The sequence below is a fragment of the Rhodocista pekingensis genome (assembly GCF_042665545.1).
In the GTDB taxonomy this organism is placed as follows: domain Bacteria; phylum Pseudomonadota; class Alphaproteobacteria; order Azospirillales; family Azospirillaceae; genus Rhodocista; species Rhodocista pekingensis.
In genome coordinates this window covers 1-115,343 of record NZ_JBHTCM010000025.1, presented here as the reverse complement: position 1 = coordinate 115,343, position 115,343 = coordinate 1, and the positions used below count along the sequence as shown (strand labels likewise).

General features: G+C 70.4%; 84 protein-coding genes (1 of these 84 running past the window's edge). 43 read left to right on the top strand and 41 right to left on the bottom strand.

Going from position 1 to position 115,343, the window contains the following annotated elements; translation table 11 throughout:
- The 3 genes from ACFQPS_RS17805 to ACFQPS_RS17795 all read left to right on the top strand — a co-directional run.
- A protein-coding gene (locus ACFQPS_RS17805; RefSeq protein ID WP_377360565.1) for an ABC transporter ATP-binding protein crosses the window boundary here: on the top strand, positions 1–224 show its final stretch. Its footprint begins 550 nt before the window's first position; only the last 224 of its 774 coding nucleotides appear in the window; its start codon lies off the left edge, out of view; it ends in the stop codon at positions 222–224.
- Between the two features lie 149 nt (positions 225–373).
- Complete coding sequence (gene repA, locus ACFQPS_RS17800) at positions 374–1,612, top strand: plasmid partitioning protein RepA (RefSeq protein ID WP_377360564.1); 1,239 nt, start codon at positions 374–376, stop codon at positions 1,610–1,612.
- Positions 1,609–2,583, top strand: coding sequence for a ParB/RepB/Spo0J family partition protein (locus tag ACFQPS_RS17795; RefSeq protein ID WP_377360563.1), 975 nt, complete (start codon positions 1,609–1,611; stop codon positions 2,581–2,583). The genes repA and ACFQPS_RS17795 overlap by 4 nt, the downstream gene beginning before the upstream one ends.
- 19 nt (positions 2,584–2,602) lie before the next feature.
- Here ACFQPS_RS17795 and ACFQPS_RS17790 read toward each other — a convergent pair whose 3' ends face one another.
- From ACFQPS_RS17790 to ACFQPS_RS17775, 4 genes are all read right to left on the bottom strand, one after another.
- A complete protein-coding gene (locus tag ACFQPS_RS17790) occupies positions 2,603–3,322 on the bottom strand; it encodes a YczE/YyaS/YitT family protein (protein WP_377360562.1) in 720 nt (239 codons plus the stop codon).
- A gap of 307 nt (positions 3,323–3,629) precedes the next feature.
- Entirely contained in the window at positions 3,630–3,974 is a 345-nt protein-coding gene (locus ACFQPS_RS17785) for a DMT family transporter (RefSeq protein WP_377360561.1), read from the bottom strand.
- A 318-nt stretch (positions 3,975–4,292) separates the two neighbouring features.
- Positions 4,293–5,309, bottom strand: coding sequence for an ATP-binding protein (locus ACFQPS_RS17780; protein ID WP_377360560.1), 1,017 nt, complete (start codon positions 5,307–5,309; stop codon positions 4,293–4,295).
- A 52-nt stretch (positions 5,310–5,361) separates the two neighbouring features.
- Positions 5,362–6,081, bottom strand: a complete 720-nt coding sequence (locus ACFQPS_RS17775; protein WP_377360559.1) for a response regulator — start codon at positions 6,079–6,081, stop codon at positions 5,362–5,364.
- Positions 6,082–6,201: 120 nt separating this feature from the next.
- On the opposite strand from ACFQPS_RS17775, the gene ACFQPS_RS17770 reads away from it, so the two are divergent.
- Genes ACFQPS_RS17770 through ACFQPS_RS17760 form a run of 3 tightly spaced genes read left to right on the top strand, consistent with a single transcriptional unit; the run spans position 6,202 to position 11,911 of the window.
- The gene (locus ACFQPS_RS17770; RefSeq protein ID WP_377360558.1) at positions 6,202–7,347 is read left to right on the top strand and encodes an efflux RND transporter periplasmic adaptor subunit; all 1,146 of its coding nucleotides are present in this window, start codon (positions 6,202–6,204) and stop codon (positions 7,345–7,347) included.
- A 21-nt stretch (positions 7,348–7,368) separates the two neighbouring features.
- Positions 7,369–10,503, top strand: coding sequence for a multidrug efflux RND transporter permease subunit (locus tag ACFQPS_RS17765; RefSeq protein ID WP_377360557.1), 3,135 nt, complete (start codon positions 7,369–7,371; stop codon positions 10,501–10,503).
- A 4-nt stretch (positions 10,504–10,507) separates the two neighbouring features.
- On the top strand, positions 10,508–11,911 hold the full coding sequence (locus tag ACFQPS_RS17760) for an efflux transporter outer membrane subunit (RefSeq protein ID WP_377360556.1): 1,404 nt from the start codon (positions 10,508–10,510) through the stop codon (positions 11,909–11,911).
- Positions 11,912–11,963: 52 nt separating this feature from the next.
- Here the strand turns inward: ACFQPS_RS17760 and ACFQPS_RS17755 are convergent, their stop codons facing one another.
- Positions 11,964–12,992 (bottom strand): DUF6447 family protein, encoded by a 1,029-nt coding sequence (locus ACFQPS_RS17755; RefSeq protein WP_377360555.1) that lies wholly within the window; start codon positions 12,990–12,992, stop codon positions 11,964–11,966.
- A gap of 288 nt (positions 12,993–13,280) precedes the next feature.
- Here ACFQPS_RS17755 and ACFQPS_RS17750 point away from each other — a divergent pair, with 288 nt between their 5' ends.
- The gene (locus tag ACFQPS_RS17750) at positions 13,281–14,495 is read left to right on the top strand and encodes a hypothetical protein (RefSeq protein ID WP_377360554.1); all 1,215 of its coding nucleotides are present in this window, start codon (positions 13,281–13,283) and stop codon (positions 14,493–14,495) included.
- A 35-nt stretch (positions 14,496–14,530) separates the two neighbouring features.
- On the opposite strand, the gene ACFQPS_RS17745 is transcribed toward ACFQPS_RS17750, so the two are convergent.
- Positions 14,531–15,709: a glycosyltransferase family 4 protein gene (locus ACFQPS_RS17745; protein WP_377360553.1), complete on the bottom strand. Its 1,179-nt coding sequence runs from the start codon at positions 15,707–15,709 to the stop codon at positions 14,531–14,533.
- Positions 15,710–16,058: 349 nt separating this feature from the next.
- On the opposite strand from ACFQPS_RS17745, the gene ACFQPS_RS17740 reads away from it, so the two are divergent.
- Entirely contained in the window at positions 16,059–17,150 is a 1,092-nt protein-coding gene (locus ACFQPS_RS17740; protein WP_377360552.1) for a hypothetical protein, read from the top strand.
- Positions 17,151–17,234: 84 nt separating this feature from the next.
- On the opposite strand, the gene ACFQPS_RS17735 is transcribed toward ACFQPS_RS17740, so the two are convergent.
- A complete protein-coding gene (locus tag ACFQPS_RS17735; protein ID WP_377360551.1) occupies positions 17,235–17,828 on the bottom strand; it encodes a transcriptional regulator in 594 nt (197 codons plus the stop codon).
- Between the two features lie 246 nt (positions 17,829–18,074).
- Between ACFQPS_RS17735 and ACFQPS_RS17730 the strand changes: the two genes are divergently transcribed.
- The 3 genes from ACFQPS_RS17730 to ACFQPS_RS17720 all read left to right on the top strand — a co-directional run bounded on the left by ACFQPS_RS17730 (position 18,075) and on the right by ACFQPS_RS17720 (position 21,751).
- Positions 18,075–18,467: a DUF2934 domain-containing protein gene (locus ACFQPS_RS17730; protein ID WP_377360550.1), complete on the top strand. Its 393-nt coding sequence runs from the start codon at positions 18,075–18,077 to the stop codon at positions 18,465–18,467.
- Positions 18,468–19,063: 596 nt separating this feature from the next.
- The gene (locus tag ACFQPS_RS17725; protein ID WP_377360549.1) at positions 19,064–21,028 is read left to right on the top strand and encodes a flagellar hook-basal body complex protein; all 1,965 of its coding nucleotides are present in this window, start codon (positions 19,064–19,066) and stop codon (positions 21,026–21,028) included.
- 195 nt (positions 21,029–21,223) lie between these two features.
- Entirely contained in the window at positions 21,224–21,751 is a 528-nt protein-coding gene (locus tag ACFQPS_RS17720) for a hypothetical protein (protein ID WP_377360548.1), read from the top strand.
- 274 nt (positions 21,752–22,025) lie between these two features.
- Here ACFQPS_RS17720 and ACFQPS_RS17715 read toward each other — a convergent pair whose 3' ends face one another.
- Positions 22,026–22,463: a flagellar biosynthesis repressor FlbT gene (locus ACFQPS_RS17715; protein WP_377360547.1), complete on the bottom strand. Its 438-nt coding sequence runs from the start codon at positions 22,461–22,463 to the stop codon at positions 22,026–22,028.
- 266 nt (positions 22,464–22,729) lie between these two features.
- Between ACFQPS_RS17715 and flgK the strand changes: the two genes are divergently transcribed.
- The 5 genes from flgK (at position 22,730) to ACFQPS_RS17690 (ending at position 28,583) form a co-directional block, all read left to right on the top strand.
- Positions 22,730–24,352: a flagellar hook-associated protein FlgK gene (flgK, locus tag ACFQPS_RS17710; RefSeq protein ID WP_377360546.1), complete on the top strand. Its 1,623-nt coding sequence runs from the start codon at positions 22,730–22,732 to the stop codon at positions 24,350–24,352.
- Between the two features lie 19 nt (positions 24,353–24,371).
- Entirely contained in the window at positions 24,372–25,850 is a 1,479-nt protein-coding gene (locus ACFQPS_RS17705) for a flagellin N-terminal helical domain-containing protein (RefSeq protein WP_377360545.1), read from the top strand.
- A 122-nt stretch (positions 25,851–25,972) separates the two neighbouring features.
- Positions 25,973–27,280, top strand: coding sequence for a flagellin (locus ACFQPS_RS17700; protein WP_377360544.1), 1,308 nt, complete (start codon positions 25,973–25,975; stop codon positions 27,278–27,280).
- A 111-nt stretch (positions 27,281–27,391) separates the two neighbouring features.
- The gene (locus ACFQPS_RS17695) at positions 27,392–27,805 is read left to right on the top strand and encodes a flagellar biosynthesis regulator FlaF (protein WP_377360543.1); all 414 of its coding nucleotides are present in this window, start codon (positions 27,392–27,394) and stop codon (positions 27,803–27,805) included.
- Between the two features lie 4 nt (positions 27,806–27,809).
- On the top strand, positions 27,810–28,583 hold the full coding sequence (locus ACFQPS_RS17690) for a DUF1217 domain-containing protein (RefSeq protein ID WP_377360542.1): 774 nt from the start codon (positions 27,810–27,812) through the stop codon (positions 28,581–28,583).
- Between the two features lie 194 nt (positions 28,584–28,777).
- Here the strand turns inward: ACFQPS_RS17690 and ACFQPS_RS17685 are convergent, their stop codons facing one another.
- Positions 28,778–30,820: a 6-hydroxymethylpterin diphosphokinase MptE-like protein gene (locus ACFQPS_RS17685; RefSeq protein WP_377360541.1), complete on the bottom strand. Its 2,043-nt coding sequence runs from the start codon at positions 30,818–30,820 to the stop codon at positions 28,778–28,780.
- A gap of 185 nt (positions 30,821–31,005) precedes the next feature.
- Here ACFQPS_RS17685 and ACFQPS_RS17680 point away from each other — a divergent pair, with 185 nt between their 5' ends.
- From ACFQPS_RS17680 to ACFQPS_RS17645, 8 genes are all read left to right on the top strand, one after another.
- Positions 31,006–32,478 carry an aldehyde dehydrogenase family protein gene (locus ACFQPS_RS17680; protein ID WP_377360540.1) on the top strand — a complete coding sequence of 491 codons (1,473 nt, stop codon included), beginning with the start codon at positions 31,006–31,008 and terminating at the stop codon, positions 32,476–32,478.
- Positions 32,475–33,263, top strand: a complete 789-nt coding sequence (locus ACFQPS_RS17675) for an acylneuraminate cytidylyltransferase family protein (protein WP_377360539.1) — start codon at positions 32,475–32,477, stop codon at positions 33,261–33,263. The genes ACFQPS_RS17680 and ACFQPS_RS17675 overlap by 4 nt, the downstream gene beginning before the upstream one ends.
- Before the next feature lie 21 nt (positions 33,264–33,284).
- A complete protein-coding gene (locus tag ACFQPS_RS17670) occupies positions 33,285–35,201 on the top strand; it encodes a transketolase C-terminal domain-containing protein (RefSeq protein WP_377360538.1) in 1,917 nt (638 codons plus the stop codon).
- A gap of 50 nt (positions 35,202–35,251) precedes the next feature.
- On the top strand, positions 35,252–36,070 hold the full coding sequence (locus ACFQPS_RS17665; RefSeq protein WP_377360537.1) for an SDR family oxidoreductase: 819 nt from the start codon (positions 35,252–35,254) through the stop codon (positions 36,068–36,070).
- A gap of 227 nt (positions 36,071–36,297) precedes the next feature.
- Entirely contained in the window at positions 36,298–37,413 is a 1,116-nt protein-coding gene (locus ACFQPS_RS17660) for an N-acetylneuraminate synthase family protein (RefSeq protein ID WP_377360536.1), read from the top strand.
- Positions 37,414–37,452: 39 nt separating this feature from the next.
- Entirely contained in the window at positions 37,453–38,718 is a 1,266-nt protein-coding gene (locus ACFQPS_RS17655; protein WP_377360535.1) for a hypothetical protein, read from the top strand.
- A 34-nt stretch (positions 38,719–38,752) separates the two neighbouring features.
- The gene (locus ACFQPS_RS17650; protein WP_377360534.1) at positions 38,753–39,748 is read left to right on the top strand and encodes a glycosyltransferase family 2 protein; all 996 of its coding nucleotides are present in this window, start codon (positions 38,753–38,755) and stop codon (positions 39,746–39,748) included.
- Positions 39,749–39,757: 9 nt separating this feature from the next.
- A complete protein-coding gene (locus tag ACFQPS_RS17645) occupies positions 39,758–40,705 on the top strand; it encodes an NAD-dependent epimerase/dehydratase family protein (protein WP_377360533.1) in 948 nt (315 codons plus the stop codon).
- Here the strand turns inward: ACFQPS_RS17645 and ACFQPS_RS17640 are convergent.
- Positions 40,665–41,435 (bottom strand): cephalosporin hydroxylase family protein, encoded by a 771-nt coding sequence (locus tag ACFQPS_RS17640; RefSeq protein ID WP_377360532.1) that lies wholly within the window; start codon positions 41,433–41,435, stop codon positions 40,665–40,667. The two genes, ACFQPS_RS17645 and ACFQPS_RS17640, sit on opposite strands and share 41 nt — an antisense overlap.
- Before the next feature lie 167 nt (positions 41,436–41,602).
- Here ACFQPS_RS17640 and ACFQPS_RS17635 point away from each other — a divergent pair, with 167 nt between their 5' ends.
- Positions 41,603–42,790, top strand: coding sequence for a class I SAM-dependent methyltransferase (locus tag ACFQPS_RS17635; RefSeq protein ID WP_377360531.1), 1,188 nt, complete (start codon positions 41,603–41,605; stop codon positions 42,788–42,790).
- A 21-nt stretch (positions 42,791–42,811) separates the two neighbouring features.
- On the opposite strand, the gene rfbC is transcribed toward ACFQPS_RS17635, so the two are convergent.
- From rfbC to rfbF, 4 genes are read right to left on the bottom strand one after another with little or no spacing between them, the layout of a single operon-like run.
- Entirely contained in the window at positions 42,812–43,345 is a 534-nt protein-coding gene (gene rfbC / locus ACFQPS_RS17630; RefSeq protein WP_377360530.1) for a dTDP-4-dehydrorhamnose 3,5-epimerase, read from the bottom strand.
- Positions 43,345–44,577 (bottom strand): class I SAM-dependent methyltransferase, encoded by a 1,233-nt coding sequence (locus ACFQPS_RS17625; RefSeq protein ID WP_377360529.1) that lies wholly within the window; start codon positions 44,575–44,577, stop codon positions 43,345–43,347. Before ACFQPS_RS17625 ends, rfbC begins: the two co-directional genes overlap by 1 nt.
- A complete protein-coding gene (gene rfbG, locus ACFQPS_RS17620; RefSeq protein ID WP_377360528.1) occupies positions 44,574–45,641 on the bottom strand; it encodes a CDP-glucose 4,6-dehydratase in 1,068 nt (355 codons plus the stop codon). The genes ACFQPS_RS17625 and rfbG overlap by 4 nt, the downstream gene beginning before the upstream one ends.
- On the bottom strand, positions 45,638–46,411 hold the full coding sequence (gene rfbF, locus ACFQPS_RS17615; RefSeq protein WP_377360527.1) for a glucose-1-phosphate cytidylyltransferase: 774 nt from the start codon (positions 46,409–46,411) through the stop codon (positions 45,638–45,640). The genes rfbG and rfbF overlap by 4 nt, the downstream gene beginning before the upstream one ends.
- 223 nt (positions 46,412–46,634) lie before the next feature.
- Between rfbF and asnB the strand changes: the two genes are divergently transcribed.
- The 3 genes from asnB (at position 46,635) to ACFQPS_RS17600 (ending at position 53,456) form a co-directional block, all read left to right on the top strand.
- Complete coding sequence (gene asnB / locus ACFQPS_RS17610) at positions 46,635–48,578, top strand: asparagine synthase (glutamine-hydrolyzing) (protein ID WP_377360526.1); 1,944 nt, start codon at positions 46,635–46,637, stop codon at positions 48,576–48,578.
- 250 nt (positions 48,579–48,828) lie between these two features.
- Entirely contained in the window at positions 48,829–50,061 is a 1,233-nt protein-coding gene (locus tag ACFQPS_RS17605) for an outer membrane beta-barrel protein (protein WP_377360525.1), read from the top strand.
- Positions 50,062–50,483: 422 nt separating this feature from the next.
- A complete protein-coding gene (locus tag ACFQPS_RS17600; RefSeq protein ID WP_377360524.1) occupies positions 50,484–53,456 on the top strand; it encodes an ATP-binding protein in 2,973 nt (990 codons plus the stop codon).
- A gap of 112 nt (positions 53,457–53,568) precedes the next feature.
- Here ACFQPS_RS17600 and ACFQPS_RS17595 read toward each other — a convergent pair whose 3' ends face one another.
- Complete coding sequence (locus tag ACFQPS_RS17595; RefSeq protein WP_377360523.1) at positions 53,569–53,901, bottom strand: ribbon-helix-helix domain-containing protein; 333 nt, start codon at positions 53,899–53,901, stop codon at positions 53,569–53,571.
- 222 nt (positions 53,902–54,123) lie between these two features.
- On the opposite strand from ACFQPS_RS17595, the gene ACFQPS_RS17590 reads away from it, so the two are divergent.
- The 5 genes from ACFQPS_RS17590 (at position 54,124) to ACFQPS_RS17570 (ending at position 59,101) form a co-directional block, all read left to right on the top strand.
- The gene (locus tag ACFQPS_RS17590) at positions 54,124–54,291 is read left to right on the top strand and encodes a hypothetical protein (RefSeq protein ID WP_377360522.1); all 168 of its coding nucleotides are present in this window, start codon (positions 54,124–54,126) and stop codon (positions 54,289–54,291) included.
- Between the two features lie 128 nt (positions 54,292–54,419).
- Complete coding sequence (locus tag ACFQPS_RS17585) at positions 54,420–55,664, top strand: YcaO-like family protein (RefSeq protein WP_377360521.1); 1,245 nt, start codon at positions 54,420–54,422, stop codon at positions 55,662–55,664.
- Between the two features lie 46 nt (positions 55,665–55,710).
- Positions 55,711–56,454: a TfuA-like protein gene (locus ACFQPS_RS17580; RefSeq protein WP_377360520.1), complete on the top strand. Its 744-nt coding sequence runs from the start codon at positions 55,711–55,713 to the stop codon at positions 56,452–56,454.
- Positions 56,455–56,548: 94 nt separating this feature from the next.
- Entirely contained in the window at positions 56,549–57,247 is a 699-nt protein-coding gene (locus ACFQPS_RS17575; protein WP_377360519.1) for a Crp/Fnr family transcriptional regulator, read from the top strand.
- A 99-nt stretch (positions 57,248–57,346) separates the two neighbouring features.
- Positions 57,347–59,101: an ABC transporter ATP-binding protein gene (locus tag ACFQPS_RS17570; protein ID WP_377360518.1), complete on the top strand. Its 1,755-nt coding sequence runs from the start codon at positions 57,347–57,349 to the stop codon at positions 59,099–59,101.
- A 36-nt stretch (positions 59,102–59,137) separates the two neighbouring features.
- Here ACFQPS_RS17570 and ACFQPS_RS17565 read toward each other — a convergent pair whose 3' ends face one another.
- The 8 genes from ACFQPS_RS17565 to ACFQPS_RS17530 all read right to left on the bottom strand — a co-directional run bounded on the left by ACFQPS_RS17565 (position 59,138) and on the right by ACFQPS_RS17530 (position 65,669).
- Positions 59,138–60,037: a GNAT family N-acetyltransferase gene (locus ACFQPS_RS17565; RefSeq protein WP_377360517.1), complete on the bottom strand. Its 900-nt coding sequence runs from the start codon at positions 60,035–60,037 to the stop codon at positions 59,138–59,140.
- Positions 60,038–60,185: 148 nt separating this feature from the next.
- Positions 60,186–60,362 carry a hypothetical protein gene (locus tag ACFQPS_RS17560; RefSeq protein ID WP_377360516.1) on the bottom strand — a complete coding sequence of 59 codons (177 nt, stop codon included), beginning with the start codon at positions 60,360–60,362 and terminating at the stop codon, positions 60,186–60,188.
- Between the two features lie 15 nt (positions 60,363–60,377).
- On the bottom strand, positions 60,378–60,893 hold the full coding sequence (locus ACFQPS_RS17555; RefSeq protein ID WP_377360515.1) for a hypothetical protein: 516 nt from the start codon (positions 60,891–60,893) through the stop codon (positions 60,378–60,380).
- Entirely contained in the window at positions 60,893–61,456 is a 564-nt protein-coding gene (locus ACFQPS_RS17550) for a hypothetical protein (protein ID WP_377360514.1), read from the bottom strand. Before ACFQPS_RS17550 ends, ACFQPS_RS17555 begins: the two co-directional genes overlap by 1 nt.
- Positions 61,457–61,464: 8 nt before the next feature.
- Positions 61,465–61,830, bottom strand: coding sequence for a hypothetical protein (locus tag ACFQPS_RS17545; protein WP_377360513.1), 366 nt, complete (start codon positions 61,828–61,830; stop codon positions 61,465–61,467).
- Positions 61,827–63,254, bottom strand: coding sequence for a hypothetical protein (locus ACFQPS_RS17540; protein WP_377360512.1), 1,428 nt, complete (start codon positions 63,252–63,254; stop codon positions 61,827–61,829). The genes ACFQPS_RS17545 and ACFQPS_RS17540 overlap by 4 nt, the downstream gene beginning before the upstream one ends.
- Positions 63,251–64,384 carry a hypothetical protein gene (locus ACFQPS_RS17535; RefSeq protein ID WP_377360511.1) on the bottom strand — a complete coding sequence of 378 codons (1,134 nt, stop codon included), beginning with the start codon at positions 64,382–64,384 and terminating at the stop codon, positions 63,251–63,253. Before ACFQPS_RS17535 ends, ACFQPS_RS17540 begins: the two co-directional genes overlap by 4 nt.
- A gap of 292 nt (positions 64,385–64,676) precedes the next feature.
- A complete protein-coding gene (locus ACFQPS_RS17530; protein WP_377360510.1) occupies positions 64,677–65,669 on the bottom strand; it encodes a KpsF/GutQ family sugar-phosphate isomerase in 993 nt (330 codons plus the stop codon).
- A gap of 374 nt (positions 65,670–66,043) precedes the next feature.
- Here ACFQPS_RS17530 and ACFQPS_RS17525 point away from each other — a divergent pair, with 374 nt between their 5' ends.
- Together ACFQPS_RS17525 and ACFQPS_RS17520 are read left to right on the top strand one after the other, a co-directional pair.
- Positions 66,044–67,717 carry an MFS transporter gene (locus ACFQPS_RS17525; protein ID WP_377360509.1) on the top strand — a complete coding sequence of 558 codons (1,674 nt, stop codon included), beginning with the start codon at positions 66,044–66,046 and terminating at the stop codon, positions 67,715–67,717.
- Between the two features lie 73 nt (positions 67,718–67,790).
- Complete coding sequence (locus ACFQPS_RS17520; protein WP_377360508.1) at positions 67,791–68,744, top strand: heme-dependent oxidative N-demethylase family protein; 954 nt, start codon at positions 67,791–67,793, stop codon at positions 68,742–68,744.
- Here ACFQPS_RS17520 and ACFQPS_RS17515 read toward each other — a convergent pair.
- Both ACFQPS_RS17515 and ACFQPS_RS17510 read right to left on the bottom strand, forming a co-directional pair.
- Positions 68,716–69,612, bottom strand: coding sequence for a replication initiator protein A (locus ACFQPS_RS17515; RefSeq protein ID WP_377360507.1), 897 nt, complete (start codon positions 69,610–69,612; stop codon positions 68,716–68,718). The two genes, ACFQPS_RS17520 and ACFQPS_RS17515, sit on opposite strands and share 29 nt — an antisense overlap.
- 842 nt (positions 69,613–70,454) lie before the next feature.
- Positions 70,455–71,432 carry a hypothetical protein gene (locus tag ACFQPS_RS17510; RefSeq protein ID WP_377360506.1) on the bottom strand — a complete coding sequence of 326 codons (978 nt, stop codon included), beginning with the start codon at positions 71,430–71,432 and terminating at the stop codon, positions 70,455–70,457.
- 635 nt (positions 71,433–72,067) lie between these two features.
- On the opposite strand from ACFQPS_RS17510, the gene ACFQPS_RS17505 reads away from it, so the two are divergent.
- Both ACFQPS_RS17505 and ACFQPS_RS17500 read left to right on the top strand, forming a co-directional pair.
- Positions 72,068–73,039, top strand: a complete 972-nt coding sequence (locus ACFQPS_RS17505; protein ID WP_377360505.1) for a UDP-glucuronic acid decarboxylase family protein — start codon at positions 72,068–72,070, stop codon at positions 73,037–73,039.
- Positions 73,040–73,216: 177 nt separating this feature from the next.
- Positions 73,217–75,901, top strand: coding sequence for an ATP-binding protein (locus ACFQPS_RS17500; protein WP_377360504.1), 2,685 nt, complete (start codon positions 73,217–73,219; stop codon positions 75,899–75,901).
- Between the two features lie 57 nt (positions 75,902–75,958).
- Here the strand turns inward: ACFQPS_RS17500 and prpB are convergent, their stop codons facing one another.
- The 4 genes from prpB to ACFQPS_RS17480 are packed head-to-tail and all read right to left on the bottom strand — an operon-like array spanning position 75,959 to position 80,055.
- On the bottom strand, positions 75,959–76,879 hold the full coding sequence (gene prpB, locus ACFQPS_RS17495) for a methylisocitrate lyase (protein WP_417715218.1): 921 nt from the start codon (positions 76,877–76,879) through the stop codon (positions 75,959–75,961).
- A 10-nt stretch (positions 76,880–76,889) separates the two neighbouring features.
- Positions 76,890–78,095, bottom strand: a complete 1,206-nt coding sequence (gene prpC, locus ACFQPS_RS17490) for a bifunctional 2-methylcitrate synthase/citrate synthase (protein ID WP_377360503.1) — start codon at positions 78,093–78,095, stop codon at positions 76,890–76,892.
- A 20-nt stretch (positions 78,096–78,115) separates the two neighbouring features.
- Complete coding sequence (locus ACFQPS_RS17485) at positions 78,116–79,630, bottom strand: MmgE/PrpD family protein (protein WP_377360502.1); 1,515 nt, start codon at positions 79,628–79,630, stop codon at positions 78,116–78,118.
- Positions 79,627–80,055, bottom strand: coding sequence for an acyl-CoA thioesterase (locus ACFQPS_RS17480; protein ID WP_377360501.1), 429 nt, complete (start codon positions 80,053–80,055; stop codon positions 79,627–79,629). The genes ACFQPS_RS17485 and ACFQPS_RS17480 overlap by 4 nt, the downstream gene beginning before the upstream one ends.
- Before the next feature lie 136 nt (positions 80,056–80,191).
- Here ACFQPS_RS17480 and ACFQPS_RS17475 point away from each other — a divergent pair, with 136 nt between their 5' ends.
- Together ACFQPS_RS17475 and ACFQPS_RS17470 are read left to right on the top strand one after the other, a co-directional pair.
- Entirely contained in the window at positions 80,192–81,589 is a 1,398-nt protein-coding gene (locus ACFQPS_RS17475; protein ID WP_377360500.1) for a short-chain fatty acyl-CoA regulator family protein, read from the top strand.
- 79 nt (positions 81,590–81,668) lie between these two features.
- Entirely contained in the window at positions 81,669–81,935 is a 267-nt protein-coding gene (locus tag ACFQPS_RS17470) for a PepSY domain-containing protein (RefSeq protein WP_377360499.1), read from the top strand.
- Between the two features lie 41 nt (positions 81,936–81,976).
- Here the strand turns inward: ACFQPS_RS17470 and ACFQPS_RS17465 are convergent, their stop codons facing one another.
- The 4 genes from ACFQPS_RS17465 to ACFQPS_RS17450 all read right to left on the bottom strand — a co-directional run bounded on the left by ACFQPS_RS17465 (position 81,977) and on the right by ACFQPS_RS17450 (position 87,077).
- Positions 81,977–83,104: a PepSY-associated TM helix domain-containing protein gene (locus ACFQPS_RS17465; RefSeq protein ID WP_377360498.1), complete on the bottom strand. Its 1,128-nt coding sequence runs from the start codon at positions 83,102–83,104 to the stop codon at positions 81,977–81,979.
- Between the two features lie 29 nt (positions 83,105–83,133).
- Entirely contained in the window at positions 83,134–85,458 is a 2,325-nt protein-coding gene (locus tag ACFQPS_RS17460; protein WP_377360596.1) for a TonB-dependent receptor, read from the bottom strand.
- Positions 85,459–85,572: 114 nt separating this feature from the next.
- The gene (locus ACFQPS_RS17455; RefSeq protein WP_377360497.1) at positions 85,573–86,568 is read right to left on the bottom strand and encodes a FecR family protein; all 996 of its coding nucleotides are present in this window, start codon (positions 86,566–86,568) and stop codon (positions 85,573–85,575) included.
- Entirely contained in the window at positions 86,565–87,077 is a 513-nt protein-coding gene (locus tag ACFQPS_RS17450) for a sigma-70 family RNA polymerase sigma factor (RefSeq protein ID WP_377360496.1), read from the bottom strand. Before ACFQPS_RS17450 ends, ACFQPS_RS17455 begins: the two co-directional genes overlap by 4 nt.
- Before the next feature lie 189 nt (positions 87,078–87,266).
- On the opposite strand from ACFQPS_RS17450, the gene ACFQPS_RS17445 reads away from it, so the two are divergent.
- A complete protein-coding gene (locus tag ACFQPS_RS17445; RefSeq protein WP_377360495.1) occupies positions 87,267–88,925 on the top strand; it encodes an MBL fold metallo-hydrolase in 1,659 nt (552 codons plus the stop codon).
- A gap of 22 nt (positions 88,926–88,947) precedes the next feature.
- Here the strand turns inward: ACFQPS_RS17445 and ACFQPS_RS17440 are convergent, their stop codons facing one another.
- The 3 genes from ACFQPS_RS17440 to ACFQPS_RS17430 form a co-directional block, all read right to left on the bottom strand.
- A complete protein-coding gene (locus ACFQPS_RS17440; protein ID WP_377360494.1) occupies positions 88,948–89,424 on the bottom strand; it encodes a DUF6647 family protein in 477 nt (158 codons plus the stop codon).
- Between the two features lie 194 nt (positions 89,425–89,618).
- A complete protein-coding gene (locus ACFQPS_RS17435) occupies positions 89,619–90,392 on the bottom strand; it encodes an RES family NAD+ phosphorylase (RefSeq protein WP_377360493.1) in 774 nt (257 codons plus the stop codon).
- Positions 90,379–90,768: an antitoxin Xre-like helix-turn-helix domain-containing protein gene (locus tag ACFQPS_RS17430; RefSeq protein ID WP_377360492.1), complete on the bottom strand. Its 390-nt coding sequence runs from the start codon at positions 90,766–90,768 to the stop codon at positions 90,379–90,381. The genes ACFQPS_RS17435 and ACFQPS_RS17430 overlap by 14 nt, the downstream gene beginning before the upstream one ends.
- 177 nt (positions 90,769–90,945) lie before the next feature.
- Here ACFQPS_RS17430 and ACFQPS_RS17425 point away from each other — a divergent pair, with 177 nt between their 5' ends.
- Positions 90,946–91,473 (top strand): hypothetical protein, encoded by a 528-nt coding sequence (locus ACFQPS_RS17425; RefSeq protein ID WP_377360491.1) that lies wholly within the window; start codon positions 90,946–90,948, stop codon positions 91,471–91,473.
- A 24-nt stretch (positions 91,474–91,497) separates the two neighbouring features.
- On the opposite strand, the gene ACFQPS_RS17420 is transcribed toward ACFQPS_RS17425, so the two are convergent.
- From ACFQPS_RS17420 to ACFQPS_RS17400, 5 genes are read right to left on the bottom strand one after another with little or no spacing between them, the layout of a single operon-like run.
- Positions 91,498–93,654, bottom strand: coding sequence for a site-2 protease family protein (locus ACFQPS_RS17420; protein ID WP_377360490.1), 2,157 nt, complete (start codon positions 93,652–93,654; stop codon positions 91,498–91,500).
- Between the two features lies 1 nt (position 93,655).
- Complete coding sequence (locus ACFQPS_RS17415) at positions 93,656–95,056, bottom strand: efflux RND transporter periplasmic adaptor subunit (protein ID WP_377360489.1); 1,401 nt, start codon at positions 95,054–95,056, stop codon at positions 93,656–93,658.
- 17 nt (positions 95,057–95,073) lie between these two features.
- Positions 95,074–95,946 (bottom strand): efflux RND transporter periplasmic adaptor subunit, encoded by an 873-nt coding sequence (locus ACFQPS_RS17410; RefSeq protein ID WP_377360488.1) that lies wholly within the window; start codon positions 95,944–95,946, stop codon positions 95,074–95,076.
- Positions 95,943–97,661, bottom strand: a complete 1,719-nt coding sequence (locus ACFQPS_RS17405) for a TolC family protein (protein ID WP_377360487.1) — start codon at positions 97,659–97,661, stop codon at positions 95,943–95,945. The genes ACFQPS_RS17410 and ACFQPS_RS17405 overlap by 4 nt, the downstream gene beginning before the upstream one ends.
- Positions 97,658–113,617 carry a cadherin-like domain-containing protein gene (locus ACFQPS_RS17400; protein WP_377360486.1) on the bottom strand — a complete coding sequence of 5,320 codons (15,960 nt, stop codon included), beginning with the start codon at positions 113,615–113,617 and terminating at the stop codon, positions 97,658–97,660. Before ACFQPS_RS17400 ends, ACFQPS_RS17405 begins: the two co-directional genes overlap by 4 nt.
- 683 nt (positions 113,618–114,300) lie before the next feature.
- On the opposite strand from ACFQPS_RS17400, the gene ACFQPS_RS17395 reads away from it, so the two are divergent.
- The gene (locus ACFQPS_RS17395) at positions 114,301–114,855 is read left to right on the top strand and encodes a PAS domain-containing protein (protein ID WP_377360485.1); all 555 of its coding nucleotides are present in this window, start codon (positions 114,301–114,303) and stop codon (positions 114,853–114,855) included.
- A gap of 162 nt (positions 114,856–115,017) precedes the next feature.
- Positions 115,018–115,343 (top strand): NAD-dependent epimerase/dehydratase family protein (locus tag ACFQPS_RS17390; protein ID WP_377360484.1); only part of this gene is annotated, 326 nt, incomplete at its 3' end.

The window sequence follows — 115,343 nt, the reverse complement described above, 5'->3', positions numbered from 1 at the left end:
CCCTGAAGGCGGAGGGGCGCGCCATCATCCTGTCCACCCACGATCCGGCACAGGCCCACGCCCTGGCCGACCGCGTGGCCCTGCTGGACGGCGGGCGGATCGCAGCCCTGGGTCCGCCGGAGACGGTCGCCACCGCAGCGGCGCTGGAGCGGCTCTACGGCGTCGGTGTCACGGTGGAACGGCTTGCCGGGTCCGGGTCCACCGCCGTGCTGCCGCGCTACTGACGTCGGCGTCCGGAGCGTCGAAGAGTCCAGGCAGTGCGGGATTTCTGCCGCATTCCTGCATAAATTCATCACTCCGCCAGAATTCGTTCTTTCCCTTTCGATGCGCATCCCGGATAAGAACGGGAACTGCACGGACGGAGGAAGATCGCATGGACACGGCGGAACGGACAGCGCTGGGCACGACCGACCCCCTGCGGCTGTTCCTGGAGCATTCGGAGGGCTGTGACGCCATCCAGCGCCGCATCATCGAGGTGCAGTCGCACCCCGACAAGTCCAAGCATCTGCGCCTGATCCCGACGCCGGAGGCGGCGCGGCTGCTGCGCATCTCCGAAAGCCACCTGCGCGGCCTGATCCGACAGGACGGCTGGCCCGAGGGCACGGTGGTCGGCGCCGGCAACCGCCGCGCCTTCACCCTGGCCGAGGTCAACGAGATCCGCCGCCGCCTGTTCGCCGCCACGGGCGACGCGCGCTACCGGGTCGGGCGCGACCGGGCACGCGGGGAAAAGCTGGCCACGGTCACCGTCGCCAACTTCAAGGGCGGGGCGGCGAAGACGACCCATTCCGTGCATCTGGCGCAGTACCTTACGCTCCAGGGCTACCGGGTGCTGCTGATCGACCTGGACAGCCAGGCCAGCGCCACCTCCATGTTCGGGCTGGTCCCGGACGAGGACTTCGACCGGCTGGACACGCTCTACCGCCTGTTCACCCTGGACGAGGGGAGCCGCACGGCGTCGCTGGCCGACCTCGCCCGCCCGACCTACTGGGACGGGCTGGACATCGTGCCGGCGAACCTGGGCCTCTATTCCACCGAGTTCGAGGTCCCGGTGCGGCAGATGCGCCAGCGCGAGCTGCGCTTCTGGCGGGTGCTGGCGGACGCCCTGCCGTCGATCGACGACCGCTACGACGTCGTCGTCTGCGACTGCCCGCCGTCGCTGTCGTACCTGTCCATCAACGCGGTGATGGCGGCGAACCTGCTGCTGGTGCCGATCCCGCCCTCCATGCTGGACTTCTCCTCCGCCGGGCGGTTCTTCCGCATGGTGCATGAGACGCTGGAGACGCTGGCCGCGGCCGAGGGCGGACGGGTCAAGCAGTTCGATGCCGTGCGCCTGCTGGTCACCAAGTACCAGACCTCCGATGCCAACCAGACCCAGCTCGTGAAGTGGATGGGGGCGGTCTTCGCGGACACGCTGATGACCAACCGGATGGCCCTGACCACCGGCCTCGACAATGCCGGCAACATGAAGCAGAGCTACTACGAGCTGGAAGCCAGCGACGTGAACCGCCGCACCTATGAGCGCGGGCTGGACTATCTGAACAGCGTCAACGCCGAGATCGAGAGCGTCATCCACGACATCTGGGGCCGCAGCGGCGGCGAGGGGGCACGATGAGCCGGAAGGACAGGATGGCGGCCCTGGATGCCGCCGTCGGTGACGTCGCCGGGCGCCGGCGCGAAAGCGGCAGCGCCCGCTCCTTCATCCCCATCGTCGCCCAGATGGAGGAGGTGTTCGAGGGTAGTGCGGCCGAGCTGGAACGGCTGAAGGCGGCCGGGCAGGTGCTGCTGGACCTCGACCCCGGCACCCTCGTCGCCACCCGCTTCCGCGACCGGCACGGTGCCGCCTTCGCGGACACGGCGTTCGAGCAGCTCGTGCAGGACATCCTGGCCCGCGGCCAGCTCGTGCCCATCCTGGTGCGCCGCACCGGCGCCGGGTTCGAGATCATCGCCGGCCATCGCCGCGTCGAGGCCTGCCGCCGGCTCGGCCGGCCGGTGCTGGCCCGCGAGCTGGCGGCCGACGACAGGGGCCTCGTCCTCGCCATGGTGCGGGAGAATGAGGTGCGGGCCGACATCTCCGCCTTCGAGCGCGCCCGGCAGATCGCCGCCGTGCTGGAGGCCGGGGTGATGGACCGCGCCGGGCTGATGGCGGCGCTGGGCTTCACCAAGGGCCACCTCTCCAACCTGCTGAAGCTGGCGGAGCTGCCGGACGCCGTCGTGGCCGGGCTGGGCGATCCCCGCCCCTTGCGCATCGCCGACGGCGCCCGGCTGGCCCGGCTGCTGACCGACCCGGCCGTTCGGGAGCGCGTGCTGGCGAAGGCGGCGGAACTGGCGGCCGGCTCCCTGCCTTTCGCCAAGCGGCTGGCCGAGCTGGTCACGGTGGCGGAGGGGCGGGCCGATCCGACCCCCGCCCCGCGCGGCGAGCGGGTGGTGCGCAGCCGCACGGGGCAGGTGCTGGCACGCCTGACGGAGCAGGACGGGCGCCCCCTGCTGCGGCTGGCCGCCGGCCTGCCGCCCGACGCGGTGGACGCCATCTTCGCCGCCATCCCCGACGCCCTGCGCCGCAGCGGCCTGGACGTGGCGGACTGACGGCCGGGACCGGCGCCGCTCAGCGCCCCGACGCGGCAGCGGGGCCGGCAGCGTCGGGGTGGGCAGCGTCGGGGCGGGCAGCGTCGGTATGGGCAGAGGCGAGCGGACCCGGGAGCCCATGGTTGACGGTGCCGAGAACCTTCGTCACCAGCGCCATGAAGAGTTGCATCATCGGTCCCACGACGACGACGAAGGCCAGGGTTCCGACCCCCACCGGACCGCCGAGCACCCAGCCGGAGGCGACGAAGAACACTTCCAGCGCCAGCTTCGCCTGCCAGAACTGCCAGCGCCAGCGCTCCACCATGGTGATGGCGACCAGATCCATGATGCGGATGCCGATGCCGGCCACGATGATCAGGGCCGAGCCGAAGGACGCCAGCAGCAGCCCTGTCGCCAGCATCGGGACGGCGGCCAGAATCGCCTGGGTCACCCGCTCAAGCTCCAGCCAGATCCAGAGATCGATCAGCGACCCGACCAGGAACATCGTCATGAAAGGCGAAAGCGGCGGGCGACGGCGGTTCCAGAGACTCCAGAGGAGCAGGAAACCGATGGCGACCGCTCCCGACGCGATGCCGACCGTGACGCCGGTGTGGCCGACGATGCCGAGAACCAGAACATCCAGCGGATCGACGCCGAGATGGCTGTCGATGAACAGCTTGGCCCCCAGCGAGAACAGGAGGCAGCCGGAAAGGTAGAGGGCGAGGCGGCCGGGAAGGGGGGCGGAAACGGGACGGGTCATGGGATCTCCTGCGGTGTGATCTGCCAGCCATCAATCCCCGCATCACATGGGGGAGCCATCAGCCGCTTTTCCGGTTCTTTCCGTCCCCGGCCTAGACCGGTCGGGGCCCCACCCCACCGCCGGACAATCCCCCGGCCAGTCCGGGTCGGCGACAAGCAGCAGCGGCCCCCCTTTCGAGGGGCCGGAGGGAACTATGCCGCCACCAAGACGCTGAAGCCGCGGGCCTGGAGATGGGCAGCCGCGCGTGGTTTTTTCCAGAAAACCGCCGGCTTGCCGATCCCGGCACCGGCCGCCTCAGCCATCTCCGTCAGTGTGACACGCTTTTCGAGAAGATCTGGATCACCGCCACCCCGGCGACGATCAGGCCGATGCCCAGCATGGCGGCAGTGTCCAGCGCCTGCCGGAAGACAACGGCGCCCACCACCGCCGTCAGCACGATCCCGACCCCGGCCCAGACCGCATAGGCGATGCCCAGCGGCACTGCCTTCAACGCCTGGGCCAGGAAGTAGAAGGACCCGGCATAGAAGAGAACCATGAGCAGGATCGGCCCTGGCCGGGTGAACTGCTCCGATTTCTGGAGAAAGGTGGTGCCGGCGACCTCACACATGATGGCGAGGGCCAGCGCGCCATAGGCGATGAGAACGGGGGACATGGAAACCCTTGCCTCCTGAATCGGTTCACCCCACCCTGGCCGCCAACCATCAGCGGGACAAGGCGGCGGATGGCGGCAGGGGCCCGACCGCGAAGGCGCGCGGGGATGGTTTTTCGGGAAAACCGGGGGCCGCACACGACCCGGTCGGTGCCGGATGGACCTGGGACAGCCATCTTCGTGAACCAAACCGCTGGATTGGTTCCTAACCAGAGCGGCCGTCGCCGCGTGTGGGCCCGGCCATGTCACTGCGCTCCGGCCGCGCCCCTCCCTCAGCCACACCACGCCCCGGGACGGGCAACGACCTGCGTTCACACAGCGTCAGACCGGCCAGGAGAGGTCGAACGCGGTGCCGCCCAGCGCCGACGGGCGGCAGGTCACATCGCCGCCATGGATGCGGGCGATGGCCCGGACCACCGCCAACCCCACCCCGCTGCCGTGACCGTGGGTTTCGCCCCGCTGGAATGCCTCGAAGATCCGGGTTGCCTGGGTATCAGGCACGCCGGGACCGCAATCCTCCACCAGCAGGTGGCAGCTTCCCTGATCGATCAGAACCCGAATGTGCAGCGGCCCGGGAAGAGCGTGGCACAGGGCATTTTCCAGCAGCGCCAGCAATGCCTGACGCATCCGGACCGGATCGCACGGCACCGGTTGCGCGTCCACCTGGCAGGATACGGCGAAGCCCGCTTCCCGCAGGCTGGGCTCGATGGCCCGCACCACCGCCGCCACCTCAGTCTCCAGGTCGGTCAGTTCGAGCCGCAGGTCAAGCCGTCCGTTCTCGACCAGACCCAGCAGGCGGAGATCCTCGATCAACCGGCCGAGCCCCTCGACCTGGGTCAACAGCGAGCGGAACAGGGCCGGGGCCGGTTCGAACACGCCGTCGTTCAGTCCTTGCAGACGACCGCGCAGCACCGTTACCGGGGTGCGCAGTTCGTGGGCGATGGCCGCGTTCCAGAACCGGCGTTCGCGCTCCATGCGTTCCAGGCGTTCAGCCATGGCATTGAAGTCATGCACCAGTTGGGCTGCCTCGTCGTGCGGATGACCCTCGCTGCGGGCGCGGACCGACAGGTTGCCCTGCGCCACCTGGCGCAGGCTTTCCGCCACGGCGTTGAGCGGCGTGACGATCGGTCTCGACAGTTTCAGAGCGAACAGAATGGCGATCCCCAGCGCCACGGCAACGGTCAGGGCCATCCACCCCCATTCCAGCGGCGTGGGGAGCCAATCGCTGGAGTCGTCGGGACCGGGGAAGCTGTTCGGGGACAACAGGAACCACGCGGCGTAGAAGGCATAGGATCCCAGCAGCGCCAGCAAGGTGGTGCCCAGGGCCAGGGCGACCATGGACCGGATGATCCGGCGGCTCAGACTTCCGGCCTCGCTCAAGGCACGGTCCTCAAGACACGGTTCCCAGCCGGTAGCCGACTCCCCGCACGCTGGCCGGGATGCCCTCCAGCCCGACGGCTTCCAGTTTCTTGCGCAGCTTGCTGACGTGGCTGTCCACCGTGCGCTCCAGGGTCTCGCCCTCGGGCAGGCAGGCGACCAGCAACTCCTCCCGCCCGAAGACCCGGTGCGGTGCCCGCATCAGATGGATCAGAAGCCTGAACTCGGTCAGAGTCAGCGGGAGAGGAAGAAAACGGCCGTCATTCTGCACGGCGATCTCGTGGCTTTCCAGGTCGGCCTGCAACCGCCCGAGCCGGATGAAGCGCCGGGTCGGCTGGTCGCCGCCGGGGCGGGCACGGCGCAGCACCGCCTGGACACGGGCGACCACTTCCGCCGGGTTGAAGGGCTTGACCACGTAATCGTCGGCTCCGATCCGCAATCCCATCAGCTTGTCGATGTCCTGATCCAGGGCGGTGAGCATGATGACCGGCGTGTCGCCGCGGCGGCGCACTTCCGACAGCACCTGCCAGCCGTCCACACAGGGCATCTGCACATCCAGCACGATCAGGTCCGGCTTGAGCGACAGGTGCAGGTCCAAGGCGCGGCGGCCATCGGCTGCGTGCACGCCGCGCAGGCCACTCCGCTGCAGATAGGCGGACAGGATCTCGGCAATCTCGGGTTCATCCTCCGCGATCAACACCAGGGAGTGTGGCTCGGCGATCGTGGGGAGCATGACAGGTCCGCGCGATTGGATTCCGCCTCCACTCTATCTCCACAAAGGCTCGACGGAAACGCCATCCTGCCGGCCTAGGGTGCGCGCTCTTTTGCGTTATCCACCCCAGAAGGGCCGATGATGGGTACCGAACGTCTGTTCCGCGGCAGCGTGCTGCTTGCCACGGTGGTGCTCGCTCTCGCCGGCTGCGACGACGCCGCGCCCGAACCACCGCCGCCGCCCACGCCGGTGGCGGTGATGACGCTGGTTCCGGCCCGGGTGGACCTGACCGAAGACCTGCCGGGGCGTGTCGCCGCCCTGCGCGTGGCGGAGATCCGTCCCCAGGTCAGCGGCATCGTCCAGCAGCGCCTGTTCGAAGAGGGCACGGAAATCCAGGCGGGCACCCCGCTGTTCCAGATCAATCCCGCTCCGTTCAAGGCCGACGCCGCGATGGCGGCCGCCGCGTTGCAACGCGCCGAAGCGGCCCTGGCCCAAGCGCAGGTGCAGACCCGGCGCCTGGAGCCGCTGGCGCAGGCCGAGGCGATCAGCCGCCAGACCTACGACGATGCCGTATCACAGCGCGATCAGGCCGCAGCGGACGTCGCCCAGGCCCGCGCGACCCTGGCGCGCCGCCAGTTGGATCTGAAATTCGCCACGGTGGACGCGCCGATCTCGGGCCGGATCGACCAGGCCCTGGTCACCGAAGGCGCGCTGGTGTCCCCCACCGACGCCAGCCCGATGGCCCGCATCCAGCAGGTCGATCAGGTCTATGTGGACGTGCGCCAGCCGGCGGCCTCGCTCGATGCGGTGCGCGATGCCCTGGCCTCGCGGCAGGCCGACCGCAATGCGGGTCTGCCGGTCACGGTGTTGCGCAGCGGCGGCGCTCCCTACGGGGCCAGCGGTCGGATTCTGTTTTCCGGCATCAGCGTCGATGCGGGAACGGGTGACGTGCTGTTGCGCGTGCTGGTGGACAACGCCCGGCGCGACCTGCTGCCCGGCATGTTCGTGCGCGCCCGGGTGCCGCGCGCCAGTTACGACGATGCCCTGATGGTGCCGCAGCAGGCAGTCGCCCGTGTCGGCGGCAAGCCGCTGGTGTGGGTGATCGACGAGGGTGACGCGGTGCACGCCCAGCCGGTGGAGCTGGGCGAACTGATCGAGCACCGCTACCGCATCCGCGCGGGTCTCAAGGCCGGACAGCGGATCGTGGTCGAAGGATCGGAGCGGCTGAGCGAAGGCGCCGTGGTCACACCGCACGACTGGCAGCCGGCCGACAGGGCCGCGCGCTGAGACGCCAGGAGCACCGCCCCCATGCCGCATTTCTTCATCCACCGCCCGGTCTTCGCCTGGGTCGTCGCCCTGTTCATCATCCTGCTGGGCCTGATCGCCCTGCCGCAACTGCCGATCGCCCGCTACCCCTCGGTGGCGCCGCCCACGGTCAGCATCTACGCCAGCTATCCCGGCGCAGCCCCCCAGACCATGAACGATTCCGTGCTGGGACTGATCGAGCGCGAACTGTCGGGCGTCAAGAACCTGCTGTATTTCGAATCCTCGGCCGACACCTCGGGCACGGCCCAGGTGACCGTCACCTTCAAGCCGGGAACGGACCCCGAGATGGCGCAGGTGGACGTGCAGAACCGCCTGAAAGCCATTGAACCACGGCTGCCGCAAGCGGTCCGGCAGAACGGACTGACCGTTGAATCCGCCGACTCTGGCTTCCTGATGCTGGTCAGCCTGAGATCCGAGGATGGCCGGTTCGACGAGACGACACTCAGCGACTATCTGGCCCGCAACATCATCGAGGAACTGCGCCGCATCGACGGGGTGGGTCGCGTGCAGTTGTTCGGCGCCGAACAGGCCCTGCGCATCTGGGTGGACCCGTTGCGGCTGGTCTCCTTCGGCCTGACCATGGCCGACCTGTCGGCAGCCATCACCCAGCAGAACACCCAGATCGCGCCCGGTCGGGTCGGCGACGCACCGACCATTCCGGGACAGCGGGTGAGCATTCCCCTGACGGCGCAGGGCCAGTTGCAGACGCCGGAGGAATTCGCCGCCATCGTGCTGCGCGCCAATGCCGACGGCTCCAAGGTCACGTTGGGAGACGTGGCGCGGGTGGAACTGGGCCCGCAGACCTACAGCTTCGCCAACCGCGAGAACGGAGACGCCGCCGCCGTTGCCGCCGTGCAGCTGTCGCCGGGCGCCAACGCCGTGCGCACGGCCGAAAGCGTGAAGAAGCGGCTGGCCGAGCTCAGCCACGTCATGCCGGCGGGCGTGACCTATTCAACCCCGTTCGACACCGCACCCTTCGTCAGGATTTCCATCGAAAAGGTCGTCCAGACCCTGGTTGAAGCCATGGTGCTGGTGTTCCTGGTCATGCTGCTGTTCCTGCAGAACATCCGCTATACCCTGATCCCGGCCATCGTTGCCCCGATCGCGTTGCTGGGGACGTTCGCCGTCATGCTGGTGGCCGGCTTCTCGATCAACGTGCTGACCATGTTCGGCATGGTCCTGGCCATCGGCATCATCGTCGACGACGCCATCGTGGTGGTGGAAAACGTCGAGCGCCTGATGGCGACCGAGGGACTGTCGGCCAAGGACGCGACCGAGAAGGCGATGAAGGAAATCACCGGCGCGGTGATCGCCATCACCCTGGTGCTGACGGCGGTGTTCATCCCCATGGCGCTGGCCGGAAGCTCGGTCGGGGTGATCTATCGACAGTTCACCCTTTCCATGGCGGTTTCCATCCTGTTCTCGGCCTTCCTGGCGCTCAGCCTGACCCCGGCCCTGTGCGCCACCCTGCTGAAGCCCGTCGATCCCGGCCACCATGCCAAAGGCGGCTTCTTCGGCTGGTTCAACCGCCGGTTCGACCATCTCACCCGGTCCTATGAAACCCGCGTTGCCGCCCTGGTCCGTCGCACCGGCCGGATGATGGCCGCGTTCGCGGTCATCGTCGTGCTGCTGGGCCTGGGGTTCCTGGTACTGCCCTCGGCCTTCCTGCCCGAGGAGGACCAGGGCTATTTCATGACCTCGTTCCAGTTGCCGTCGGACGCCACCCAGGAACGCACGCTGGATCTGGTCCGCAAGTTCGAAGCCCATGCCGCCGCGCGGCCGGCGGTGGACTCGACCCTGTCGATCCTGGGTTTCGGCTTTTCCGGCTCGGGCGCCAATACCGCGCTCGCCTTCACCATGCTCAAGGACTGGGATCAGCGCGGCGGCGCCACCACGGCCGACGAAGCCCGGCGCGCGCAGCAGGCCATGGCCGACGCCACCGACGGCACGGTCATGAGCCTTCTGCCGCCAGCCATCGAGGAGATGGGGACCTCATCCGGTTTCAACCTGCGCCTTCAGGACCGCGCCGGCCATGGTGAGGCGGCCCTGAAGGCCGCCGAGGCGAAACTGCTGGAACTGGCGGCGCAGAGCGAGGTCGTCTCCGGCGTCTATTCCGACGGACTGCCCGACGGCGCCAGCGTCCGCCTGGATATCGACCGGCAGAAGGCCGAGGCCCTGGGGGTGCCGTTCACCACCATCAGCGACACCCTGGCGGCGGCCATGGGCTCGCTGTACGTCAACGACTTCCCCAATGCCGGACGGATGCAGCAGGTGATCCTCCAGGCCGACGCCCCCGCCCGCATGCAGGTGGACGACGTGCTGAGGCTGTACCTGCGCAATTCCAGCGGCGGCATGGTGCCGTTGTCGGAGGTGGTGACGCCGGTATGGGAAGACACGCCGCTGCAACTCGTCCGTTACCAGGGCTTCCCCTCCGCCCGCATTTCCGGCGGCCCGGCTCCCGGCGTGTCCAATGGCGAGGCCATGGCCGAGATGGAACGGCTCGCCACCCGGTTGCCCGCCGGATTTGCCTTGGAATGGACCGGCCAGTCGCTGGAGGAACGTCAGTCAGCAGCGCAGGCGCCGTTGTTGATGGCGCTGTCCATGCTGGTGGTCTTCCTGGTGCTGGCGGCGCTGTACGAAAGCTGGTCGATCCCGCTGTCGGTGATGCTGGCGGTGCCGCTGGGCCTGTTGGGCGCGGTGGCGGCGGTGATGCTGCGCGGCATGCCCAACGACATTTTCTTCAAGGTCGGCATGATCACGGTGATCGGCCTGTCGGCCAAGAACGCCATCCTGATCGTCGAGTTCGCCCGACAACTGCATGCCGAGGGCAAGGGACTGCTGGACGCCGCGATCACGGCGGCACGACTACGGTTGCGCCCGATCCTGATGACCTCGCTGGCGTTCGGCCTGGGCGTGGTGCCGCTGATGCTCGCCCAGGGGGCCAGCGCCGAGACCCAGAACGCCATCGGTACCGGCGTGTTCGGCGGCATCCTGTGCGCCACCGTGCTGGCGGTGTTCTTCGTACCCGCCTTCTTCGTCTTCGTCATGGGCGGCCAGAAAAAGCTGCACGGCTGGCTGCACGCTGGCCGTCGCGCCGCTCCGCCGGGCCAGGATTGATGCCATGCGTCTGACCATCCTTGCGCTGTCGCTGGCGCTGTCCGCCTGCTCCCTGACACCGGATCCGGCCAGGCCGGGCCTGCCGGTGCCGGATACCTACCCGTCCCCGGCGACCATTGCCGATGGCGGGCCTGCCGCCGATCTGGACTGGCGTGTCATGTTCGGCGATCCGCGCCTGCAACGGCTCATCGAGCTGGCCTTGCGGAACAACCGCGACCTGCGGCTGGCGGCCCTGAACGTCGAGGCGGTGCAGGCGCAGTACAACATCCAGCGGGCCGCCCGACTGCCCGCGGTCAACGCCACGGGCGGCGTCACCCGCCAGCGGATCGCCGCCGATCCCCAGGCCGATCCCGCCACCGCCGGGCGCGTCCAGACTCAGCATAACCTGGACATCGGCATCAGCGCCTTCGAGATCGACCTGTTCGGCCGGGTCCGGTCGCTGTCGGACGCTGCTTTCGCCCGCTATCTGGCCAGCGAGGAAGGGCGCCGGACGGTCGAGATCGCGCTGGTCGGCACGGTGGCCGACGCTTATTTCGCCGAGCGCCTTGCCCAGGAACAACTGGACCTGGCCCGCCGCACGCTGGACGATTGGCGGCAGTCCCTGGACCTGGCGCGCCGGCTCAAGGCCGCCGACCAGAACAGCGGCCTCGACGTGGCCCAGGCGGAAGGTCAGGTCGCCACCGCCGAGGCCGATCTTGAAGAGCGCGCACGGACACTGGCGCGCGCCACCAACGCTCTGACCCTGTTGGTGGGCACGGACCTGCCCGGCGACCTGCCGCCGCCATGGCCGCTGGACGAGCGCGCGGTGCGGACCCGGCTGCCTGCCGGATTGCCCTCGGACCTGCTGACCCGGCGGCCCGACATCCGTCAGGCAGAGCTTAATCTGGTGGCCGCCAACGCCGACATCGGGGCGGCGCGCGCCGCCTTTTTCCCGCGGCTGTCGTTGACCACCTCGCTGGGATACGCCAGCCCGATCCTGGGCAACCTGTTCAACGGCGAACAGCGGGGCTGGAGCTTCACCCCGCAGATCACCCAGCCCCTGTTCATGGGCGGTCAGCTACGGGCCGAGTTGCGGTTGGCTGAGATCCGCAGGTCCGAAGCCATCGCCGACTATGAGCGGGTCATCCAGACGGCGTTCCGGGAGGTTGCCGACGGTCTGGCCGGCAGCGCCACCTATGGCCGCCAGATCGATGCCCAGAACCGCACCGTGGCCTCGGCCGAACGGCGTCTCGCACTGTCCACCCTGCGCTATCGCGCCGGCCTGGAAGGGCGCCTGGAACTGCTGGACGCCCAACGCCAGCTTTACGCCGCGCGCCAGACCCGATTGGACCTGAAGCGCGATGAGATCGGCAACGCCATCAGCTTGTACAAGGCATTGGGCGGCGGCGGCGCTTCAGCCGCCGACTGAAGGCCCCGCCATCAGGATGGCGCTGCTGCTGGTGGTCCTTCGCACTGAACCGCTACAGGCGACGACTCTTCTCCAACTCGGCCTTCAGCGCCATGGCATAGGCTGCGCGGGCCGTCTGCGCGATGGCGAGACGGGTCTTCAGGTGGGTGATCTCCTGGTCGGTCGCCTGAAGACCGGCGATCTGCGCCCGCGCCTCTTCGGACAGGGCATTCATGTCGTAGGGGTGACCGTCGATCGTGACGATGCTCGGCTTGCCGGTCATCGCTGCGTCCTCCGTTGATGTCTTTCCACTGAGCCGGTTCAGGAAACCGTTGATCCAGGCCGTATCGAAGGCACGGTCCGACGCCCGATAGGACCGGCAGGCCTCTACCGCCGCCTGCCGACCGTTGGCCGTGTCGCCGGGCTCCTGCCCATGGCGCCGCCGGAGGTCGGCCACGATCTCCGGCGGCGGTTCGGGCGCGCTGGCCAGCCAGGCCTCGGCCGCCTGGAACCGGTCGCGGCAGAACAGCTCCACCATGTAGAGCGTGGCGGACAGAAGGCCCGGCGGCTTGCCCGGCGCGGCACCGATCATCGGCAGCAACGGAGCGAGCGAGGGCAGCGCCGTGTTGGCATAGATGCGCAGCCCCCAGTAGGACTCCGCGATCCGGGCGAAATGCGCGGCATCCCGCACCGCCGCCATCCCGGACTCCTCCATCGGCAGGATCTCGACCTTCGGCTTGGTCACCGTCACCGTGTCGTTGGCCACGTCCACATAAAGACCGCCGAGCTGGAGGGCCGTCTGGAAGTACCGGTCCCGCAGGATGCCCCAGATGCAGCGGAGCGTGCCACCGTCCCGGATGAAATCCGCCAGCGCGCGGCTGGCCTCGCACCGGGGCTCGGCGATCCGGGCGTGGAGCTTTTCCAGGGCGCACAGGGTGATCTCCCGGCAGCAGCCGAGCGGATAGGATTTCCCGGACGGGGAGACGAAATGGCCGGCAAGATCGGCATCGACCTCCGCCCGAACCTCCAGGAAGAAGCTCTCCAGTATCCCCAGGCGGGGCAGCAGGAACCGGGCCGTGCCGGCCGCTGCTTCCGGTGTCACCGGGGCGGGTTCCTGGGTCAGAAGGGAAGACGCCTGCACGGGATTCCTGGCCACGGTGTTTCACGATGCTGCGGACCGGAGCGCCCCTGTCGGCAGCAACGGTCTTCTTCGCAGGGCGACGGTCAATATAGGATTTACGGACCCTGGAAAAGAGACCGGCGGACAGCCGAAGACTGTCCTCGCCCGCCCGGCACCCCGGGGCTGGTCCGGGCGGCAGAAAGGGGCTGACAATGCCGCCCCGTTGGCGCACACCCGGCCGGAGGTCCTTCCGCCCATGTTCCCGACACGATGACCGCCCTGCCGCCGGCCCTTCTCTCCTCCCTGGCGCGCCCGCTGGAACAGGCGGCGGCGGCTGTCGCCCGGTTGGACGGGGCGCTGATCGGCTGCCCGCTGCTGCCGGCCTGGCACTTCCGGGTCCGCATCGCCGCCGCGGTCGCCCAGGCCGAGCTGGACGGTATCCGGGTCGATCCGGCCCGGCTGGGCGCCGCCGCCCTGGGGCTGCGCCCCGAGGCACCGGCCGCCCTCGGCGCCACCGGGCCGGCGGGCGGCCGGGACGGTGGTGCCACGGCGCATGCGCTGCGCCTGCTGCACTGGTCGGCACCGGCGCGGTCCGATCCTGCCGCCAGCGCGGAGGCGGCCGGAACGGATGCCGAGGGGCCGGTGGACGATCGCATCGCGGCCGCCCTGGCCGACCTCGACCGGGATGCCGGAGACGTCCCGACATTGATCGCCGCCGGCCTGGGACTGCGGCGCTGGATCGAGCGCGGCGGGGAGCGCCCCGCCCTCTGGGCCGCCCTGCCGCGCTTTCTCGTGCAGCGCGGCCTGCTGCGGGCGGAGTGCCCGCTGCTGCTGGGGGCCGCGAGCCTGCGCGGGCGGAGCGCCTGGGAGCAGCCGACCGGCCGCTGGATGGCGACCTTCCTGGACGGGCTGCGCGCCGAGGCGGGTCAGGCGCTCGGCCTGCTGCTGGATCTGGAACGCTGCTGGCGCGCGGCCCGCGGCACGGCGGAGGCGCACAGCCGCAGCCATTCCCGCCTGCCCCAGGTCGTGGACCTGCTGGCCCTGGCGCCCTCGGTCAACCCCGAGGGCGTGGCGCGGGCGCTCTCCGGCGGACGCGATCCACGACGCTTGTCCCCGGCGGAACCCGCCGGCACCGCCCCGCTGCCGAGCTGCTCCCCCCGCGGCGCCGGCAAGATGCTGGAGAAACTGGAGGCGCTGGGCCTGGTCGTGGAGCTGTCCGGCCGCGGCACGCACAAGCTCTATGCTCTGACGGATCTGGCGCCGCTCCGCCTGCAATCGGCCCGGCCACTCACGGGACGGCGCTCCCAAGGGCGGACTCACGCGGCGCGGGCCGGGACGAAGGACAAGGCCGGCGATCCCGCGGACCTGTCCTGGGGTCGCGCCCGGCTGGACCTGAGCGGGCTGGACACCCGCGGACTGGACGATGCCGCGGCGGAGGTGGATGCCGTGCTGCGTCGGCTGGCTGCCCGCCTGGACAAGCCCTGAGACAGCCCCGGCATTCCCAGGCCGGTGGTGCCGGATCAACGGTCCAGCAGCGCCCGGTAGACGGCGACCGTCTCCGCGGCCACCGTCGCCGCCCCGAAGGCGGGATCGACGACACCGCGGCTGCCGGCCGCCAGCCTCTCCAGCCGGGCGCGGTCGGTGGCCAGGGCGGCGATCGCCCCGGCCAGGGCATCCGCGTCGTCGGGGGCCACCAGGACCGCGTTGCGCCCGGCCTGCGCCACCTCCCGGCTGCCGGGAATGTCGGTGGCCAGCAGGGGGCGCCCGCACGCCGCCGCTTCCAGCAGGCACATGGGCACGCCCTCGCCCCCGCGCGACGCCAGCACAGCCAGATGCGCACGCGCCCAGACGGTGCGGACGTCGCTGACATGGCCCGGCCACTCGATGCCCGGTTCCCGCGCCCACGCCTCCAGCGTCCCGGCACCGATGGCGGCGTGGCTCTCGCGGTCCGGCTCCCCGGCCAGGATCAGGCGCACGTCCAGGCCACGGGCACGGACCCGCCGCACGGCGCCCACCAGCACGTCCACGCCCTTGATGGTCAGCATCCGCGACACCTGCGCCAGGGTGAACGGTGTCCCGTCCGGGGGCAGGGGAAGCGGGACGAAACGGTCGAGCGGCACGCCGGAACCGCGGATCAGGGTCGCCGGCACACCGCCCAGCCACGCCAGATCGTCCCGGTTCTGCACGATGACCCGCGCCCGCCGCCCCAGCCCGACCGCGCGCAGGAGTGTCCGCAGCAGAACTCCGGCCAGCCGGCCGGCGCCGTCCTCGCGTTGCAGCAGCAGGCCGCGTCCGGCCAGGGTGGTGACCACGCCCGGCACGCCGGCCAGGACCGCCGCGATACCCCCCAGCACCGCCGGCTTCACCGCGACATGGTGGACGACGTCCGGCTTCAGCCGGGCGTAGAGCCGGGCGATCGCCAGCACGTCGCGCAGGGCCGCCAGCGGGTTCAGGCTGCGCCGGACCCAGGGCAGGGGATGCAGCTCGAAGCCCTCCGCCTCGATGGCGGCGCCGTGGCGGGCGACGCGGGTGGCGACGGCCACCCGGAACCCGGCGTCACGCGCGGCGCGGGCGGCCGGCAGGCGATGCGAACAGAAGTACCAGTCCTCGGTCACCAGGAAGAGAAGCAGCGGCCGCTTCTCCGGCACGGTCCGGGCGCCCGCGTCGGCTGCCGGCATCGCTTCGGCCTCGTCCAGCATGGAAATCCCCTTCCGCGGAACCGCCCGCTTCTACGCGCGAAGCGGCGGCTTGCCAAGCGCCCGTCCGCAGCGCCAGGCCGGAAGGCGGGCATGCTGCCCTGGTGCAGAGCCTTCAGGCCAGCATGCCTGCATCGTGTCCTGCCATAAGGCAGGCATGGCTGTTCCGGAGCAACCGGCCGGAACGGCCGTCCACCCCGCACACAGGGGTGGTGACACCCCGCTACGCGGCTGGACACCGCGGCTCGATATTCCGTAGTGTCGGCAAGCCGATACCTTTCTCGTTGGTGGTGCCGGCCCGGCCGCCCCTGTCCTGCGCCCGCCCAGGCGCGCTTTCCAGCAGCCCCCTGGCATGGACAAGAAGCTCCTCAAGCTCACGCTGACGTCCGGATCGTCCAAAGTCTTCAATGTCCTGGAGATCACCAGGCAGTCCGCCGCCGGCACGGAACCGGCACGGCTCTTTTCCGTGCGGCCGCTCAACTACGGGGTCTTCTTCAAGGAACCCGCGCTGGACGGCAAAGCGGGCCGCCCGGGGGAGCCGGTCATCGACACGATGCTCTACTTCCCCTACGACGCCGACCGGATCCTGGAGGGCGGCGCCTCCGTCTCGCTGAACGACAGCCGCTTCGACGCCGTCATCCGCGAGTTCGCCCACACCTTCGGCACGACGGGGCATGCCGACACCGGAACGGACAGGGCGATCCTGCGCGTGCTGAAAGAGTCGCCGTCGCTCGACCCCTTCCTGCTGAAGACGAACTTCCAGCGCTACGACGTCGCCGTCCCGGACGCCTATCTGCGCATCACCGACGACGAATGGCAGGCGATCCGCGACCATGTCCGGCGCAAGGTCCAGCCGATGATCGAGTTCGGGCTGACCGACAGGTCGGCGGCGACGGTCCGGCGGGTGGATGACTTCATCGAGCGTATCTGGGACGGCTCGGACATCTCCAGCCTGTTCCCGCTGCTGTCGGCCCTCTCGATCCCGCTGACCGAGGGCAACGAGATCATCTTCGCCTGGAAGGGCGTCACCTTCTTCGAATTCCAGTATTTCCGCCGCTACGACGCGATCCGCGATCTGGCAGGCTGGCTCAAGGACCATTCCGGCCCGGCCGATTTCGTGCCCCAGAGCCTGCGCCTCCAGATCGAGGGCCAGTGCGATGTGGTGAAGGGCAAGCTCCGTGACTCCTGGCGCGGGGTTTCCTCCATCATCGGCGAATACAAGGAAAGCTACGAAGCGCTGTTCATCCAGAAGAAGTCCGCAGGTGATTTCCAGAAATTTCTGATGAACTGCCGGCGTTATTATTTTGATATGGGATCGGCTTTCAACAAGCTCGACCACTCCATCGAGATTTTCGAGAGCTTCACCCGCGGAAATCCGAAAAAGCGCCTCCGGTCGGAGGAGCTGGAGGAGCTGTTCTCCATCCTGCACGATGTGCTGCGCTGACAGAGCCCCACCATGCAGGCAGCGTGGTGCGCTGGCATGCCAGCATGCCTTCCTGCTGTCTGGCGTCCATGGCCGCGGCGCGCCTCACCGCGGACGCAGGTCCTCGTACCGCTCCAGGAAGGCCTGCATGGCCGCCGCCGGGGGCAATGCCACGATGGGCATGGCGCTGGGAGGGGGCAGGTCCTTCCAGTTGACCCGGTGCGGCGCGCAGAGGTCGCGCAGTTCTGTCGCCAAGGCGCGCTGGTCGGCGATCTTGACCTCGCGCGGCTGCGGATAGCGCAGCCCGAAACGGGCGGCGACGGCCCGCTTCACCGGCGCGATCGCCGCCTCGATCGTCTCCCGACCGATACGGACTTTCCACGGGGTGGGCCAGTCGCCGGTGAACGCCTCTTCCGCGTCGTGCAGGAGCGCCTCGTACTCGAAGCCCGGCGGCGCCAACCGGCTCGCCAGCACGCAGTGCTGGGCCACGCTGTAGAAATCCGTCGTATTGCCGACGAACCGGCACTGGAAGGCGAGGGGACGGGCGATATCCTCGATGCTGAACTTGCTCAGGTCCGGTTGCGCCAGATCGACCGTGCGACCGGAGAAGGTCAGCATCACCGCCGTCGCCTCCGGCATCTCGAACAGATCGAACTGGTCGGGGTTCGCAGGTCTGGAGCGGCTGGATCGGCGTGCCATGGAGAAAGAGTCCGGAAGAACGGGACGGGGAGGGCAGGGTGCCGTCATCTTCATACTCCGTCGTCCGGCCCCCGTCATGGTGCTGCGCGGCGTTTCGCGCGGGGGTCCCGTTCATCCTGCTGTCGCAAAATTGCAACCGCCCGCGGGTTAGAGACTATTGACCCGCATCAATGCGGCGGCGCGTAATACCCGCCGTACTCGTCGGTACGGTGCGCTTCTCGCTTCCCCCCTGATGGAGAGTTGCCCATGCCCCAGAAGTCCGACAGCCCCGACGTCCCGGACCTGATCGTCTCCGGCGCCACGGGCACCGATGTCGACATGCCGGCCGCCGATCTGCCGGCCGCGCTCGACGCCAAGAAGGCCACCCGTCGCGCCAGCTCGGCCGCGGCATCCGCCAAGGCGTCAACGCCGAAGCGCGGGGCCCGGAAGAAGACCGCCGCGAACGACGAGATCATCGCCCCGATGGCCGATGCGCTGGCCGGCACCCCATCCGCCGAGCTGCTGGACGAGATCCGCACCGAAGCCTACCTGCTCTGGCTGCGCGACGGCCAGCAGAGCGGCCGCGACCTGGAGCACTGGCTCGAAGCGGAACGGATCGTCCGGCACCGCCTGTCGCTGCTGCCCCAGGCGGCGGAATAGAACGCCCTTGCACGGGATGACGGCGGCTCAGCCGCCGCCGATCCCCGCCGTGACTACACCCGTGCCGCGGCAGTCCGGGCAGGCCGTTTCCCCTTGCCTGCCCGTTCCCCGGCAGACCGGGCACATCGCCTCGCCGGTCCCCAGGGTGCCGGCGGGAGCTTCGCTGCCCGGCTTCATCGGCCGATCCTGACCCCGGGGCATCTCTCCCCGCGGCTGGTCCGCCAGCCCCTGATCCGGTTGTTCCCGTCCGGCCGGTTGTTCCTGTCCCGGAGGCATCTTCCCCCCAGCCTCCCGGACAGGGCGCTCCTCATATCTATCCATGCAGGTCTCCGCAAGAGGATGTGGCCGGGCCACCGCCTCCGGGCGGCCCCGCTGTCACAACAGCCGACAGCGGCACCCGCTGCATCGTCCGGCACGGAGCCCGGCAGCACCGGCCCTACCGTTGACCGGCGGAAGATTCTGACCGGCAAGAACTGCCGAGCGCCCGGCCCCGCCGCCACCCGATCCGACGGAACGCAAGGGAATCCCTCGGTTCCGCCTGTGGCACGCCGGTTGCTGATGGCAGGCAGACGCTGTTCAAGCATGGGAGACAGAAGATGAGCGTGTTCGGCGCGATGACGACTGCCGTCGGCGGTTTGACCGCTCAGAGCCGGTCGCTGGGCCACATTTCCGACAACATCGCCAACTCGCAGACCATCGGGTACAAGCGGGTGGAGACCAGCTTCCAGAACCTGATCACGCAGTCCAATTCGTCCGTCCACAGCCCGGGCGGCGTCAGGGCGCGCCCCAGCTACACGAACAACATCCAGGGCAACGTCTCGCAGACCCAGTTCGCCACGAACATGGCGATCTCCGGCGGCGGCTTCTTCCAGGTCAGCCGAGGCGAGGAGGTGTCCGGAACCGTGAACTTCCAGAGCCAGGCCTACTTCACCCGCGCCGGCGACTTCTCGCTCGACAAGAACGGCTATCTGCGGAACAGCGCCGGCTATTATCTGAACGGCTGGGGCCTGCGGTCCGGCACCAACGTCGTCGAGCGCGGCACGCCGCAGCCGATCCGGGTGCAGCAGCTCATCGACAATCCGACGGCGACGACGAACATCAATCTCACGGCAAACCTGCCGCTGACGCCGAACCCCGAACAGCCGCTGCCGACCTCGGAGATCAGCATCATCGACCGCAACGGCGAGACGCGCACCGTCAATCTCAACTGGCGCAAGCAGGGCGATAACAACTGGCGCCTGGACGTCGAAGCGCCCGGAAGTTCGTTGCAGCCCGTGGGTGACCTGCTCTCCACCGGCAATACCCAGTCGATCGGCCCCGAGGTCCAGATCATCCCCTCAACGACGCCTGTGCAGCAGGTCAGCACCGCGGCCTTCGCGGGCGCCCCGACGTCCGGAACGGATTACAGCATCACGATCAACAACAAGACTTTCACTTACAAGGCGCAGAGCTATGACACCAACGCGTCGATAGCGGGGCAGTTGGTGAACAAGATCTATGCCGACGGTAGTTTTACCAATTATACATTTGCGATCGATCCCGCGACATCGGCAATCACCGTGACCGGACCGACCGAGGGCACGCAGTTCACCTTCAAGGCCAGCTACGATGCCGCCGCCGCCACACCGACCACCCCGGGCGTGCCGGGCGTCAAGCAGCAGGTGTTTCTCCCGCTGAGCGGCATCGCGGGCGATGTGGGCGACGAATTCACTATTCCGTTCGGCGGCGGCACTGAATCGGTCAGTTACATCACTGACGGTACCGAGCCCGACCTGAAGACCATCGCCACCAGATTGGCTTCGAAAATCAACTCGAACAATGACAGCCCGTACACCGCGACCGTCAGCGGCGCCGGTCTGATGCTGACCCGGAAGGACTTCACCGCTCCGGTTGCCGCCAACAACGGCATGGGCGCCTACACCACCACGGGCGGCCAGACCCCGGCCCATGTGTCCGTGGAGTTCGGCGAAGGCGGCGTCCTGAAGAGCCTGACCTCGACCAACGTCGGCTCCGGTAACGCCCAGGTCTCTGCAACACAGGCGGAGGGTGATGATGCCTACATCACCTTCACCGTGGACTATGGGAACGGCCCCCAGGAGATCAAGCTCAACATCGGCAAGTTCGGGTCGAGCGTGAACGGTCTGACCCAGTTCGCCGGTGAGAACATCGAGACCTTCAACCTGACCCAGGACGGCTTCACCCGTGGCGCCTTCCGCGATCTGACGATCCTGGCATCGGGCGAGGTGGTAGCCAACTACGACAACGGCCGCAGCCGCGTCCTGGCGCAGATCCCGGTCTTCCAGGTCTCGAACCCGAACGGCATGCAGAAGACCGACGGCAACGCCTACGTCGCCACGACCGACAGCGGCGCCGTGCGGGCCAGCGGGGCGGGCGAGAACGGCGCCGGCAACCTGGTGGTCAGCAGCATCGAGGGATCGAACGTCGACATCGCCGACGAGTTCACGAAGCTGATCGTCACCCAGCGGGCCTACAGCGCCAACACCCGCGTTGTCACCTCCGCCAACGACATGCTGGTCGAGGTGCTGAACCTGGGCCGCTGATCCGCGGCGGGTTCCGCTGAACTCCCACCCCGCGGCCGGAGGCGCCCGAAAAAGGCGCTCCGGCCGCACCGGTTCCCGCGGGGTCCTGGAATCCTCGGGAACGAGAGCAGCAGATTAGCTTGTCTGAAACCTTAAATTTACTTGCTGGACAAGTCGCCACCTCTCCGCTACTCTGAGGATGGAGGTAGACTTGCCATGATGGTCGGATCCGTAATCTCTGCCGTGCGGGCATCTGACCCGCTGCCGCCATCGGCGGCGCGGACGGGGACGGATTCCGCCGACACCACCGGCCTCCAGCCGATCGAACCGGCGATCTACTTCAACCCGAAACTCCGCTTCGACTCCGATGCCAATGTCGTGGTGATCGAGTTCCGGGACCTGAAGAACGGGGAGCTTCAACGCAGCATCCCGACCCAGGCCCAGCTCGACGCCTATGAGCGGGCCGCCCGCATCACCCGGGACGAGGAACTGCGCACCGCCGCCGAAAAACTGGCAGCCACAGCGACAAGCGGCCCGTCATCATCGACAGCAACATCTCAGCGCACCGGCAGCACTCCGGAGACGGGCAGCATCGGGACTCAACCAGCCGGTCAGCCCGGGGGCCTCTCCACCTCTCCAGCCGCTGCGCCCCGTGCCGTCGCCGGAACGACCGGCAATGGAAGCGACGCCACCGCCGGTCCGGCAGGTGCTGCCCCGCCGGGATCGACTGAGGTCGATGCCTGACCGTTACGATGCCTGACTGCGATACTGTGGGGTCGCACGAACGGGCGTCATTGGCTTCCGGAAAGAACGGCCGACACTGAAGAATACGGCTTCTCCGGTGCTGTCTCTCCGAAACAGTCGCTGGAAGATACGGCAGCGGAAGGGGTGTCGGCCTGTCCGGCTTTCTCTGTTCCTGCTCTTGTTCAGAAATCCGGCGACAGTCGCCTGTCCTGCCGTTCGCTTCCGTGAGGTGCCGGAAGCGCCATCGCGGACATCCGCGAACCGAAGCACCTCCTCACTCCGTCATCTCGCCGCCAGCCGGGACCCGCTCGGTAGAGGCCGAGCCGCGGCCGAGAACGATATCCTCGTAAGTGATGACGTCGCGGGCGAGCTGAAGGGCGGGATAGTAATCCTCCGCGTCGATGTGGCGGTTCAGCTCGTCCAGCTTCTCCCGGATCGCAGCGTTGCGGGTCGCGTCATGGAAATCCCGGACCAGATCCCGCTGGAGGGCCAGCATGGCCGGGCGTTCATCCTCAGCGGCCAGATAGGTGTTCTGCACCGAGAAGTAGATGCGGCGGGCCGGGCTGTCGGCCTCCTCCGGACGCATGATCTGCCGGTCCCGCATGAACCGGGCATGGTTCATGAGAACCAGCGTCGCGGAGGTCTCGGCCTTGATCAGGGCACCGTTGACGACAAGGTGCTCGCCGGCTTTCAAGCGCAGCTTCAGCGGCATTGACGAACAGACTCCCCTGGTTCAATCGGTGGTCCGGCCTGGGCGGCACCCCTGCGGGTACCGGGCCGGCGGCGGAGCTTACACCAGCCCGGCCCGCTGGTGCATCCCCAAGGTCGCGGGTGCGAAGAAAGGGCGGCAGGTCGGCCGTTTTCCGGACACCCGGCAGTTCCTGCCGGCCGCCCCGGCACGGATTGCCGGTCTCCCGGTTCCGCTGTCGCCGGAACCGCCGTCAGTCCCCAGGAATTCCGCCATCTCCCTTCTGGCACATGCCTTGCTTATTCCTCCCCGGAGAAAGAGGAACCAGCGGCATGTCCCTGAGCGTTGCCATATCTTCTGCGATCAGCGGCCTACGGGCGACGCAGAACAATATCGCGACCGTGTCTCAGAACACGTCGAACATCCAGACGCCTGGGTACACCCGCAAGTTCGTCACCCAGGAGGCTCAGGTCCTCACCCCCACCACTGGGGGCGTCCGGACCGGCCAGGTCCAGCGGACCTTCGACCAGGCGCTTTACCGCGAACTCTTGCAACGGGAAAGCCAGGCAGCGCATCTGGAGACCGTCTCTACCACTCTCTCCTCGATCGAGAAGCTCCAGGGGAGCCCGGAATCTCAGACATCGATCAGCGCCCGTCTGGCCGATCTGCGCGACGATTTCATCAGCCTGGCGGCGAAGCCGGAGTCGGTGGAGCTGCAAGCCGACGTCGTCAACTCAGCCAAGGTCTTCGCGACCTCCATGAACACCGTCGCCAACGCGATCATCGACAAGCGGTCGGAGACGCAGAATGCGATCGTCGATACCATCGACACCGTCAACGGGCTTCTGACCGATATCGCACAACTGGACCGGCAGATCTTCCAGACCCAGGGAACCCAGCAGGGGACGGCAGATCTACAGGACCGCCGCGATCTGAAGATCCGTGACCTGGCGAAACTTGTGGACGTGGTTGCCCTGGAACGGGCCGACGGCACGATGCTGCTGATGACTCGCGGCGGCGCCACCCTGCTGGACCGCGTGCCGAACTACCTGTCCACCTCCCCGTCGCGGATCGCCGCGAGCAGTTATTATGATCCTTCGGGTGCCGGTGGGATCGCCCCGATCCGGCTGGGCGATCCGAACACAGGGGTTGACGTCACCCAGGACCTGCGCGGGGGACGCCTGGGCGGACTGCTGGAACTGCGTGACGATATCCTGCCGCGCATGCAGGCGGAGTTGGACGAGCTGGCCCACATGGTCGCCGTGCGCTTCAAGGGCAAGACGACGCCTGACGATGGCGCGCCCGGGCTGACCCTGTTCACCGATACCGACGGCGTCTCCATTCCCGGCGACGTGTCGGGGCCAGTGGATTATGCCCCACCTATTCTCTATGTCGGCTTTGCCTCCCGCATCCGGGTGGGGCAGGCCGTCATGGAAAATGCCGAACTGGTCCGCTACGGCGACGACGGCGCCCCCAAGGTGCCGCCGGCCAGCGGCTCCTCGCCGCCCGACCCGATCGCCGGCTCCACGATCTTCCTCAAGAATGTCGTGGACCATGTCTTCGGCACGACGACGGTGGGGGGCAGCAATCACATCGCCTTCAACACGCAAGGGCTGGGCGCCAACCCCCGGCGGAATCTGACCAGTTCAATTCCAGCCAACGTCGCCTTGATCGACTTCGCCCAGTCCGTCCTGGTCAAGCAGTCAAGCGAGGCCGGACAGGCCAAGGCCCGTGCCACCGAAGCCACGGCCCTGAAGGAAGAGCTGGATTTCCGCTACTCCGACAAGACCGGGGTCAATCTGGACGAGGAGGTGGTGATGCTGACCGTGCTGCAACGCAGTTACGCGGCCTCGTCCCGCGTCATCACCACCGTCGAGCAGATGTACGATTCCCTGTTCCGGATCGCCGGCTGAGGCTCAAGGAGATCGAACCATGTCCTCCATCGCCACGCTCACGCAGTACACGCGGATTCTGCGCGACACCGGGCTGGTGAAGCAGCAGGAGACAGACCTCCAGCGGCAGCTTTCCACCGGCTACAAGACCGATGTCTTCAGCGGACTCGGCATCGACGCGGCGCGCTCGGTGAACCTGCGCGAGACGGCCTCGCGCATCACCAGCTACCAGCGCAACATCGACCTCGTGCAGGCCAGGACGGAGGTGCTGGACACCGCCATGCAGCGGGTCGGGACGCTCGTCACCTCGGTGATCTCCGACCTCAACAAGCTGGACGGAACGACGATCAGCGATCCGACCGTCGTGCGCGACAACGCCCGCCAGGCCCTGGAACAGATCGCCTCGCTGCTGAACACCAAGGTGGAGGGACGCTATGTCTTCGCCGCCAGCGACGAGACGACCCCCCCGGTCAACGACCTGACCGGCCTCATCGACACCTATGACCGGTTCTACTCGACCTACCTGAACGCCCCGGCCGGCGCGGCCACGCGCCTGGACTTCGACGGGGACGGCACCACAATCGGCGACGCTGACGATGCCCTGGGCACCGGCCCGACGCCGGCGGACTCCCTCTTCGTGTTCAACGGGGTCGGGCCGGAGGGTGGCGCCTTCGTCTTCGACGTGACCGGCACGCCGCCCCCCGCTGCGGGCGATACCTATTCGGTGACCCTGAACGGCACGACCTTCACGACCACGGTGGTCGGCGGCGGCATCGACACGACGGAGGAGATCGTCACCGACCTGCGGGCGCAGATCCAGGCCGATCCGGCCTTCAGCTCCTACGTCGTGCTGGACGAGGATCTGGACGCCGCGGCGAACAGCCGCGCCATGCTGCGCATCCAGGTGCCGAAGGACTTCGCCACTGCCACGGCGTCCGGCGCCGGCCCCGGCGCCAGCCTGACCCGGGTGCCCTCGGATATCGAGCAGCTCAATCTGGCCATGCAGCGCGTCGTCCGCGACCCGGCGCTCGCCTACGAACCCGGCATGGACGGGGTGGGGACGCTCTATTCGTCGACCCTGCGCTACGCCAATGCGCCCATGGTGGCGCGGGTGGACGACAATCTGGACGTGACCTACGGGGTGCGCGCCGACGCCAGCTACTTCCGGAACATCATCCAGGGTCTGGCCATGGTCGCCAACCTGGAGCGGCCCGACGACCCCGACATCCGGTCCCGCTATTACGATGCCCTGCACAGCGCCCGCGACATGCTCCAGGCCGGCAGCAAGGATCTGAACACCGCCGTCGCCTCGGTCGGCGCGGTGCGCCGCAACCTCGACCAGCTCGAGGTGAAGCACAAGGCCGTGCTCGGCATCGTCAACACCAATGTCGGCGAGATCGAGGACGCCGACATCGCAACGGTGGCCACCCGGCTGAACCTGGCGGAAACCCAGCTCCAGGCCGGCTACCGGACCATTGCGTCGCTCAACAAGACCTCGATCCTGGACTACCTGACCTGACACCGGTGGGGAACGACCCTATCCTTACCGGTAGTAAGTACCTCGTTTTCCCTTGCCCTTCCGGGAAATCCGTGCAATCTTTCCGGTGCCGCAAATGCGGCCATTAGATCAGGAGAAAAACCGTGGCCAATTCTATCGTCACCAATTCCGGCGCGCAGGCTGCCATCCGGTCGCTGTTCACCATCGACCGCGACCTCAAGACCACCCAGGGCCGTATCGAGTCCGGCCTGAAGGTCAACAAGGCGTCTGACGATCCCGCCGTGTTCTCGATCGCCCAGGGCATCCGCGGCAACGTCTCCGGCCTTAAGGCCGTGCAGGAAGGCCTCGCCTTCGGTTCCGCCGTTCTGGGCACCGCCAGCAAGGCGGCGTCGAGCATCTCGAACGAGCTGAACGAGCTCAAGAAGACCATCACGCAGGGCCAGCAGCAGGGCCTCGACAAGGACGCCCTGAACACCCAGGTGTCGCGCGCCCTGTCGCTGATCGACACCTACGCCTCCTCCTCGACCTACATGGGCGTCAACCTCATGAAGAGCGAGACGGGCGGCGACATCGTCGATACCGAGCTGACCTTCCTGACGGACATCTCCGGCCGCTCGATCAGCATCTCCAACCAGCAGTTCACCTCCAAGGATCTCGGCCTGTCCAGCCTGGACGTGGATGCCGGCGGCGTCCGCTTCAATCTGGAAGGCGTCACCCTCACGTCCGCGTCACGGATCGAGGTCGGTGGCAAGACCTTCGAGTTCACGAACGATGAGGCTCTCGCGTCTGCGACCAGTGTCGCCGTGAACATCAACGGCCTGACCACCCAGTCCGAGATCAAGGACAAGCTGGCCTCCACGCTCCGCGCCAACGGCCTCGGCGCTCGCGTCAACAAGGATGGCTCGGTGGATGTCTTCGGCGCTGCCGCTGGCAACATCAGCCTGACCTCGGACGGTATCCGCGGTTCTGCCGCCGGCACCACCGCCGGTCTGACCTATGACGCGACGAACAAGGTCTACTCGGCCAACCAGGCCGCGACGGCTTCGGCGCCGGCGGCGGCGGCACGGTCGGACGCCTTCTACGTCCAGATCCTGGGCGCGACGGCGGTTGACGCCGAATCGTCCGGCTCGGGCGAGACGACCAACACGGCCGCGGCGGAGCAGTACAAGGACGTGAAGTCGAGCGCGATCGCCACGGTGGACTCGGCGATCACCCTGGCCGGTCAGAAGCTGGCCACCATCGGCGCCATCCAGCGTCAGGTTTCCGGCTTGCAGGAGTTCACCAAGACCCTGTCGGATACCCTGAACGAAGGTCTGGGTGCCCTGGTGGATGCGGACATGGCCGACGAGAGTGCGCGTTTGCAGGCCTTGCAGACGAGGCAGCAGCTGGCCATCCAGTCGCTGTCCATTGCGAACCAGCAGCCGCAGGCTCTCCTGGGTCTGTTCCGGTAAAGTCCGGGGGAGGCGGCGGCATCGCCGCCGCCTCCTTTCTTTTTCCCTTCGCTATCGATTTCGTTAGCACATTTGCGCTAAGCTCGGTCTGACAGGACCGAGGAGTTGGTGATGAGCATCTCTAGCTACCAGCAGCGCGCCGCCACGCAGGAAACCCCGCAGTCCCTTGAGCTTCGTGCCTTCGGTTTCGTGACCCAGGGACTTCGGCAGGCCGGTACGTCATCCGATCCGACGGCGCGCATCCGGGCACTTCACAGGAATCACCAGCTCTGGCTGACCTTGGTCAGCGACTTGGCAACCCCGGAAAATCCGCTCCCCGACGAGTTGAAGGGGCGCCTGATCACCCTGGGCATGTGGTCGATGCGCTACAGCCTGCGGGCCATGGAAGAGGATATCCCCGTCGATCCGTTGATCGACGTGAACACGGAAATCGCCGGCGGTATTTCTGACCAGATCCGGCGGTCGGCATCCCAGAGTCCGACGGCGACGCCGGAGGGTGCGGGGCCGATCCAGACAGCGGTGTGATGCCATGTACGAAGGTCTCGGAGCGACGGTCACCTACAACATCCTGAAGAAGCAGGGTGATACAGCCGTCACGCGCTACCGGGACCAGAAGACGGTCGAAAAGACCATCAACGACTTCAAGGCCCGCATTGCGAAGATCGACAGCCCGGAAGCTCTCCTCAAGGACCGCCGGGCGCTGGAGTTCGTGCTGACCTCCTTCCAGTTGGAGTCGGAGATCGGCAAGACCGGCATCCTGCGTAAGCTCCTGACGGAAGATCCCACGGAGGACAAGGCGCTCGCCAACCGTCTGGTCGATCCCCGCTACACCAAGCTGGCGACCAGCCTCTCCGGCAAGATTCCGGAAGCTTTCCAGAACGCGTCCTTCGTCAACGGCCTGATCAACACCTACGTCACCAACACCTTCGAGAAATCCGTTGGTGAGGGGAATACGGGCCTGCGTGAGGCACTGTACTTCAAGCGCAACATCGCCAACGTCACCAGCGTCTCCCAGATCCTGGCCGACAAGGCGCTGAGCTACGTCGTCCGCAAGGGCCTCAACCTGCCGGACAGCTTTGCGATGCAGGATTTCGACCAGCAGAAGCGCTATCTGGAGAAGAAGCTGGATCTGACGAAGTTCAAGGATCCGGGCTACGTCGAGAAGTTCACACAGCGCTTCCTGACCCAGGTGAGCGCGACGGAATCCACGTCAGCCAGTTCAAATGTTGCCTTGCAGATCCTTGGCGGCGGCGGTGGCGGTCTGACCTCTCTGCTCGGCCGGAAGGTCTCGATCCTGGCATAGGCCGCATCGCTCGGCCGCGGAACGTTCCCCCACGCCCCCCACGGGACCATCCTCCGTTCGCAGTCCGGCGCACTCATCGGGCGCCCCTGGCCATCGGGTCAGCAGGGCTCTGCCCCCATTCCGGTGCAGTGCCCGCGGGGCGTCTCCGATCGTCCGGACAGCTCCCGCACCCGGAAAGGGGCGGCACCGCCCTCTCAGTCGTAGAGGGCGCCGTCCTCCGCCTCCAACTCGTCCACCAGCCCGTAGGCCTCCGCCTCCAGCTTGCGGAAGGCATGGATCAGGATATCGCGGACCTGCGTGAACAGCCCGACGCGATCGGCCCCGTCCGGCAGCCGGTTGAACACGAGGTTGGTCACCAGCGCCATCCGATGCACGGTCCCGCGCAGTAGCCGCGCCGTGAACTGATCGCGGATATGGCGCCCGCTCAGCCGGACCGCCTGCTCGATCCGGTGCAGCACCTCGTTGTCCCAGTCGTCCGCACGCTCCAGCACGGCGATCAGCTCGCCCATTGTCGTGGCGATGTTCTCCCGCAGCGGCGCACCGCGCCACGCCGAGACGAACCGCTCGCGCGGATAGTGCGGGAACTGCTCGATCAACTCGCGCACATGGGCGGCCTTGTCGATCCTCGGCTCGTCCAGCACCACATCCTGGGCGCGGGCCGGCCGGGCGCCTTCGATGGCGACCCCGTTGCTGAGATTGAGAACCTCCAGATCGAAATACCGGATCTGGGCCTCGACATTCACCCGCTGCCGGACCAGGGCCATGTCGGTGAAGACCGTGCGGCCGAAATTGCCCCGGACCGGGATCGTCAGATGCCGCGGCCGCTGCCCCTGCCAGGCCTGTGCCGCGCGGGGCTGCACGCGCGGGTTCACAGCCCCCAGATCGACACCGCAGAGCAGGACCTTCCTGGCCCCCAGATGAGCACCGATGGAGATCGCCGTGTTGGTGACCTGCGGCCCCTCCATCAGCAGAATTTCCTCGCCCCGGTCGCCGAAGACGGCGAGCGGGCTCATCACCTGACGGAAGAAATAGACCGTATCGCGGAAATAGCTGTCCACCCCGGGCCAGATCGAGGTCGGCATCACGGCATAGATCGACGAAAGATCGAAGCTCTCGGCCAGTTCCTGGTGCCGGGTCAGAATGCTGCCGGCCCGCTCCAGATTGCAGTGGATGTCCGGCACGATGCTGTTGCGCAGCAGAATCGCCAGCGATGACCCGCTGGAAATCAGGATCGCCCGGTCCTTGGCCCAGCGGATGAAATCGATCAGCCCTTCGATGGACGGCCCGCTGCCGGTGACGATCACCGGCAGGTCGGTCTTCTTCTGCACGACGTTCAGCACGCGCTTGTTCCCCGTCCGCAGATTGCGGAAGGAGTTCTTGAGCATGTTGTACTCGTCGGTGGCGAAGCCCTTGAAACCGGCATGGTGGGCCGACTTCTCGCTCTGGAACTCGCCGGCGGCGACCTTGATCGCCGGCAGGCAGGGCCGGTGGACGACCGAGATCATGTTGTCCAGGCCCAGGCTGCATTCGGAATCGAACAGGTCGGTCAGGTAGCTGTCGATGCCCTGCGCGGTCGATTCGAGGCACAGCTCGAACTTGCCCCCCCAGGTCCCGACCAGATCGAAGAGCCCCGGCCAGTCGATCAGGTAGGTGGAGGCCAGGATCAGATCCAGGTCGCATTCGCAGATCAGCGTGACCCGCGGCCGGTAATGCTCGATGATCGGCTTCAGCGTCAGTCCCAGCCCGAGCCCGAACAGCGTCACGAAATAGGGCGTCGTGGCGGTCGGGTGCTGGGAAAGTTCGATTCCCTGACGGTCCAGCTCGTCGGCAAGCTCGACCAGCATGTCGATCTCCTGGAAATCGACAGCCTTGTCGTCATACCGCGTCGTCGGCCAGGGATCGGACTCCGCCTTCGCCTGCGCCTCGCGGGAGGTTTCCCGGTCGCGCTCCGTCGGCATCGCCGGCCGCGCGAAGGACATCCGGACCGGCGCCCGGATCGCCGCTGCCACCTGTGCCTCGGCTTCCGCGCGGGCCCCGGTCAGGTAGAACAGCCCCTGCGGCGTGCGCAGATTGACCTCCCCGTCGGGAAACCAGACCAGCTCGGACTGCGGCCGGTGCCGCTTCAGGAAATCGTGCAGCGGAACGCCCAGGTCACCGAAGAACTTCATGTTCTTCCGATGCAGATCCTGGGCCTCCTTCGGCACCGCCGTGCTGGGCGAGGGTTGGGCCTGGGTCATGATCGGACATCTCCGGAAGCTGGATCGCACCGCGATGCAGGGTAATGCCTCGCTCCCGGAGAGAGAAGAGACGAATGGCGCCGTGACATCGGGGGGAGTAGCCTGTCCGGGACCGTGATTGCCTTTGCGGGCGGGTTTGCCCACACTGCCGCCATCCCGGTCCCGCATGGTCTTTCCGGTTGCCCATGTCCTCCGTCGAACACCCAGAACTGGTTCCCAACTGGTACGCCGGTGCCGCCCACCCGCCGCAGGCGGATCGCTGGGGCGACAAGCTGGCCCCGCACGACGGGCGGCTGCTGTCGCGTTTCGCACTCTCCACGGCGGCCGATGTCGGCACCGCGGTGGCCGCCGCCGCCGCCGCCCAGCCGGCCTGGGCGGCGCTGACGCCGGTCCGGCGCGGCGACATCCTGCGCGGCGTGGTGGCGGCCCTGCGGGACGCGCGGGACGATCTGGCCGATCTGGTGGCGCTGGAGACCGGCAAGCCGCCCAAGGACGCCCGGGGGGAGACGGCCGGCGCCCTGCTCCAGGGCGATTTCTGGGCGGGGGAAGGGCTGCGCCTCTATGGCCGCACCCTCTCCAGCGCCATGCCCGGGCGCTATTCGGGCACGGTGCGGCAGCCGATCGGCGTCGCCGGCCTGATCGTTCCGGCCAACACCCCGATCGCCAACATCGCCTGGAAGGTGTTTCCCGCCCTGCTCTGCGGCAATGCCGCGGTGCTGAAGGCGTCGGAGGACGCGCCCCTGCTGGCCCTGCGGATCGCCCGGATCGCCGAGGCGGCGGGCCTGCCGCCGGACGTGCTGAACGTGGTGCAGGGGCTGGGGGCCGAGGCCGGGGCGGCCCTGGTCGGGCATCCCGATGTCGGCGTCATCAGCTTCACCGGCTCCACCGCCGTCGGGCGCTGGATCGCGGAAGCCGCGGGGCGGCGGCTGGCCCGCGTCTCGCTGGAGCTGGGCGGCAAGAACGCCTTTGTCGTCTGCGACGACGCCGATCTGGACAAGGCCGTCCACTGGGCCGCGCTGTCCGCCTTCAGCAATGCCGGCCAGCGCTGCGCCGCCGGCAGCCGCCTGATCGTCATGGACGGGGTGTACGAGGCTTTCCGCGACCGCTTCGTCGCGCGGGCAGGGTCCCTGCGCCTGGGCGTCACGGATGCGGACGATCTCGGCCCTGTCATCAATGCACGTCAGCTCGCCACCATGCTGGCACGCCTGGATGAAGCCAGGCAGGCGGGAGCGCGGGTGCTGACCGGCGGGCACCGCCTGACCGGGCCCGGCCACGCCGCCGGCTGCTATCTCGCCCCGACCGTGCTGGAGGGGCTGGCCCCGGAGCATCCCCTGTCGGACTGCGAGCTGTTCGGCCCGATCACGGCGCTCTACCGTGTCGCGGATTTCCAGGAGGCACTGGATCTGGCGAACCGCACGGCCTACGGCCTCACCGCCGCCATCCACACGCGCAGCCTGGACCGGGCGCTCGCCTTCTGCCAGCGGGTGCGCGCCGGCGTCGCCAACGCCAACATCGGCACCTTCGGCAGCGAACCGCAGATGCCCTTCGGCGGCTTCGGCCTGTCCGGCAACGGCAGCCGCGAGCCGGGGACGGAGGCGCTGGACGTGTACAGCGAGCTGAAGACCATCTCCCTCGTCGTCGATCAGGACAGGCTATGAGCCCCGCCGATCCCGCCGGCCCCAGCGTCGTCGCGCTCATCCCGGCGCGCTCGGGCTCCAAGCGCGTGCCACACAAGAACATCCGGCTGCTGGGGGGCCACCCGCTGATCGCCTACAGCATCGCCGCAGCGCGCGACAGCGGCGTGTTCGACGCCGTCATCGTCTCCACCGACGATGCGCACTATGCCGACATCGCCCGCCATTACGGGGCGGAGGTCCCGTTCCTCCGCCCGCCGGCAATCGCCGGCGACCGCTCGCCCGACATTGAATGGGTCCGCCATACGCTGGAGCGGCTGCGGGACGGAGGCCGCACCTTCGACTGCTTCAGCATCCTGCGCCCGACCAGCCCCTTCCGCCTGCCCGGCACGATCCGGCGCGCCTGGGACCGCTTCCGCTCCCAGGCCGGGGTGGACAGCCTGCGGGCCGTGGAGAAATGCAGACAGCATCCCGGTAAGATGTGGGTCATCCGCGGCGACCGCCTGCTGCCGCTGCTGCCGCTGACGCCGGAGGAGCAGCCCTGGCACAGCAGCCAGTACGCCGCCCTGCCCACCGTCCATGTGCAGAACGCCAGCCTGGAGATCGCCTGGAGCCGGGTGGCCCTGGAGGGCGGCACCATCGCCGGCAGTACCATCGTCCCCTTCCTGACCGAGGGACAGGAGGGGCTGGACGTGAACGACGACTACGACTGGGTCTACGCGGAAACCCTTCTCGCCCGGGATGCCGCCCGCCTGCCGGCGGTGACGCAGCCGCCCTACGGTCCGCTCGACCCGGCCGGGCATCCCTGACGACGGTACGGAGACGGCCCCATGGGCGAGCAGATCACCCTCTCGAACGAAGCCGGCGCCCTGTTCCATGTGCCGCAGGCGGAGTTCCGCCGCCTGCTGGACCTGCCGCTGGCCCCGCCGGAGCGCGCCGCCCTGTTCGCGGATCTGTGCCGGCTGAACACGCTCTACATGATCACCCGGGCCGGCTCGGGCCATATCGGCAGCAGCTTCTCCAGCCTGGACATCGTCTCCTGGCTGCACCTCTGCGTCCTGCGGCCGGGACACGACCTCTACTTCTCCTCCAAGGGGCATGACGCGCCCGGCCTCTATGCCGTGCTGACGGCGCTGGGCACGCTTCCGTTCGAGAAGATCCACGGGCTGCGCCGGCTGGGCGGGCTGCCGGGACATCCCGACGTCGCCATCCCCGGCATGGTGGCGAACACCGGCTCCCTGGGCATGGGCATCTCCAAGGCCAAGGGGATGGCCGAGGCCGACCGCGTGGCCGGCCGCCCGCCGCGGCGGCTTTTCGTGCTGACCGGCGACGGCGAGTTGCAGGAGGGGCAGGTCTGGGAATCGCTCGTCTCGGCGGCGAACCGGCACAGCGACGGGATCGTCGCCATCGTGGACCACAACAAGCTCCAGTCCGACACCTTCGTGCGCCGGGTCAGCGACCTGGGCGATCTGGAGGCGAAGTTCCGCGCCTTCGGCTGGTCCGTGCTGCGGGCGGACGGGCATGACATCCCCGCGGTGGCGGCCGCCCTGGACGCGCTGCTGGCTCTGCCGGGACCGCGCGTCCTGATCGCCGACACGGTGAAGGGCAGGGGCGTCTCCTTCATGGAGCATACGGCCCTGCCCCCGGAGCAGGAGTTCTACAGGTTCCACAGCGGCGCCCCGTCGCGGCCCGACTACGCCCGCGCGACGCAGGAACTGGCGGACCGGATCAATGGCCGACTCGCCGCCGCCGGCGCCGCCCCGCTGGTGCTGGAGGCGGAGACCGTGCCGGCGACGGCCGCGCCGCCCGGCGTGCGCCTGATCCCCGCCTACACCGAGGCGCTGCTGGACGCGGCCGGGCGCCTCCCGCATCTGGTGGCGCTGGATGCCGACCTGATCCTGGATACGGGGCTGATCCCCTTCCGCGACCGGTTCCCGGACCGCTTCATCGAATGCGGCATCGCCGAACAGGACATGGTCTCCCAGGCCAGCGGCATGGCCCTGGCCGGGCTGCTGCCGGTCGTCCATTCCTTCGCCTGCTTCCTCACCGCGCGGCCGAACGAGCAGATCTACAACGCCTGTTCCGAAGGAAAGCGGATCGTCTTCGTCGGGTCGCTCGCCGGACTGCTGCCGGCGGGGCCGGGCCACTCGCACCAGTCGGTGCGCGACCTCGCCGCCATGGGCGCGATGCCGGGCCTGACCATGGTCGAACCGTCCTGTCCCGCGGCGGTGGGGCCGCTGCTGCGCTGGTGCCTGGAAGCGGCCCCGGCGGCCAGCTACCTGCGGCTGGTCTCGATCCCCTGTGACGTGCCCTTCGCCCTGCCGGACGGCTGGACACCGGAGCCGGGGCGGGGAACCGTGCTGCGGCCGGGACGCGATGGCGCCGTGATCGCCTACGGCCCCGTCATGCTGACGGAAGCCTGGCACGCCCTGGACCGGCTGGAGCGGGAGCAGGGGCTGCGGCTCGCCCTGATCGACCTGCCCTGGCTGAACCGGGTGGACCCCGGCTGGCTGGCGGAGACGCTGGCGGGGCTGCCGCTGGTCGTCTCCATCGACAACCATTTCCGCATCGGCGGCCAGGGCGACCGCATCGCCGAAGCGCTGGCAGCCCGGTCCGGCAGCCCACCGCTGCTGCGCTTCTGCGTCGAGCGGCTGCCGGACTGCGGCCGCAACGACGAGGTGCTGAAGGCCCACGGGCTGGACCGCGACTCCCTGGCCGCGGGCATCCTCGCCCGGCTGCGGCCGTGACGGCGCCCGCAGTGGCAGATGCCCCGGACAGGACAGGGGAGAGGAGACCCATGGACCCGGTTTTCGACGTGTCGCAGGAGACCGTCGTCGTCACCGGCGCGGCCGGACAGCTCGGCGGCGCCTATGCGGCGGCGTTCCTGGAGCGCGGGGCGCGGGTGGTGGCCCTGGACCGGGGCGTCGATCCGGACCTGCTGGCCCGCCGCCTGGGGGCGCTGGCCGCCTCGGACCGGCTGCTGCCGGTGGCGGCCGACGTGACCGACCGGGCCGCCCTGGAAGCGGTGCTGGCGCAGGTCCGGGCGCGCTTCGGAACGCCCACCGTGCTGATCAACAATGCCGGCATCGACACCCCGCCCGACGTTCCGGCGGCGGCCGAGACCGGGCCGTTCGAGGACTACCCCGAGGCCTCCTTCGACCGCGTGATGGCGGTCAACGTGAAAGGCGTCTTCCTCTGCTGCCAGGTGTTCGGCGGGGCGATGGCCGAGGCCGGCCGCGGCTCCGTCGTCAATGTCAGCTCGATCTACGGCGTCGTCTCGCCGGACCAGGAGATCTACGCCTACCGGCGCGACCGCGGGGAGGTCTTCTACAAGCCGGTGGCCTATTCGACCTCCAAATCGGCCCTGCACAACCTGACGCGGTATCTGGCGGCCTACTGGGGGCGCAAGGGCGTGCGGGTGAACACGCTGGTCCTGGCCGGCGTCTTCAACCACCAGGACCCGGCCTTCCTGGCCGCCTATACGGGCCGCATCCCGATCGGGCGCATGGCCGATCCGGCCGACTATGTCGGGCCGGTCCTCTACCTCGCCAGCCCGGCCGCGCGCTACATGACCGGTTCCGACCTCGTGGTGGACGGTGGCTGGACGGCGATCTGACGCAGCCCCGGCGGTGCCGGTATCCGGAATCCGACACGGTTCGACATGCCGAGAGCTTGGAACCGCAAGGGTACAACACTTCCTTAATTATGTTATTCTATCCCGGATGGAGTAACCCCGACCGCCGGTCCGGCTCTTTTTCCGCGGCCTCTTTCCGTGGGATGACGGCGTGGCTTCGGGGCCCGTGGCCCGCCGGGTCCGATGGCCCGGCCAGAAGGAGCAGTCCCGTGGACCGTGAACCCGTGGCCAGAGCACCCGCGGTCAGAGAACTGGAGATCGACGGCCGCCTCATCGACGACGGGGGCGACTGCTACGTCATCGCGGAAATCGGCCACAACCACCAGGGCAACCTCGAACAGTGCATGAAGCTGTTCTCCCTGGCCAAGATGTGCGGCGCCGACGCGGTCAAGTTGCAGAAGCGTGACAACCGGGCCCTGTTCACGCGGGAGATGTACGACAGCCCGTACCACTCCGAGAACGCCTTCGGCGCGACCTATGGCGCCCACCGGGAGTTCCTGGAGTTCGGCCGCGACGACTACATCCAGCTCAAGCTGCACGCGCGGGAAATCGGGATCACCTTCTTCTCCACCGCCTTCGACCTGAAGAGCGCCGACTTCCTGGCCGACATCGGCATGCCGGCCTACAAGATCGCGTCGGGGGACATCACCAACACGCCGCTGCTGCGCCATGTCGCCCGCATCGGCCGCCCGATCATCATGAGCACCGGCGGCGCGGACATGGACGATGTGCGACGCGCCTACGACACGGTGATGGAGATCAACCCGAAGCTCGCCATCCTGCAATGCACCTCGGGCTATCCACCGGCCTTCGAGGAGATGAATCTGCGGGTGATCCAGACCTTCCGGGAGGCGTTCCCGACCACGGTCGTCGGCCTGTCATCGCATGACAGCGGCATCGCCATGGCCCTGGCCGGCTACATGCTGGGCGCGCGCATCGTGGAGAAGCACTTCACCCTGAACCGCGCCATGAAGGGCACCGACCATGCCTTCTCGCTGGAGCACAGCGGGCTGGAGAAGATGGTGCGCGACCTGAAGCGGGCCCGAATCGCGCTGGGCGACGGCGTCAAGCGCCGCTACCCGTCGGAGGAGAAGCCCCTCTACAAGATGGCGAAGAAGATCGTCGCGGCGCGCGACCTGCCGGCCGGTCACGTCCTCACGCTGGAGGACCTCGCCTTCAAGGCGCCGAACGACGGGTTGCCGCCCTACCACGCCGACCATCTGGTCGGGATGCGGCTGACCCGCCCGCTGGCGGAGGACGAGGCGATCGGCTATGCCGACCTGACCAGCGAGGACGCGCCCGTCCACCCGGCCGTGGCGCTCTGAGCCCCTGCCCAGCTTCCCCGCAGCCCTCCCGGGAACCGCATGTCCGACGTTCTGCTCCGCGCCCTCCGCCTCGTTGATGGCGCGCTCGCCGCCGGCGACACCGAAACCGCCACCGGTGTCGCCCGCTCCCTGAGCGAGGCCGGCGCCCGCGACAGCATGAAGCCGGGGGTCCTGGCCGAACTCATGCTCGCCAACGGCCTCTACCGGGAGGCGGAGCCGATGCTGCGGGCGCTGACGGAGAGCGAGGACGATCCCGCCCCGCCCCTGCTGCTGGGCCACCTGCACGGGCTGCTGGGGCTGGATGCCGAGGCGGCGCGCTTCCACGCCCTGGGCACGGCCCGGGCCGGCGATCAGGTCCGGCGGCAGATCGCGGCCCTGGCGGCCACGGACGGACCGATCCTGGTCGGCCCCTGGATCGGCGATGTCAGCCACGAGATCCTGTACTGGATTCCCTTCCTGCGCCGGATGGCGGACGATTTCGGCCTGCCGGCCGGGCGCTGCATCGCCGTCTGCCGCGGCGGCAGCGGCGGCTGGTACGCGGACCTGTTCGACCGGACCCTCGACCTCGCGGATGTCTACCCGGATGACCGGCTTGGCCCGATGCTGTCCGAACGGGTGGACGTGGCCGGCTATCTGAACCAGTACACCATGGCCGACGTGGACGGGGTGATCCTCCAGGACTGCGCCGACCATCTCGGGTTCATGCAGTGCCATGTGCTGCATCCGGCGATCATGTTCCAGGTGCTGCGGCACTACTGGACCGGCACGGCGCCGCTGGACCACGCGCTCGCCCTGCTGGCGCCCTATCCCGCCGGGTGGCCGGCCGCCGGCGGCGGATGCGCCCCCCTGGCCGATCTGGCGACCCGGTTCGACATCGGGGACAGCTTCGCGCCCAGCGACTTCAACGCCAACTTCACGGCCAGCATCGCCTTCGGGGTGGACGGGCTGACCCTGGTCGATCTGGCGACGCTGGTGCCCGGCGGCGACCAGAGCCTGCCGCTGCCCGCTGACGCGCCGCTGGTGCAGCCGGTTCTGGACGGTGTGCCGCCGGCCCCTCTGGCGGTGCAGACGGCCGCCCTGGCCCAGGCGCGGGCCTTCGCCGGCAGCCTGGGCCCCTACTGCTATCTGGCCCTGGCCATGGGCAAGCCCGCATTTGCGGCGATCGACGCCTATCCGGTGAGCCAAGCGCCGCATGTCCGCCTCGCCGCACGACTGGCGGGGGGGCCCGGTGCTAGGCTGTCCATCATCCACGGCGAAGACTGGGACCGCTGGTCGCAGGCCCTTTCCGCCATCCGGGCCGCCTGACCACCCGTCCCAGCCGGCATGAAGGACCGAAGCCATGCTGGAACACACCTCGATCCTGATTCCGGTGCTTCCGGGGCGAGCCCCCTATCTGGCGCCGGCGTTGCGGCTGTTCGCGGACGAGACACCCGAGGTCCAGATCATCGTCGGCGCGATGGACTCCGCCTACGGGGAGGTCTGCGCCCTGGCGGAGGCTGGCCGGCTCGGCAACCTGCATGTCTGCCAGCATGACAGCAAGGTGGCATACCATCTCCGTCTCAAGGACCTCCGGGCACAGGCGCGGGGCCGCTTCCTCGTGATCCATCCCGACGACGACATCATGGACCCGGTCATGATGGCGGCGTGCGAGGAGTTCCTGCTGGCCAATCCGGACTATTCCGCCGCCATGGGCCGCGCCCTGCGCGTCTCGCGCGGCCGCGATCCGTCGGGCACCGAGGCGTTCCAGGTCAGCGCCTATCCCGTCTGGTCGCACGAACAGGCCACCCCGCGGGAACGCATCCTGCATCTGTTCCAGCACTACCACCACCTCTGGTACTCGCTGCAACGGGCGGACTCGGTCGATCTTCGGCTGCACCACATCGCCCTGTTCGAGGGCGATCCGATGTTCTCGCAGTATCTGGACGCCTGCGTCCCGGTGGCCGTGGGGCGGACGAAGGTGCTGGAGGGCATCGGCTTCATCCGACGGCTGCACGACCAGAACACCGGCACGCGGATGGGGGCGCAGCGCGACCCCAACGTCTTCCCCCACCTCATGTTCAACCCGGCCTTCTCCCAGCGTTACGCCCACTTCCGCAACCTCGTGCTGGATCTCGTCGCCGGCGCCTCGATGGCGGCGAACATCCTGGTCGATCCCGAATCGCTGCGGGAGGAACTGGACCTGCGCTCGCTCCAGCTCCTGCGCTGGGGACTGTTCCTGGAACGGGGCCGGGTCGAGCCGGGGGAGGAACGGTTCCTCGCCAACCTGCGCGATCCGCGGACGGCGGACGGGGCCCGGGCGCAGAAGCTCCTGGCCGCCATGTGGTCGTTGGGCTGACCCGGACCGATGCCCGGACCGGGTGAAGCGACCGTCCTGGTCACAGGCGCCTCTGGCTTCGTCGGCCGTGCCGTCGTCGCCGATCTCGCCCGCGCGGGCGCCCGGGTGCATGCCGTCGTCCGGGCGGACGGTCCCGTGCCCGGCGCCGCCGCGACGCATCCGGCCGACCTGCTGGACCCCGCCGCGCTGCGGGCGCTGGTGCGGGACCTGCGCCCGAGCCATCTGGTCCTGTGCGGCTGGCATGTGGACCCGGCCGACTATCTCGTCTCACCGCTCAACGCGGCCCACCGGGATGCCGCGCGGAGGCTCGCGGCGGACTTCCTCGACGCCGGAGGACACCGCCTCGTCGCCCTCGGCACCTGCCTCGAATACGACCCGCCCCGGGAGGCCGACTGCGACGAGCTGGCAACCCCGGTCCGCGGCACCTCCCCCTATGCCGAGGCGAAGATCGCCCTGCATGGGGACCTGCAAGCCCTGTTCGCCGGGCGCCCGGACGATCTGGTCTGGGGCCGCCTGTTCATCCCGTTCGGGGAGGGGGAGCGTCCGGTCCGCCTCGTCCCGTCCACCATCCTCAGCCTCAGGGCAGGACGGCCGGTCGTCGTGCAGCGGCCGGATCTGGTGCGCGACTTCGTGGATGTCCGCGACGCGGCCGCGATGATCACCGCCCTGCTGGCCGGCCGCGGCGGGGGCCCCGTCAATCTGGGCAGCGGCCGGGGGATCGCGCTGAAGGACCTGGCCCTGGCGATCGGCACCCGGCTGGGCCGCCCGGACCTCGTGAGCTGGCCGGACACGATGCCGCCGGGTGACGCGCCGCGGATCGTCGCCGCCTCCGGACGGCGCGACCGCCTGACCGGCGGCTACGCCGTGACGCCGCTGGCCGACAGTCTGGACCGGGTCGTCGCCTACTGGGCGCAGGTCAGCGCCGCCGGCGCAGCCATCCCCCCGGGAAATAGGTGATGTCCGTGCAGCCGGCGCTCTCGTCGAAGGGGCGCGGCGGCCCCACCTCCTCGAACTCCGGATGGGCGGCCAGGAACTCCACGGCGGCCTGACGGGGGTTGTCCCACTGCCACTCCGGCAGGGTGCGCGGCAGGCCCGCGAGGTCCCCCATGATCCCGTCGGTCACCAGCAGGTAGGACCCGGGGCTGACCAGCCCGGCGTAGGCGGCCAGCTCCGCGGCCACATGCGCCCGGGTGTGGTTGGAATCCAGAATCACCATCACGGTGTCGCCCGGCGCGATCAGGGATGCGACCCGCCCGACCGTCTCCGGCGCCACGGAATCCCCTTCGATCAGGTCGATCATCGGCGCCAGCGGGTGGCTCTCCAGGGCCGCGCGGTTGTGCGGCCGGATCTCGACATCCACGCCGATGACCCGGCGGCCGTGGCCCATCGCCTTCATCAGGCTGGCGTGGAACACCAGCGAGCCGCCATGGGCGACCCCGGTCTCCACGATCACGTCCGGCCGCACGGCATGGATCGCCTCCTGCAACCGGACCAGATCCTCCGGCAACTGGATGATCGGGCGCCCCATCCAGGTGAAGCTGTAGGAGTGCTTCTGCACCCAGCCGACATCCCGCCAGAGCGTCGCCACCCGGGCATAGCCCTCGGCGGAGAACAGGTCGATGCGCCGGGGCTCGCCGCCCTCGGCGATCTCGATGGTCCGGGCATCGGTGTCGATCGTCAGTTTCATGGCCGGAACTCTCCCCCGTCGCGCTTCCCGTTCCGGGCAGTATGTCGCCGGCCCCCGACGGCGTCACCTTTCCTGCGCACGGGCAGCCGCGACGCCCCCTGGCTCCGCCTTGACCCGTCTTCCGGCCCCCCCGTATCGTTCAGGAACACGTCTTGGGGAGATGGCCCGTGGGCTCCGCGCACTGCCCGATCTGCGACTCGGCTTCGGTCCGCGATCTCCATGCCCGGCGGGACTTCCCCGTCTTCCAGAACGTCGCCTATGCGAGCGCGGCGGCGGCCCAGGCGGCGCCGACGGGGCAGCTCAGACTGTTCCGGTGCGACGCCTGCGGCTTCGTCTGGAATGCCGCCTTCGACCCGGCCCTGACGGCCTATGACGGCAGCTACGAGAACTGCCAGACCCATTCCGCCGTGTTCGGCCGGCATGTGGGGGAGGTGATGGCCGCGATCCTGGACCGGCTGCCGCCGGGGGAGCGGCCGGACGTGGTGGAGGTCGGCTGCGGCCAGGGCGATTTCCTGCGCGGCCTGCTGGCGGCGCACGGCGACCGGCTGGGCCGGGCGGCCGGGTTCGATCCGGCCCTGCGCAAGCCGGCCCCGGACGGACGGCCGGTCCTGGCGGCCGGCCTGCTGGACGCCGACGCCCTCGCCGCCACCGGGGTGCGGCCGGGTCTCGTGATCTCCCGCCACACCATCGAGCATGTCCCGGACCCCCGGGCGTTCCTGCGGTCGATCCTGGACGCCGTCCGGACCGTGGACGGCGTCCGGCTGGTGCTCGAAACCCCGGACGTGGACTGGATTCTGCGCAACGGAGCGATCGAGGACCTTTTCTACGAGCATTGCAGCCTGTTCTCGGGCCGCGCGCTGGAGCTGGCGCTCGCCGCCACCGGCTTCGCCGTGGACCGGATCGAGCGGGTCTTCGGCGACCAGTACCTGCTCTGCCACGCCCATGCCCGCCGCGCTGGGGAGGTGCTGCCGGACCCGACGGAAGTCCCCATGGACCCCGCTCCGGCCGGCGCGGCCCTGGCCCGCAGGACGGCGGCCCTGTCCCGTTCGCTGGCGCGGCTGTCGGGGGAGGGGACGGTGGCGCTGTGGGGGGCCGGGGCGAAGGGCTGCACCTTCGCGCTCCTGATGCAGGAGGCCGGCGTCCGCCCGCGGTTCGCCGTGGACATCAACCCGGCCAAGCAGGGCCGCTTCCTGCCGAAATCCGCCCTGCCGATCCTCTCCCCGGCCGACGCCAGGACGGCCGGTGCCGATCATGTGATCGTGCTCAACCCCATGTACCTGGACGAAATCCGGGCGCTCTGCCGACAGATGGGCTGGGCCGTCCCGCTGATCGCGATCGACACCCTGACGGCCTGAGCCGGGATCGTACCCGGCGCCTCAACCGCCGGCGAAGTCCGGATAGGAGATGTCGCGCTCGGAGATCACGCTCACGGGACGCGGCCAGTCGATGGCGAAGGCGGGGTCGTTCCAGCGGTAACCCCGGGCCGCCTCCGGCACGTAGCGCGCGCCCATCAGGTACAGGACCTCTGTCTCATCGGCCAGGGTCTGGAAACCGTGGGCCAGACCGGGCGGGATGTAGAGCGCCCGGCCGTTCGCCGCCGACAGCTCGACCCCGACCCACTGCCTCCAGGTCGGCGACTCCGGGCGGAGATCGACGGCAACGTCGAAGATGGCGCCCCGCGTGCAGCGGATCAGCTTCGGCTCGCCATGGGGCGGAAGCTGGAAATGCAGGCCGCGCACCGTGCCGGCGACCGCGTTGAAGGAGAGGCTGTGCTGCGGGAAATCCGTCGGCAACCCCTGCTCGGCAAAGCTGTCGGCACAGAAGCTCCGGGCGAAATGGCCGCGCCGGTCCCGGACCGGCTCCAGATCCACGACCGTCACGCCCGGGATCGTGGTCCCGGAGAACCGCATCAGAAGACCTCCAGGTGCGGGATGGCCACGACGAAGCGCCCGCCCCAGCCGCGGATGCCGGCCATGGCGCCGGCGATCTCCTCCCGCAGGTTCCACGGCAGGATCAGCAGGTAGTCCGGCCGCTCACGCTCCACGGCCTCCGGCGGCAGGATCGGGATGTGGCTGCCGGGCAGCAGGCGGCCCTGCTTGTGCGGGCTGCGGTCGACGACGAACCGGATGTCATCCGTGCCGATGCCGCAGTAGTTCAGCAGCGTGTTGCCCTTCGCCGCGGCGCCATAGGCGGCCACGGAGCGGCCCTCCCGCCGGGCCCGGGCGAGGAAATCCAACAGGTCGTCGCGGACCTTGCGCACCCGCTCCCCGAAGCCGGCATAGGTTTCCAGCCGGTCCAGCCCGGCCCGGGCCTCCCTGGCCCGGACGGCGTCGAGCCCGGGGCGGGAACCGTGCGGCCCGCCCCGGTGGCCGACAAAGACCCGCAGCGACCCGCCATGGGTCGGCAGCTCCTCCACATCGAAAGCACGCAGCCCGTTCCGCTCCAGGATGCTCTCGACGGCCAGGAGCGAGAGGTAGGAGAAGTGCTCATGGTAGATCGTGTCGAACTGCACCTGCTCGATCAGGTTCAGCAGGTGGGGGAACTCCACGGTCCAGACGCCGGCCGGCTTCAGCAGCGTGGCGATGCCGGCGACGAAGCCGTTGATGTCCGGGACATGCGCCAGCACGTTGTTGGCCGCGATCAGGTCGGCGGTCAGCCCCCGGTCGCGCAGGGCGCCCGCCGTCTCCCGCCCGAAGAAGACCGTCTCCGTCGGCACGCCCTGCGCCCGTGCCACCGCGGCGACGTTGGCGGCGGGTTCGATGCCCAGCACGGGAATGCCGGCGGCCACGAAATGCCGGAGGAGATAGCCGTCGTTGCTGGCGACCTCCACCACCTGGCTGCGTCCGTCCAGCCCGAACCGCTCGATCATGCCGAGCGCATAGCGCCGTGCATGCTCCACCCAGCTCTCCGAGTAGGAGGAGAAGTAGGCATAGTCGGTGAAGATCGCCTCGGCCGGCACCACGTCCTCCACCTGCACCAGGAAGCAGGCGTCGCAGACGCGGGCATGCAGGTCGTAGACGGGCTCCGGCCGTCCGGCCCGGTCCGGGTCCAGATAGCTGTTCGCCAGGGGGGTCTTGCCCAGATCGACGAAGCTGTGCCGCAGCGGGGCACCGCAGGCCCGGCACGACAGGGGGGCGCTCACACCGGCCTCCGGCAATAGTCCGCGATCTGGGCAAGGGTCAGGGCGCGCATGTCGTCGCCCCGGTCGAAGGCGGCATACCACGCAGCCGTCCAGTCCACCGCCTCGGCCATGGACAGGGCCGGGCGCCAGCCCAGCGTCTCCCGGATCAGGCCGGCGTCGATGGTCAGGGTCGGCTTCTCCGGCGGCTGCGGCCCCTCCGGCCGGCACCAGGACAGCGGAGCCCCGGCCCGGTCGGCGAAGCGCCGGGCAAGGTCGAGCACCGACAGTTCCTCGTCCGGCGACGGTCCGATGTTCAGCGCCGTCGGCAGGCGGCCGTGCCGGTCGGCGGCCAGCGCCTCCAGATAGACCAGATACGCCCCGACGGGCTCCAGCACATGCTGCCAGGGGCGCGTTGCCTCGGGATAACGGATCTCGACCGGCCTGCCGGTGCGGCGCGCCCGCCAGAGATCCGGGACGATCCGGTCCTCCGACCAGTCGCCGCCGCCGATCACGTTGCCCGCCCGCGCCGTCGCCAGGGGAACCCCCGCCGGCGCGAAGTAGCTGCTGCGGAAGCTGGCGACGGCCAGCTCGCAGGCAGCCTTGGAGGCGGAGTAGGGGTCGGCGCCGCCGAGCCTGTCATCCTCCCGCAGCGGCCGGCCGCCACCGGGATTGTCGTAGACCTTGTCCGACGTCACCACCAGGACCGCCTCAAGGTCCGGCACCCGCCGCAGCGCCTCCAGCAGGGCGACCGTCCCGCCCAGATTGGTGGCGAAGGTCCCCACCGGGTCCCGGTAGGACCGGCGGACCAGGGCCTGCGCCGCCATGTGCAGCACGATCCGGGGGCGGGCCGCGGCGACCGCCCGCGCCACCGCCTCCGGATCGCGCACATCGACGCAAGGCTCGGGGACGGGGCCGTTCAGAAGGGCGTGGAGCGACGGGGCCGTCTCCGGCGGCAGCGCCAGCCCGGAGACCTCGGCCCCCATGGTCCGCAGCCAGGCCGCGGCCCAGCTCCCCTTGAAGCCGGTGTGGCCGGTCAGCAGGACCCGCTTGCCGCGCCAGAAGGCGGGGGAGGGCAGCGGGCTCATGCCCACACCTTCCAGGGCGGCCGGCCGGACTGCCAGAGGGTGTCGAGCTGCGTCTTGTCGCGCAGCGTGTCCATCGCCTGCCAGAAGCCGTCGTGCCGGTAGGCGGCAAGCTGTCCGTCGGCGGCCAGGGACTGCAACGGCTCCAGCTCCCACGGCGTCCGGTCGCCCTCGATCCGGCCGATCACCGAGGGGTTCAGCACGAAGAAGCCGCCGTTGATGTAGCCGCCATCGCCGGCCGGCTTCTCTACGAACTCGCTCACCAGATCGCCGTCCAGCCGGGTGGCGCCGTAGCGCCCGGGCGGCTTCACGGCGGTGAGCGTCGCCTCCTTGCCGTGCTCGCGGTGGAAGCGGACGAGGGCGCCGATGTCCACGTCCGAGACGCCGTCGCCATAGGTCATGCAGAAGGGCTCGGCCGGGTCGAGATAGGAAGCCACCCGGCGCAGCCGGCCGCCGGTCATCGTCTCCATGCCGGTATCGACCAGCGTCACGCGCCAGGGCTTCACCCGGTCGGCCAGATAGGTGATCTCGCGCCGCCCCAGGTCGATCGTGACGTCCGAATTGTGCAGCACGAAGTTCGCGAAGTACTCCTTGATCAGATAGCCCTTGTACCCCAGGCAGATCACGAAGTCGGCGAAGCCGTGATGGGCGTAGAGGCTCATGATGTGCCAGAGGATCGGCAGTCCGCCGATCTCCACCATCGGCTTCGGCTTCAGGTGGGTTTCCTCCGACAGCCGGGTGCCGAGTCCCCCCGCGAGAATGACGACCTTCATCGGCCCCCCAGACGCGGCCTCTCCGTCCGCCCCGGCCTGCATTCTCCGGCGGGGTCTTCCGGACGGCACTGTACCACGCTTTCGAGGCAGGCATAGCCGCCCCGCTTACCCCCTCCGGCAATGTCACGGCGGGCCGGCGCCTGCGCCTTCGGGGCTTGCCAGGACAGGGGCGGGCTGCCACGGTCGCCGCCGGTCGGGGGGCCTGTCCCGAGGCGGGGTCTGCATGTGTGGCATAGCCGGTGTCTGGAGGTTCGGGGGCGCGTCCGCGGCGGCGCTGGAGGGTGAGGCCGCGGCCATGACCGAACGGCTGCGCCACCGCGGCCCCGACGACGGGGGCGTCTGGGTGGATGCGGCGGCGGGGGTGGCGCTGGGCAACCGGCGGCTCGCCATCGTCGATCTGTCGCCCGGCGGTCACCAGCCCATGCTCTCCGCCGACGGGCGGGTCACCGTCGCCTTCAACGGAGAAATCTACAACCACCCGGCCCTGCGCCGGGAGCTGGAACGGGAAGGGGTGCGCTTCCGCTCCCGCTCCGATACGGAGGTGCTGGTCGAAGCCATCGCCCGCTGGGGCCTGGACACGGCGCTGGAACGCGCCGACGGCATGTTCGGGCTGGCGGTCTGGCAGCCGGAACGCCGGTGCCTGACCCTGGCGCGCGACCGGCTGGGGGAGAAGCCGCTCTACTGGGCGGCGGGGCCGGGGCTGCTGCTGTTCGGGTCCGAGCTGAAGGCCCTGCGCGCCCATCCGGACTTCGCCCGGCTGGCCGGCCCGCTGGATGCGGCGGCGCTGTCGCGCTACCTGCGCCTCTCCTGCATCCCGGCCCCGCTGACCATCCACAGCGGCGTCCGCCAGCTCCGGCCCGGCTGCCTGCTGGAGGTCGGGCCGGACGGAACGCCGGCGGAACGGCGCTACTGGTCGGCAGAGGCCGTGGCCCGCCAGGGTCTGGCCGACCCGCTGCCGACGGACGATCCGGAGGCCGCGACCGACGCGCTGCACCGGGTGCTGGCGGAGTCCGTCGCCGCCCGGATGGAGGCGGACGTGCCGCTGGGCGTCTTCCTCTCCGGCGGGGTGGACAGCAGTCTGGTGGCGGCCCTGATGCGGGAGCATGCCAGCCGGCCGGTGATCAGCTTCAGCATCGGTTTCGCCGAGCGCAGCCACGACGAATCGGTCGCCGCCGCCGCCGTGGCCCGCCACCTGGGCACCGAGCATGTGCCCCTGACCGTGACGGCGCGCGATGCGCTGGACCTCGTGCCGGCCCTGCCGTCGATCTATGACGAGCCGTTCGCGGACAGCTCGCAGCTTCCGACCCTGCTGCTCTCCCGGCTGGCGCGGCGGCAGGTCACGGTGGCGCTGACCGGCGACGGCGGCGACGAGGTCTTCGCCGGCTATGAGCGGCACATCTGGGCCGAGCGGCTGGACCGGCTGCGCGCCCGCCTGCCGGGGCCGGCGGGGCGGCTGGCCGGGGCCGCCCTCCTGGGTCTGCCGCCTGCCGTCTGGGACGGGGTGATCGGCCCCCTGGTCGGGCGCCGGCGGCTGGCGGAGAGGGTGCGCAAGCTGGCCGCGGCGTTACAGGCCGGCACGATGGCGGATCTGCATGACAGCCTGCTGGCACGCTGGCCGGACCCGGCCGCCCTGCTGGCCGCCCCCCCTCCCGCCGCCGCGATCCCCTGGGCCCTACCCGGCGCGCCTGCCGCCGCTCCCGACCTGCCGCCCGTCGCCCGGATGCAGCTCGCGGACGCGCTGGGCTATCTGCCCGACGGCGTGCTGGTGAAGGTGGATCGTGCCAGCATGGCAGCAAGCCTGGAAGCCAGGGCGCCCTTCCTGGCCCCCGCCGTCGTCGCCTTCGGCTGGCGCCTGCCGCCGGCGCTGCGTGTCGCCGGGGCGCAGGGCAAGGTGCTGCCCCGGCGCCTGCTGCGCCGCTATCTGCCGGCCGCCCTGGTGGACGCCCCGAAGTCCGGCTTCACGGTGCCGATCGGGGACTGGCTGCGGGGGCCGCTGCGGGACTGGGCGGAACCGTTGCTCGCGCCGCCCGTGCTGGAGGCGGCGGGCCTGCGCCCGGAGCCGGTCCTGGCCGTCTGGCGGCAGCATCTGGACGGCGCCGCCGGGCATGGCGAGGCGCTCTGGACGGTGCTGACCTATGTCGCCTGGACCCGGGCCGGGTCGGCCTGACCGGCCACCGGGGCGCAGCCTTTCCCGCAGGTTCTTCCGCCAGTACTGGCGGAATGGAAACCGTGCCGGGCGGAGACGAATCGTGTTCCCGCCCGTATTTCCCTGCGCCCGGACCGGGCGTTACCTCTTTCGGCGTAAAAAGGACCCGTCCATATGCCAGCTTGAGCCGCTGGAGCCCGGATGATAGCGAGCCGTTGGACGTCCAGCGGGCGCGAATATTCGCCCTGCCGCACCACGAAGCAGGTCATCCATGCGCAAGAGCGTGCTTTTCCTGACCGCCGCCCTCATCCTGCCGGCCGGCGCCGCCACGGCCCAGACCCCGGGGGACCCGGTCCGCGGCATTCCGGTGCAGAACCGGCCGCGGCCTGATTTCGACCCGGCCGGGCTGCGCGCCGGGAGCTTCCTGGTCTATCCCCAGATCAGCCTCAGCGGCCGCTACGACGACAACATCTTCGCCGACGAGAGCGGCACCGTGGACGATGTCATCTACATCGCCAGCCCGCAGGTGCGTCTCCAGTCGGACTGGAACCGGCACGCTCTGAACCTGCGGGCGGCGGCGGAGATCGGGCGGTACGCCGACAACGGCAGCGAGGATTACGAGGATTACATCGCCGCCCTGGACGGCCGGCTGGACATCCTGCGCGGCACCACCGCGACCGGCCGCGCCAGCTTCGCCCGGCTGCACGAGGACCGCGGCTCCCCCGACGAGGCCGGCGGCCTGGAACCGACCGAATACGACCTGTGGACGGCCTCGGCCACGCTGGACCGCTCGCTGGCCCGGCTCGGCGCCCGGCTCACGGCCGACTACCGCGGGTTTGACTTCAACGATGTCCCGGCCCCCGGCGGGGCCGTCATCGACCAGGACGACCGCGACCGCGACGAATACGGCGTGACCGCCCGGCTCAGCTACGCGACCTCGCCCAATCTCGCCGGCTTCGTCCAGGCCGCCTACAACTGGCGCCGCTACGACCGGGACGTCGGGCGCGATTCGGAAGGCTACCGGCTCACCGGCGGCGTGGCGCTGGATTTCGGCGGCGTCACCAGCGGCGAGGTCTTCGCCGGCTACCGTTCCCAGGACTACGACAACCCGGCCTTCCCGACGGCGGACGGCCTGACCTACGGCGCCAGCCTCGCCTGGAACCCCACGACCCTGACCAGCCTGGAGTTCACCGCCTCCAACACGGTGGAGGAAACGACCTCCGACGCCGCATCCTCCTATGTCGCCACCTTGTTCCGGGTCGATATCGACCACGAACTGCTGCGCAACCTCCTGATCGGAGGATATGCGGGGTATCTGGAGAACGACTACGAGCGTATCGACCGCACGGACGATGTCATCAGCCTGGGCGCCAGCCTGCGGTATCTGGTGAACCGCAATTTTCAGGTGGAAGGTGGCTACGATTACACGAACCGCGACTCAAATCTGCCGGGCATCGATTATGATCGCAACATAGTGTATCTGCGCCTGACAGGCCTGCTCTGACGCGCGCCGCCGACCCCTTTTCTGCCGGACCGCGCAGTCGTCGGGTCAGCACTGCAATCCGGGCGCGAGCCGGATCGACAACGCCCATGCTCCGGTGTTCACAGTCCGGAAAGGGGATGCTATCGTATGCTGCGTTGGCCTGAAGCCGGGGAGCCATCGGGCTTCCGGGTTAGGCTGGACGTGAGGCCCGTGTGACTCACGCCGGGCAGGTCACGAGCCGGACGGGTCACGAACCGGACAGGTCACCGCCGGGCGGGTCACGCACCGGACAGGGCGGCAGTATGATCCGAAGTCCGGGTGAGCGGTCGGAGCTCCGGTAGAGCGGTCGGGATGCGGGTCGGATGGCGACGAGCGGAAGCACAGCACGCCCCGGGTCGGGGGCGGGGGCCGCGCCGGCAGGAATGACCGGCGGGGAAGCCTCCGTGCGCTCCGACCGGCGCATGGCCACGGTGCTGTTCGCCGATATCGTGGGCTCCACCCGCATGGTCGCCGCCGCCGACCCCGAGGACGCGCAGGACCGGCTGGACCGGGTGCTGCGCACCCTGTCGGCCCATGTGGAACGCTACGGCGGCACCGTCTGCCAGACCCTGGGTGACGGCATCCTGGCCGTGTTCGGCGCCCCCAACAGCCTGGAGGATCACGCGGTCCGCGCCTGCTTCGCGGCCGATGCCATCGTGCGGGAGGCGCGCAGCGGCATGCGCGACGCCGATCCGGTGGCCGTGCGTGTCGGCCTCAGCTCGGGCGAAATTCTCTGGGACTCAGCGGCGCTCAACCGACAGGACCGTGCCCCCGCGGTGGGCCGCACGGTGCATCTGGCCGCGAAACTGCAACAGATGGCGCCGGAGAACGGCGTGCGCCTGTCGGAGCCGACGGCTGTCGCCGCGCAGGACTGGGCGGAACTGGCCCTGGTCGGCCGCTTCGCCGTCCTGCCGCAGGACGAGGTCGGCGTCTTCACTCTCCTGGCCATGCGTCGCCGGCGGCGACGACCGGACGACGACCCGCCCCTGTTCGGCCGTGACGACGTGCTCGGTGATCTGCAAGCCGCCGTGACACGGGCGCTCGACCGTCAGGGCGGGGCCTGCCTGCTGGCCGCGCCGGCGGGCCTGGGCAAGTCCCGGCTGGCCGAAGCCGTCTCCGCCTTCGCCTGGCGTGTCGGTGCCCGTGTCCTCGACTGGCGGATGCACGCCATGCAGCCTGTCGGCGTGGCCGACCCGCTGCACGACCTGGTCACGGCCCTGCTCGACGGCGACCTGCCGGAGACGCGGGCACCGCTGCTCCGCCTGATCGAAGGCCACGGTGCGCGCAAGGTGGCGGCCGAGACCCTGGCCGACCTGCTGCTGCCCGCAGAAGAGCGTTCCGGCGCGGCACAGGGGGAGGATCTGCTGGTCCTGGCCGCAGAAGCCGTGGGCGATCTGGTCCGGGCCGCGGCCCGGCGGACACCGCTGCTGCTGCTGGCGGAAGACCTGCACTGGGCCGGCAGCAGCGCCGCCGCCGTGCTGGACCGGCTGGTGCCGCTGGTGGGGGCGCTGCCGCTGTTCCTGCTCGGCACCGCCCGGGAGGTGCCGTCCTGGCTGCCCGAAGGGGTGCGGATCGTGGAGCTGGAGCCGCTGCCCGACGATGCCGCCGCGGAGCTGACGGCCGCGCTGGTCGGCTCGCATCCCGCCCTGGACGAGCTGCGCGCCTCGCTGGTGCGGCGGACCCAGGGCAATCCCTTCTTCCTTCAGGAATGCGTCCGCGGCATGGTCGCCGGCGGCCGGCTGACCGGCATTCCCGGCGACTACCGGCCGGGCGGACTGGGCGACGACCGGCTGCCGGAAACGGTACAGGCGCTGCTCGCCGCCCGCATCGACACGCTGCCCGAACGGCACCGCACCACGCTGCTGGCCGCCTCGGTCGCCGGCGCCACCTTCGACGCCGCCCTGCTGGCGGCGCTCGTCGGCTGCGACCGGGCCACGCTGGCGGAGATCCTGACGGCGCTGGCCGACGCCGACTTCCTGGACAACACCCGCCTGCTGCCGCGGCTCGAATACTCCTTCCGCCACGCGCTGCTGCACGAAGCCGCCTACGCCACCCTGACCCGCCGGGACCGGCGCGCCATACATGGGCGTCTGGTCACCCTGCTGGAATCGTCGGACTTCGCCGACCTTGCCGGACGCAAGGCGGCGATCGCCCGCCACGCTTACCGGAGCGAGGCCTGGGCCAAGGCGGCGGAGGCCGGCGGGGAAGCGGGGCGGGAGGCGTTCCAGCTTTCGCTCACCTCCGAAGCGGTCGATCTCCTCGGCAAAGCCGTGGACGCGCATGACCGCCTGGGCGGGGAGGGGGGGGATCCGGTCCGCGCCGTCGACCTGCGCCTGATGCTGGCCCGGGCGACCATGCCGCTGGGGGTGGAAGGGCACGGACCGGACGTGCTGGACCGGGCCATCGGCATCGCCCGGACGCTGGGCGACCCCGACCGCGAATGCGCCGCCTGGCTCCTGCGCTCCGCCTTCGACTGGGCCTATGGCAGCCTGCGGGACGCCGTGACCTCAGCCGAACACGCGGTCGAGGCCTCACGCGCCGCCCAGGGGGGCCGCGAGCCCCATTTCGAGGTCGAACTGCATCACGGCAACATCCTGCTGGAGACAGGCAATGTCCGCGCGGCGCTGCCGATTCTGCGCCACGCCGCCGCCGTGGCAGCCCAGACCGGACAGCGTCAGGGCCGCTACTGGGCGCTGGACAGCCATATGATGCTGGATCTGCGGCTGGCCCGCGGGCTGATCGAGATCGGCGAGATCGACGCGGCCCGCCGCCATCTGGCCGCGGCCGAGGAGCACGCCGCCGAAAGCCCGTTCCCCTTCAGCCGCATCTTCTGCTGGACCTTCATCGCCGAGGACCATCTGCTGACCGGCGGCTGGAAGCTGGCGGCCAGCTATGCCGGGCGCGCCCTCCAGCTCATGGAGCAGACGGGGTCGCGCATCCATTACGGGCTGGCCACGGCACTGGCCGGGCTGGTCACGGTCACGCTCGACGGCTCGGAGGAGGGCGTGCGCCAGATCGACAAGGGGCTGGCGCAGGTGCGCCAGCGCCGGACCGCGGCGCACGAGGCGCACATCCTCCTGCTGCGTGCCCAGGCGATGGGGCGGCTGGGAAACCATTTCGAGGCGCTGCGGGACGCCGATGCCGCGCTGGCGCTGGCGGAACGGCGCCACCAGGGTCTCGTGGCCGTGCGGGCCGGCCTGGAATCCGCCCGCCATGCCGGCCAGATGGGCGATGCCCGCCGCTCACAGGAGATGCTGGCGCAGGCCCGGACCTGGGCTTCGGCCCTCGGCCTGTCGACCCTGCTCGGCCAGTGCGACGGGCTGCATGCCCGGATCGGCTCGGGCTTCGCCACGCTTCCCGCCGCCACCGGCCGGTAGCTCCAGGTCCACGCGCGCCGCGCGCCTTGCCCCTTCAGGGTCCCGCGGACAGGGTCCCGTGGGGGGCCTGCCTCTTGTGGGCAGCCCCCCGGGGCGCGCCGCCACGGCAGCGTCAGGCGCTGGCGTCGCCCAGGACCTGCGACAGCAGCGGTCCCTTCTTGCCCGAGACATGCAGCGCCCGGAAATAGGCGACCAGGAAGGCGCGGATGGTCGCGGTCAGGGTCGAGGTCTCGTGCCGCCGCGCGGCGATCATCGTGATGAGCTGGTGGATGGTCGTGCCCTCGATCTCCGCGATCTCGTGCAGGCTCTTCCACATCACGGCTTCCAGACGGACGCTGGTCCGATGGCCGCTGACCCAGACATTGTGACTGATGAGCTGGCCGTCCACCTCCAGGGCGTCGGGCTCATAGATCGGGACCTTCTGCGGCTTGCTCGGTGCATTCATCGTGGCCTCCAGACCTTACGCAGCACGGGACGCGGGGGCTGCCATCACGATCACCGATCATAGGCGGTCATCTGCATAGGATCGTGTGAAGCAGTTCACACGCCTGCGTGCAGTCACGGGATTAAGCATGAGGTGGCCCGGGCGCCGGGTCGCTCCGGCCTGTCGCCGGACGCTCTCCCGCCGCCGCGGACCAGTCCGTTCAGCCACCATGCGAGGTGACCCATGTCCATGCTGATCCGGGGCGCCGATGGCCGCCTCTACGCCATCGAGGCCGATTCCGCCGTCACGGTCGAGGAAACCGCCGCCACCGCCGCCGAGCCCGTGCTGCTCGTCGGTCAGAGCGGCGGCGAGGGCGACTACTTCGGTGGCGCCATCGTCTGCGAGGCGTGATCCCGGCTCGGTCGCGGCGGAACCGCCCGCCGCGACCGCCCGTGCCCCGGACCGATCCCGCCAGCCTCTACCCAGCCGGCCTCTACCCAGCCAGCCCCGTTGACCGGGGTCCCAGTCGGAGCCGCCCCATGACCGGAAGCCACAGCGACAGCGCCGATCCCGTCCTCCAGGCCGACGCCTGGCGCCGGATCGTCCCCGCCGAGGAAACGGTGGCACGGCTGAAGCGGTTCCTGCCGATGTTCGGCATCACCCGGGTCGCCACCCTGACCGGGCTGGACACGGTCGGTATCCCGGTGGTGATGGTGAACCGGCCCAACTCGCGCTCGCTCGCCGTGTCCCAGGGCAAGGGGGTGACGCTCGCGGCGGCCAAGGCATCCGGCCTGATGGAATCCGTCGAGGCCTGGCACGCCGAGCGGATCGTGCAGCCGCTGAAGATCGGCTCCTTCGAAGACCTCTGCTACTCCCACGCGATGGTGGACCCCGACCGGCTGCCGCGCCTGCGCAGCAGCCGCTACACGCCCCATACCCAGATGCTCTGGATCGAGGGGCGGAGCCTGACCCGCGACCGCAGCGTCTGGGTCCCCTATGAGATGGTCCACTCCAACTACACGCTGCCGCTGCCCTCGGGCCACGGCTGCTTCCAGGCCAACACCAACGGCCTCGCCTCCGGCAACCACCCGCTGGAGGCCGTCATCCACGGCCTCTGCGAGCTGATCGAGCGGGATGCCCTGACGCTCTGGCACCAGAAGCCGGAGGAGGCGCAGGACGAGGACCGCCTGGATCTGGAGACGGTGGCCGACCCGGTCTGCCGCGACCTGATCGGCCGGTTCGCCCGTGCCGGCGTCGAGGTCGGCGTCTGGGAGATCACCTCCGACATCGGCGTGCCGACCTTCCTCTGCCGCATCGTGCAGGCCGAGGGGGAGCACGCCACCGGCATCCGTCCGGCGATCGGCTGTGGCACCCATCTGGTGCGCGGGATCGCCCTGGCCCGCGCCCTGACCGAAGCGGCGCAGAGCCGGCTGACCTTCATCTCCGGCGCGCGTGACGACATGGCCCGGGCCGATTACGAGCGGATGCTGGACCCCGCCCTCCAGCGGGCCTGGCTGACCCGCATCCGCCATGGCGCGCCGATGCGCGACTTCAACGCGGTGCCGGTCTGGGGCGGACGCTCCCTGCGGAACGATCTGGACGAGCTGCTGGCCCGTCTGGCCCGCGCCGGCATCGAGGAACCCGTCGTCGTCGATCTGACCCGGCGCGAGCTGGGCATCCCCGTCGTCCGGGTGCTGGCGCCCGGGCTGGAGGGGGTGGACAGCTCGCCCGACTATGTCCTGGGCGCCCGCGGCCGTGCCGCCGCCGGGTGCCGCCCGCACTGATCCGGCCCGTACCGGGAAAGACACGCTCCGAGAAGGAGAACCGACCATGTCCGACGCCATCGTCTTCCTCGGCCCCACGCTCCCCGTGGCCGATGCCCGCGAGATCCTGGCGGCGGACTACCGCCCGCCGGTCGCCCAGGGCGACGTGCTCCGGGCGGTGATGGACGGGGCCCGGGCCATCGGAATCGTGGACGGCTTCTTCGAGAACGTGCCGTCGGTCTGGCACAAGGAAATCCTCTTCGCCCTGACCAAGGGCGTCCAGGTCTACGGCAGCGCCAGCATGGGGGCGCTGCGGGCGGCGGAGCTGCACGCCTTCGGCATGCACGGCGTCGGCGCCGTGTTCGAGGCCTTCGCCGACGGCCGGCTGGAGGACGATGACGAGGTCGCGGTGACGCACGGGCCGGCGGAGATCGGTTACCCGATCCTGTCGGAAGCCATGGTGAACATCCGCCGCACCCTGTCCGATGCCTTCGCCCGCGGCATCGTCGGCACGGGCACCCGGCGCCACCTGGAAGCCATGGCCAAGGCTCTCCCCTACAAGGAACGGACCTACGCCCGCCTGTTCCGCGAGGCGGCCGCGGCCGGCGTGAACCGGGCCGAGGTCGAGGCGCTGCGCGCGTGGCTGCCCACGGGTCGTGCCGACCAGAAGCGGGAGGACGCGGTCGCCATGCTGCGCACCATGCGCGAGGCGCTGGACCGGCCCTGGACCCCGGCCACGGTCCTCTTCCCGTTCGAGCACACGACCCTGTTCGAGCGGGCGGCGCGGCCGATCCTGGGTGCCGCCGCATGACGCCTTGCGGTCGAAGGCCCCGCTGGCGGATGCTGGCGGCGCCGGACCGCCCGCCCCGCCGGAGCGGTCCGCTTCCGCGGCCAGCGTGACGCCCGTGCCCAGCGACACAAAGCGCATCGATATCGCCCTGCTCCGGCGCAACCGGCTGTTCGGCATTCTCGACGCTTCCGAAATGGAAGCGGTCCTGGCCTTCGCCCAGGTCCGCCGCTTCGCCACGGACGAGCGCATCTTCATCAAGGGCGATCCGGGCGACTGCCTCTACGCCATTCTGCGCGGCCGGGTCGCCGTCCACACGGAGTCGGAGGATGCCAAGGTGATGCTGCTGAACACGCTCGCCGCCGGCGAGGTGTTCGGGGAGATCGCCATGCTGGACGGGGGCGAGCGCACGGCCACCGTCACGGCCGCGGAACCGGCCGACCTGCTGCGCATCGACCGGCGCGACTTCCTGCCCTTCCTGGAGGCGCGGCCGAACCTCTGCATCCGGCTGATGACGGTGCTGTGCGAGCGCCTGCGCTGGACCAGCGCCATCATCGAGGACACGGTCTTCCTCAACGTCACCCGGCGGCTGGCCAAGCGCATCCTGATGCTGGCGCAGAGCGAAGGCCGGCAGACGCCCGACGGCATCCGCATCGCCACCTTCGTCTCCCAGGACGCCCTGGCGAAGATGCTGGGCGTGTCGCGGGAGATCGTGAACAAGACCCTGAAGAGCTTCCAGGCGGACGGCGCCATCGCCTACCGCAGCGGCTATCTGATCGTCCACGACACGGCCTATCTGGAGAAGCTCGCCGGCTGAGCCACCCGCCGGGCATTAGAGGTAGAGGCTTCCCCGTTCAGGGGATCCTTAAACATTCGGGGTCGCAACTGGGGACACGAACTGTCCCGGATGCCCCCGATGACGTCCCCCGTCCCCACCGGCGCCGCCGCCCTCTATGCCCGTGCCTTCCGTGAGGCGCGGGCGTTCCGGCCGCATCTGGCCGCCGTGCTGCTGGTCGGCCTGCTGGGCCTGCCGATCGCCCTGGTGCTGCCGATCCCGGTCACCCTGGTGGTGGACCATGTGCTGGCCGGCCACCCGGTCACGGGCTGGCTGGCCGGACTGGTCCCGGCCGCCGTGGCGGCGGCACCCGACCGGCTGCTGCGGCTGGCGGTCCTGGCCGGGGCCGTCTTCGCCCTGCTTTCCGCCGCCCACCACTATCTGGACTGGATGCTGCGCGACTGGCTGGCCGAACGCATGGTGCTGGACTTCCGCGGCCGGCTGCTGCGGCGGGGTCTGACCCTTCCCGGCGAAGCCTTCGAGCGCGGCAGTCAGGAATCGGCCCACCGCATCCAGCACGATGCGCCAGCCCTGCAATGGACGGCGCTCTACGGCATCATCCCGATGGCGGTGGCGCTGGTCTCCCTGGCCGGCGTGCTGGCCGTCACGGCGCGGATCGACGCCGGGCTGGCGGGGGTGGCGCTGGCGACCGCGGTGCCCGTGATCATGCTGATCCATCTCAGCCAGACCCGGCTGCGCGGCCGCTGGACGGCGGTGAAGGACGGGGAAGGGGCGGCCTTCGCCGTGGCGCAGGAGACCCTGGCGGCCAGCCGGCTGGTCGCCGCCTTCGGACGGGAGGAAGCGGAGACGGACCGCTTCCTGACGGCAGCCCGCACCGCTTTCCGGCAGCGCCAGCGGGTGATCCGGGTAGAAGGGCTGCTGACCGTCTCCCTGGGGCTCGCCTCGGGCCTGGGCACGACGGCCATCCTCTATCTCGGCGCCCGCGGCGTGCAGGCCGGCAGCCTCAGCCTGGGCGAACTGCTCCTGGTCATGGGTTATCTGGCCCAGCTCTATGCGCCGTTGCAGCAGATCGGCAGCCACATCACGGGGCAGCAGCGGGCGCTGGTCAGTGCCGGTCGCGCCTTCGCCCTGATGGATGCGGTGCCGGCCGTGACCGAAGCGCCCGACGCCGAACCCCTGGCCCGGGCCCGCGGCCATCTCCGGCTGGAAGGGGTCGGCTTCCGCTACGACCCGCGCACGCCGGTGCTGACCGGCGTCGGGCTGGACATCCCGGCGGGGAGCTGCGTCGGCATCGTCGGCCGCACCGGGGCGGGCAAGTCCACCCTGGTGAACCTGCTGATGCGCCAGATCGACCCGACGGAGGGACGCATCCTGCTGGACGGGCACGATCTTCGCCACATCCGGCTGCGCGACCTGCGCCGTCAGTTCGCCGTGGTGCCACAGGACCCGACCCTGTTCTCCACCAGCATCGCCGCGAACATCGCCTATGGCGAGCCCGACGCCCCGATCGGGCGCATCATCGCCGCCGCCCGGCAGGCGGCCGCGCACGATTTCATCATGGCGCTGCCGGACGGCTACGCCACGCGGGTGGGGGAGCGGGGAACCCGGCTGTCGGGCGGGGAGCGCCAGCGCATCGCCATCGCCCGTGCCTTCCTGATGGACGCGCCGGTGCTGGTGCTGGACGAACCGACCAGCGCCATCGACGCCGCGACGGAGACGGAGATCCTGGAAAGCCTGGAACGGCTGATGCGGGGGCGCACCACCGTCGTCATCGCCCACCGGCTGGCGACCCTGCGCCGCGCCGATCTGGTGCTGCGGGTGGAGGGCGGCCGTGTCGCCCCCGATGCCGCGGACCCGCTGCGGCTGGTGTCCTGACCGCCGGGCCGGGTCGTCGGGCCGGGGCGGACAGGGCTAGTAATCGACCAGATAGCCCACCAGCTTCGGCCCCAGCTCGTCGGTCAGGCGACGGGGCAGGCGGCGCCAGACCTGCTGCGCCAGCATGTAGCGGGTCTGGAGCAGGCGGCCGGCCCCGACCAGCCGGAGGGGGACCGGCACCGCCCCCCACTTGCGCTTGAAGCGGAAGGTGCCCCCGCCCATCGGCGAGCGGCCGAGATCGACCGTGCGTACCCTGTCCCCCAGACACTCGCAGAGCAGGTGCCAGATCAGCAGATCGCCCGGCGCCTCCGCCGCGGCCCGCCGGTCGGTGGCGATCCAGGGCACCCAGCGCAGATCGCCGTCCGGCACGACGACCATGCCGGCCAGATCATGGCCGGCGGCCTCCGCCAGCAGGATTTCGGCCCGTGTCTCCCGCACCAGCGTCTGCACCAGGGTCGGCGGCAGCATCGGCGCGCCGTGGCGGGCAAGCGTGCCGGCCAGCAGCACGGTGAAACGCCGGACCATCTCGGGATCGCGCCCCTGCTGCACCTGGATGCCCGCCTTCTCGGCCCGGCGGACCCGGTTGCGGCAGACCGGGGGGATCAGGTGGCTCCACAGCGTGTCGGCGTCCACTCCGACGAGCGAGGCGCGCAGGGTGACCGGGTCGCCGACGGACGGCGGCGGGGCGTCGGGGTCCAGCACGCGGATCAGGTGCCGCCGCGGCCCCGCCTCCTGGGCCAGCCGCTCCGCCGCCGCCGGGGTCATGTCGGTGTAGCTGAGGAACGGCAGATAGGAGAGGACGCGACCGCCGGTCAGGGCCGGCACGGTCAGGAAGGCCCCGTCCTGCTCCCAGCCGAACTCGGCCGCCACCACCTCGCGCCACAGCGCGCACAGGCCGGGGCTGAGCGGCCGCGGGTCGATCGGGGCCATAGCCATCGGAGCCCGGCCGGAGAAGGGAAATGCCGCGGGATTTTCCACCATGAGGTCATGGTAATGCAGCGGATGCCGCGGGGGAACGGGCCCGGACGGGCTGCGCCCCCATGTCCGGCGCCGCCTGTCCGCACGGTGGTGGCGGCACTGCGGGTCAGCCGCGGCCGTCCAGCCAGATCCAGGTCCAGGACACCAGGGCGATGCCGCCGAGCAGCACCGCCACGATCCCCAGCGCCCGCAGGAACTGCGCCAGTTCCCCCTGTTTCCAGGCGCTGCGGGCCAGCAGCGCCAGATAGAGGACGATCGTGCCCAGAACGGCCTTCAGCAGCATGGACGGACAGCCCCCTCAGAAGCGGGCCGACCTCTCCACCTGAAGGACCCGGTAGCCCTGGCTGCCGAGGAACTTCAGCTCGGCGCGGCGGCGCACGTCCCGCTCGTTGGCCGCGGAGACGACATAGCGCCGGCCCCGCGCCCAGGACAACCGGTATTCCTCGTCCGCCACGTCGCGGAACTGGGTGTCGTTGGAGACCACCAGCTCCCACAGGGTCTGTCCGGGCTGCATGACCCGTTCCATCACGTAGACCCGGTCCTTGGCGCGCTCGCGCAGGCGGCGCAGCTCCTCGTCCAGCGCCGCCTTCTCGGCCTTCAGATGCTCGATGCGGATGCCCACGCGGCCGATCTGGTCGGCCGCGTCCTTGATCTGCCCCTCCAGCCGCTGCTTCGCCCGCGCCAGCTCCACCGGCCGCGCCGCCAGCACCCGCAGTTCCTCGTTCGAGCGCCCATAGGCGCGGTTCGCCTGGACCATCTTCACGGCGGCGACATAGATGGCGACCAGCGCCGCGCCCAGCAGCAGCAGTTCCATCACGTCGGCTCCGCGAAACCGGGAATCGAGGCGTTCAGGAAGCGGGTGATGACATAGCCGTAGCGGACCGGGAACACCCGCCCGGCCAGTTGCAGCGCCTCCTGCGGGGAGGGGGCCCAGATGCGGGCGATGTTGCGGCGGCTCCAGACGCGCGGTTCGACCTGCGTCGCCGCCGGGCCCTGGTTCATGGCCGCCGGGCTCAGCAGGATCTCCACGTCGAAGGCCGTGTTGCCGCCGCCGGGCGTACCGACCTCATGAACGACCTCGAAGGTGTCCTGGGCGGCGATGGTGCAGGTCCGGCGGGCCTGCGTCGTCTCGATCACCAGGGCGGCCTCCTCCGCCTCCAGCACCCGCAGGTCCGCCTGCACCTCCGCCAGCCGAGCCTCCAGACCGGCGCACTGTCCTTCCAGGTCCTTCGCCATGCCGCGCAGGCGCAGCCCCTTGCGCCGCGTGTGCGTCATGGCCGCCGCCTTCATGGCATAGGCGATGACCAGCAGCACGACCGCGGCCAGCAGCGAACTGGCCGCGAACGCCAGGGAATCGGTGATGACCATGCCGCCCATGGGGCCGCTCAACCCCGGACCGACGGGGCGCGGCGGGCAGGCCGCGGCTTCGCCGCCGGCTCGTCCATGTAGATCACCAGATTGACCGAGCCGCCGATGACCTGCACGAACTTGCGCCCCGAGGCGGGCAGGCGGACACGGCGGTCGATGCAGTAGTTGACCAGCGACGCCGCCAGTTCCGCCGCGTTGCGGCGGATCGTGGTGCGCTCGCCGTAATCGTCCTCGACCAGCAGCGTGGCGGTGATGGGATCATCCTCCAGCTCCATCCCGAGGAGCTGGCCGCTGGGCAGGGGCTGACGCTGGCGGCGCATCAGGTCGAGCACCGCCTGCATCACCTCCCGCTCGCTGAAGCTGAGGGTCCGCATTTCCTTCACAGGTCCATCTCCCGGTACGGGGGGGTATCTCCGGCATCGCCCACGCCCAGCCTCTCCTGCCAGTCCAGCAGGATGCGCTCCGCCTCGTCGGGGCCGGCCACGATCTCCACCAGCCGCAGCAGCGAGACGATCTGCTCGTCCGCGGTGGCCGTATCGGCGGCACTGGCGCCTGCCGCCTGCGACAGGGTGCTGAGCTGTTCGGTGGCGCGCCGCACGGTGCGGCAGAGCTGGGCCGTCTTCTCCTGCATCTGCGGCTTCAGGCCGACCTGTGGGGCGATGCGGGCACAGCGGCGGTAGGCGCGGGCGAAGTCCTCGGCGCGGGCGATCTCTTCCGGCGTGGCGGGCCGTGGCAGCAGATCCGGCCGGATCAGGTCGCGCTCGGCCGTATCCAGCACATGCCCCAGCAGCTCCTGGTCGGCGGGACCGATGACGCGCTCCAGGATCGCCTCGGAGATGACGACGCGCGCCTGGTCCACCCGGCGGATCATCTTGCGCTGGTCGGGATGCTGCAACGTCGCCCGCATGGACTCGAAGCCGTCCAGCAACCGCTCGGCGATGCTGGCGATCTCGCGCGCGGCCATCCCCTCCTTCAGCATCCGCGGCACCGATCCGGACTGGCGCAGCAGGTTCTCCAGCGCGAAGACACCGACCTCCCGCGCCACCTCGTCCTTCTCCTGCTGCCGTCCCTCCAGGCGGGTGTCCGCCAGCACGGTCAGCAGGTCGCCCGGCCGCAGCATGCGGGCCGAGAGCGCCAGCAGGAAGGGGGCGACCCGGCGGATGTCCTGGGTCGCCAGCTCCTTGATCGCCCGGCGCAGCACCTCGACATGGAAGTCGGCCAGGGCCTGGACCGGCCGGTCGGGCAGCCGTGCCTTCACGGACTGCAACTGCACACCGATCTCGGTCACGGCCACCAGCACCGCCACCTGCCGCAGCACGTCATCGTCGCGGCCGAACAGGCGGATGCGGGCCTTCTGGTTCTGGTGCGCCTCGTCCAGCGCGTCGCCCAGCGCCCGGGCGCCGTCGCGCCAGAGCGCCTCGCCCTCCTGCACCAGGGCCGCGGCATCGTGCCCGTCCACCCTGGAGAGGCTGGCGTCGAGGCGCGCCAGCCGCTGTTCGCCCAGCCGCTCGGCGACGATGCGCCAGCACGTATCCAGCGTGGCGCGGGAGATGCGCGACAGGCGCCGATGGTAGGCGCCGACATCGTCCAGCAGATCCTCTGCCGGCAGGAAGAACAGGCGCATGGGCAGCAGCCGGCGGGGCGGCCGCAGCTCCGCCATGCGGGGGCGGATGACCCGCATGGCGTCGGCGATGTCCGACCGGTGGCGGACCTTCTCGAACAGCTCGACGATCTTCAGGAACTTGGAATCCGTCAGCGCGGTCGCCGACGCGGCAAGCTGCCTCCACTCGCGGCTCTGCTCGCTCATGCCAGCTTCGCCTTCACGGTTTCGATGCGCCGGATGGCATCGTAGTCCAGCCCGCCCGTGCGCCAGTCCTGGTTGGCCCGGACCCAGCGCCGCTGCACGCGGCGCAGCTCCTCCATGTCGAAGTTCTCGTTCGCCGCCAGTTCCTGCACCGGGATGATCGGGGCGATGCGGAACAGCTCGCACATGGCCAGCCGCTGCACCTCGTCGGACTGGGCGCGGCTGTCCTCCCAGTGCTGGCAGATGTAGTCCCAGCCGTCCAGCAGCCAGGACAGGCTGGTGACGCCGGCACGCACCTCGCGCAGCGACTTCTCCTCGCCGGTCACGATGGGGCGCAGCCGGGTCAGCAGGGGATCGACGCGGGCCAGCCGGGTGGCGGCGATCGTCAGGGTCTGGTCGGCGCACTCGGCCATGAACCTGGCAAGCGATTCGGCCTCCGTCGCCTCCGTCACGGCCCAGGTGGCGACATCGTCGCGGAACCACTCCAGTCGGCGCATGAGCTGGCGCAGCCGGCCAGGGTGCGGCGCCTGCGGCAGCCCCAGGGGGGCCAGCAGGGTGCTCAGCTCCTCCACCCGGCCGTAGAGCATGTCCGGCACCATGCCGAACCCTTCCGCCACCCGGGTCAGGGCGGATTTGGCCCTCTGCCGCGTCGCCTCGCTGTCCAGCCCGGCGCGCAGGAGATCGGGGGCCTGGGTGCCGACCTGCTTCAGCAGCTCCAGCACGAAGACGTAGTTGGTCAGGACGGTGTAGTCGCGGTCCAGCGCCAGCGCCTGCCTGGCCTGGGCCGCGGCGGCCAGGCCGGCGAAGCCGCGCGCCGCCACCTGCAAGGAGCAGTGCCGGATCGTGTCCGGCGTGTTCGCCTTCGTCTCCAGGATCTCGCGGTGCAGGGCGCGGTCATGCAGCGTGATCCGGATCACCTCCGGCAACGCCTTCCAGCCGAACACATAGGTTCCCTTGCCGCCGGAGAACCCGGGCAGCAGGCATTCCAGCCGCTCCTGCGCATCCATCCGGATGCGGGCCTGGGCCAGGATGGGCGTCGTGAAGGGGACGCAGACGCCCCGTTCGGCGAACGTGGACGGCCGTCCGTGGATGACGCCGACCTGGGCTGCGGAAACTGGCGCCGATGCACTCACGGAACGCTCATGACCTCCGGGTCATCGCTCCGCCGTCCGGCCCCGGTCAGCGCGGATGCGTCCGCCGGACGGTCAGATAGATAAAATTGCAGATAACCATACAGGAGGGGCCCGCTTCTTTGGAAGGGGCGCATTGCTTCGTTTCAAGAAAAACCATCGCCGGGATCGCCGAATATGGCGGCTGATCTGTTAATGGACTGTCAACGGCGATGAATTAATGCGTTAACTTTAAAATATGTCCGGAGGATGCAAATGTTCCGTCTCGCCTGGACTGGCCTTCTATCGGCGGCGATCAGCCCAGGGTCTTTTCAACTTCAAGACCGGCGATGTCATGCATGCGGATCAGACCAAGCACACGCCCGTCTCCATCCACGACCGGCAGAACGTAGATCTGCGTCGGTGTCTCCATGATCTCCAGCGCTTCCAGCGCCGTGATCGACGGCCCGCAGGTGCGCGGTGCCGCGCCCATGCAGGCGCGCGTGTCCATCTCCAGGAAATGCTTGCCATGGGTCGAGAGGCCGCGGCGCACGTCGCCCTCGGTGACGATGCCGGCCAGCCGGCCCTCGGCATCCACCACCAGGGCGGCGCCGTTGGGGTGGCGGGTCATGGCCAGCAGCGTTTCGACCACCGATGTCTCCGGGGTGACCAGGGCCACGCCGCCCGGCGCCTTCACCATGAGGTCGGCGACGCGGGAGCCCAGCACCACGCCCAGCGTGCCGCCGGGATGGTTGCGCGCATACTCGTCCACGGTGAAGCCGCGCCGGCGGGCCACCGCGATCACCAGCGCATCGCCCAGGGCCAGCATGGCCGCCGTGCTGGCGGTCGGCAGCCGCGTCTCCGTCGCCTCGCGTTCCACATGGACACGCAGGGTCCAGTCGGCGATGCGTGAGAGCGCGGACGGCACGCGGGAGACCATGGCGGCGACACGGGCGCCGCGCTGGATGGCGCAGCGGCCGAGATCGACCAGCTCGCGCGTCTGTCCGCTGTTGGACAGCAGGATCAGCAGGTCGTCGGGCCGCAGCCCGCCCAACTCCCCGTGCAGGGCGTCGGTCGTGCTGTAGTACCAGGCGCGTGTACCGACCGAGGCCAGCTTGCTGGCCAGCAGGCGTGCGATCAGGCCGGATTTCCCGACCCCCGCCACCAGCGTGTTCGTGTCCCGTGTACCGATATGGTTGACGACGTTCAGGAAACCTTCGTCCAGGCTCTGCTCCTGGGCCAGCACGGTCTTCGCTTCGATGTGCAGAAGATCGCGGGCGGAAGCGATGATCGGGTCGTAAGCGGACACGGGGGCACAATCCCTCTTGTTAACCGACACCGGGTTACGTCAGGGTTTACCCCATGTCGCGGACCGGCACAGCCCCCGCCGCGCGCGCCCCAGCTTCCCGTCCAGCGAAGGGCCCGTGGCACCGCCGCGGGACAGCCCTGGTCCGCCACCGGCACCGCTTGACAGAGGCGGCGGCGGCGCGCCCCCTGCGCCCGGATTCAGCGGCGCGGCAGCGCCGGAAACGCCGGTTTCGACGGAGAGGGAGCGATGGGACGGGGCAACCCGGAACGGTGCCGCAGCGGTGCCGGGATGGTCGTGGAGTTTCCCGGCAGGGTGGTGGACGCGGGTCGCATCTGCACGGCCCGCATGGCTGGGGGCGGGGACGCCGTCCGGCCATGAGCACCACCGCCTCCCCCATGACCGCGCCGCCCATGACCGCGCCGCCCGGCGCGGGGAACCAGCCCGTCGGCGCCTGGACGCCGTTGCGCCGTCCCGTCTTCCGGGCGCTCTGGCTGGCGACGCTCGTCTCCAACGTCGGCACCTGGATGCACGATGTGGGCGCCGCCTGGATGATGGCGACGCTCGCCCCCAGCCCGCTGATGGTGGCGCTGGTGCAGGCGGCGACGACGCTGCCGGTCTTCCTGCTGGCGCTGCCGTCGGGCGTGCTGGCCGACATCTTCGACCGCCGCCGCTTCCTGATCTATGCCCAGCTCTGGGGCGCCGCCGCCGCCGCGGGGCTGGGGGCGGCGGCGCTGGCCGGGCTGGTGACGCCGCCCGTGCTGCTGCTCTTCACCTTCCTGATCGGCGTCTCGGCCGCCGCCTCCGCCCCCGCCTTCCAGGCCATCGTGCCGGAACTGGTGCCACGGTCCGAACTGCCGGCCGCGGTGGCGCTGAACAGCCTGTCCATCAATGTCAGCCGCGCCATCGGCCCGGCCGTCGGCGGTTTCATCGTGGCGGCTTCCGGGCTGGTGGCCGTCTTCGTCCTGAACGCGGTCAGCTTCTTCGCCGTCATCGCCGTGCTGCTGACATGGCGGCGCGAGGTCCCGTCCAGCGGGCTCCCGCGGGAACCGTTCTTCGGCGCCATGCGCACGGGCCTGCGTTATGTCCGCTCCGCCCCGGACTTCCGCCGCGTGCTGGTCCGGGCCGTCGCCTTCTTCCTCTCCGCCAGCGCCGTCTGGGCCCTGCTGCCGGTGGTGGCGCGCGACCGGCTGGGGCTGGACGCCACCGGTTACGGCTTCCTGCTGGCGGCGCTGGGGGCCGGCGCCGTGGCCGGGGCGCTGGTGCTGCCGCGGCTGCGCCGGCGCTTCTCCAACAACCGCCTGTCGGTCGGGGCGACGGTGCTGTTCGCCGCCGTGTCCGTGGCGCTGGCACTGCTGCGCCAGCCGGCGGCGGCGGGGATCGCGCTGGCCCTGGCCGGGGCCGGCTGGATCACGGTGCTGTCCAGCTTCCATGTCGCCGGCCAGACCTCCCTGCCGGGCTGGGTGAAGGCCCGCGGCCTGTCGCTGTTCCTGGTCGTCTTCTTCGGCGCCATGGCGGCGGGCAGCAGCCTCTGGGGTCATGTCGCGGCCAGCCACGGCATCCCCGCGGCTCTGCTGGCCGCGGCCGCCGGCCTGATCCTCGGCCTCGTCGTGGTGCCGTGGAATCCGCTGCGCGCCGTGGACCAGGGCGATCTGGCGCCGTCCGCCCACTGGCGGCGCCCGCCCGTCCATGCCGAACCCGCCCCCGGCCGCGGCCCGGCCCTGGTGACGGTGGAATACCGCATTCCCGCCGCGAACACGGCCGCCTTCCTGGGCCACATGCGGGATCTGGAGGCCAGCCGCCGGCGCGGCGGGGCGCAGGACTGGGCCGTCTATGAGGATGTGGCCCGGCCGGGGCGCTGGCTGGAAACCTTCGTCACCGCGAGCTGGCTGGACCATCTGCGCCAGCACGACCGCGTGACCATGGCGGACCGGCGCTTGCAGGAGGCCATCATGGCTCTTTGCGAACCCGGAACGACCCCGCAGGTGGAGCATTTCGTCGGCCCGGCCCGCAGTCGTTCCGCAGGCGCAACGACATCCGCTCCGGAATAGGGACGCCCGCCCCCGCGGGCCGGCCCTGCGGCACGGTCTTGCGGGGCGCCGCCCCGGCCGGCAGGATGGCGCCATGCAGGATGCCGGCCCGGACCCCGCACCCGCGGCGCTGCCGCCCGAGGACATGCCCTGGCCGTTCGACACGGACGGCTTCCGGATCGGCATGGGTCTGCGCCATCTGGACCCGGCGGACTGGATCCGCCTCGATGCGACCTGGCCGGACCTGCTGGCGGAACGCCGACGCCTGCTGCGCGAACGGCGGGCGCAGGTGCTGCTGGCGCCGCCCGGGACGGAGTCCGCGGCACGGGACCTGCTGCACCGGCTCGCCTCGCACCTGCCGGCACAGTTCCCGGCCCTCTACGCCCAGGATGGCCGGAAACTGCTGAACCGGCTGACCGGCGGGGCCCTGGACATCTCCGGAGCGCCGCCGCTGGAGACGGCCTGCCTGCTGGTACCGGAGGATTTCTGCCTGCTGCGGCAGGAAGCCGGGGCATGGCGGCTGGCCGCCGGCATCGTCTGCTTCCCGAACCGCTGGCGGCTGGCGGAGAAGGCGGGGCGCGGCCTGCCCGGCATTCACCAGCCCGTGCCGGGCTATCCTGAGCGGCTGGCAGCGCCGGTGGACCGCTTCTTCGACACGCTCCGTCCGGGGCGCGGCGTCTGGCGGACGAACTGGAGCCTGAACGACGATCCGGCCCTGTTCCAGCCGGGGGAGACGGCGCATCTGCCGGCGGATGCCGGGATCACCGCCGAAACCGCGGGCGACCGCCTGCTGTTGCGGGTGGAGCGGCAGACCCTGCTGGCCCTGCCGGACAGCGGCGCTGTCGTCTTCGGCATCCGCACCTATCAGCGGCCGCTCTCCCGCCTGACGCCGGCCCAGGCGCGGCAGATGGCGGCGGTGCTGCGGTCCGTGCCGGAGGACAGCGCCCGCTACAAGGGCCTGCTGCGCACGCGGGGTCCGGCTCTGACCGTGCTCGACCGACGCGCCGCCGGGGAAGGGATCAGTCCTCCAGCGTCTCGAAACGGCTGACGTCGTATTCGCGCCAGCGGTCGATGCGCCAGAACACGACCATGATCTTCTTGAGCTGGGTGCGCTGGCCCTTGGTGCCGCCCTCGGAATTCGGGTCGTTGATCAGCTTGAAACCGTATTCGGGCAGGGGGCTCTTCTTCTCGGCGATCTTGGCCAGCTTGTAGCGGAACTGGCGCAGGTCGGTCTCCGCGCCGACACGCAGCCGCAGCTTCTCCAGATTGATCTTGAACCCCGGCTGGTTGCCGCAATGGGCACGCGCCATCTCGTAGAGGCGCTTTTCCAGCGGCGGCAGGTCGAAATAGGCCGGATCGTAGGTCAGCATCCGGTTGTCCTTGAGGATCGCGCGGTAGAGCCAGTCGCACAGCTCCACCGTGATCCGCTTCAGGACGCGCTCGCCCTTGGTGTTCTTGCGGTATTCCGCCTTGGCCGACTTCAGCCAGCTGAACCACTCGTCCGTGCCTTCACCGCCCGTCTCGATGTTGGTCTTGATCTGCGTACCTTGCAGCCGTTCCAGTGCCCCGGAGATGCGGTCGTAGGACTTGCCCCCGGCGGACACGCGGCAGACGCGGAAGAAATCGTGGCCGGAGAAGCTGAAGACCTGGCTCACCGGCTCGCCGCGGTTCATCTTATCGACCATCAGCGAGGCGATGTAGATCAGGAATTCCTTGTCGTAGATGGTGGCGATGCCGGCGTCGGTGCCCTTGACCTCGATCGTGACCTTGCCGTCCTGATAACGGATCGGGTCCAGCCGCTTCTCCTTCGTCAGGGCGAAGAAGTTGTAGACCATGATCGAGCGTTCATTCTTGACGCTGCCGATCAGCGGGCTGTCGAGGAGGGAAAGCTGATGCGCCTCTTCGATGGTCCTCATCACGTCACCCATCCAACGACTCTGCGGTTTTCATCAGGGTCGGCACCCAGGGACGACGGTCCGGGGGACGACGGGGCCACCCCCACCCCCCGTCACCGAAACAACGAACGGAGTGGACGGAAGGGGATGTGCGGTCCGGGAAATTTGGGTCGAGACGTTCCGGGCTGTCCACAAGCGATTGTGCGAACGTCACCGAACCAACGAAGATTTGGTGGTCAGAGCCCTCCGGGACCGCCGACACCGGGCCGGAATCTCGTTGTTTCAGTGACATGGACACGGGGGAACGGCGACCCGCCTTCGTTGGAACGGTGACAGGGCCGGGAATCCGCGGGGTCGGCCCGTTCGTTGGTTCGGCGACGCGGAATCCGGGATCGTTGGATGGGGCACGCCGGTCCGTTGCTTCAGGCACCAGGGTTCGGGGTTATGGACACGCCGGTTCGCAGTTTCAGCGACCCCCGTTCGCGGTTTGGGCGACAGAAATGCCCACAGCCGCTTGATTCCAGAGGCAGATTCCGGCCCGTAACTGGAAAACACTGTAACTCCCTAACGGAATCTAACAGGCTCAACAGGTCGCGTCTCCGCACGCTTGACAGGGTTTCGCGGGTTCCGGAGGCCCCCCGGGGCACCACAGCAGCGATCCCCACCGGACCGCGAATCAGCGGACCCGGAGGGGTTCCAGGGGCTGGCGACTCGGGTTTTACCGGGTCCGACTCGGCTGCGAAGGAAAGGGAGAGCCGGCGCTGTCACCGAAACTACGAATCCCCGCCCCCCTGTGGAAAACCGCCCAGGAAGGAATGTCACTGAAACCCCGAATCCGGTCGGAAAAAGCGGTGCGGCCGGAATCAGGGGGAGACCAGATCGAAGCCCTGCTCCCCGAGAGCCTCGCGCAGGAAGGCGACGACGGAATCCAGCCGATCAGCCGGAAGCGGATCGTGACCGTTCAGAAGCATGGGCAGAACCGCCGGCCGGATACCGAAGACCCCGGCCAGGGCATCACCCAGACCCAGCCGATGGATCTCGGCCATCAGGGGACCGGATCGGGGGCCATCGACGAAAAGACGACCCTCCCGGCGCTGGAGAACCAGATGGACCCGTGGATGGGCCGCTAGCGGATGCGCAGAAGAAGGGGTCGAAAGGGGAAGACGACGGGACGGAGAAGAAAAGGAGGGGAGGGCCGCGGGCGCATCCCCGACCATGCTGAAATCCGGCAGATCCGGAGCCCGGTCATGGAGGCTGAGAGAAAGCCGCCGTACCTCTGCCAGCAAGGAGTCGAGCACAGGGCTGTCGGGATCCGTTTCCGAACAGGGAAGCGTGAGATCCTGTTGCATCCGGTCAAGCTCGGAGAGCCACCGGCCGAGCACATAACGGGTGCCGATCGGAAGGGGCGCGTGTTTCTCCTCCAGCAGACGCAGAAGGGGCGCCACGCTCTCCAGGTGCAGCCGGGCGAGGCGCCGGCGCAACAGGTCGAGCTGAGCCTCTGCATTGCGGCGCTTACGCGCTTCCAGACCGTCGGCATGGGTGGCGGTCACGGCGATGAAGAACTCGACCTCCTCGAAGAGGGGGCTCAGAGCCTTGAAGCGGTGCAGCGCCATGAAAGGCGCTTCCGGCCGGTCCGGATCGATCCGGCCCTGGTCACAGAGGCTCTCCAGCTCGGCCAGCATGGCATGCAGGCGTTTGAGATCGTCCAGGAGACGGCGGTAGATCGCCCTGGGCGAAAAGGACCGCCTTTCCTGCCGCGCCACACGGCCCCCGGTCGCCAGCCGTGTCGACTGGACGTCGAACCGGGGACGCATCCCCCGTGGAAACGAGTCGGCGTTCATGCGCCCATTGGACCGTGACCGTCGCGCAGGTGTCAACGGGCCGTTCTATCGATCCGGAAGTCCCAGCCACGACCCAGCGACAGGGCCGGAGGGGGAACGGAGACACGGCGCACAAGCGCCCTGCCGAGGCGCCGAATCCTCACCAGGGCCGGATGTCCTAGGTCCTGGATTCAGGGTCCAGGAATCCGCCCGGAATCCTTGTCCTGCGGGCATTTCCGGGGCATTGGCGGGGGCCGGCCGGGCGTCCCGCCGTGTCCCCGTTCCAACGTCGGCCGGCTGGCGAACGTCACCGAAACAACGTCCCGGCCTCGTGCCGGACTCCGTCCCCCCAGGCCTGCTGCGGGTTTCAGGGGCGGCCCTTGGCGCCGGTTCGGTGGATCAGGGACATCGGACAGCCAGGCGCATCTGTTCAGCGGGCCGCCACCATGCGGAAGGCGTAGCGGCTCCCCCGGACGGTGCATCCAGCATGGCTCCGATGTGTGAGGCCCGGGTGGCGCTGGTCCGGCCCGCCGCCGGCGGTGTTCATGGCACAGTCATAACCGGCGGCCTCGCGGCCCAGGGCTCCTCCGGCACAGGGCGGATGGTGGCCTTGCCGCGACAAGGCTGGCAGCGGGCAGGGAAGGGCGGTCGGCATCATGAAGCGCATCCTCGTGACCGGAGGGGCCGGTTTCATCGGCTCCCATCTGTGCGAGTATTTGCTCGGGCTGGGGCACGAGGTCCTCTGTGTGGACAACTATTTCACCGGCTCGAAACGGAACATCGAGCACCTGCGGGACTGCCCGCGTTTCGAGGTGCTGCGCCACGACGTGACCATCCCGCTCTATGTGGAGGTGGACGAGATCTATAATCTCGCCTGTCCGGCCTCGCCGGTGCATTACCAGCACGACCCCGTGCAGACGACGAAGACCTCCGTGCATGGCGCCATCAACATGCTGGGCCTCGCCAAACGGTTGAAGGCCCGCATCCTCCAGGCCTCCACTTCCGAGGTCTATGGCGACCCGGAAGAACACCCGCAGCGCGAGTCCTACTGGGGCAACGTGAACCCGATCGGGCCGCGCGCCTGCTATGACGAGGGCAAGCGCTGCGCGGAAACGCTGTTCTTCGACTACCACCGCCAGCACGGGGTGCCGATCAAGGTCATCCGCATCTTCAACACCTACGGCCCGCGCATGCATCCCGACGACGGCCGTGTCGTCTCCAACTTCATCGTGCAGGCGCTCAGGGGCGATCCGCTCACCATCTACGGCGACGGCTCGCAGACCCGGTCCTTCTGCTACGTGGACGATCTGGTCCGCGGCATGGTCCAGTTCATGGAAACCCCGGCCGAAGAACCGGGGCCGGTCAATCTCGGCAATCCAGGGGAATTCACCATCCTGGAACTGGCCGAAACGGTGCTGCGGCTCACCGGGTCGGAGTCGCCCATCGTCTTCCGGCCGTTGCCGCAGGACGATCCCCGCCGCCGCCGGCCCGACATCGGCCGGGCGGATTCGCTGTTCGGCTGGCGGCCGGGCGTGCCGCTGGCGACGGGGCTGGAACGGACCATCGACCATTTCCGCGACGTGCTCGGCCACCGTCCCATGCGGCGCCTCGCCGCTGCTGCGGATTGACAGAACCCTCCACCGATCGTTGAATGCCTGCCCCTTCGCCGCGGTTCGCGGCGGGAGGCGCGACCCCACGATTCCCGTCCGGGGCCGGTGTGACGCACCTGCGGTTTGCAGCGGTCCTCTTTTATGACAGCATGCTAAGGCATGCGCGGGCCGGCTTGGACGTTTGGGGATCTTTTGGTGGACGTGATTGACCAGGTCGGCAGGATCAACCTCGACGCCTGCGCGCGGGAGCCGATCCATATCCTCGGCAACATACAATCGCATGGTGCCCTGCTGGCCGCCGACGGCGCCGGCATGGTCCGGCAATGCAGCTCCAACCTTCAGGAATTCCTGGGTTTTCTCCCTGCCGAGGCACTGAACCGGCCGCTCGCCGGTCTCGTCGGGCGGGGCATCGCCGCCTGGGCGGAGTCCGCAGCGGCGGACTCCGAGGAGAAGCCGCCGCTGAAGGTGCGCCGCCACCGTATCGCCCGGACCGGCCTGACCGTCTGGCTGCGGGCCCACCGGCGCGGCGGCATGACCATCCTGGAGATGGAGCGCGCGGACGCGGTGGCGCCGGCGCCCGCCGCGCCCGACGACCGACCGGCCCTGGCGCGCATCCTGCACGAGCGGAACCTCTACCGAGCCTGCCAGGATGCGGCGGACATGGTGCAGGCCGTCGCCGGCTACGACCGGGTGATGGTCTACATGTTCCATCCCGACATGACCGGGGAGGTGGTGGCCGAGGCGCGGTCACGGTCGATGGCCAGCTATCTCGGTCTGCGCTATCCCGCGTCGGACATCCCGGCGCAGGCCCGGCGCCTCTACCTGGAGGCCCGGCTGCGGCAGGTCGTGGACATCCACAGCCTGCCCGTGCCGATCGAGCCGCTGCTGAATCCGCAGACAGGGCAGCCGCTGGATCTGGGGCTGGCGCATCTGCGCTCCCTCTCCCCGGTCCATATCGAATACCTCGCCAACATGGGCGTGACGGCCAGCCTGACCCTGTCCGTCATCGTGGACGGGGCGCTCTGGGGCCTGATCGCCTGCCACCATACCCAGCCCTTCTGGCTCGACCCTGACCGCCAGCAGCGGATCTGTCGGGTCGCGGACGCCCTGGCCCGGTCGATCCGCACCTCGACCCGGCGCCTCGACGCCCAGGCGACGCGGCAGGCCGCCCGGCAGTTCGCCCGGCTGCAACGGGTCGTCGCCCGCTCCCGCAGCCCGCTGGAGGACATCATCCTGTCCCGGCAGGGGCTGCTGAACGCCATCGACGCCGACGGCGTGGCCCTGGTGGCAGGCCGCAGCGTGCTCTCCACAGGGGCGGTGCCCGAAGCGGACTGGCTGCGCCAGTTCGCCCGCATCCTGGCCGACGGTGCGGGGGGCGCATCCTTCGTCTCCGAATGCCTGGGCCGCGACGTGCCGGCCCTGCCGGCCCCCGGTCCGGCGGCCAGCGGCTGCATCGCCCACCTTGTCGATCCCGACGGGCCGGTGCTGATCGCCGCCTTCGCCGGGGAGGTGGGGGGCACGGTCAACTGGGGCGGCAATCCCGACAAGCCGGTCGAATGGGACCCGGCCAAAGGCCGGCTGAGCCCGCGCAAGAGTTTCGAGCTGTGGAAGCAGCAGCTCCGCGGCCACACGCGGCCCTGGCGCCGCTCCGACATCCGGCTGATCGCGGATGTCGGCCACCTGCTCGCCGCTGACCAGGCCGGCAACCCGGACGCGATGGCCCGCGAGATCGAGCGGGTGTCTCGTCGCCTGGGCGGGGAGAAGCAGGTCCGCCGGGAGATCCTGGACGTGCTGCTCGACGGCATCGTCCTGGTGGCCAGCATCCGCGACGATGACGAGATGAAGGTCCACGCCGTCAACCGGCTGTTCCGCGACGTGTTCGGCATCTCCGGGGACAAGCGCCTGCCGCACCGGCTGGAGACGTTCCTGGAAACCTTCGGCCTGCCACCGGAGCTGGCCGATCCCGGCTTCACCGATTTCCCCATGACGCGGGAGGTCTGGTCCTCCCGACGCGGCCGACGCTGGTTCTCCTTCGACCGCCGGACCGTCTTCAACGCGCAGGGCGAGAGCGGCGGGGCGAAGCTGGCGCTGATCTGCCTCTACGATGTCACGGCCTACAAGCAGGCCGAGGAAGCCCTGATGGCGGCCCGGCAGCAGGCCATCAGCGCCATGGAACAGCAGCGCAAGTTCATCGCCGCCGCCAGCCACGAGCTGCGGACCCCGCTGAACGCCATCATCGGCTTCAGCGAGATGATCCAGATGCAGACCTTCGGGCCGGTGGGCGACAACCGCTACCAGGAATACGCGGCCGACATCCTGAACGCCGGCCGCCACCTGCTGGACCTGATCAACGACATCCTGACGCTGGGCCGGATGCAGCCGGGCGCCGCGGCAGCGGCCGATGCCCCCGTCTGCCTGAACGACGAGATCCGCCAGGCCCTGCGCATGATCGAAGACCAGGCCCGCGCGCGCACCATCTCCGTCGTCTGGGAGGAACCGCCCTACCGCATCCTGCTGGACATGGAGGCGCGGGCGGTCCGTCAGATCCTGCTGAATCTGCTTTCCAACGCCGTGAAATTCACCCCGCCCGGCGGTCAGGTCAGCGTCGTGCTGGGCGGCCACGACGGGGAAGACCTCTGGCTGGAGATCAGCGACACCGGCATCGGCATCGCCGAGGCCGACATGGAGCACGTCTTCGAGCCCTTCTTCCGCGCCGGGAACGTCTATACCCGCAGCACGGAGGGCACGGGCCTGGGCCTCTCCATCGTCCGCGCCCTGATGGAGGCGCATGGCGGGCGCGTCTCCTTACGCAGCCGCTACGGCCAGGGCACGACCCTGCGGATCACGCTGCCGTCCTGGCGGCTGCAATGGCACGGCTGACCGGGCTGGGGCGCTGACGGGAAAGGGGCCGGCACGCCTCCGGCCCCCGGCCCGTCTTCAGGGCAGCACCGTCCGCCCGATGGAGGCGTCCAGCGCCTCGTAGTCGTGATAGGCGATGGTGGCGTAAAGCTCCGCCCGGGTCTGCATATCGGGCAGCATCGCCTCCGTCGAGCCGGTGCGCGCCAGCGTGGCATAGAGCCGTTCCTGCGCCTTGTTGGCGACGCGCAGGCTGCTGACCGGCCAGATCACCATGCGGTAGCCCATCGCCTCGAACTCGCCGGCGGTGAAGACCGGGGTGCGCCCGAACTCCGTCATGTTGGCGAGCAGCGGCACGCCGGGCATCCGGCGGGCGAACTCGCGGAACATCTCGGCGCTGGTCAGCGCCTCGGGGAAGATCGCGTCCGCCCCGGCCTCCAGATAGAGCTTCGCGCGGGTGACCGCGCCCTCCAGCCCCTCCGACGCGGCGGCGTCGGTGCGGGCGATCAGGTAGAGATGCCGCCGCGCCTTCGCCGCGGCCGCCACCTTGGCCGCCATCTCCGCCGGCGGGACCAGCCGCTTGTCGTTCAGGTGGCCGCACTTCTTCGGCAGCACCTGGTCCTCCAGATGCACCGCCGCCGCCCCCGCCTCCTCGAAGACGCGGACCATGCGCATGACGTTCAGCACCTCGCCATAGCCGGTGTCGCCGTCCACCAGCACCGGCAGGCCGCTGGCGCGGGCGACCTGACGGATGAAGAAGGCGACCTCCTCCAGGGTGATGAGGCCCAGGTCCGGCAGCCCCATGGAGGCGGTCATCGCTGCCCCGGACAGGTAGAGCCCGTCGAACCCCGCCGCCATCGCCTGCAACGCCGCCATCCCGTTGTGCGCCCCCGGCAGGCGCAGGATGCCCGGCCGGGCCAGCAGGGCGCGGAAACGGTCGCCCGGCGGGGTCGGCGGCAGGTCGGTGGCGATCAGATAGGGCATCGTGCCGTAGCAGGACATGGCCGCCCCCTCACGCCGCCGGCGCCCGGCCGGCGGCCGGCGATGCCGTGCCCTGGCGGGCGGACAGGGGCACGAAGCACCGGCTCTCCGGTCCGACATAGTGGGCCGACGGACGGATCAGCCGGTTGTCCTGGCGCTGCTCGATGACATGGGCGCCCCAGCCGGAGGTGCGGGCGATGACGAACAGCGGCGTGAACATGGCCGTCGGCACCCCCATCTGGTGATAGGTGACAGCGCTGTACCAGTCCAGGTTGGCGAACAGGCGCTTGCTCGCCGCCATCACGCCCTCGATGCGCTCGGCGATCTCGAACAGGGCCGTCTCACCGCTGCCCTCCGCCAGATCGCGGGCGATCCGCTTGATGACGGCGTTGCGCGGGTCCTCGATGGTGTAGACGGGGTGGCCGAAGCCGATCACCACCTCCTTTGCCGCCACCCGGCGGCGGATGTCCGCCTCCGCCTCGTCGGGGTCGGCATAGCGCTTCTGCACCTCCAGCGCCGCCTCGTTGGCACCGCCGTGCTTCGGCCCCCGCAGGGCGCCGATGGCGCCCGTGACGGCCGAATAGAGGTCGGCGCCGGTGCCCGCGATGGAGCGGGCGGTGAAGGTGGAGGCGGCGAACTCATGCTCGGCATAGAGGATCAGGGAGACCTGCATTGCCCGCACCCACTCCGGCGGCGGCCGCTCGCCGTGCAACAGGTGCAGGAAATGGCCGGCGATGCTGTCGTCGTCGGTATCCACCTCGATGGTGCGGCCGTGATGGGCGAAATGGTGCCAGTAGAGCAGCATCGACCCCAGCGAGGCCATCAGCCGGTCGGCGATGTCACGCGCCCCGGCCGGGTTGTGGTCGGGGCTTTCCGGCAGGACGCAGCCCAGGGCGGAGACGCCGCTGCGCAGCACGTCCATCGGGTGTGCGGCGGCGGGAAGCGTCTCCAGCGTCCGCTTCACCGCCGCCGGCAGGCCGCGCAGACCGCGCAGCTTCGCCTTGTACGCCTTGTACTGGATCAGGGTCGGCAGGCTGCCATGGACCAGCAGGTGCGCGACCTCCTCGAAGTCGCAGCGGGCGGCCAGCTCCAGGATGTCGTAGCCGCGGTAGTGCAGGTCGTTGCCGCTGCGCCCGACGCTGCACAGGGCGGTGTTGCCGGCGACGACGCCGGACAGGGTGACGGACTTCTTCGGCGCCGGGACGGGCGTGGCGCCGGGGGCTGTCGTGGCGGTCATGGTGCCTCCTTCCCCGGGCCTCAGGCCCGCCGGTCGAACAGGCCGCGGTTCGCGCCGCGGGCCAGGGAGTCGGGATCGACGGTGAAACCCAGGCCCGACAGTTCACCCGCGGTCAGGGTCGGCAGCCGGTCCACCAGGGCGAGGAAGCGGTCCTGCTCGGCCCGGGCGACGACACCGTCGGCCAGGGTGCGGAATTTCGCCACGTACTGGTCGCGGGCGAAGGGACGCGCACCCAGCGGGTGGGCGTCGGCCACGGCGATCGAATCCTCGATCACCGATCCGTCGTCCAGCGTGATGACGACATGGCCGCCGAACGCCTTCTCCGCCGGATCATGGCTGTGGTAGCGGCGCGTCCACTCCGGGTCCTCTTCGGTCCGGACCCTGTGCCAGAGGGCGACCGTGTCCGGCCGGCGGGCGCGCTCGGGCGCGTAGGAACGCTCGTGGTGCCAGCCGCCGTCCTGCAAGGCGACGGCGAAGATGTACATGATGGAATGGTCCAGCGTCTCGCGGCTGGCCCCGGGGTCCATCTTCTGCGGGTCGTTGGCGCCCGTGCCGATGACATGATGGGTGTGGTGGCTGGTGCGGATCAGGATGTCGCGGACGCGGGCGAAGTCCCCGATCCGCGGCCGCAGCCGCCGGGCCAGGTCGATCAGGGCCTGGCTCTGGTACTCGGCCGAATGCTCCTTGGTGTAGCTGTCCAGGATGGCGCGCCGGGGCTCCCCCGCTTCCGGCAGGGGCACGGTGTAGACGGCGCCGGGACCGCTCAGCATGCGGGCGATGAAGCCGTCCTCGCCCTCGTAGATGGGCGACGGTGCGCCTTCGCCGCGCATGGCGCGGTCCACCGCCTCCACCGCCATCTTGCCGGCGAAGGCCGGGGCGTAGGCCTTCCAGCTCGAAATCTCGCCCTTGCGCGACTGCCGCGTCGTGGTCGTGACATGCAGCGCCTGCTGCACCGCCTGGAAGATCGTCTCCACCGGCAGGCCCAGGGCGGCGCCGATGCCGGCGGCGGCCGACGGGCCGAGATGGGCGATGTGGTCGATCTTGTGCTCGTGCAGGCAGATGCCCTTCACCAGGTTGATCTGGATCTCGTAGGCGGCCGCAAGGCCGCGCACCAGGTCGGCGCCGGTCAGGCCGCAATGCTGCGCTACGGCCAGCACGGGCGGGATGTTGTCGGCGGGGTGCGAATAGTCCGCGGCCAGGAAGGTGTCGTGGTAGTCCAGTTCGCGCACCGCGACCCCGTTGGCCCAGGCCGCCCATTCCGGCGCGTAGCGGCGGTAGGGCGAGAGCCCGAACAGGGTGGCGCCGGGCGAGAAGGGGTGCGCGATGGCCTGGTCGCGGGCGCTGGCGACCGGCCGCCGGTTCAGCGAGGCTGCGGCGACGGCGGCATTGTCGATGATCCGGTTGGCGATCATCGCGGCCACGTCGGCATCGACGGGCACCGGGTCGGCGGCCACCACGGCCAGCTTCCAGGCGAGCTGCTCCTCCCGCGGCAGGGCGTCGGCGGACCTGTGGGAACGGACGGCGTGGGACTTCACGGTTGCACTCTCCTGGCATCGAAGGGGCGCGGCCGGCCGTGCGCATCCACGGCGACCATCTCGAACCGACCGCTCAGCACGTCGTGGCGGGGGCCACCGGCCGGCGCTTCGGAGACACCGTCGACCTGCACCGTGAGGGAGCTGCGGCCGGTGCGCACGACGCGCGCCGTCAGTTCCAGCAGGTGCCCGACGGGAACGGGGCGGTGGAAACGGACCGCATCGGTCGCCGCCATCACGACATTGCAGCCGGCGCGACGGCTGGCGGCCATGTAGGCGGCCCGGCCCATCAGGCTCAGGGCGTGGCCGCCGAACAGGGTGCCGTAATGGTTGGAGGCGTCGGGGAAGACCGTCTCCAGCAGGACGGTCGCCCGTCCCGGTCCGGCGTCCGTCTCCGGCGTCTGTCGTTCCGCCGCGGCGCTGGACATCGTCCCCTCCAATCTGCTTGTCATCGGTGTCTGTCTTTTCAATATTCGCAGGCCGTGCCTTCCTGGAATGGCTGAATTTGTGAAGATCGGCGCAGGATCTTCGGTGGATTTGCGAATTTTGCGAATGGAGGGGCGGGTGCGGAAGCAGTTCGTCGGTGTGCGGTTGCGGCGGCTGCGGGAGGAGCGCGGGCTGACCCAGGCGGCGCTGGCCCGGGCGCTGGAGCTGTCGCCTTCCTACCTGAACCAGCTCGAACAGAATCTGCGGCCCCTGACGGTGCCGGTGCTGCTGCGGATCAACGCCGTCTTCGGCGTGGACGTGCAGATGTTCTCCGAGGATGAGGAGGCGCGCCTCGTCGCCGACCTGCGCGAGGCGCTGTCCGAGGCCGGGCTGGCGGACGGGGTGGCGCTGGCGGAGCTGCGCGAGCTGGCCGCGGGCATGCCGGCGGTGGGGCGCGCGCTGCTGGCGCTGCACCGCCGCGGCCGCGAGGCGGCGGGTCGGCTGGAGCAGCTCTCCGGCCATCTCGGCGAGGGCTGGCAGGGTGCCGCCAAGCCGCTGATGCCGTTCGAGGAGGTGCGCGACTTCTTCTATGCCCGCCACAACCATATCGCGGAGCTGGACGAGGCGGGGGAGGCGCTCCAGCGGGAGGCGGGACTGGTGGCCGGCGACATGGCCGCCGGGCTGGCACGGCATCTGGCACGCCGGCACGATGTCCGCGTGCTGGCGGACGGGGAGGCCGCGGTGCCCCGCCGCTACGACGCGGCCAGCCGCACGCTGCGCCTGTCCGCCGATCTCACGCCGGGGCAACGGGCCTTCCAGATGGCGACGCAGCTTGCCTTCCTGGACCGGGGGGCGATGCTGGACGGGCTGATCGCCCAGGCCGACTTCTCCGGCGAGGAGGCGCGGCGGCTCGCCCGCATCGGGCTCGCCAGCTACTTCGCCGGGGCGGTGCTGCTGCCCTACCGACCCTTTCTGGCGGCGGCGGAAGCCGTGCGCTACGACATCGAACGGCTGGAACGGCAGTTCGGTGTGGGGTTCGAGACGGTGTGCCACCGCCTCTCCACGCTGCAACGGCCCGGTGAGCGCGGGGTGCCCTTCTTCTTCGTGCGGGTGGACCGGGCCGGCAACATCTCCAAGCGGCAGTCGGCCACCGACTTCCACTTCTCCCGTGTCGGCGGCTCCTGCCCCCTGTGGAACGTGTACGAGGCCTTCGCCCAGCCGGGCCGCATCCTGATCCAGCGCGCGGCGATGCCCGACGGGCGGCAGTATCTCTGGCTGGCGCGCACGGTCGGCCGGGGGGCCGGCGGCTTCGGCGCCCCGGCCCGGCAGTTCGCCGTCGGCCTGGGCTGCGACCTGCGCCACGCCGCCCGGCTGATCTACGCCAAGGGGCTGGACCTCGCCGATCCCGAGGCGGCGACGCCGATCGGCGCCGGCTGCAAGGTCTGCGAGCGGGCCGACTGCGCCCAGCGCGCCTTCCCCATGATCGGCCGGCCGTTGCAGGTGGACGAGGCGGTCCGCCGCTTCGCGCCCTACTGACCGACCCGGCCGGACGGTGCCCGGAACCCCGCGGGCCCCGGCGCCGTTGCCCCGGAACCGCATCCGACCGGAGGACCGCATGCCTGTCCGTCATTCCGTTTCCGCCGCCGTGCTCGCCCTCCTGCTGGCGGCGCCCTTACCGGCCACCGCCGCGCCGCGCGAGGCGGCCGACTGGGCCGCGGTGGTGGAGACGCTGCGCGCCGAGGGCTATTCCGCTTGGGAGGAGATCGAGCGCGACGGCGACGGCTGGGAGGTGGACGATGCCGTCCATGCCGACGGCCACAGGTATGACCTCAAGCTCAGCGCCGACGGCCGCCGGATCGTCTCCCGCGACCGCGACGACTGACCGTACCGCCTGACCGTACCGCCGGACCCGCCCGCGGAAACTCAGCGCCGCCGCCACCACAGCCACAGGCCGGTGACGCACAGCGCCACCGTGGCCAGCCCGGCCACCAGCACGACGATGCGGCCGGGCAGGCCGAACGCCTTGCCCGAATGCAGCGGGTACTGCCAGGCGAAGAAGGCGTCGCCCGGTCCTTCGCCACGGTCGTGCCGCTGGCCCAGAATGGCGCCGTCCTGCATCGACACGTAGATCCAGAGCCGGCCATAGCCGTCCATGTCGCGGTTGTCGAAGGCGCGCACGCCATAGACCCCCTTGCGGGAAAGCACCACGACGCTGTCGATCCGGGCACCGGACCGGGTTCCGGCGACGGCCAGGGCGGCGTCGATCCCCACAGGGGGCCTCATGGCGTGCGCTTCCGCCGGGCGGTCCGGGAAGCTCAGATGCAGCCGCTCCGAGACCGGCGCGACCAGCCGGGCCGCCCAGCGCACCTCCTCATGCCAGGTCAGGGCCAGACTGGATACCGCCAGCACCAGCGTCACCGGGAAGAGCCAGACCCCCTTGGCCCGGTGCAGGTCGAACAGCCGGCGCAGGCTCCCGCGCGGACCGCCGACCCGGAAGGAGGCCCGCCACTTCGCCGCGACCGGGAAGGCCAGCACCAGGGCGGCGGCATGGTCGGCGATCCAGAGCAGCGCCACCAGCCCCAGGAACCAGGTCATGGCCGGACCGAGCATCAGGTCCAGATGCAGGTCGTAGAGCATGGTCATCAGATGGCGGCGGTCGAATGCCACCGTCTCGAAGAAGCGCCACCCCAGCACCGTCCCGTCGCGCGGATCGGTGAAGACCTGCACCGACCGCGCCGCGGCCCCGTCCTGCGCGACGGTGCCGGTCATCATCACCGCGTCGTCCGGGGCGTCGGGCAGGTCGATGAAGCGCGGGGCGAACCCCGGCAGGGCCTCGCCCGCCCGCTCCACGGCGCGGTCCAGCGGCGCCGCCACCTCGGACGCCGGCACCGTCCACAGGTCCGGATTCAGCCAGCGGTCCAGTTCGCCGTAGAAGACGATGGCGGACCCGGTCAGCGACATCAGGATCAGCCACAGCGCGCCGGCCAGCCCGAACCAGCGGTGGCCGGCGCGCAGCAGGGACCGCCAGCGCCGCCCGGCCGGCGGCGGCACCCGGATTTCCGTCGGGGGCGCCGGCACCGTCAGAACCGCACCGCCGCGGTCAGCCGGATGTCGCGGCCCGGCTCGTAGATCCCGGCGATCCCCTCCCAGCCCGGGATGGCCGTGTAGTCGGCGACGCTGGAGTGGGCGCGGTAGCGCTTGTCGAACAGGTTGTAGACGGCGCCGAGCAGGGTCAGCCGGTCGTCGCCGAAGGGCTGCCAGCGGGCGAAGAGATCGACCACCGTGTAGCCCGGCTTGTCCACGCGCTGGGTCTCCCCGATCCAGCCGATCGCCACCGACCGTTGCAGCACCTCGATGCCATCCAGGCTCTCGAACCGGGTCAACGCGGCTTCCAGCTCAAGGCCGGGGACGGGGGTGTAACCGGCGGTGATGTTCCAGTTGTCCCCGACGGAGTTGCCCAGGGCGATGTGCTCGTAGCCCTCCACCTCGTCGCCGTTCAGCTTGGAGACATAGTGGTTGAAGTAGGCGTCCAGGGTGAAGGGGCCGTGGCTGTAACCGGCCCGGATCTCCACGCCGTCCGACTTGAACCGGCCGACATTCTCGTAATAGACGGCGTCCTGCGGCCGCGGTCCGCTGCCGAGCTGGTCCAGGATCACGTTGTCGATCCGCATGTGGTAGTAGACGGCCGATCCGCGCCAGCCGTCCTGGGCGTAGCTGAGGCCGGCCTCGTAGTTGTCCACCCGCTCCGGCTTCAGCGTCGGCGACAGGCTGATGCGGCCGGGTCGCTTCTCCAGCGTGAAGGCGTCCCCGATCTCCTTGCCGCGGAAGGCCTCCGCGAACCCGGCATTGATGCTGAAACCCGCCGGCAGGTCGTAGGTGAAGCCGGCGTTGACGCTGATCCCGTCGCTGTCGGTGCCGTTGCCGTAGGTGACCTGCGCCATGTCGTAGGCGTCGTAGCGCAGGCCGAAGCTCAGCAGCAACGGGTCGATGATCCGCCAGTGGTCCTGGGCATACAGGCCGAACACGTCGCCCGTCTCGACGAAGCGTCCGACCGCCGGGTTCCAGGACCACTGTCCCCAGACGGCCGGATCGCCCCGGTAGCCGCCCGCCACCCGGTCGTCCCGGTACTCCATCCCGGCGACCAGGGAGTGGTCGCCCGGTGTCGCGCGTCCGCGCAGATCGAAGCCCTGGCTGCGGATCGTCGCGCCGTACAGTCCCCAGCGGTCGTAACGGTTCTGGGTGAACTCGGATTCGGTCCAGTAGCCCGTCGTCTCGATCCGCAGCGGACCGAGGTCGGCCTGGTAGTTCGCCACCGCCGTCCGCCGCTGCGCCTCCGCCGGGAACAGCGGTGCGCCCTCCAGCACCGGCCAGTTCGGACGTTGCCCGAAGGATGCCTCCTCGTCGCGCTGCTCATAGCTGATCGAAAGCCGGTGCCCGTCGGCGATGTCGCCGCCGAGCTTCAGGAAGGCCAGCCGCTGCTCCGCCGCGGTGCCGCGCAGCCGGTCGCCGCCGCCGTCCTTCATGTCGTTGCGGTCCACACGCACGACCGAGCCGACGAACCCGATATCGCCGATCAGGCGGCCATAGAGGGTGCCGCTCAGCTTGTGCCCGTCATTCGTGAAGTAGCTCGCCTTCGCCAGCGCGCCCAGGCGCTGGCCGGGGGCCAGCAGGTCGTCGGCGTCCCGGGTCCTGAAGCGGATGGCGCCGCCGACCGCGCCGAAGCCGGAGGTCGCCTCGCCGGCACCGGCCCGGACCTCGACGCTCTCCAGCAGTTCCGGCTCGATGGAGACCCGGCCGATGTGGTGGAACAGGGTGCCGCGCTGGGGCGCGCCGTCCACCGTCACGTTCAGCAGGGAATCCTCCAGGCCGCGGACATAGATCTTCTGCGCGATGCCCAGCGATCCGCCCACCGAAACGGACGGCACGCGGCGGAACAGGTCGGCCAGATCGGTGGCCTGCCGCCGCTCGATCTCCGCCGGACCGATCGCCACGTCCGTCAGGGTGCCGACGACGACGATCTCCTCGATGGGGGTCGGCGGCGGCGGGACCGGCGTTGATGCCGCAGCGGGGCGGGGGGCCGGCGGCGGGGCCGGGGGAGCGGCCGCGGGAACCGGCCGGATGCGGAAGCCGCCGCTGCCGTCCGGTTCGGCCTGGAGGCCGCTGCCGGTCAGCATCCGCTCCAGCGCCGCGGCAGGCGCGTAGGTCCCGGACAGTCCGTCCGTGCGCCGGTCGCGGACCAGGGCCGGATCGACGGTGACGATCACACCGGCCTGCTGGCCCAGCCTGGCGATGGCGGCGCCCAGCGGGCCGCCGGGTATCTCGATCCGTGCCGTTGCCGCCGCCGGTCCCTGCGCCCAGGCCGGGCCGGCCGTCCCCGCTGCCAGCACCAGCGCCATGGCGGCCATCTTGCCCACCGTCCTGCTCCGAACTCCTGCCATCGTCCCACCTGTGAGGTCTGCTTTCACCAGGGGGACGGACGAGGGTCGGAAAACGGGTCACGGAAAAATGCGCCGCTGCCGTCAGCGCTCCGGCGGCAGGACGACCGGCCCGTCGGCGTCCGGCCGGAGCAGCCGCAGCCCGAGCATGCCGGCCAGGGCGTCCAGGGCGCGGCCGCTGTCGTCCAGGGGAAGACTGCCCGTCACCCGCAGCCCTTGCAGGGTCCGGGCCTCGAAGCGGACCGGCACCGCCCGGTAGCGGTTCAGCTCCTCCAGCACCGCCGTCAGCGGCTGGTCGTCGATCACGAACCAGCCCCGGGTCCAGGCGGTGGCGCCGTCGGGGTCCACCGGGGCCAGCCGGGTCGCGCTGCCGCCCGCGAGCTGCGCCTGTTCACCGGGGCCAAGGTCCAGGCATGCCGACCCCGTCACCGCCGGACAGGCCCGCACGCGCGACGCGATGACGGTCACCAGCGTCCGCGCGCCGTCCCGCCTCACGCTGAACGCGGTGCCCAGGGCGGTCACCGTGCCGTCGGCGGTGGCGACGGCGAAGGGACGTTCCGGGTCGTGCGCCACTTCGGCCAGGATGCGTCCGCCGAACAGCTCGATCCGCCGCATCCCGGCCGACAGGCGGATGTCCAGCGCCGTGTCCGTGTCGATCGTCAGACCGGACCCGTCCGCCAGCCGGATGGCCCGCCGCTCCCCCCGCTCCGTCCGTTCATCCGGGAACAGGGCGCGCACCTGCGGCAGCCCGGTCGCAAGCCAGCCGAGGCCGAACAGCAGACAGATCCCCAGCAGGGCCCCGCGGCGGGCCGCGCGGACCCCCGGTCCGGAGGCGCTCCGTCCGGGCCGGCCCGCCGCGACGCGCAGGACCTGCCGGTCAAGCTCGCTCAACTGCTCGAAGCGCCTGTCCAGCCGGCGCATCCGCTCGAACGCCAGACGGTGCAAGGGGTCCAGCCGGCACCACGCCTCGCAGGCGTCGCGCTCCTCCTGGGTCGCTCGCTCGTCGTCCAGCGCGGCTGCCCACTGCGCGGCCTGCGTCACCATGGCCGGGGTCGGCCGCGCTGCCGGGGTCGTGCTCATCGGTCCGGATAGGCCAGGGCGTAGCAGTGTGCATAGGCGGCGGCGATGTGCCGTTTGACCGTGCGCTCGGACACGCCCAGCGCCGCCGCGATCTCAGCGTGGCCCAGCCCCTCCAGCCGGCGCAGCAGGAAGGCCTGGCGCGTCAGGTCCGGCAGCTCCCGCAGGAGCTGGAGAATGCCGGCCAGAAGCTGGGTCGCCTCCGCGATCCGCTCGGGTGTCAGAAGGTCCGCGTCGCCGGCCTGTGCCGCACAGACGTCCAGGTAGGCGCGCTCGACCTCGCGCCGGCGGATGTCGTCCACCAGCAGGCGGCGGGCGACGGTGGCCAGGAAGGGGCGCGGCTCCAGCGGCAACCCGGCCCGGCCGCGTTCCAGCAGCCGGCAGAAGGTGTCGTGGGCCAGATCGGACGCCCGCTCCGGACAGCGGGTGCGCCGACGCAGCCAGTCGCATAGCCAGCCGCCGTGCGCCGCGTACAGTTCCCCGATCTCGATGTCCATGACCGCGTCGCGCAACGGTCCCCCCTTCCCGGCCCCGCTGGACTCCCGGCCCTCGCCTAGCGCAAATGCGAGGCATTATCAAGATGGCTCTGTACCGGAAGATCGGCCGACCCGACCCGTCCTGCACCCGATGCAAACCTGACTCCCCCGTAGCGCCAATTTGACCGCTTGGCGCCGCCGGCCCGCCGGGACCAGCATGGCACCATGAGAGAACGAGCGGAGAAGGCCGGGCCGGCTTCGGCCCCGGTCCCCTCGGCGAAGCCCCGGCGGGTGCCGGGCGAGCCGAGCATCACCTTCCACGGGGCGGCCGGTGGCGTCACCGGCTCCTGCTTCCTGGTCGAGCACGGCGGCGGAAGCTTCCTCGTCGACTGCGGCATGTTCCAGGGGTCGAAGACGGTGCGGGAGCTGAACTGGCGGCCCTTTCCGTTCGACCCCGCCCGCATCGGCACGATGCTGCTGACGCACGCACACATCGACCATTCCGGCCTGATCCCGAAGCTGGTCAAGGCGGGGTTCACCGGCCGCGTCCACTGCACCCGGGCGACCGCCGACCTGCTGGCCTACATGCTGCCGGACAGCGGCTTCATCCAGGAGCAGGACGTGCGGCGGCTGAACCTGCGGAACCGCCTGCGTGGCCGCGGCGAGGTGGAGCCGATCTACACGCGGGAGGATGCCGAGGCCAGCCTGGACCGGCTGCACGGCGTCGATTACGGCAAGTGGATCGAGGTGCAGCCCGGCGCCCGCGCCCGCTTCTGGGATGCCGGACACCTGCTCGGTTCCGCCTCCATCGAGGTGGAACTGACGGAGGCGGGCCGCACCACCCGCATCCTCTTCTCCGGCGACCTGGGACCGGACAAGAAACCCTTCCACGACGGTCCGGACGGACCGGAGAAGATGGACTGGCTGGTGGTCGAGTCCACCTACGGCGGCCGTCAGCGCCCCGACGTGGACGAGGCGACCCGTCAGGCCATGCTGGCGGAGGAGGTGCGGTCGGCGCTCGCCCTGGGCGGCAATCTGGTGATCCCCGCCTTCGCCGTGGAACGCACCCAGGAACTGCTCTACGACCTGGACCGGCTGTTCGACAGCGGCGCCCTGCCGGTGACGGAGGTCTATCTCGACAGCCCGCTGGCGGTCCGCATCACCGGGGTCTTCGAGAAGTACCTGCCGCATGTCAACCAGCCGGGGACACCGCCGCCGTTCCGGCGCGGCAACCTGCATCTGGTGGAATCGACGGAGGGCAGCAAACGGCTGAACCGTCTGGCCGGCGGCGCCATCATCATGGCGGCCAGCGGCATGTGCGATGCCGGGCGCATCCGCCACCACCTGAAGCAGAATCTCTGGCGCCGCACCTCGACCGTGCTGTTCGTCGGCTATCAGGCGCCCGGCACCCTGGGCCGCGTCCTCCAGGAAGGGGCGAAGACCGTCCGCATCCATGGCGAAGAGGTGCAGGTCCATGCCCGCATCCGGACGCTGGACGTCTATTCCGGCCATGCCGACCAGACGGCGCTGCTCAACTGGACGCGGGAGCGGATGCCCGTCTCCCGTGGTGTCATCCTCACCCATGGCGAGGAATCTCAGCGGCTCGCCCTGCGCGACAGGCTGGCCGGGACCGGCATCGACGGGGCGCGCATCCTGACCCCGGCCCTGGACGAGCGCATCGTGCTCACCGGCAGCGGTGAACCGCCGGTCGAGATGGTCGCCGAACGCCTGCCCGGCGGTCACCTGCCGGAGCGCGACTGGCACAATACCTACGCCGAGACGATTCTCGCCCTGTCCCAGCGGTTGCAGACAGCTCCGGACGATCCCACCCGTGCGGACCTGCTGCACCGGGTGCGGGCGGCGCTGGGGCTGGAGACGGCGTAGCGCGGGCCCCGCGCCAGCCGTATCAGCAGAGGTCGGCCGCCCGGGCGATCCAGGCCGGATCGTGCTCGGGCGGCAGTCCCTGTTCCGCCAGCCACAGATTCTGAAGCCGGTACGCCTCCTCCTCCCGCCGTCCGCGACACTCCCCGCCCCGCCCGGCGAGCTGCTGGGCATGGTGGACCAGCTCGTGGACCAGATAGCTCAGCTCCACCGGGTCGGCGGGGGACCAGGTGTCGGAATCCAGGATCACCACGCCGGGAACGTAGGCGGCGCGGAGGCGCTCATCCGTGCCGGCGAGCTGTGCCGTCCGGTCCAGCCGCCGCAGCGCCTGCCGGCTGGCGATGATGACGGGCGGCACCAGGCCCGGCTGCCCCGTGTGCCGGCCGACCCAGTCCAGCAGCGGCGCCACGATCGCGGGCGGCACCCGATGCGCCTCCCCGGCGCCGTCTTCCGCCAGGGTCGGCGCGGCGCTCGCCAGCAACAGCGCCAGGGCGGCCGCCATCCAGGCTCTCCGGACCATCGCATCCCCGTTCTCCGCGCGGCCCCGCTCCGGGGACCGCGTATCGGGAACGCGCGCGCTCCCGGCGTGGCGCGCGGGGCGATGGCCTTACCCGGACCGGGAGATCACCCCCGCCCCGGGGAGGCACGGGACCGACGGGCCGCGGCCCGGACGGGGCAGCCCGGCCGTGCGCGGGATCAGGGAACAGCCCGTTCGAGCAGGGGGGCGAGGGGGGCCAGCCGGGGATCGCGCAGGAACCAGGCGTAGGCGAAGACCTCGCCGCCACCCCCACCGTCGCGGTAGAGGGCGGCCTCCGCGGGAAGCAGCGACAGATGCCATGTCTCCTGTGCACCGATGCCCGAGGCGAAACACGGCGTCAGCAACGCCAGCGCCGCCCCGCCGTCGGGGTCACGGACCGAACGGTAGCGGATGGCATCGAGCCCCGCCTCCCGGGCCGCCTCGCCCAGCGACTGCGTGTGCGTCAGCTCCGTGAGGTCGGTCCAGCGGTCCGCGTCCGCGGCGAGGGGCGGCAGCGTCAGGTCGATCGCCTGCGGGGCGGCGACATCCACGGTGAACAGCGTGTAGGTGACCTTCGTGGCCGGCAGGCGGGGTTCCTCCGGCCCGGCCAGGAAGAGCAGGCGGTAGAAGGTCGTCTCGGCCAGGGCCGTGCGCCGCGCCTCCGCCGCATAGAACAGGCCATGGCCGTGCGGGCGCGAGAAGCGGGAGCCCCAGCGGTCGAAGGGCTTGTAACGGAACGGCGTCTTCAGCAGGTAATGCAGCCCCTCGGTTCCCGGCCGGTAGCGCGGCTTTGCCCCGTCCAGCAACGCCTCCAGGCGGTCCTGCTCGGCCAGGCTGTCCACCAGCCCCATGGTCGCTATGCGGCTCTGCAACTCGACGGAGCGCCAGACGCGGCCGGCATAGGCACGGGCCAGGGCCGCCAGCCTGGATGCGCGTCCCTCAGACGCGGGCACGGAAGGCGTCCAGATGGTCCACCGTGGCGATCAGGCCGCGCACGCTCCGGATGGCGTCGGCCGGCACCTCGCCCAGCCAGCGGTTCGGCTGGCGCAGCCACCAGGCCGCATAGCCCGGTTCCTCCCCGGCCAGGGCGTCCAGGGAGCGGTAGAGCCGGATCAGGTGCAGCGCGATCTCATAGGCTTTGGCCTGACCGCCGGGGTCCAGTTCCTGGCGGCCGGCGGCCATGCGCGACACCGATGCCGTTCCGATCCCCAGCACCTTCGCCAGTTCCGCCCGGGTCAGGCCCAGCCGGTCCGCGGCCCGCAGGACCGCCCTGGTCACCAGGGCGCCGTCGGAGACCTGAGCCTCACCGGAAACGTGCCTGTCGGACATGCTCACCTCCCACCTTGAGACTAGGGGCGTTCCTTGTGGAACACAAGGGGACCAAGGTTCCATAAGGAACGGACGGGGGCGACAGTTTCGCGTCAGGGGTATTGCGAATGCTCCGAATCCGCTAATCATGCGCATGGCATGCCCCCTCGGGGGCGACGGACCGGGGACCCTTCGCGGATGGCCGATCAGGCGACAGTGACCTTCCAGTACGACCCGCGTGAGGACCGCCTGTTCCTGCTGCTCGGCCCGGCGGAACCGCCGCGGGTCGTGTCCATGACCCGGCGGATGACGCACCGGCTGGCCGCCACCCTGGCGGGGGCGCTGGAGCGGGTGAACCGGCCGGCGCAGCGCGCCCCGGCGGATCTGCGCGACGAGGTCGTGCGCATGACCCACCAGGGGGCGGTGGCCCAGGCGGTGCGGAGCGAAAGCCCGTGGACGGTCGATGCCGCCGCCCGCACCGGAGCGGCGTCCGCACTGGTCACCCGGGTGGACGTGCATGTGCGCGGCGGCGGCTTCACCCTGGAGCTGTTCTCGGAAGAGGGCGGACTGGCCAGCATCTCCAGCAGCGCCGCGGAGATGCACCAGATCCTCCAGGTCCTGCTGTCCTTCGCCGAACAGGCGGACTGGAACCTGGGCGTCGCCGTCCCCTGGCTGACGGAGCGGCGCCCCGGCGCCCCCGGCCAGCCCGCCGGCCTGCCACAGTAGGGCTGCAAGAGGGCTGCCGGCGGCTCAGGACCAGCCGCTCTCCCGCACGATGACGGCCAGGGCGTGGCGCAGCAGGCGCAGGGCGATGCTCTCCCGCTCGCCGGCGATGGCGACCTGGCCGGCGACGATGCGGTCGGTCCGCACCTCCGGCTCCACCGGGCGCAGCAGCACGCGGTAGACCGACCGCTGCGGCAGCAGCCGGCCGTCGCGGTCGGCATGAACGGGGATCGGGCCGCCGTTGACCGACGCCAGTTCCGGCCGCTCCAGCGCCGGGACGGAGGCGGTGTCCACGCTTTCCAGCCGCAGCTCCACGGGCGGGGCCCAGGGGTCGCGCGGCTGGAAGGAGGCGGTGGCGCCGATGGACAGGCGCGGCAGGTCCTCCTCCCGGACATAGGCTTCGACCAGGACAGGGCCGGCGCCGACCACCAGTCCCACCGGCTCGCCCGACGGCAGCCAGGTTCCCGGTTTCAGCGCGGTCGGCACCTCGGTCAGGGTTCCGGCGATGGGGGCCCGGATCTCCAGCCGGTCCCGCCGGGCCAGGTCGGCGGCGCGTTGCGCCTCCACCCCGCCCATCTCCTCGGCGGCGATGCGGCCGTCGCGGGCCAGCTCCTGGTCCACCGCCTGGGCCGCCCGCCGCGCCTCCAGTTCGCGCAGCTTCTCCCCGTCCTGCGCCAGACGGAACGCGATCTCCGGCGAGTCCAGCCGGTACAGCAGCTCGCCCGTGGCCACCGTCCGGCCGTTCTGCGCGTTCACCTCGGCCACGCGGCCGGGCTCGGTGGTGAAGACGACCGCCTGTTCTCCTGCCCGCAGCACGGCCGGGGCGCCGACGCGGCCGCCCCAGGGCACGATCAGCAGCAGCAGGGCGCCGGCCAGCACAAGGCCGGTCCGCACCGTGGGGGCGTTCAGCCTGACCTTGCCGCGCAGCTTCGCCCATTCGCCGATCTCCCGCAGGATGGGACGGGCGACGAACCACCAGACCTCGACCACCATCAGGAACAGCCCCAGGGCCTTGAAGAAGACGTGGTAGACCAGGACCGCGATGCCCAGGAACAGGAAGAAGCGGTAGGTCCAGGTGCCCAGCGCGTAGCCGACCAGCAGGCGCCGGGTCGCGGGCGGCAGGGGCTCCGGCGGCGGATTGCCGAACCCGAACAGGCGCTCGCGCAGCCACCAGCGGCCCAGCGCGAAGGAACGGTCCTGGAGGTTCGGCACCTCGATCAGGTCCGACAGCAGATAGTAGCCGTCGAAGCGCATGAAGGGGTTCAGGTTGATCAGCAGGGTGGTGATCCAGGTGGTCGCCGCCAGCACATGCATGCCGGCGCGCAGGGGGCCGTCCGGCAGCAGTGCCCAGGCGATGCTGGCGAGGGTGGCCAGGGTCAGCTCGACGACGATGCCGCCGCCGGCCACGGCCAGCCGCTGCCAGCGCGAGGACAGCTTCCAGGCTTCGGTCGTGTCGGTCCACAGCACCGGCCACATCACCAGGAAGGCCACCCCCATGCCGGGGACGCGGCAGCCGAACCGCTTGGCCGCCAGTCCGTGGCCGAACTCGTGCAGCAGATGGCTGACGCCGATGGCAGCCGCGACCAGCAGGGCCCCGCCCGGCGTCGCCATGTCGGCCAGCCCGGCGACGAACAGGTCCCACTGGCGCAGCACCAGCAGCAGGCCCAGAAGGGCCGCCCCCGCGACCAGCAGCGGCAGCCGCGGCGTGAAGGCCCAGCCCACCGCCGGCAGCAGCCGGTCCAGCAGGCGGTCGGGGTTCAGCAGCTTCAGGCGCAGGAACAGATAGTTCTTCAGCAGCCAGCGGGCCGGGTCGAGCACGCCCGAGCGCCGCCGTTGCAGCAGCGCCCCGGTCGCCTCCGCCCCCGTCCGCAGCACCAGATCGTTCATCTCGGCGAAGCGGGCCACCGCCTTCACCGCGTCCGCCCCGGCGCGCAGGGTCGTCTCCCGGGCGATGGCGGCGGCCACGGCCTCTGCCGTGCCCAGGTCCCAGCGGCTCAGCGCCTCGAACTCCAGCCAGCCGATCCGGTAGAAACGGTGCGCGGCCGGATCGTGCAGCGTCCAGGTCGGGGCGCCGTGCCGGCTCGGCGGTCCCGGCAGCAGCACCAGGTCCTGCCGCAGGGCCGGCAGCGGCGTGGGCGCTGCGGCAGGCGCCAGACCGGCCGGAAGGATCAGGGCGCCGGCCATCTCAGATCGCCAGCCATTGCCGCACCGTCGCCAGCGGCCGGCGCAGCAGCGCCAGGATCAGCGGCGCCCGCGGGCCGAACACCTTGGCCGTGCCGCGCTGGCCGATGCGCAGATCCCCGTCCGCCTCCAGATCCGCCTTCAGACGGTAGGACAGGACACCGTCCGGCCCGGGGCTGGCGGCATAGCCGACGAAGTTCACGGTGCCCCGGTCCGGCGCCGCCGGCGCGACGTTCGGGAAGAACTGCACCGCCGCCCCCGGTTGCAGGGTGACGGCATCGCCGGCGGACAGGCGGATTTCCAGCTCCACCCGGCCCGGATCGGCCACCAGCATGACCCGCTCGCCCTGGCTGACCGGACGGCCCAGCCAGTCGTTGGGATCGTCGAACACGGCCACGCCGGCTTCCGGTGCGCGGATCGCCACGCGGCCCAGCATGTCGCGCAGGAAGCCGACCTCCAGCTCCTGCTGCGCCAGCCGCGCTTCGAGCACGGCCAGCCGGGCCTTCGCCTCGGGATCGAAGACGGCAAGCTGGGCGGCCTGGGTGTATTCCGCCAGCGCCACGTCGCGCGCCTTCACCGCCACGTTCAGCTTCGTCGTCAGCTCGGTCGGGTCCAGCGTCAGCAGCAGGTCGCCCGCGGCCACCGGCTGGTTCGGCTGGACATGGATGCGCTCGACCACGCCGGTCAGGGGGGAGCGCACCAGGGTCGGCGCCCGCGGCACCACCTCGGCCGGGGCCAGGGCGGACTGGCGCACCGGCAGCAGCAGGACCAGTGCCGCGGCCACCGCGGCCACCACGGCGCCGCGCCGCAGCCGGCGGCGGCCGCGCAGCCAGGCGGTGGCGTCCAGCTTCGCCTCCTTCGCCACCCAGGCATGGGCGTAGGCGTCGGCCAGATAGTCCAGCAGGTGCAGGTCGGCCTCGCTCCACGGCTCGGCGCGGGCGAACAGCAGCCCGCCCAGGCGCAGGCCGTCCGGCGTCTGTGCGGCGGGGCCGGGCAGCGGTGCCCAGACCGCCTCCGCCGGCAGCCACTCGGCCCAGGCGGCGACCAGATCGGGCGGCAGGTCGCCGGCCCGGACCACGCGGGGACGGTCGCCTCCCTCCGCCGACGGCTTCGCCAGCAGATGGCGGCAGACCTTCGCGGCCCAGGCCAGATAGGGGCCGGTCGCGTCGAACACGGCAAGGCCCGAGACGGCGGCCATGCGCCCGCCGCCGCTGCCGTCGCCCTGCCAGAGCAGCGCCTGCTGGTAGGGCAGCAGGCCGTTGGTCTCGTTCACCATGACGAAGGGCAGCTCTTCCCGCGCGCAGCGGCGGGCGCGGCGTTCGAGCTGGAGCATCGCCCCCATGCGCAGGAGCTGCCGGTTCAGGCTGTCGCCGACGCCCGCCGGGCGGGCCGGGGCCGCTTCCATGATCGTGTATCCTGCCGTCAGGAGGCGTGGTCGAGCAGGGCCCGGCCGCTCATGCCGGGAAGCAGGTCGGTGGAAGGACCGACGATCGAGGCATAGACCTTGATCGACTGGCTGGCCGCATCGACCTTGCCGGAGAGGCGGACCACCTCCGCCGTGTAGCGCTTGCCGGTTTCGTCGATCTGCACGTCGAAGCGGTAGCCGGTGCCCAGCCAGCCCAGCCAGCGCGACGGCACGATCATCTCCACCTCCAGGACCTTGTGGTCCACGATGTCCAGCAGCGGCTGGCCCTCCCCGACATACTGCCAGGTGCGGACCTGCACGCCGGCCACGCGGCCGGCATAGGGGGCCAGCACCCGGCAGCGGCCGACCGTGACCTCCATCAGCCGCACATCGGCCTGCGCCTCCTTGGCCTCGGCCTCGCTGACGGCCAGCTCCAGCGGGCTGACGGAGCCCAGCTTCTCCAGCCGCTGCTTGGCCGCCAGCACGGTGCGGGTCTTCTCCGCCACCGTGCGGGCCTTGCCGAGCTGGCCTTCCGCCAGGGCGCAGTCGAAGCTCAGCAGCTCCTGGCCCTTCTCGAAGGTCTCGCCGTCGCGCACGGACATGGAGACGACACGCCCCGCCATCGGGCTGGCAAGCTGGGTAGCGTCGCGGGAGACCACCTGCGCCCGCACCAGCCGGCCGGCGCCGTACCCCGGAACACCGTCCGGGACCGCCGGTCCGGCCGACGGTGCCGGGGCAGCCGGCTGGGACGGGGCGGCCGGGGAGGGTGCAGGCAGGGAGGGGGAGGGCAAGGAGGGTGAGGAAAGCGCCTCGGGGCCTGCCGCTGTGGCGGCCCCCGCGCCCCCCGCCAGCAGCAGCGCCAGCGCGGCCGTTCCGATCAGGTTCCTCATGGCGCCGTCTCCGTTCCGGCGGTCGCAGCGGCTTCCGCCACCGGGGTCGCGGCCGGGGACGCGGCCGGGTCGGCGCCGGCGGGCGGTGCCGTGAACTGCCGCACCAGTTGCGCCATGGCGTCCGTCGGCAGGTCGGGGATCGGCGGCAGCTCGCCGCGGTTCAGAGGCGCGAGGCTGCTCTCGATCGCCTGCTTCAGGGCCGGCAGATCGGTCTCCTGCGCGTCCAGCGGCAGCAGGTCCAGGCCGATCGCGGTGTAGATGTTCGCCAGCGCCCCTTGCAGGTCGGCATAGCTGCGCGAGCGGTCGAGTTCGGCCGCGATCGCGGCCGTGCTGCGGCGGATGCGGTCGAGTTCGGACTGCGTCTGCGGCAGGCCGCCCTCGCTGACGGCGGCGTCGATGCGGGTCTCGATGTCGCTGATGTCGCGGGCTGTGCGGTAGGCCTCCAGCGCCTGGAGATACTGTTGCAGGCTGACATTGATCTGGGTGACGACGGCGACCGACAGTGCCAGCCGGCGCGTGCGCGTCACCGACTGCTGCACCTCCGCGGCCGTGATGGCCTTCGGCCCCTGGAGCAGGGAGAACAGGTTGTAGGTGGCGCGGACGGCCAGATCCGCCCAGTTCTGGTTCACCAGGTAGGAGTTGCTGTCGAAGTTCAGACCCGTGCTGAGCTGGAGGTTCGGGAACAGCCGGGTGATCTCCTTCCAGACGCCGACGCGGTCGATCCGCTCCTGGTAGGCCTCCTCGCGCAGTTCCGGCCGCCAGGTCAGGCCGGCCATCTCCAGCCGGCGCATGTCGATCCCGGACAGGGCCTTGGGATCGTTCACCAGCACCGGCGGCACCAGCTTGAAGTCCGATCCGGGGGGCACGTTGATGAGGGCCGAAAGCTGCGCCTTGGCGACCGTCAGGTCGGAGCGCAGCCGGCGGAGCTGGCTGAGCACCGTCAGCAGCGTCTTCTGGTATTCCAGCGTCTCGATCAGCGGGCCCAGGCGCTGGCGGTCGATCTCGCGGCTCTTGGCCAGGGCGGATTCCGCCTCGCCGATGGCCCGTTCGAGCTGCGGCAGCAGCAGTTCGGCGGTGGCGGCGCGCCAGTAGGCCGCCTGCACCTCCTTCACCAGGTTGTTGACGACGCGGCGGCGGCGCTCCACCGCGATCAGGGCGCGGTCCGCCTGCTGACGCGAGGTGAAGTAGGCCACACCGAAATCGACCACGTTCCAGGACAGCGTCAGGTCGCCGACCCAGCGCTCCTTGTCCTGCGAGGTGGAGGGTTCCAGCGACTGCCGCCGGGTCAGCACCGAGAGGCTGGACGAGGCCGCCTCGTTGCTGCGGGCCAGATAGCCGGCGCTGGCCGCGAGCTTCGGCAGCATGTTGAAGGCGGCGAGGTCGAGCTGGGCGTCCTGCAACGCCGATTCCATCAGCGCCAGCCGGTGGTCGTAATTGTACTTGAGCGCCCGGGCCAGGGCCTCGGACAGCGACAGCTCCCCGGTCAGCGGTTCCTGGTTCTCGAACAGGGCGGTGTATTCCCGGGTCGCCCGGTCCATGTGCTCCGCCGTCGGGATCGGCTGCGGCTTGACCGCACAGCCGGCCAATGCCACGGCCGCGACGGCCGAGAGCAGGAAGGGGCGGAAGGGTGAACCGTTCAAGGTGCGCACGTCGGTCACGGGGATGGTCTCGGTGAGGCTGGAAGGTCGGCTGGGGCCGGTTGAATACAGGGTCATGCTGCGGTCGAAGGTATCGGGCTGCCGGTGCGGGCGAGGCTGGCGAGGAGCGCCCGGCTCTCGCTGAGCCGGCCGGCCTGGCCCGCAGCCCGGAGCTGGGCCGCGAACCCCGCGCGCCCGGCCAGGGTCGGCTCTGGCTCCGGCAGGCGGTCGGCGCCGGTCAGCAGCGCATAGGCGTCGCCGAACCCGAGTGCGGCGCTGTCCCCGGTCCCGCTGTCCTGCTCGCCGGTGCCTGCCCCGGCGGGGCGTTCCGGCTGGTCGCTTCCGGCGGGGGCTTCTGCCGAGGCCGGGGGCACCTCCGGGGGCGGCGGAGCCGGCGGCTCCTGGCCCTGGCTGACCGGGATCTCCTCGTTTTCCGTGGTGACGATGATGCGGAAGACGACGGCAGCCTCGTTGCCCTCCGAATCCCGTGCGATGACCTGGATGTCGATGGCGCCTGCGACTTCCAGCGGCGGCGTGCCGCTGAAGGTCAGGCTGTCCGCGTCGAAGGTCAGCCAGGCCGGGATCGGGCTGCCGTCGGGCTGGCTGGCCTCGAAGGTCAGGCGTTCGTTGGGGTTGGTATGGCGGAAGACGTTGCGCGGCACCTGGAACTGGTAGGCGGTATCCTGCAACATCACCTGGTTGCCGACGGAACCGGCCACGAACAGACGGATCTCCCCCTCGCTGCCGCCGATGATGCCACGGCCCGAGGTGATGCCGCCCGCACCGCTCGGCCGCTCGGGCGGGAGCGTGCCCGGGCCGCCGATGATGCCGCCCTGGTCGCTGCCCCCCGATCCGCCGCCATTGCCGCCCGGGATCGTGATGTCGCCGCCCCCGGAGCTGCCGCCGCCGGTGATCAGCCCGCCGTTGCCGCCGGTCCCACCGGTCCCGCCTGTGCCGCCGGTTCCACCTGTACCACCGGAGCTTCCGCCGCCCGTGATCAGGCCGCCGTCGCCGCCGGTTCCGCCCGTACCGCCGGTCCCGCCGCCGCTGGAGCCGCCGCCGGTGATCAGGCCACCGTTGTCGCCCCCCCCGGTACCGGGACCCGCCGGCTCCGTTGGCGTCGAGGGATCGGACGGGGGTGTCGGATCGGTCGGCGTCAAGGGTGGTGCGGGCTCGGGCTCCACCACCACGCTCACCTCGGCCGTGGCGCTGGCCCCGGCCAGATCGGTGGCGCGGACGACAAGCGTCACGGTGCCCACGGAGATGTTGGTCGGGATGCCGCTGAAGGTGCCCGTGGCCGGATCGAAGCTCAGCCAGGACGGGAGCGGCGAACCGTCCGCCAGCGTGGCGGAGAGCGTCAGCACGTCGCCCTCGTCCACATCCGTGAAGCTGCCCGGCGGCACCGCGAGCCGGAGCGGCGACCCTGCCTGCACGGTCGTGCCGGTGGGCGGCGTCACCAGGACCGGCGCGTCGTTCACCGGCCGCACGATCAGGGTGACGGTCTGCGGCGTCGGATCGGCGGCACCGGACCGGTCCACGACCGAGAAGGTGAAGTCGGCGAACGGCGTGCCGTTGGCGTTCGCCGGCGGGGTATAGGTCAGGCCGCCGAGGTCGGTCGCCGCGATGCGCTGTCCCGCCGTGACCGGCACGCCGTTCAGGGAGAGGCTGCCGCGGGCCGGCAGGGTGCTGATGACGACGGCGGAGAAGGCGTCGCCCTGGTCCACATCCGCGAAGGCGAACAGACCCGCCCCCAGCGTGGCCGTCGTGTCCTCGTCCAGCGTGACCGTCGCGTCGGCGCTGTCCGGGGCGTCGTTCACGTTCAGCACGGTCAGCACGAAGGTCTGGCTGGCCGTGGCCCCGGCCATGTCGGTCGCTGTCACCGTGATGGTCAGGGACCCGACATGCTCGTTCAGCGGCGTGCCGGAGAAGGTGCCCGTGGCCGGATCGAAGCTCAGCCAGGGCGGCAGCGGATCGCCGCCCGGGCCGGTCGCCGACAGGGTCAGCCTGTCGCCGACGTCGATGTCGCGGAAGGCGCCGGCCGGCAGCGTGGCGCTGAAGGGCTGGTCCTCCGTGGCGATGCGGTCGGGCAGGCCCATGGCCGGGACCGGCGCGTCGTTGGTGTTTTCCACCGTGATGGTGAAGCCGGCTGTGGCCGTCGCCCCGGCGCGGTCGGTCGCGGTGACCGTCACGGCGATCCGGCCGACATCGTCGTTGCCGGGCGTGCCGGAGAAGGTCCCCCTGGCCGGATCGAAGCTGAGCCAGGACGGCAGCGGCGAACCGTCGGCCAGCGTGGCGGACAGGGTGAGCCTGTCTCCGGCGTCGATATCGCGGAAGGCGCCGGCCGGCAGAGTGGCGCTGAACGGGCTGTCCTCCGTCGCCGTCCGGTCGGGCAGCGGTACGCCGGCGACCGGCGCGTCGTTCACGTTGCCGACGGTGAGGGAGAAGGTCGCCGTGGCCGTCGCCCCGGCCCGATCCTGCGCCGTGACCGCGACGGTCAGGCTGCCGACATCGGCGTTCGCGGGTGTGCCGGAGAAGGTCCGGGTCGTCGGGTTGAAGCTCAGCCAGGACGGCAGTGGCGAACCGTCCGCCAGGGTTGCCTCGTAGCGGAGAACATCGCCCACATCCACGTCGGTGAATGCCGCGGCGGGCATCTGGTATCTATAGGGTTGATCTTCCAGGGCCGACTGGGCGGGGATCGGCTGCACCAGGACCGGCGCGTCGTTCACGTTGCGCACGGTCAGCACGAAGCTGTCGGTGACCGAGGCGCCGCCGCTGTCGGTCGCGGTGACCTTCAGCGTCAGCGTGCCGACATGCTCGTTCAGCGGCGTGCCGGAGAAGGTCCGGGTCGCGCTGTTGAAGCTCAGCCAGGAGGGCAGCGGCGAGCCGTCGCCCAGGCTGGCGGCATAGGTCAGCGTGTCGCCCACGTCGATGTCGGCGAAGGTGTTCCCCGGCACCGTGTAGCGGTAGGGCGCATCCTCGTCCGTCTGCTGGTCGGGGATGGCGTTCGCCAGCGTCGGCGCGTCGTTGGTGCCGCCGACCGTGATGGTCAGCGTGCTGCTGTCGCTGCCGCCGCGCCCGTCGCTGACGGTATAGCTGAACCGGCCCGCACTGCCTTCCGCATCGGTCGAGGGCGTGAAGGTCAGCGCCTGAAGCTCCGCCACGGTCAGCGTGTCGTTCACCTTCACGACCGTCGCGCCGGAATAGACGGTACCGCCGGTCGGCAGTTCCGTCACCGTCACCGTCAGGGTATCGCCGTCCAGGTCGGTCGGGGCCTGGATCGAGAGCGGGGACCCGGTCGAATCCTCGGCGATGTTGATGGTGCGGTCGTTCTCCGCCACGGGCGGGTCGTTCACCTCCGTCACGACGACGTTGACCGTCACGGTGGTCGAGGTCCGGGCCGAGGCGCCGCCGTCGTCGGTGACGGTGATGCTCACGGTCCGGGCGGTCCCCAGCTCCGCCGGGCTGTCGCCCGTGTTGGCGTAGGTGACGCCCCGGAGGACGGACAGGTACTCGGCCAGGGTGGCCGTGCCGGTCAGGGTCAGCGTGCCGGTCGCGGCGTCGTAGCTGCCGGTGATGCCCGCGGACGGGGTCAGGGAGAGCACGTCCGTCGCGGTCAGGCCGCTGGTGATCTGCACCACCGCCCCGGCGATCCGGGTGCTGTCCGCGTCGGTCAGGCTCAGGCCGGGGGCGAGCGCCACGGCGCTGCCGTTCTCCGTGAAGTCGACCGATCCGGTGCCGCCCAGGACCGGCGCCTCGTTGACCGAGGTCAACGTCACGGTCGCCGTCAGCGGGGCGGAGGTCGCGGCCCCGGCGCCGTCGCTGTCGGCATCCGTCACGGTGACGGTGATCGAGCGCGTGGCCGCGGTCGCCGTCGGGGACAGGCTGGTGCTGGAGTAGCTGACGCTGCGCAGCACCGCCTCGTACTGCGCCAGGGTCGCGGTGCCCGACAGGGTCAGCGTGCCGGTCGCGGCGTCGTAGCTGCCGGTGATGCCGTGCGCGGCGGTGACGGACAGCGTGTCGCCCGCCGTCAGGCCGCTGGCGATGGTCACGGTGGCGCCCGCGATCCGGGTATCGTCGGCGTCGGCGATGTCCAGGGTCGGCAGCAGGGTCGCGGCCGTTCCGCCCTCCAGATAGGTGCTGGCAGCACCGCTGCCGCCGGCCGACAGGACCGGCGCGTCGTTGACCGGGGTGACGGTCAGCGTCACGGAAGCCAGGGCGGAGATCGCGGCACCGCTGCCGTCCGCGTTCGCGTCCGTCACCTGGACCGTCAGGGTCCGCGTCGTGGTCGTGTTGTCGGCGGTCGGGTCGTCGCTGCCGCTGGAGAAGCCGACGTTGCGCAGGACCGCCTGGTACTGCGCCAGGGTGGCGGTGCCGGTCAGGGTCAGCACGCCGGTCGCGGCGTCGTAGCTGCCGGAGATGCCGTGCGCGGCGGTGACGGACAGCGTGTCGCCCGCGACCCGGCCGGCGGCGATCGTCACCGTCGCGCCCGTGAGGTGGGTGTCGTCCACGTCGGACAGGGTGAGGCCGGACAGCACCGGGGTCGCCGCCGCCTGCTCCGTATAGGCGGCCGTGGCCGGCGTCACGGTCACCACCGGCGCATCGTTCACCGGCGTGATGCCGATGCCCAGCGACAGGCGATTGAGGTCGTTGGCGAAACCGCCGGTGCCGCCGATGCTGGCGGAGATGTCGCGGCCCGCCCCCTGGGTGAAGCCGCCGGTGCCGTCCCAGAGGCGCAGCCCCAGCGCGCCCGGCGTGCCGGCGAAATCGCTGACCGGGACGAAGCGGACAAGGGCCGTGGGTGACAGAACGACGGCGCTGCTGTCGCCCACGGTCGTGGCGATGGTCGTCCAGGTCGTGCCGTCGGTGCTCCACTGCCAGACGCCCTGTGTCGCATCGGCCGCGTTGGCCACGACCGCGACGCCGGCGAAGCTGTCGCCGTCGATGTCGGCGAAGCGGGTGGCGAACAGGGCGGAGACGGACGAGCCGGCCGGGCTCGGGGTGCCTTCGGCTTCGACCGGCAGCGTCACCGGCGTGGTGCTGGTGGCGGTCGGTGCGTCGTTGACCGGGGTGACGCTGGTCGCCAGCGTCAGGGTGGTGGCGCCGTAGCGGGTGCTGCCGCCCGTGCCGCCCGCGCCGGAGAGATCGACCGCGGTGCCGCCCGCGGGCGGCGTGCCGCCATCCTCCGCCAGCCGCACCGTCAGCGACGGGGCCGCGCCGTTGTAGTCCGCGGCCGGCACGAAGCGCAGCGCGTCGAAGCGGTCCAGCACCAGGGCGGTGGCGGCGGTGCGGTCGGTCAGCGTCTGCCAGGCGCCGTCCAGCGTGCCGTCATTGTCCGTGTCCAGCCGGTACTGCCACTGGCCCTTCGCCGCGTCCGCCGTGTAGCCGACGATGACGACGCCGTGGAAGCCGTCGGCGCTCGAACCGCCGGCCACCTGATCCGTGGCGTCGCTGAAGCGGCCGGCGAACAGGCCGTCCACCGTGGCGCCCGCGGGGTCCGTGCTGTCCTCCGCCACGGCGGGCAGGGTGACGACCCCCGACCCGGTGTCGGTCGGGGCGTCGTTCACGGCCGTGACATCCACCGTCAGGGTATTCGCCGCCGACCAGGCGAGACCGTCGGAGACCTGGAAGCCCAGGGTCGCGTAGTCGCTGCCCGTGGGCTCGTTGTTGCCGTTCGCGGCCGGCCTGAACACCAGCTTGCCGGCGTCCAGCTCGGCGCGGGTGATGGTGACGCCCGTGGCGGTGATCCTGCTGCCGTTCAGGTACAGATCGCCCCGGCCGGGCAGGGTCGTGACCTTGACCGCCTGCACGGGAGAGGCACCGCTGTCCACGTCGGCGACGGAGAAGTCCGCCGCTGTCAGCGTGCGGTCCGTGTCCTCCGCCGTGGTGACGGCTCCGCCGTTGAAGACCGGCGCGTCGTTGGCGCCGGTCACGGTGACCGTGATGGTCGCCGTCGCCTCGTGACCCGCCGTACCGTCGGACAGGCGGTAGGTGAAGACCTCCGTCACCGTCTGGCCCTGGGCCAGGGCATCGGTGTCGGGGTCGCTGTTGTCCAGGGTGTAGGTGTAGCTGCCGTCGGCCTTGATCAGCAGCGAGCCGTACCGGCCGGCGAGCGTGGTGCCCGCAGCATCCACCACCGTCATCCCGGCGTCGCCGCTGAACTTCGCCCCCGTCACGGAGAGCGTGCCGGTCGCGGGCTCGTCGGGATCGCTGTCGGCCGTGGCGTCGGTGATGACGTTGCCGCCGACGGTGTCCGGCGTCGCATCCTCGGTGATCGCCTTGGCGTCCGGCGTCGCGGTGGGGGGATCGTCCACCGCCGTCACCGTGAGATCGATGCTGGCCGACCGCGTGACCGCGACGGCGGCGCCGTCCTTGCTGCTGGCGGTCAGGGTAAGGGTGGTCGCGGCCCCGCCGTTGTCGCGGGTGCTGTTCCAGTCGGAAGGCGCCTTGATCCAGAGGGTGTTGCCCGCCGACAGTGCGCCGTCGGGGATGGTGGCGCTGCCGCCGCTGACGGTCACGGTCGTGCCACCGCCCGCCGCGGTGCCGCCGTAGCGCACCTGGAACCCGGCCGGCAGGCCGGCGATGGTCAGGGCCAGCGTCTCCGAGCCGTCCAGGTCCGTTTCCCCGACCAGGGTGCGCAGGTCGATCCAGGTGTCCTCGTCCCCGGACACGGCGACCGTGCCGGCCGGGTTGGCGCTGCCGGCGACCGTCAGGTCCGGCGTGTCGGACACCGGGGTGATGGTGAGGGTCCGCGTGTCGCTGGCGGTCAGGGCGCCGCCGCTGCCGCCGTTTCCGTTGTCGTCCACGCTGACCGTCAGCGTGGCCGTGCCGGAGAAGTCGGCGGTGGGGGCGAAGGTGATCTGGCTCAGCGCGTCGTTGATCTGCGCGACGGTGCCGGACAGGGTCAGCGACGCCGTGCCGTTGCCGCCGGTGACGAGCGTCGTCTCGTCGAGACCGGCCGTGCCCGGATTGTCGGCCAGGGTCAGCGCGCCGGTGCCCGGCGTCACCGAGACCGTGACCGTCACCGGCGCGGCCGCGGCCGTCCCTGCCTGGGAGCCGATGGTCAGGTCCTTGAGGTCGCCGACCGTGATGGTGCCGAGCGCCAGTGGGGTGTCCTCGGCGGTCGTGCCGTCGGCGCCGGCATCGACCGTCGGCGGATCGTTGACCGGGGTGACGGTCAGGGAGACCGTATGCGTCACCGTCCTGGTGCCGCCGCTGGTCGTCAGGTTGCCGGGGTCGTCCACGGTGATGGTCAGCGCGGTCGTGCCGTTCTCATCGGCACCGGCGGAATAGGTGAGGCCGGCCAGGGCCGCCTGGAGGTCGGCGAGCTGGCCCTTGATCACGATGGTCTGGTCGGCCGTGCCGTCGCCGGTGACGAAGGTCAGCCCGGAGGTCGAGCCGAGCGTCAGCGTACCCTTGCCCACGGACAGGGTGAGCTGGGTGTTCGCCGTACTGGCATCCACCTGGTCCGGGTCGCTGAAGGTGATCGCGTTGCCGTTGGCCGCCGAGAAGACCAGGGTCGCGTCCTCGGCCAGCGTCGCACTGCTGGCGCCGTCGCTGTCCCCGCCGACGGCGATCACCGGCGTATCGTTGGTGCCGCCGATGGTGAGCGCGATGGTCCTGCTGTCGGTCAGCGCACTGCCGCCCTCGTTGCCCTCGTCGCTGACGGTGACGGTCAGGCTGTCGCCGCCGGTGTAGTCCGTCGCCGGCTGGTAGCGCAGCGCCCCACCGGACAGGGCGGCGTTCAGCGCGCCCATGGTGCCGGTGACGACCAGCGTGCCGGAATTGTCGCCCGACACCACCGCGATGCCGGCCGCACCCGACAGGGTGAGCGTGCCGTGCTGCGCCGTCAGGGTAAGGCGCATCGGTGGCGTGTCGAAGCCGGTGTCCAGATAGTCGGCGTCGGCGATGGAGAGGCCGGTGATGGTGGTCTGGGTGTTCTCGCTCACCGACTGGCTGGCCGGCGCGGTCAGAACCGGCGCGTCGTTGACCGGGGTGATGACGATGGCGACCGTCTTCGTCGTGGTCTCCACGTCGCCCGGGTCGGCGATGTTGTCCTTGCCGTAACCCTGGTCGCTGACGGTGATGGTCAGGTCCAGGTCCTGGTCGGCGCCGTCGCTGCCGTCCGCGTTCAGGCGGTTGGCGTTCGCCAGCGGGGTGTATTTAAGCGTCGCAAGGGTGTTGTTGACGTCGGTCCGGGTGCCGGTGATCTGTACCGACCCGCTGTTGTTGCCGGTCACGGCCGCAGAACCGCTGGCGGTGACGCCCAGGGCGCCGTCCTCCACGGCCAGGGTCACGACCAGGTGGTTGCTGCGGATATCCGGGTCGGCGACGCTGATCTTGCTGCTGCCGGTGAAGGCGAAGGGCGAGGCCGGGTCCTCGCTCACCGTCACCGTCGTGGGTGCGGTGATGGTCGGCGGGTCGTTCTCCGGCGTGATATCGACCGTGAGCACCTTCTGATCGCTCAGGGCACCGCCGGTTCCGTCCAGGCCCAGGTCGTTCACGGTGACGGTGATGGTGGCGGTTTCCGCCGGGTCGTCGCCCGTGTTGAAGACCAGGCTGTCGATCACGGAGTTGATCGCCGTCTGCGTTCCCCGCAGGGTCAGCGAGCCTGATTTGTTGCCGCTGTAGCTGGACAGGCCGGACGTGGGGTCCGTCAGGCGCAGGGTGCCGTTGGTGGCGACAACGGTGACCTGGATGATCCCGTTCGCCTTGTTGCCGACCAGATCGGCGGCGTCGGAGATCTGGAGTCCGGTGATGGCCAGATCGGTGCCACCGGTGGCGTCCGCGGCCTCCGTCACGGTGAAGCTGGTGGTCGGTGCCGTGAGAACGGGCGCGTCGTTCACGGCGGTCACGGTGATGGCGACCTGCCGGGTGATGTCGCCGCTGCCGGCCGTGCCGGCGACGGTCCCGACCGTGGGGGCCGTGTTGCCGTTGTCGTTGACCGTCAGTACCAGCGTCTCGTCGTACTGGCCGGTGTTGAAATCGGCGTCGGGCCGGTACTCCAGCGCGGCCAGGGCCGCGTTCAGGTCCGCCAGCGAGCCGGTCAGGCGGATGCTGGTGAAGTCGCTGCCGGCCCCGCCTCCGGTGATGGCGTCCACCGTGATGCCGGCCGCCAGCGCCGAGGCGAACCGCAGGTCGCCGTGCCCGCCACCGGCGAGCGACAGCGTGACCGTCAGCATGCCGCCGCCGAGCTGGTCCACGTCCACGTCGGACAGCAGCAGCGGGTGGCCGCCGGAATCCTTCAGCGCGGTGAAGGCGCCGACATCCTCCGTCATCGCTGCCAGCACGCCCGTATTGCGGCCACTGCCGGACAGCGCCGTGCCGTTGACCGAGACGACGGGATCGTCGTTCCTGGCGCCGATGGTGATCTCGACGTTCGTCGTGCCGGTGGACTGGCTGCCGCTGCCACCGCTGGCGCCATGGTTCTGGTCGTCGTAGGTGATGGCCAGATTGTAGACGCCATAGTCGTTGGCGGCGGCGCTGAACTTCAGGCCCGCCAGGGCGGCCTGGATCTGCGCCTGCGTCCCCATGAGCTGGTAGGTGCGGCTGGTCGTGCTCGCGCCGGAATCCGTGGCGGTCACGCCGCCGCCGAAGCTCAGTGCGCCGACGTCACTGCCGGGGCCGACATCGGTGACGTTGGTCAGGACCAGGGTCACCTTGAGCTGGTTGCCCGCGTCCACGTCGGTGATCGTGACCGGCGTGACGGAGAGCTGGGTATCCTCAAGCCCTTGCAGCGAGGTCGGGGCGGAGAAGGAGACGGGATCGTTGACCGGCAGGACGCCGATCGTGACCGACGTGTTCCCGGTCGAGATCCTGGGGCCGCCCGAGCCCGTGTTGCCCAGATCGTTGACCGAGAAGCTGACCGTGTCGTTCCCGTTGAAGTCCGCCGTCGCCCGGTAGACGACGTTGCCCGCCGCGAGCGCCGCGTTCACATCGGCCAGGGTGCCGCGGAAGGTGATGCTGGCGGCCCCGGTGCCCAGGTCGCCGCTGCCCACCTGGGTCAGACCGGCGTGGTTCACCAGCCGGAGCGTTCCGTTCGTGGCCGCGATGGTGACCTGGACCTGTCCGGCCGCCACGTCGGTGTCGCTGACGGTGACGCCGCCCAGGATCAGGTCGGTGTCCTCGTTCACCGTCAAGGTGCTGCCGAAGTCGCCCGAGGTCAGGACCGGCGCGTCGTTCACGGGCCGCACGGTGATGGCGACACTGCCGCCGACATGCTGCCGGGTGGCATCGCCGTCGCCCGCGGTCCGGGTCACGCCGGGCGTCGCATCGGGGTCGGCGCCGGAATTGCCCAGGTCGTCCACCGTCACCGTCAGCGTGTCCGTGACGGTCGTGGTGATGTCGTCGGGGGCGGTGTAGGTCAGGGTGTCCAGGATCGCCTGCACCTCTGCCGGCGTGCCGGTGAGGGTCAGCGTCGGGGTGCCCTTGCCGGTCGCGCCGGTATTGGTCAGCGCCGCGTCGGCTGCGCCGAAGGACAGGGTGCCGTGCAGCACCGTCAGCGTCACCGTGATGTCGCCCGTGCCCTGGCCGGCGTCGATATCCCCGACCCGGATGCCGGCCAGCGACATGGTCGCCGCCTCGCCGGTGGTGGTGGCGGAAGGCAGGATCAGCGTGGGCAGATCGTTGACCGGGGTCACGGCGATGCTGAAGACGTTGCCGGCCACGATGCCGGTCGGCGTGCCGTCCGCCACCGTGTAGGTGAAGGAGATGCCGGTGTGGTGCTCCGAGCCGTCATGCTCGTAGTAGAGATAGCCTGCGGCGAGGTCCGCCGCGGTGAAGGCGCTGCCGACGCCCAGGGTGACGTCGCCGCTGCCGCGGTTCAGGATCAGGCGGCCCGCCGTCGGCACGGCGGTGATCCGGAGCTGGACCTGATTGGCGGTGTTGTCCGGGTCGGACAGGTTCAGGTTCTTCGAGGCATCGACGATGTTGAGCGCGGCGGCCGTGATCTGGAGGCGCTCGCCCTCCAGCACGGTGGCACCGGTCTGCACCAGCCCGGCCGGCGCATCGTTCACCGGCCGGATCGACAGGGATACGGTGGCGGTGCCGCTGCTGAGCGTGCCGTCGGAAACCTTGAAGGTGAAAGCGTCGGCGAAGGTCTCGCTGCCGTCGTGGACATAGACGAGCGTGCCGGGCGTGAAGGTGCTGCCGACCGTGACCGCCGTCGCCTCCCCGGCATCGACCTTGCCGTTGCCGTTCGCGTCGGTCCAGCCGGTGTAGAGCGTGCCCGTGGTCGGCAGGGATTCGATCGTGTAGGTCAGGGCCTGGGCCGGGATGTCGCTGTCCGAGCCGCCGGTGCGGTCGGCCGGCAGCACGACCGTCGCCCCTTCCGTCAGGGTGACGGAGCGGCCGCTGGCGCCGGGCGCGTCGTTCACCGGGGTGACATCGATCTGCACGGTCATGGTGGCGCTGCGCGCCTCGCTGCCGTCCGCGCGGGTGCCGCCGTCCGTGAGGTAGACCGAGATGCTGTCGTCTGCCGCTGCCGTGCCGTCGGGCTCGTGGCCCGGATCGTGGTGATAGGTGACTTTGCCGGCGGCGAGCTGGTCGGCGCTGAAGCGCGAACCGGCACCGATCCGGACCCCGTCCACCTCGATCCAGCCGCCCACGGGGGCCGTCTCCAGCACGTAGATGAGCTGCTCGCCGCTGACGCTGTCCACGTCGGCCGCCTGGAAGTGCGCGGTGCCCAGCACCACCACGGTGGCGGCTCCCGTGCCGTCCTGTTCCGCCAGGGTGACCGACGGCGTCGTCTGGCTGATCGTCGGGTCGTCGTTGACCGGGGTGACCGTGATGGCGAAGGACGTTTCCGTCAGCGTGCCGCCGGCACCGTCCGACACGGTGTAGCTGAAGCCGTCGGCCGTCGTTTCGCTGCCGTCATGGTCGTAGAAGAGCCGCCCGGCGTCGATGTCCGCCTGGGTGAAGCTGTCGCCCGTACCCAGCGCCTCGCCGGCGTCGTAGCTGCCGTTGCCGTCCTTGTCGAGCCAGAGCGTGCCGTGCGCCGTGGCCGCGGTCAGGGTGTAGGTCAGCCCGGTGGCGGCGGTGTCGCTGTCCTCGACCTTCAGGAACTGGTCGGTGATCCGGGTGCCGGCGACGGTGCCGCTGTTGTCCTCGGCGACGATCAGCGGCTCGTTGGTGGTCAGGTGCGGGACGGCGGACCCGGCACCGTCCGGGGTGCCGCCGCCGCTGTCGATCTGGTCCTGCGTCACCAGCGTGACCGTCAGGGCCGCGGGCCGGGTCGTCGTGGTGCCGTCGCTCACCGTGACCGGGACGGCATAGGAACCGGCATCGCCCGCGCCGCCGGTGTGGATCACGCGGATCGTTCCCGCCCTGATCTCCGCCAGCGTGAAGCTGGTGACGGCGACACCGGGAGCGGTGGTGCGCTCGAACCGGGCCCCGGCGGGCAGGGCGCCGGTGGCCAGGGTGAAGGTGATGCCACTGTCCGGCGTGTCCGGATCGGTGGCGTCCAGGTCGCCGGTATCCACGGTGGCGCTGTCGCCGACCCGGAGGCTGATCTGCCCAGCGGTAACGACCGTCGGGTCGTCGGTCGGGGTGACGTCGATCCTGAACGTCCCCGGGGCCTCGGCACCGTCACCGTCGCGCAGCGTGTACTCGAAGCTGTCGTCCGGAACGGCGGTGCCGTTCGGCTCGTCGCCCAGATGCCGGTATGCCAGCCGGCCGGAATCGACCTGCGCCTGGGTGAAGGTGGCGCCGACGCCCAGCAGCACGCCGTCCAGGTAGAGCTGGCCATGCGCCGGCAGGGTGCGCAGGGTGTAGGTGGCGGCGTCGTGGTCGCTGTCCGGGTCGCCGACATCAAGGTAGGTCGGGTTGATCGTCCGCTGGCCGCCCTCCGCCACCGTGAAGGTGTTCGACTGCGCCACGCCCGACTGGGCGGGCGGGTCGTTGACCGCCGTGACGACGAGGTTGACCATCGTCGTCGCCGTGCTTTCGGGCAGGGTGGGGTTGTTGTCCTCCACCGTGACCTGGAAGCTGGTGCCGGCCAGGGCCCCCTCGGGCTCGGCGCCCGTGTGGATGAAGCGCAGCGGGCCGGCGACGCCGGCCAGCGTCACCGTCATGCCGGCGGTGATGTCCTGGTAGCCGCTGCCGGTGTCGATCTGGAGCCGGCCGACGGCCGGGTCGGGCAGGGAGTTGAAGGTGACGGTGATCCGGGCCGGATCGCCGTCCGCGTCGCTGATGTTCAGCCCGCCGCCGGTCAGCGGGATGCTGGTGAAGTCCGTTGCCTCGGCACCGATGCGCTCGGCCACGCTGATCGTCGTGCCCTGGACGGAGATCGGCGCGTTCACGTCGCGCAGCGTGACGGTCACCGTCTGGTCGGTGGCGATGCCGCCGGCGCCGTCGCGGACCGTCACCTTGAAGCTGTCGCTGCCGTCGGCGCTGAGCTGCGGTCCGGTGTGCCGGTAGCTCAGGATGGTGCCGGCATCGACCTCGGCCTGCGTGAAGGTATCGCCCACGGTCAGGGTGACCGTGACGCCGCCGACGACCCGCAGCAGCGCGCCGGCGGTCGGAAGCTGCGTCACCTCGTAGGTGATCTGGTCGGCGGTATTGTCCGGGTCCGTCACGCCCAGATGGGCGCCGGTGAGGGCGAGCGTGGTGCCTTCGTTCAGGGTGAAGGCGTGCGTCGCCAGCGTCGGGGCATCGTTCACCGGCGTGACCGCCAGGATCGCCGTGGAGGACGCCGCACTGAAAGGCGCCAGCGCGCCGCTGTTGGCCGGCAGGGTCAGATCCACGACGGTGCCGCTGCCGTAGCCGGCGCTGCCGTCATAGGCGACGAAGCTGAAGGTGGCCTCGCCGGCGGCCTCGGCGGCCGGGTTGATGCGGATGCGGGCCGTTGCCTCAAGCACCAGGGCCTGGTTGGCGCCCAGCGCCGGCACGGCGGTCCAGCTTCCGCCGCCGTCGGTCGAATACTGGATCTGTCCGGCCAGCGCGGGCGGAATGCTGAACCCGGTGACGGCGATGCCGAAGCTGGCCGTGCCGTCCACATCGGTCACCAGCACGGTGCCGTCCGCGGTGGTGTGCAGGTTGGCGACCAGGATGCCGTTGACGGCCCCGCCGGCCAGATCCTCCTCCACGGACGGCAGCGACAGCGTGACCGGGGTCAGGATCGGCGCGTCGTTCACCGCCGTGACCGTCTGGGTCAGCGTGGCCATGGCGGCGGAGAAGGCCGTCGAACCGCCGGACCCGGCGATCTTCACCGTGTCGCCGCTGAGCACCAGCGGGTCGCTGCCATCCCAGGCGCGCACGGTCAGCGTGGCGGTGCCGTTGAAGTCGGTGTTGGGGATGAAGCGCACCCGGTTCTGGCCGGTCCCGTCGGCCGACAGGACCAGGGCCTGGCCGGCGTCGCGGGCGCCGAGCGCGGTCCAGCTCGTGCCTCCGTCGGTGGAGTACCACCAGCTTCCGTTGGCTTCGTCGGTGCCGATGATCGCCAGCCCGCGCTGGCTGCCGCTGTCCACGTCGGTGACGGTCAGCCGGCCGGCCAGGGCGTCGATGCTGGTGCCCGTGGGGCTGCTCGCGTCCTCCGCGATGGTGTCCAGGGCGGCGGAGCCCGACAGGTCAGGCGCGTCGTTGACCGGGGTGACGTCCAGCGTGATCGTCCCGCTCAGCGTCGCCTCGCCCGAGGCATCCGTGATGCTGACGCTGATCGTCGTGTCCTGGTCGTTGTCCGCCGTCGGGGTGAAGCTGACGGCGGCGAGCGCCGCGTTGACCTCTGCCGCGGTGCCGGTGACCGTCCAGACGCCGGTGCCGGTATTGTAGGTGGCGCTGCCCGAGGTGCTGAGCGCGCCGGCAGCGGGTGCGGCCAGCGTCAGGGTCGCGGTGACGGCCTCGCCGTCGGGTTCGGTCACGACGATGTCGCCCAGGGCGACGCTTGCATCGCCCTCGGTATAGGTGACCGTCTGGGTCAGCAGGGTGGCGGTGGGGGCCGCCATCAGCCCGCCATAGGCGGCCAGCGTGGCTTGGCCGAAGGGCAGCCGGGCCTCGATCGGGCCGGTCGCCACCTCCAGGGTCCAGTCGCCGCCGCGCGCGGCGGACCCGGTATCGTCGTCCGAGGCCGCCACGTCGGCACCGGTCAGGTCCGCCAGCCGCTCGACCAGGGTGACGCCCTCCGTGGTCGAGGCCACGTCGCAGCCATAGAGCAGGATGTCGGCGTCGGCGGTCAGGCTTCCGGCCCAGGCCGCGACGGTGTCGCCGGCCGTGTCCAGGGCGGCATTGTCGAGCGTGGCCGTGCCCAGGGTCATGCTGCCCGGCGTGCCATGCGCGAAGAGGTGCAGGGCGGCCACGTCCTGCTGCCCGGCCAGCAGGCCGGTGACGGTGGCGAGGCCGTCCTCGCCCGCCGCGATGATGTGGACCTCCGCCCCCGGCAGGGCGCCGGCGGCCAGCGCCTGCGCCTCGGGCACGCGCGCGTCGATCACGACGAGGGTGCGGCCGACGGGGCCGTCACCGACGGGAACGGCCGTCGCCTCCACGCCCGTCAGGTCGGAGAGCAGCGCGAGCCCGTCGCGGGCGAGGGCGGTCGCATCCGCGCCATGGACGGAAATGCGGGCGCCGTCGGCCAGGGCGTCGCGCCAGCCGGCCACCGTATCGGCCTCGGCCTGGACATGCGCGGGGCTGATCCCGGCATCGGCGGCCAGGGCCAGATGCAGGTCCTGGATGCCGTCATAGCCGGCCAGCACCCGCCCGATCTGGGTCAGGGTGTCGTCGCCCGGGGTCAGGACATGGACCTCCGCATCGCGCGGCAGCCCGGCCAGAATCGTAGCGGCGCCGGGGGCGGCGGGGTCGATGACGGCGATGGACCCGGCCGTCCGGCGGGCGCCGGCCTCGACCGCGGGCGGAACCGGGCCGTCGCTGTCGCCGGTGGCCTGGGGCCCGACGACGACAGCGTCGCTCCGCCCGGTGGCGGCGGGATGGTCGGCTGCCGGTTCGGCGCCATCGTGCTGGTCGGGATGGGGATCGACGAACACATCGGCAGCGACGACCGCGGCATCGAAGACCAGACGCGGCTCAAGGCTCAGCAGGGTGCTGTGCAACCCGATCGGCAGGTCGTGCCGCGGGGCGTGCTGCGGCCGTGCCGGATTGCATGCTCCGCGATGCGGGGAAAGAAAATTAACGACGAGCCGATGTAAACTGATCGTAAACGCCTTGTGCGACATCTTTCGGATAATCCCGCATCGAGCAGCCGTGCATACGGTATAAACCGGACAAGAAGGCGATCCAATCGATTTTGATAAAATCCAATCTGTTTGCTATGTTAATGCATTGCGAATGACCGCATCTGGCGTGCGTATAAAGTCTATGACTGGAATATAACGTAGCGCGTTCGGCCCGATGATCTCTGAATACTTCCTGAGTTTCACAGGTCAGATCAGGGCGCCCATAGAGAATCCAAGAATTAACGCTTTCTTAAGACAGATTAATGTTTCGATCTCTAGTGTTTGTATGGGGGAACACTTGGCCTGCCGGTGGGGTTCGGGGCTGAATGACGGGATTCGTATCAAAAGCAACCCTTCTCTGCGGCCAGCCAGGGCGCTGACCGTAGACGGATGCCTGCCATGTCGTTCCGGAAGCCCGCCGCCCGGAGAATGACGCACTGTCATGGCGCCCTGGCCTCGCCGGGGCACAGGGCCGACTCAGTGGCCGGGTGTGCCTTTTTCTTTTGTTGCCTACCCGAATGGGCTATGACTTTAAGAATAGCGTAAGACGGACCGAAAACGTGGATTCCCTCTGTGAACGGGTTGCCCTCAGCTTCCGCTGCGACCGGACGACCCTCTTCGCCGGTTACTATGCGGGCCTTCTTGGCCGCGGCCGCGTTCCCCTTCGCACCGAACTCGACCTCGACAGGATGCGCAGCATCCTCGACAGTTTCGTGATCCTGGAGGTGGAGGGGCCGGGCATGGTCCGCTTCCGTCTTGCCGGCACGCGGGAGCGGACGCGCTACGGCTTCGAGGTGACGGGGCTGAACTATCTGGATTTCGTGCCCGAGGCCCGGCGGGACGATGCCTTCGCGGCGTTCGACCGGATGGTCCGGACCCCGTGCGGCATGTATGCGCTGATCCGCTCGCGTACCGGCTACGGTCGTGGGACCTTCAACGAAGCGTTGGGATTCCCCTTCCGCAGCGACCGCAGCGGCCGCCTCCACCTCGTCTTTCAGAGCAACGACATCGATTTCGACGAGCGCCGGGTGCTGGAGGCGGACGCCCTGGCCCTGCACTACACCGTGGAGGGGCGTCGCTACATCGACATCGGTTTCGGACTGCCGTCCTTCTGATCCGGCCCGTCGGCGCTCCCCTTCCGAAAGGGGCAGCCATCCAGCAGGTCCGCGCTCTGCCGGGCGTAAGTCCCCTGTCCTGCGCGCCCGACCGCCCGTGCCGTTGTCCCGTCCTGTCCGCCGCCATGACACTGCGGACAGGTTCGGCGGACGGGATCGGGGATGGTCATGGCGGTATCGCGGCCCGGTCTTGCGGGCGAGGTTGTGCTGGTGACGGGCGGTGCGGGGTATATCGGCTCGCACGCGGTGCTGGCGCTGAGGGAGGCGGGGGCGGTTCCTGTGGTGCTGGATGACCTCTCGACGGGGGTGCGGGAGGCGGTGCCGGCGGGTGTGGCGTTCGAGGCGGGCTCGACCCTGGACCGGGGGCTGGTGGTGGCGGTGCTGCGCCGGCACGCGGTGACGTCGGTGATGCATTTCGCGGCCAGTCTGGTGGTGCCGGAGTCCGTGGCGCGGCCGCTGGCCTACTACCGCAACAACGTGGCCGGCAG

Excerpts from the sequence above, each read along its gene's own strand:
- repA (WP_377360564.1), top strand. The coding sequence starts at position 374 with ATGGACACGGCGGAACGGACAGCGCTGGGCACGACCGACCCCCTGCGG.
- ACFQPS_RS17795 (WP_377360563.1), top strand. The coding sequence starts at position 1,609 with ATGAGCCGGAAGGACAGGATGGCGGCCCTGGATGCCGCCGTCGGTGAC.
- ACFQPS_RS17790 (WP_377360562.1), bottom strand. The coding sequence starts at position 3,322 with ATGACCCGTCCCGTTTCCGCCCCCCTTCCCGGCCGCCTCGCCCTCTAC.
- ACFQPS_RS17785 (WP_377360561.1), bottom strand. The coding sequence starts at position 3,974 with ATGTCCCCCGTTCTCATCGCCTATGGCGCGCTGGCCCTCGCCATCATG.
- ACFQPS_RS17780 (WP_377360560.1), bottom strand. The coding sequence starts at position 5,309 with ATGGTCGCCCTGGCCCTGGGCACCACCTTGCTGGCGCTGCTGGGATCC.
- ACFQPS_RS17775 (WP_377360559.1), bottom strand. The coding sequence starts at position 6,081 with ATGCTCCCCACGATCGCCGAGCCACACTCCCTGGTGTTGATCGCGGAG.
- ACFQPS_RS17770 (WP_377360558.1), top strand. The coding sequence starts at position 6,202 with ATGGGTACCGAACGTCTGTTCCGCGGCAGCGTGCTGCTTGCCACGGTG.
- ACFQPS_RS17765 (WP_377360557.1), top strand. The coding sequence starts at position 7,369 with ATGCCGCATTTCTTCATCCACCGCCCGGTCTTCGCCTGGGTCGTCGCC.
- ACFQPS_RS17760 (WP_377360556.1), top strand. The coding sequence starts at position 10,508 with ATGCGTCTGACCATCCTTGCGCTGTCGCTGGCGCTGTCCGCCTGCTCC.
- ACFQPS_RS17750 (WP_377360554.1), top strand. The coding sequence starts at position 13,281 with ATGACCGCCCTGCCGCCGGCCCTTCTCTCCTCCCTGGCGCGCCCGCTG.
- ACFQPS_RS17745 (WP_377360553.1), bottom strand. The coding sequence starts at position 15,709 with ATGCTGGACGAGGCCGAAGCGATGCCGGCAGCCGACGCGGGCGCCCGG.
- ACFQPS_RS17740 (WP_377360552.1), top strand. The coding sequence starts at position 16,059 with ATGGACAAGAAGCTCCTCAAGCTCACGCTGACGTCCGGATCGTCCAAA.
- ACFQPS_RS17735 (WP_377360551.1), bottom strand. The coding sequence starts at position 17,828 with ATGGCACGCCGATCCAGCCGCTCCAGACCTGCGAACCCCGACCAGTTC.
- ACFQPS_RS17730 (WP_377360550.1), top strand. The coding sequence starts at position 18,075 with ATGCCCCAGAAGTCCGACAGCCCCGACGTCCCGGACCTGATCGTCTCC.
- ACFQPS_RS17725 (WP_377360549.1), top strand. The coding sequence starts at position 19,064 with ATGAGCGTGTTCGGCGCGATGACGACTGCCGTCGGCGGTTTGACCGCT.
- ACFQPS_RS17720 (WP_377360548.1), top strand. The coding sequence starts at position 21,224 with ATGATGGTCGGATCCGTAATCTCTGCCGTGCGGGCATCTGACCCGCTG.
- ACFQPS_RS17715 (WP_377360547.1), bottom strand. The coding sequence starts at position 22,463 with ATGCCGCTGAAGCTGCGCTTGAAAGCCGGCGAGCACCTTGTCGTCAAC.
- flgK (WP_377360546.1), top strand. The coding sequence starts at position 22,730 with ATGCCTTGCTTATTCCTCCCCGGAGAAAGAGGAACCAGCGGCATGTCC.
- ACFQPS_RS17705 (WP_377360545.1), top strand. The coding sequence starts at position 24,372 with ATGTCCTCCATCGCCACGCTCACGCAGTACACGCGGATTCTGCGCGAC.
- ACFQPS_RS17695 (WP_377360543.1), top strand. The coding sequence starts at position 27,392 with ATGAGCATCTCTAGCTACCAGCAGCGCGCCGCCACGCAGGAAACCCCG.
- ACFQPS_RS17690 (WP_377360542.1), top strand. The coding sequence starts at position 27,810 with ATGTACGAAGGTCTCGGAGCGACGGTCACCTACAACATCCTGAAGAAG.
- ACFQPS_RS17685 (WP_377360541.1), bottom strand. The coding sequence starts at position 30,820 with ATGACCCAGGCCCAACCCTCGCCCAGCACGGCGGTGCCGAAGGAGGCC.
- ACFQPS_RS17680 (WP_377360540.1), top strand. The coding sequence starts at position 31,006 with ATGTCCTCCGTCGAACACCCAGAACTGGTTCCCAACTGGTACGCCGGT.
- ACFQPS_RS17675 (WP_377360539.1), top strand. The coding sequence starts at position 32,475 with ATGAGCCCCGCCGATCCCGCCGGCCCCAGCGTCGTCGCGCTCATCCCG.
- ACFQPS_RS17670 (WP_377360538.1), top strand. The coding sequence starts at position 33,285 with ATGGGCGAGCAGATCACCCTCTCGAACGAAGCCGGCGCCCTGTTCCAT.
- ACFQPS_RS17665 (WP_377360537.1), top strand. The coding sequence starts at position 35,252 with ATGGACCCGGTTTTCGACGTGTCGCAGGAGACCGTCGTCGTCACCGGC.
- ACFQPS_RS17655 (WP_377360535.1), top strand. The coding sequence starts at position 37,453 with ATGTCCGACGTTCTGCTCCGCGCCCTCCGCCTCGTTGATGGCGCGCTC.
- ACFQPS_RS17650 (WP_377360534.1), top strand. The coding sequence starts at position 38,753 with ATGCTGGAACACACCTCGATCCTGATTCCGGTGCTTCCGGGGCGAGCC.
- ACFQPS_RS17645 (WP_377360533.1), top strand. The coding sequence starts at position 39,758 with ATGCCCGGACCGGGTGAAGCGACCGTCCTGGTCACAGGCGCCTCTGGC.
- ACFQPS_RS17640 (WP_377360532.1), bottom strand. The coding sequence starts at position 41,435 with ATGAAACTGACGATCGACACCGATGCCCGGACCATCGAGATCGCCGAG.
- rfbC (WP_377360530.1), bottom strand. The coding sequence starts at position 43,345 with ATGCGGTTCTCCGGGACCACGATCCCGGGCGTGACGGTCGTGGATCTG.
- rfbG (WP_377360528.1), bottom strand. The coding sequence starts at position 45,641 with ATGAGCCCGCTGCCCTCCCCCGCCTTCTGGCGCGGCAAGCGGGTCCTG.
- rfbF (WP_377360527.1), bottom strand. The coding sequence starts at position 46,411 with ATGAAGGTCGTCATTCTCGCGGGGGGACTCGGCACCCGGCTGTCGGAG.
- asnB (WP_377360526.1), top strand. The coding sequence starts at position 46,635 with ATGTGTGGCATAGCCGGTGTCTGGAGGTTCGGGGGCGCGTCCGCGGCG.
- ACFQPS_RS17605 (WP_377360525.1), top strand. The coding sequence starts at position 48,829 with ATGCGCAAGAGCGTGCTTTTCCTGACCGCCGCCCTCATCCTGCCGGCC.
- ACFQPS_RS17595 (WP_377360523.1), bottom strand. The coding sequence starts at position 53,901 with ATGAATGCACCGAGCAAGCCGCAGAAGGTCCCGATCTATGAGCCCGAC.
- ACFQPS_RS17590 (WP_377360522.1), top strand. The coding sequence starts at position 54,124 with ATGTCCATGCTGATCCGGGGCGCCGATGGCCGCCTCTACGCCATCGAG.
- ACFQPS_RS17585 (WP_377360521.1), top strand. The coding sequence starts at position 54,420 with ATGACCGGAAGCCACAGCGACAGCGCCGATCCCGTCCTCCAGGCCGAC.
- ACFQPS_RS17580 (WP_377360520.1), top strand. The coding sequence starts at position 55,711 with ATGTCCGACGCCATCGTCTTCCTCGGCCCCACGCTCCCCGTGGCCGAT.
- ACFQPS_RS17570 (WP_377360518.1), top strand. The coding sequence starts at position 57,347 with ATGACGTCCCCCGTCCCCACCGGCGCCGCCGCCCTCTATGCCCGTGCC.
- ACFQPS_RS17565 (WP_377360517.1), bottom strand. The coding sequence starts at position 60,037 with ATGGCTATGGCCCCGATCGACCCGCGGCCGCTCAGCCCCGGCCTGTGC.
- ACFQPS_RS17560 (WP_377360516.1), bottom strand. The coding sequence starts at position 60,362 with ATGCTGCTGAAGGCCGTTCTGGGCACGATCGTCCTCTATCTGGCGCTG.
- ACFQPS_RS17555 (WP_377360515.1), bottom strand. The coding sequence starts at position 60,893 with ATGGAACTGCTGCTGCTGGGCGCGGCGCTGGTCGCCATCTATGTCGCC.
- ACFQPS_RS17550 (WP_377360514.1), bottom strand. The coding sequence starts at position 61,456 with ATGGGCGGCATGGTCATCACCGATTCCCTGGCGTTCGCGGCCAGTTCG.
- ACFQPS_RS17540 (WP_377360512.1), bottom strand. The coding sequence starts at position 63,254 with ATGAGCGAGCAGAGCCGCGAGTGGAGGCAGCTTGCCGCGTCGGCGACC.
- ACFQPS_RS17525 (WP_377360509.1), top strand. The coding sequence starts at position 66,044 with ATGAGCACCACCGCCTCCCCCATGACCGCGCCGCCCATGACCGCGCCG.
- ACFQPS_RS17520 (WP_377360508.1), top strand. The coding sequence starts at position 67,791 with ATGCAGGATGCCGGCCCGGACCCCGCACCCGCGGCGCTGCCGCCCGAG.
- ACFQPS_RS17515 (WP_377360507.1), bottom strand. The coding sequence starts at position 69,612 with ATGAGGACCATCGAAGAGGCGCATCAGCTTTCCCTCCTCGACAGCCCG.
- ACFQPS_RS17510 (WP_377360506.1), bottom strand. The coding sequence starts at position 71,432 with ATGAACGCCGACTCGTTTCCACGGGGGATGCGTCCCCGGTTCGACGTC.
- ACFQPS_RS17505 (WP_377360505.1), top strand. The coding sequence starts at position 72,068 with ATGAAGCGCATCCTCGTGACCGGAGGGGCCGGTTTCATCGGCTCCCAT.
- prpB (WP_417715218.1), bottom strand. The coding sequence starts at position 76,879 with ATGTCCTGCTACGGCACGATGCCCTATCTGATCGCCACCGACCTGCCG.
- prpC (WP_377360503.1), bottom strand. The coding sequence starts at position 78,095 with ATGACCGCCACGACAGCCCCCGGCGCCACGCCCGTCCCGGCGCCGAAG.
- ACFQPS_RS17480 (WP_377360501.1), bottom strand. The coding sequence starts at position 80,055 with ATGTCCAGCGCCGCGGCGGAACGACAGACGCCGGAGACGGACGCCGGA.
- ACFQPS_RS17470 (WP_377360499.1), top strand. The coding sequence starts at position 81,669 with ATGCCTGTCCGTCATTCCGTTTCCGCCGCCGTGCTCGCCCTCCTGCTG.
- ACFQPS_RS17460 (WP_377360596.1), bottom strand. The coding sequence starts at position 85,458 with ATGGCCGCCATGGCGCTGGTGCTGGCAGCGGGGACGGCCGGCCCGGCC.
- ACFQPS_RS17455 (WP_377360497.1), bottom strand. The coding sequence starts at position 86,568 with ATGAGCACGACCCCGGCAGCGCGGCCGACCCCGGCCATGGTGACGCAG.
- ACFQPS_RS17445 (WP_377360495.1), top strand. The coding sequence starts at position 87,267 with ATGAGAGAACGAGCGGAGAAGGCCGGGCCGGCTTCGGCCCCGGTCCCC.
- ACFQPS_RS17440 (WP_377360494.1), bottom strand. The coding sequence starts at position 89,424 with ATGGCGGCCGCCCTGGCGCTGTTGCTGGCGAGCGCCGCGCCGACCCTG.
- ACFQPS_RS17430 (WP_377360492.1), bottom strand. The coding sequence starts at position 90,768 with ATGTCCGACAGGCACGTTTCCGGTGAGGCTCAGGTCTCCGACGGCGCC.
- ACFQPS_RS17425 (WP_377360491.1), top strand. The coding sequence starts at position 90,946 with ATGGCCGATCAGGCGACAGTGACCTTCCAGTACGACCCGCGTGAGGAC.
- ACFQPS_RS17420 (WP_377360490.1), bottom strand. The coding sequence starts at position 93,654 with ATGGCCGGCGCCCTGATCCTTCCGGCCGGTCTGGCGCCTGCCGCAGCG.
- ACFQPS_RS17415 (WP_377360489.1), bottom strand. The coding sequence starts at position 95,056 with ATGGAAGCGGCCCCGGCCCGCCCGGCGGGCGTCGGCGACAGCCTGAAC.
- ACFQPS_RS17410 (WP_377360488.1), bottom strand. The coding sequence starts at position 95,946 with ATGAGGAACCTGATCGGAACGGCCGCGCTGGCGCTGCTGCTGGCGGGG.
- ACFQPS_RS17405 (WP_377360487.1), bottom strand. The coding sequence starts at position 97,661 with ATGACCCTGTATTCAACCGGCCCCAGCCGACCTTCCAGCCTCACCGAG.